89 protein-coding genes, 1 tRNA gene, 1 other RNA gene and 3 pseudogenes are annotated in these 103,402 nt (G+C 66.3%); 46 read left to right on the top strand and 48 right to left on the bottom strand.

Features of this window, described 5'->3' with window-relative positions; genetic code table 11:
* From rpsK to A5636_RS07385, 3 genes and pseudogenes are all read right to left on the bottom strand, one after another.
* Nucleotides 1-77, bottom strand: a pseudogene (gene rpsK / locus A5636_RS27155) (30S ribosomal protein S11); the annotation flags it as partial.
* A pseudogene (locus A5636_RS07380) lies at nucleotides 57-863 on the bottom strand (serine/threonine-protein kinase); the annotation flags it as partial. The pseudogenes rpsK and A5636_RS07380, both read right to left, overlap by 21 nt.
* Nucleotides 864-1,320: 457 nt before the next feature.
* On the bottom strand, nucleotides 1,321-1,800 hold the full coding sequence (locus A5636_RS07385) for a DUF6636 domain-containing protein (protein WP_081287658.1): 480 nt from the start codon (nucleotides 1,798-1,800) through the stop codon (nucleotides 1,321-1,323).
* Between A5636_RS07385 and A5636_RS07390 the strand changes: the two genes are divergently transcribed.
* The 4 genes from A5636_RS07390 to A5636_RS07410 all read left to right on the top strand — a co-directional run bounded on the left by A5636_RS07390 (nucleotide 1,799) and on the right by A5636_RS07410 (nucleotide 5,893).
* The gene (locus A5636_RS07390; RefSeq protein WP_065158040.1) at nucleotides 1,799-2,092 is read left to right on the top strand and encodes a hypothetical protein; all 294 of its coding nucleotides are present in this window, start codon (nucleotides 1,799-1,801) and stop codon (nucleotides 2,090-2,092) included. The genes A5636_RS07385 and A5636_RS07390 overlap by 2 nt on opposite strands.
* An 88-nt stretch (nucleotides 2,093-2,180) precedes the next feature.
* Nucleotides 2,181-2,879 (top strand): Rv3717 family N-acetylmuramoyl-L-alanine amidase, encoded by a 699-nt coding sequence (locus A5636_RS07395; protein ID WP_065158041.1) that lies wholly within the window; start codon nucleotides 2,181-2,183, stop codon nucleotides 2,877-2,879.
* A gap of 598 nt (nucleotides 2,880-3,477) precedes the next feature.
* On the top strand, nucleotides 3,478-5,028 hold the full coding sequence (locus A5636_RS07405; RefSeq protein WP_065158043.1) for a serine/threonine-protein kinase: 1,551 nt from the start codon (nucleotides 3,478-3,480) through the stop codon (nucleotides 5,026-5,028).
* 139 nt (nucleotides 5,029-5,167) lie between these two features.
* Entirely contained in the window at nucleotides 5,168-5,893 is a 726-nt protein-coding gene (locus tag A5636_RS07410; RefSeq protein ID WP_065158044.1) for a potassium channel family protein, read from the top strand.
* Nucleotides 5,894-5,901: 8 nt separating this feature from the next.
* On the opposite strand, the gene A5636_RS07415 is transcribed toward A5636_RS07410, so the two are convergent.
* Entirely contained in the window at nucleotides 5,902-7,197 is a 1,296-nt protein-coding gene (locus A5636_RS07415; RefSeq protein WP_065158045.1) for an MFS transporter, read from the bottom strand.
* 54 nt (nucleotides 7,198-7,251) lie between these two features.
* Here A5636_RS07415 and A5636_RS07420 point away from each other — a divergent pair, with 54 nt between their 5' ends.
* Nucleotides 7,252-7,851, top strand: coding sequence for a class I SAM-dependent methyltransferase (locus A5636_RS07420; RefSeq protein WP_065158046.1), 600 nt, complete (start codon nucleotides 7,252-7,254; stop codon nucleotides 7,849-7,851).
* Here the strand turns inward: A5636_RS07420 and A5636_RS07425 are convergent.
* Nucleotides 7,848-9,161, bottom strand: a complete 1,314-nt coding sequence (locus A5636_RS07425) for a cytochrome P450 (protein WP_065158047.1) — start codon at nucleotides 9,159-9,161, stop codon at nucleotides 7,848-7,850. The two genes, A5636_RS07420 and A5636_RS07425, sit on opposite strands and share 4 nt — an antisense overlap.
* A 73-nt stretch (nucleotides 9,162-9,234) precedes the next feature.
* Nucleotides 9,235-9,588: an MmpS family transport accessory protein gene (locus A5636_RS07430; RefSeq protein WP_065158048.1), complete on the bottom strand. Its 354-nt coding sequence runs from the start codon at nucleotides 9,586-9,588 to the stop codon at nucleotides 9,235-9,237.
* Nucleotides 9,589-9,683: 95 nt separating this feature from the next.
* Here A5636_RS07430 and A5636_RS07435 point away from each other — a divergent pair, with 95 nt between their 5' ends.
* Together A5636_RS07435 and A5636_RS07440 are read left to right on the top strand one after the other, a co-directional pair.
* Nucleotides 9,684-10,781, top strand: a complete 1,098-nt coding sequence (locus A5636_RS07435) for an NAD(P)H-dependent amine dehydrogenase family protein (protein ID WP_065158119.1) — start codon at nucleotides 9,684-9,686, stop codon at nucleotides 10,779-10,781.
* A gap of 74 nt (nucleotides 10,782-10,855) precedes the next feature.
* Nucleotides 10,856-12,712, top strand: coding sequence for an Hsp70 family protein (locus A5636_RS07440; protein ID WP_065158049.1), 1,857 nt, complete (start codon nucleotides 10,856-10,858; stop codon nucleotides 12,710-12,712).
* Nucleotides 12,713-12,720: 8 nt separating this feature from the next.
* On the opposite strand, the gene A5636_RS27160 is transcribed toward A5636_RS07440, so the two are convergent.
* The 3 genes from A5636_RS27160 to A5636_RS07455 all read right to left on the bottom strand — a co-directional run bounded on the left by A5636_RS27160 (nucleotide 12,721) and on the right by A5636_RS07455 (nucleotide 15,730).
* On the bottom strand, nucleotides 12,721-13,569 hold the full coding sequence (locus A5636_RS27160) for a hypothetical protein (protein WP_065158050.1): 849 nt from the start codon (nucleotides 13,567-13,569) through the stop codon (nucleotides 12,721-12,723).
* A 99-nt stretch (nucleotides 13,570-13,668) separates the two neighbouring features.
* Nucleotides 13,669-14,727 carry an SAM-dependent methyltransferase gene (locus tag A5636_RS07450; protein ID WP_065158051.1) on the bottom strand — a complete coding sequence of 353 codons (1,059 nt, stop codon included), beginning with the start codon at nucleotides 14,725-14,727 and terminating at the stop codon, nucleotides 13,669-13,671.
* Nucleotides 14,728-14,776: 49 nt separating this feature from the next.
* Complete coding sequence (locus tag A5636_RS07455; RefSeq protein ID WP_065158052.1) at nucleotides 14,777-15,730, bottom strand: SDR family oxidoreductase; 954 nt, start codon at nucleotides 15,728-15,730, stop codon at nucleotides 14,777-14,779.
* A gap of 137 nt (nucleotides 15,731-15,867) precedes the next feature.
* Between A5636_RS07455 and A5636_RS07460 the strand changes: the two genes are divergently transcribed.
* Nucleotides 15,868-16,608, top strand: a complete 741-nt coding sequence (locus A5636_RS07460) for an SHOCT domain-containing protein (protein WP_065158053.1) — start codon at nucleotides 15,868-15,870, stop codon at nucleotides 16,606-16,608.
* A 102-nt stretch (nucleotides 16,609-16,710) separates the two neighbouring features.
* On the opposite strand, the gene A5636_RS07465 is transcribed toward A5636_RS07460, so the two are convergent.
* A complete protein-coding gene (locus A5636_RS07465) occupies nucleotides 16,711-17,334 on the bottom strand; it encodes an MBL fold metallo-hydrolase (RefSeq protein WP_065158054.1) in 624 nt (207 codons plus the stop codon).
* A complete protein-coding gene (locus A5636_RS07470) occupies nucleotides 17,334-18,419 on the bottom strand; it encodes an S-(hydroxymethyl)mycothiol dehydrogenase (protein ID WP_065158055.1) in 1,086 nt (361 codons plus the stop codon). The genes A5636_RS07465 and A5636_RS07470 overlap by 1 nt, the downstream gene beginning before the upstream one ends.
* 61 nt (nucleotides 18,420-18,480) lie before the next feature.
* On the opposite strand from A5636_RS07470, the gene A5636_RS07475 reads away from it, so the two are divergent.
* The 3 genes from A5636_RS07475 (at nucleotide 18,481) to A5636_RS07485 (ending at nucleotide 21,057) form a co-directional block, all read left to right on the top strand.
* The gene (locus tag A5636_RS07475) at nucleotides 18,481-19,551 is read left to right on the top strand and encodes a class I SAM-dependent methyltransferase (protein WP_065158056.1); all 1,071 of its coding nucleotides are present in this window, start codon (nucleotides 18,481-18,483) and stop codon (nucleotides 19,549-19,551) included.
* Nucleotides 19,551-20,366 carry a serine hydrolase domain-containing protein gene (locus tag A5636_RS07480; RefSeq protein WP_065158057.1) on the top strand — a complete coding sequence of 272 codons (816 nt, stop codon included), beginning with the start codon at nucleotides 19,551-19,553 and terminating at the stop codon, nucleotides 20,364-20,366. The genes A5636_RS07475 and A5636_RS07480 overlap by 1 nt, the downstream gene beginning before the upstream one ends.
* Before the next feature lie 178 nt (nucleotides 20,367-20,544).
* Nucleotides 20,545-21,057 (top strand): DUF3145 domain-containing protein, encoded by a 513-nt coding sequence (locus A5636_RS07485; protein ID WP_065158120.1) that lies wholly within the window; start codon nucleotides 20,545-20,547, stop codon nucleotides 21,055-21,057.
* Between the two features lie 72 nt (nucleotides 21,058-21,129).
* On the opposite strand, the gene A5636_RS07490 is transcribed toward A5636_RS07485, so the two are convergent.
* The 4 genes from A5636_RS07490 to A5636_RS07505 all read right to left on the bottom strand — a co-directional run bounded on the left by A5636_RS07490 (nucleotide 21,130) and on the right by A5636_RS07505 (nucleotide 26,347).
* Nucleotides 21,130-23,088: a PE domain-containing protein gene (locus A5636_RS07490; RefSeq protein ID WP_065158058.1), complete on the bottom strand. Its 1,959-nt coding sequence runs from the start codon at nucleotides 23,086-23,088 to the stop codon at nucleotides 21,130-21,132.
* A gap of 163 nt (nucleotides 23,089-23,251) precedes the next feature.
* Nucleotides 23,252-23,776, bottom strand: a complete 525-nt coding sequence (locus tag A5636_RS07495) for a hypothetical protein (protein ID WP_065158059.1) — start codon at nucleotides 23,774-23,776, stop codon at nucleotides 23,252-23,254.
* Between the two features lie 31 nt (nucleotides 23,777-23,807).
* On the bottom strand, nucleotides 23,808-24,770 hold the full coding sequence (locus A5636_RS07500) for a diacylglycerol kinase (RefSeq protein WP_065158060.1): 963 nt from the start codon (nucleotides 24,768-24,770) through the stop codon (nucleotides 23,808-23,810).
* Nucleotides 24,767-26,347: an FAD-binding oxidoreductase gene (locus A5636_RS07505; protein ID WP_065158061.1), complete on the bottom strand. Its 1,581-nt coding sequence runs from the start codon at nucleotides 26,345-26,347 to the stop codon at nucleotides 24,767-24,769. The genes A5636_RS07500 and A5636_RS07505 overlap by 4 nt, the downstream gene beginning before the upstream one ends.
* A 47-nt stretch (nucleotides 26,348-26,394) precedes the next feature.
* On the opposite strand from A5636_RS07505, the gene A5636_RS07510 reads away from it, so the two are divergent.
* From A5636_RS07510 to A5636_RS07520, 3 genes are all read left to right on the top strand, one after another.
* The gene (locus tag A5636_RS07510) at nucleotides 26,395-26,967 is read left to right on the top strand and encodes a TetR/AcrR family transcriptional regulator (protein WP_065158062.1); all 573 of its coding nucleotides are present in this window, start codon (nucleotides 26,395-26,397) and stop codon (nucleotides 26,965-26,967) included.
* Nucleotides 26,967-28,517, top strand: coding sequence for a glycerol-3-phosphate dehydrogenase/oxidase (locus A5636_RS07515; protein ID WP_065158063.1), 1,551 nt, complete (start codon nucleotides 26,967-26,969; stop codon nucleotides 28,515-28,517). Before A5636_RS07510 ends, A5636_RS07515 begins: the two co-directional genes overlap by 1 nt.
* Nucleotides 28,518-28,630: 113 nt before the next feature.
* Complete coding sequence (locus A5636_RS07520; RefSeq protein WP_065158121.1) at nucleotides 28,631-29,956, top strand: MFS transporter; 1,326 nt, start codon at nucleotides 28,631-28,633, stop codon at nucleotides 29,954-29,956.
* Between the two features lie 33 nt (nucleotides 29,957-29,989).
* Here the strand turns inward: A5636_RS07520 and A5636_RS07525 are convergent, their stop codons facing one another.
* A complete protein-coding gene (locus A5636_RS07525) occupies nucleotides 29,990-30,538 on the bottom strand; it encodes a TetR/AcrR family transcriptional regulator (RefSeq protein WP_065158064.1) in 549 nt (182 codons plus the stop codon).
* Nucleotides 30,539-30,658: 120 nt separating this feature from the next.
* Between A5636_RS07525 and A5636_RS07530 the strand changes: the two genes are divergently transcribed.
* Entirely contained in the window at nucleotides 30,659-31,087 is a 429-nt protein-coding gene (locus A5636_RS07530) for a hypothetical protein (protein ID WP_155763684.1), read from the top strand.
* 28 nt (nucleotides 31,088-31,115) lie between these two features.
* Here the strand turns inward: A5636_RS07530 and A5636_RS07535 are convergent, their stop codons facing one another.
* The 7 genes from A5636_RS07535 to aceE all read right to left on the bottom strand — a co-directional run bounded on the left by A5636_RS07535 (nucleotide 31,116) and on the right by aceE (nucleotide 40,995).
* A complete protein-coding gene (locus A5636_RS07535) occupies nucleotides 31,116-32,537 on the bottom strand; it encodes an acyl-CoA carboxylase subunit beta (protein WP_065158066.1) in 1,422 nt (473 codons plus the stop codon).
* 72 nt (nucleotides 32,538-32,609) lie between these two features.
* Nucleotides 32,610-33,863: a 3-oxoacyl-ACP synthase KasB gene (gene kasB / locus A5636_RS07540; protein WP_065158067.1), complete on the bottom strand. Its 1,254-nt coding sequence runs from the start codon at nucleotides 33,861-33,863 to the stop codon at nucleotides 32,610-32,612.
* Between the two features lie 26 nt (nucleotides 33,864-33,889).
* Entirely contained in the window at nucleotides 33,890-35,140 is a 1,251-nt protein-coding gene (gene kasA, locus A5636_RS07545) for a 3-oxoacyl-ACP synthase KasA (protein WP_065158068.1), read from the bottom strand.
* Nucleotides 35,137-35,478: a meromycolate extension acyl carrier protein AcpM gene (gene acpM / locus A5636_RS07550; RefSeq protein WP_065144032.1), complete on the bottom strand. Its 342-nt coding sequence runs from the start codon at nucleotides 35,476-35,478 to the stop codon at nucleotides 35,137-35,139. Before acpM ends, kasA begins: the two co-directional genes overlap by 4 nt.
* Before the next feature lie 75 nt (nucleotides 35,479-35,553).
* Entirely contained in the window at nucleotides 35,554-36,480 is a 927-nt protein-coding gene (locus A5636_RS07555; RefSeq protein ID WP_065158069.1) for an ACP S-malonyltransferase, read from the bottom strand.
* Between the two features lie 137 nt (nucleotides 36,481-36,617).
* Complete coding sequence (locus A5636_RS07560; protein WP_065158070.1) at nucleotides 36,618-37,937, bottom strand: PucR family transcriptional regulator; 1,320 nt, start codon at nucleotides 37,935-37,937, stop codon at nucleotides 36,618-36,620.
* Nucleotides 37,938-38,205: 268 nt separating this feature from the next.
* On the bottom strand, nucleotides 38,206-40,995 hold the full coding sequence (gene aceE, locus A5636_RS07565) for a pyruvate dehydrogenase (acetyl-transferring), homodimeric type (RefSeq protein ID WP_065158071.1): 2,790 nt from the start codon (nucleotides 40,993-40,995) through the stop codon (nucleotides 38,206-38,208).
* A 162-nt stretch (nucleotides 40,996-41,157) separates the two neighbouring features.
* Between aceE and A5636_RS07570 the strand changes: the two genes are divergently transcribed.
* The 4 genes from A5636_RS07570 (at nucleotide 41,158) to A5636_RS07585 (ending at nucleotide 42,782) form a co-directional block, all read left to right on the top strand.
* Nucleotides 41,158-41,712, top strand: a complete 555-nt coding sequence (locus A5636_RS07570; protein WP_081287660.1) for a hypothetical protein — start codon at nucleotides 41,158-41,160, stop codon at nucleotides 41,710-41,712.
* A gap of 74 nt (nucleotides 41,713-41,786) precedes the next feature.
* The gene (locus A5636_RS07575; RefSeq protein ID WP_065158073.1) at nucleotides 41,787-42,197 is read left to right on the top strand and encodes a DUF3052 domain-containing protein; all 411 of its coding nucleotides are present in this window, start codon (nucleotides 41,787-41,789) and stop codon (nucleotides 42,195-42,197) included.
* On the top strand, nucleotides 42,197-42,658 hold the full coding sequence (locus A5636_RS07580; protein WP_065158074.1) for a peroxiredoxin: 462 nt from the start codon (nucleotides 42,197-42,199) through the stop codon (nucleotides 42,656-42,658). The genes A5636_RS07575 and A5636_RS07580 overlap by 1 nt, the downstream gene beginning before the upstream one ends.
* A 49-nt stretch (nucleotides 42,659-42,707) precedes the next feature.
* A tRNA-Val gene (locus tag A5636_RS07585) sits at nucleotides 42,708-42,782 on the top strand.
* A 29-nt stretch (nucleotides 42,783-42,811) separates the two neighbouring features.
* Here the strand turns inward: A5636_RS07585 and A5636_RS07590 are convergent.
* Nucleotides 42,812-43,591, bottom strand: coding sequence for a DJ-1/PfpI family protein (locus tag A5636_RS07590; protein WP_172827176.1), 780 nt, complete (start codon nucleotides 43,589-43,591; stop codon nucleotides 42,812-42,814).
* A 250-nt stretch (nucleotides 43,592-43,841) separates the two neighbouring features.
* Here A5636_RS07590 and A5636_RS07595 point away from each other — a divergent pair, with 250 nt between their 5' ends.
* Nucleotides 43,842-46,085, top strand: a complete 2,244-nt coding sequence (locus tag A5636_RS07595; RefSeq protein ID WP_216638820.1) for a fused MFS/spermidine synthase — start codon at nucleotides 43,842-43,844, stop codon at nucleotides 46,083-46,085.
* A 77-nt stretch (nucleotides 46,086-46,162) separates the two neighbouring features.
* Here the strand turns inward: A5636_RS07595 and A5636_RS07600 are convergent, their stop codons facing one another.
* The 3 genes from A5636_RS07600 to A5636_RS07610 all read right to left on the bottom strand — a co-directional run bounded on the left by A5636_RS07600 (nucleotide 46,163) and on the right by A5636_RS07610 (nucleotide 52,077).
* Nucleotides 46,163-46,903 (bottom strand): adenosylcobinamide amidohydrolase, encoded by a 741-nt coding sequence (locus A5636_RS07600; protein WP_253900527.1) that lies wholly within the window; start codon nucleotides 46,901-46,903, stop codon nucleotides 46,163-46,165.
* A gap of 53 nt (nucleotides 46,904-46,956) precedes the next feature.
* Complete coding sequence (locus A5636_RS07605; protein ID WP_065158077.1) at nucleotides 46,957-48,696, bottom strand: GMC oxidoreductase; 1,740 nt, start codon at nucleotides 48,694-48,696, stop codon at nucleotides 46,957-46,959.
* A 108-nt stretch (nucleotides 48,697-48,804) separates the two neighbouring features.
* Nucleotides 48,805-52,077 (bottom strand): helix-turn-helix transcriptional regulator, encoded by a 3,273-nt coding sequence (locus A5636_RS07610; protein ID WP_065158078.1) that lies wholly within the window; start codon nucleotides 52,075-52,077, stop codon nucleotides 48,805-48,807.
* Nucleotides 52,078-52,210: 133 nt separating this feature from the next.
* On the opposite strand from A5636_RS07610, the gene A5636_RS07615 reads away from it, so the two are divergent.
* From A5636_RS07615 to A5636_RS07625, 3 genes are all read left to right on the top strand, one after another.
* Nucleotides 52,211-52,411 (top strand): hypothetical protein, encoded by a 201-nt coding sequence (locus A5636_RS07615; RefSeq protein ID WP_216638821.1) that lies wholly within the window; start codon nucleotides 52,211-52,213, stop codon nucleotides 52,409-52,411.
* Between the two features lie 42 nt (nucleotides 52,412-52,453).
* On the top strand, nucleotides 52,454-53,578 hold the full coding sequence (locus tag A5636_RS07620; protein ID WP_065158079.1) for an epoxide hydrolase family protein: 1,125 nt from the start codon (nucleotides 52,454-52,456) through the stop codon (nucleotides 53,576-53,578).
* Between the two features lie 152 nt (nucleotides 53,579-53,730).
* Nucleotides 53,731-54,753, top strand: a complete 1,023-nt coding sequence (locus A5636_RS07625; protein WP_081287662.1) for a cobalamin biosynthesis protein — start codon at nucleotides 53,731-53,733, stop codon at nucleotides 54,751-54,753.
* On the opposite strand, the gene A5636_RS07630 is transcribed toward A5636_RS07625, so the two are convergent.
* Genes A5636_RS07630 through A5636_RS07640 form a run of 3 tightly spaced genes read right to left on the bottom strand, consistent with a single transcriptional unit; the run spans nucleotide 54,667 to nucleotide 56,652 of the window.
* Complete coding sequence (locus A5636_RS07630) at nucleotides 54,667-55,515, bottom strand: SURF1 family cytochrome oxidase biogenesis protein (protein WP_065158080.1); 849 nt, start codon at nucleotides 55,513-55,515, stop codon at nucleotides 54,667-54,669. The genes A5636_RS07625 and A5636_RS07630 overlap by 87 nt on opposite strands.
* Nucleotides 55,515-56,009 (bottom strand): low molecular weight protein-tyrosine-phosphatase, encoded by a 495-nt coding sequence (locus tag A5636_RS07635; protein WP_065158081.1) that lies wholly within the window; start codon nucleotides 56,007-56,009, stop codon nucleotides 55,515-55,517. Before A5636_RS07635 ends, A5636_RS07630 begins: the two co-directional genes overlap by 1 nt.
* Nucleotides 56,002-56,652 (bottom strand): HAD-IA family hydrolase, encoded by a 651-nt coding sequence (locus A5636_RS07640; protein ID WP_065158124.1) that lies wholly within the window; start codon nucleotides 56,650-56,652, stop codon nucleotides 56,002-56,004. Before A5636_RS07640 ends, A5636_RS07635 begins: the two co-directional genes overlap by 8 nt.
* 133 nt (nucleotides 56,653-56,785) lie before the next feature.
* Here A5636_RS07640 and cobC point away from each other — a divergent pair, with 133 nt between their 5' ends.
* The 5 genes from cobC (at nucleotide 56,786) to rnpB (ending at nucleotide 61,325) form a co-directional block, all read left to right on the top strand.
* The gene (gene cobC / locus A5636_RS07645; RefSeq protein WP_065158082.1) at nucleotides 56,786-57,850 is read left to right on the top strand and encodes an Rv2231c family pyridoxal phosphate-dependent protein CobC; all 1,065 of its coding nucleotides are present in this window, start codon (nucleotides 56,786-56,788) and stop codon (nucleotides 57,848-57,850) included.
* Nucleotides 57,847-58,977, top strand: a complete 1,131-nt coding sequence (locus A5636_RS07650) for a Nif3-like dinuclear metal center hexameric protein (RefSeq protein ID WP_065158083.1) — start codon at nucleotides 57,847-57,849, stop codon at nucleotides 58,975-58,977. The genes cobC and A5636_RS07650 overlap by 4 nt, the downstream gene beginning before the upstream one ends.
* A 15-nt stretch (nucleotides 58,978-58,992) precedes the next feature.
* On the top strand, nucleotides 58,993-59,727 hold the full coding sequence (locus tag A5636_RS07655) for a zinc ribbon domain-containing protein (protein WP_065158084.1): 735 nt from the start codon (nucleotides 58,993-58,995) through the stop codon (nucleotides 59,725-59,727).
* Nucleotides 59,727-60,854 carry a bifunctional RNase H/acid phosphatase gene (locus A5636_RS07660; protein ID WP_065158085.1) on the top strand — a complete coding sequence of 376 codons (1,128 nt, stop codon included), beginning with the start codon at nucleotides 59,727-59,729 and terminating at the stop codon, nucleotides 60,852-60,854. Before A5636_RS07655 ends, A5636_RS07660 begins: the two co-directional genes overlap by 1 nt.
* A gap of 52 nt (nucleotides 60,855-60,906) precedes the next feature.
* Nucleotides 60,907-61,325, top strand: an RNA gene (gene rnpB, locus A5636_RS07665) — RNase P RNA component class A.
* A 12-nt stretch (nucleotides 61,326-61,337) separates the two neighbouring features.
* On the opposite strand, the gene A5636_RS07670 is transcribed toward rnpB, so the two are convergent.
* Together A5636_RS07670 and panB are read right to left on the bottom strand one after the other, a co-directional pair.
* Nucleotides 61,338-62,876 carry a CYTH and CHAD domain-containing protein gene (locus A5636_RS07670; protein ID WP_065158086.1) on the bottom strand — a complete coding sequence of 513 codons (1,539 nt, stop codon included), beginning with the start codon at nucleotides 62,874-62,876 and terminating at the stop codon, nucleotides 61,338-61,340.
* Between the two features lie 84 nt (nucleotides 62,877-62,960).
* On the bottom strand, nucleotides 62,961-63,806 hold the full coding sequence (panB, locus tag A5636_RS07675; RefSeq protein WP_065158087.1) for a 3-methyl-2-oxobutanoate hydroxymethyltransferase: 846 nt from the start codon (nucleotides 63,804-63,806) through the stop codon (nucleotides 62,961-62,963).
* A gap of 219 nt (nucleotides 63,807-64,025) precedes the next feature.
* Between panB and A5636_RS07680 the strand changes: the two genes are divergently transcribed.
* From A5636_RS07680 to A5636_RS07705, 6 genes are all read left to right on the top strand, one after another.
* Nucleotides 64,026-65,585, top strand: a complete 1,560-nt coding sequence (locus tag A5636_RS07680) for an alpha/beta hydrolase (RefSeq protein ID WP_065158088.1) — start codon at nucleotides 64,026-64,028, stop codon at nucleotides 65,583-65,585.
* A 147-nt stretch (nucleotides 65,586-65,732) separates the two neighbouring features.
* Entirely contained in the window at nucleotides 65,733-67,295 is a 1,563-nt protein-coding gene (locus A5636_RS07685) for an alpha/beta hydrolase (protein ID WP_155763688.1), read from the top strand.
* 77 nt (nucleotides 67,296-67,372) lie between these two features.
* On the top strand, nucleotides 67,373-68,713 hold the full coding sequence (glnA, locus tag A5636_RS07690) for a type I glutamate--ammonia ligase (RefSeq protein WP_065158090.1): 1,341 nt from the start codon (nucleotides 67,373-67,375) through the stop codon (nucleotides 68,711-68,713).
* Between the two features lie 33 nt (nucleotides 68,714-68,746).
* The gene (locus A5636_RS07695) at nucleotides 68,747-71,728 is read left to right on the top strand and encodes a bifunctional [glutamine synthetase] adenylyltransferase/[glutamine synthetase]-adenylyl-L-tyrosine phosphorylase (RefSeq protein WP_065158091.1); all 2,982 of its coding nucleotides are present in this window, start codon (nucleotides 68,747-68,749) and stop codon (nucleotides 71,726-71,728) included.
* Entirely contained in the window at nucleotides 71,725-72,369 is a 645-nt protein-coding gene (locus A5636_RS07700; protein WP_065158092.1) for a PaaI family thioesterase, read from the top strand. Before A5636_RS07695 ends, A5636_RS07700 begins: the two co-directional genes overlap by 4 nt.
* Nucleotides 72,366-73,223 (top strand): TIGR03619 family F420-dependent LLM class oxidoreductase, encoded by an 858-nt coding sequence (locus tag A5636_RS07705; RefSeq protein ID WP_065158093.1) that lies wholly within the window; start codon nucleotides 72,366-72,368, stop codon nucleotides 73,221-73,223. The genes A5636_RS07700 and A5636_RS07705 overlap by 4 nt, the downstream gene beginning before the upstream one ends.
* Before the next feature lie 10 nt (nucleotides 73,224-73,233).
* Here the strand turns inward: A5636_RS07705 and A5636_RS07710 are convergent, their stop codons facing one another.
* Nucleotides 73,234-74,823, bottom strand: a complete 1,590-nt coding sequence (locus A5636_RS07710) for a protein kinase family protein (protein WP_065158094.1) — start codon at nucleotides 74,821-74,823, stop codon at nucleotides 73,234-73,236.
* A 300-nt stretch (nucleotides 74,824-75,123) separates the two neighbouring features.
* On the bottom strand, nucleotides 75,124-76,560 hold the full coding sequence (gene glnA / locus A5636_RS07715; protein WP_065158095.1) for a type I glutamate--ammonia ligase: 1,437 nt from the start codon (nucleotides 76,558-76,560) through the stop codon (nucleotides 75,124-75,126).
* A 224-nt stretch (nucleotides 76,561-76,784) separates the two neighbouring features.
* Between glnA (A5636_RS07715) and A5636_RS07720 the strand changes: the two genes are divergently transcribed.
* Nucleotides 76,785-77,207: an RDD family protein gene (locus A5636_RS07720; protein ID WP_065158096.1), complete on the top strand. Its 423-nt coding sequence runs from the start codon at nucleotides 76,785-76,787 to the stop codon at nucleotides 77,205-77,207.
* Between the two features lie 178 nt (nucleotides 77,208-77,385).
* Here A5636_RS07720 and A5636_RS07725 read toward each other — a convergent pair whose 3' ends face one another.
* The 5 genes from A5636_RS07725 to sucB form a co-directional block, all read right to left on the bottom strand.
* The gene (locus A5636_RS07725) at nucleotides 77,386-78,138 is read right to left on the bottom strand and encodes a DUF4191 domain-containing protein (protein WP_065158097.1); all 753 of its coding nucleotides are present in this window, start codon (nucleotides 78,136-78,138) and stop codon (nucleotides 77,386-77,388) included.
* A gap of 64 nt (nucleotides 78,139-78,202) precedes the next feature.
* Nucleotides 78,203-79,138 (bottom strand): lipoyl synthase, encoded by a 936-nt coding sequence (lipA, locus tag A5636_RS07730; RefSeq protein WP_065158098.1) that lies wholly within the window; start codon nucleotides 79,136-79,138, stop codon nucleotides 78,203-78,205.
* A complete protein-coding gene (gene lipB, locus A5636_RS07735; RefSeq protein WP_065158099.1) occupies nucleotides 79,135-79,824 on the bottom strand; it encodes a lipoyl(octanoyl) transferase LipB in 690 nt (229 codons plus the stop codon). The genes lipA and lipB overlap by 4 nt, the downstream gene beginning before the upstream one ends.
* Before the next feature lie 37 nt (nucleotides 79,825-79,861).
* Complete coding sequence (locus A5636_RS07740; RefSeq protein WP_065158100.1) at nucleotides 79,862-80,773, bottom strand: TIGR01777 family oxidoreductase; 912 nt, start codon at nucleotides 80,771-80,773, stop codon at nucleotides 79,862-79,864.
* Between the two features lie 4 nt (nucleotides 80,774-80,777).
* Entirely contained in the window at nucleotides 80,778-82,664 is a 1,887-nt protein-coding gene (gene sucB, locus A5636_RS07745; protein ID WP_065158101.1) for a 2-oxoglutarate dehydrogenase, E2 component, dihydrolipoamide succinyltransferase, read from the bottom strand.
* A 192-nt stretch (nucleotides 82,665-82,856) separates the two neighbouring features.
* Between sucB and A5636_RS07750 the strand changes: the two genes are divergently transcribed.
* Nucleotides 82,857-84,635, top strand: coding sequence for an SDR family oxidoreductase (locus A5636_RS07750; RefSeq protein ID WP_065158102.1), 1,779 nt, complete (start codon nucleotides 82,857-82,859; stop codon nucleotides 84,633-84,635).
* A 13-nt stretch (nucleotides 84,636-84,648) separates the two neighbouring features.
* Here the strand turns inward: A5636_RS07750 and A5636_RS07755 are convergent, their stop codons facing one another.
* Entirely contained in the window at nucleotides 84,649-84,993 is a 345-nt protein-coding gene (locus A5636_RS07755) for an aminopeptidase (RefSeq protein ID WP_065158125.1), read from the bottom strand.
* Between the two features lie 162 nt (nucleotides 84,994-85,155).
* Between A5636_RS07755 and A5636_RS07760 the strand changes: the two genes are divergently transcribed.
* The gene (locus A5636_RS07760) at nucleotides 85,156-85,620 is read left to right on the top strand and encodes an SRPBCC family protein (RefSeq protein ID WP_065158126.1); all 465 of its coding nucleotides are present in this window, start codon (nucleotides 85,156-85,158) and stop codon (nucleotides 85,618-85,620) included.
* 2 nt (nucleotides 85,621-85,622) lie between these two features.
* Complete coding sequence (locus A5636_RS07765; protein WP_065158103.1) at nucleotides 85,623-87,212, top strand: phytoene desaturase family protein; 1,590 nt, start codon at nucleotides 85,623-85,625, stop codon at nucleotides 87,210-87,212.
* Nucleotides 87,213-87,347: 135 nt separating this feature from the next.
* On the opposite strand, the gene A5636_RS07770 is transcribed toward A5636_RS07765, so the two are convergent.
* Entirely contained in the window at nucleotides 87,348-88,898 is a 1,551-nt protein-coding gene (locus A5636_RS07770; protein ID WP_065158104.1) for a leucyl aminopeptidase, read from the bottom strand.
* Nucleotides 88,899-88,918: 20 nt separating this feature from the next.
* Nucleotides 88,919-90,034 (bottom strand): adenylate/guanylate cyclase domain-containing protein, encoded by a 1,116-nt coding sequence (locus tag A5636_RS07775; RefSeq protein WP_065158105.1) that lies wholly within the window; start codon nucleotides 90,032-90,034, stop codon nucleotides 88,919-88,921.
* Between the two features lie 42 nt (nucleotides 90,035-90,076).
* Here A5636_RS07775 and gcvT point away from each other — a divergent pair, with 42 nt between their 5' ends.
* Nucleotides 90,077-91,192: a glycine cleavage system aminomethyltransferase GcvT gene (gene gcvT / locus A5636_RS07780; protein ID WP_065158106.1), complete on the top strand. Its 1,116-nt coding sequence runs from the start codon at nucleotides 90,077-90,079 to the stop codon at nucleotides 91,190-91,192.
* A 54-nt stretch (nucleotides 91,193-91,246) separates the two neighbouring features.
* A complete protein-coding gene (locus A5636_RS07785; RefSeq protein ID WP_065158107.1) occupies nucleotides 91,247-92,353 on the top strand; it encodes a branched-chain amino acid aminotransferase in 1,107 nt (368 codons plus the stop codon).
* A gap of 70 nt (nucleotides 92,354-92,423) precedes the next feature.
* On the opposite strand, the gene A5636_RS07790 is transcribed toward A5636_RS07785, so the two are convergent.
* Genes A5636_RS07790 through A5636_RS07805 form a run of 4 tightly spaced genes read right to left on the bottom strand, consistent with a single transcriptional unit; the run spans nucleotide 92,424 to nucleotide 95,455 of the window.
* Complete coding sequence (locus A5636_RS07790) at nucleotides 92,424-93,158, bottom strand: adenosylcobinamide-GDP ribazoletransferase (RefSeq protein WP_065158108.1); 735 nt, start codon at nucleotides 93,156-93,158, stop codon at nucleotides 92,424-92,426.
* On the bottom strand, nucleotides 93,155-94,210 hold the full coding sequence (gene cobT / locus A5636_RS07795; RefSeq protein WP_155763687.1) for a nicotinate-nucleotide--dimethylbenzimidazole phosphoribosyltransferase: 1,056 nt from the start codon (nucleotides 94,208-94,210) through the stop codon (nucleotides 93,155-93,157). Before cobT ends, A5636_RS07790 begins: the two co-directional genes overlap by 4 nt.
* A complete protein-coding gene (locus A5636_RS07800; protein ID WP_065158109.1) occupies nucleotides 94,207-94,737 on the bottom strand; it encodes a bifunctional adenosylcobinamide kinase/adenosylcobinamide-phosphate guanylyltransferase in 531 nt (176 codons plus the stop codon). The genes cobT and A5636_RS07800 overlap by 4 nt, the downstream gene beginning before the upstream one ends.
* Before the next feature lie 28 nt (nucleotides 94,738-94,765).
* Nucleotides 94,766-95,455 (bottom strand): DUF3043 domain-containing protein, encoded by a 690-nt coding sequence (locus A5636_RS07805; protein ID WP_065158110.1) that lies wholly within the window; start codon nucleotides 95,453-95,455, stop codon nucleotides 94,766-94,768.
* Nucleotides 95,456-95,614: 159 nt separating this feature from the next.
* On the opposite strand from A5636_RS07805, the gene A5636_RS07810 reads away from it, so the two are divergent.
* Nucleotides 95,615-96,691: a glycerate kinase family protein gene (locus A5636_RS07810; protein ID WP_172827178.1), complete on the top strand. Its 1,077-nt coding sequence runs from the start codon at nucleotides 95,615-95,617 to the stop codon at nucleotides 96,689-96,691.
* Between the two features lie 88 nt (nucleotides 96,692-96,779).
* The gene (locus tag A5636_RS07815; RefSeq protein WP_065158112.1) at nucleotides 96,780-97,136 is read left to right on the top strand and encodes a HesB/IscA family protein; all 357 of its coding nucleotides are present in this window, start codon (nucleotides 96,780-96,782) and stop codon (nucleotides 97,134-97,136) included.
* A gap of 12 nt (nucleotides 97,137-97,148) precedes the next feature.
* On the opposite strand, the gene A5636_RS07820 is transcribed toward A5636_RS07815, so the two are convergent.
* Nucleotides 97,149-97,832, bottom strand: a complete 684-nt coding sequence (locus tag A5636_RS07820; RefSeq protein WP_065158113.1) for an Rv0361 family membrane protein — start codon at nucleotides 97,830-97,832, stop codon at nucleotides 97,149-97,151.
* Nucleotides 97,833-97,997: 165 nt separating this feature from the next.
* Here A5636_RS07820 and A5636_RS07825 point away from each other — a divergent pair, with 165 nt between their 5' ends.
* A complete protein-coding gene (locus tag A5636_RS07825; protein ID WP_065158114.1) occupies nucleotides 97,998-98,972 on the top strand; it encodes a carbohydrate kinase family protein in 975 nt (324 codons plus the stop codon).
* Between the two features lie 21 nt (nucleotides 98,973-98,993).
* On the opposite strand, the gene asnB is transcribed toward A5636_RS07825, so the two are convergent.
* Entirely contained in the window at nucleotides 98,994-100,970 is a 1,977-nt protein-coding gene (gene asnB / locus A5636_RS07830; RefSeq protein WP_065158115.1) for an asparagine synthase (glutamine-hydrolyzing), read from the bottom strand.
* 224 nt (nucleotides 100,971-101,194) lie between these two features.
* Between asnB and ctaC the strand changes: the two genes are divergently transcribed.
* The 3 genes and pseudogenes from ctaC to A5636_RS07845 form a co-directional block, all read left to right on the top strand.
* A complete protein-coding gene (ctaC, locus tag A5636_RS07835; protein WP_065158116.1) occupies nucleotides 101,195-102,262 on the top strand; it encodes an aa3-type cytochrome oxidase subunit II in 1,068 nt (355 codons plus the stop codon).
* A gap of 9 nt (nucleotides 102,263-102,271) precedes the next feature.
* Nucleotides 102,272-102,691, top strand: a complete 420-nt coding sequence (locus A5636_RS07840) for a cytochrome c oxidase subunit 4 (protein ID WP_065158117.1) — start codon at nucleotides 102,272-102,274, stop codon at nucleotides 102,689-102,691.
* Between the two features lie 180 nt (nucleotides 102,692-102,871).
* Nucleotides 102,872-103,402 (top strand): annotated as a pseudogene (locus tag A5636_RS07845) (MmpS family transport accessory protein); the annotation flags it as partial.

Here is a 103,402-nt window from a genome sequence, read left to right on the forward strand (position 1 = left end):
GCCCACGCGATGACATTGCCCTGCGGGTCGGTGATGGTCACGATCGTGTTGTTGAAGGTGCTCTTGCTCTGGGCGGCCCGAGCCAACTCCACGGCGGTGTCGTAGCGGTCGTTGGGGTGTTTGGCCATCCCCTTCGCGATGACTGCATCCAATCCTGCTGGCAGCCCGGGATGCGTGCTCGAGGGGCGTGGCGGAGGCGTCCTGAGGTGGCCGCCGATCTGTTGCTCCAAGGTTTGACCGGGGAATGGCGACTGCGCGGTCAGGCACTCGTACAACACGCACGCCAGCGAGTAGATGTCCGAGCGGGCGTCAGAGGTCCCGGCGCTGAAGCGTTCCGGGGCCATGTAGTGGTAGGTGCCGATTACGTCACCAACCTTTGTCAACGCCAGATCCCCTGCAGCCCGGGCGATTCCGAAGTCGATCAGGTACGCGAAGTCGTCAGCGTCCAGCATGATGTTGGACGGCTTGACATCCCGGTGCAGCAGGCCGTCCTTATGTGCGGCATGCAGCGCCTTGGCGGTCTGCTCGATGATGTACACCGCGCGGTCCGCCGGTAACGGGCCCTGGCTGAGCACCGCCTCCAGGTCGTGTCCATCGATCAATCGCATGTCCACGAACAACCGGCCGCCGATCTCGCCATAGGTGTGGATGGGGATCAGGTGTGGGCTGTTCAAGCGCGCTGTGGCATGGGCTTCGCGACGGAACCGCTGTTGGAAGACGCTGTCGTTGGAAATCTCGGTCGGCAGGATTTTGAGCGCGACGACTCGGTCGGTGTCCGTGTCGTAGGCGCGCCATACCTCGCCCATGCCGCCACGGCCCATCAACTCGATCAGCCGGTACCTCCCGAACGCAGTTCCCTCCAACAAGCCCTCCTTGAAACCCTCCTTGCGCACCGTCAGTAACTGGCGAGACTGTCACGCGGCCTGACGGTCACACCGTTCCCATACGCTACGGTGCCACCAACCGTGTCTGGATTCTGGCCAGTCAACAATGAATTTAGTCAGCGTGGCGGGTCTAGCGCCATTAAATTGCCTGATGACGCGGCGTCATTAAGCCAACTGGCCCGGCTACCTCGCGGGTGGTGGCCCGATGCCGTTGCCGTCCAGGTCTTTCCGGCAAGTGCCCGGCGGACTGCTGCGCAGCCGGGAAAAACCGGATATCAGATCGGTAGCCGGGCAGGCGACGTGGGCCGGGTGCTGTGACGGATCAGGAGACGCCTCAGGCGGTCTCGGATCACCTCAAGGTGTGACGCCGCCCGGCCCGGCGTCGGCGGTATGCATCGGCCGTGAGCGGGAGTCCTTGGCTGGCAACGGGGTTGGCTCAGCCGAGGTTGAAGGAGTCCCGGGAAACCCGGAAGTAGTGCCCGCCGTTGCTGTCGGTGCATTTGACGCCCGTCTGCTCACCACTGGCACACGTAATGGAACCGGCGGAGATGGTCTGCCCGTAATTCAGCGTCGGCTCACCGGGCAGCTTCAGGGTGTCGCCGTGGCACTCGATTGTGCCGGGCTTTCCGGGGCTCAGCCTGAATCGGCTGCCCCACGAGATGTGCTGGGCGCACTCGGGGGGTGGCGGCGGGGTGTAGGTGTATTCGCTGATGTCGCAGGCTGCGCCGCTCGAGTCGAGGATGCAAAAGATGTTGCCGGACGGCGTCTGGAAGTACTTGGAGTCCGCGTGAGCTGTTGCCGGGATGGCAAGAAGTGTCGCTGCCGCGAGCACCGCGATCAGCGCAAGCTTGAGGATTCGCATCGCATGGTCATAGCACATCGGGTTGTCGGAGGTGAGCGGTAGCTTCCGGGCCATGAGGCAATCAGGCGGTGGGTTCGGAGCATGGTTCTGCGGGTTGTTAATCATCGGGCTCGTCATCAAGTTCATCTGGTGGATCCTCGGGGCGGCCGCGCTGGTGGCCCTGTTTTTCCTCGCGCGAGCAATCGCGCGCTGGTACGCCACCCGCTCGGCTGAGTACGCCCGCTACTGGGATGGGCTCTCCGCTCGTGCCGACCAGCAGCACAACTGGGTGCTGCGAGGGGATGACCGCGGCATCTACGGTGTGGAGGGCGCCAGGCTCATGGATCAGCTGAGCCGGTTCAGGTGACGGGCGGACGGGCCCCGCCGATTGTTACCATCGCGCGGTGAGCCGAGTTTCCAGGCGCGACGTTCTGAAATTCGCCGCCGCAGCTCCGATGGCCCTCACCGCTTTGGTCAACGGCCCGCGGGCCGCCGCGGCCGGCATCGCGGGCATGAGCGTCTTCCTCGACCCGGGACACAACGGGGTCGCCGACGCATCGATCAACCGGCAGGTGCCCAACGGCCGCAACGGGACGAAGCCGTGCAACACGTCGGGTACCGGGGCCAACGACGGCTATCCCGAGCATGCGTTCACCTGGGACGTCACCAACCAGGTCGCCGCTGCCCTCAGAGACCGTGGTGTCAACGTGCAGCTGTCCCGCGGCGACGACAGCTCCGTCGGCCCGTGCATCGACGAGCGCGCCGCCCGCGCCAACGCGATGCATCCCGACGCCATCGTCAGCATCCACGCTGACGGTGGACCGGCTTCTGGCCGCGGGTTCCATGTGAACTACTCCAGCCCGCCGCTCAACGACTCCCAGTCGGGTCCCTCGGTTCAGCTCGCCAACGCTATGCGCGGAGCACTGATCGACGCCGGCTTCAAACCGTCCAACTACCTCGGCTCCGACGGGCTGTACGGTCGCGCCGATTTGGCCGGGTTGAACCTGGCGCAGTATCCGGCGGTGCTCGTCGAACTCGGCAACATGAAGAACTCTGAAGACACCGCGCTCATCGAGAGTCCGGACGGCCGCGCGCGCTACGCCGCTGCAGTCACGCAAGGGATCGTCAACTATCTGCAAGCCAAGGCGGGTTAGCCCACGACGACTCGCCGCGGTCCTGGCAGTGCTGGTTGCAGCGGCCGCGATGTGACGTTCAGCGCTCGGCCGAATCGCTGTGGCAGCAATTGGGCGACTCCGCGACCGCAGCTCGGCAGGTCGAACAAGTCCTGCAGGAGAACGGCGATTCAACCGGCGTCGAATCCCGAAGAGTACGAATAGGATTCACCGCTTTCGGGCAGCCCATGTGGTCACGGACCAGTCAGGTGCGGTTCACCGCGAGCGCGATCTGCAACCCGGCGAACGACCCCATCGTTGCCTTGATGGGCGAAGTCGAACCGCAACAGTGATGGGGGATCGGCGCCATCCCGGCGCGCAGTTCAAAGGCGGCTGGGGCCGTCCCCGTCGGGCAGATATCTAGTCCGACAACTCGGCGTCTTACCCGCCCCCACCGGGAGGGTGGCGGTCGCCGTCGCAGCCGAGCCGGCGTCGGGATCGTTCGACGACGGCCGGCGCGCGCTCGACGAAGCTGCTGCCTGGATCACCAACAATCTCCCAGTCACCCGCCGGTCAGTGCGCCAAACCCGTCGGACATCCTGGGGACGTGCCGCATAATCCCTAGCGGGAGGAGATCACGGTGTCAGCGGACCACCAGCGTGTCGGCACGACTTTCGGCAAGTACACGATCACGGGCGTCCTCGGCAAAGGCGGTATGGGAGAGGTTTACGAGGCGTACGACAACCAGATCGGCCGGACCGTAGCCCTGAAGATCATCAAGAGCCAGTACGCCAACGACCGAAAATTCCGCACCCGCTTCGAACGGGAATCCCACGCCGCGGCGACCCTGCAGGAACCGCACGTCATCCCGATCCACGGTTTCGGTGAGATCGACGGCTCGCTGTTCATCGATATGCGCCTGGTCCGGGGCAAGGACCTGGAGTCGTTGTTGGTCCGGGCGCCGCTGGATCCGCCGCGCGCCGTGGCGATCGTCGCCCAGATTGCCGCCGCGCTCGACGCCGCGCACGCCGAGGGACTGGTGCACCGGGACGTCAAACCGCAGAACATCCTGGTCACCCCGGCCGACTTCGCCTACCTGGTCGACTTCGGGATCGCCGAGGTCATGGGCGAGCACACCCGGCTCACCGCGACCGACATGCGCGTCGGCTCGTGGGCTTACATGGCGCCGGAACGGTTCGCCGGCACCGACATCACCCCCGCCGCGGACGTCTACTCGCTGGCCTGCGTGCTCTACGAGGCGCTGACCGGACAGCCGCCGTTTCCCGCCGAAACCCAAGGTGGGCTTGTTGCAGCACACCTATCCGCGCCGCCCCCGCGCCCCAGCCTGACCAACCCGCGCGTTCCGCCGGCGCTGGACGAGGTTATCGCTCGCGGCATGGCCAAAGAACCCGACGACCGGTACGGCAGCGCCGCGGCATTGGGCCGGGCGGCGGAACGAGCACTGCGCAGCGGTGTGCGCACCGTGACCGACCCGGTGGACCAGGCGCCGACCCGGGGTGCCTCGTGGCCGCCCGTCCAGCGACCTCCGATGCCGCCGCCGCAGCAACAGGTTTATCCGCAGACCTTCCCGCCCTCTGGACCACAACCGGTGGCCGAAATGGCGGCAAAACCCGCGCGGTCCTGGTTGATTCCCACCATCGTCGCGGTCGCCGCCGTGCTGCTTCTCGCCGCGATCGGAACGATGGCAGGTCTGTTGGCGAATTCGGACTCACCACAACCGACCCCGACGTCGGCGGCCGAACCGCCGACCATCCCGCCGTACACCGGCGACCCCTCCTCGGTTCCGCAGCAGCCCATTCCGTCGCGCCCCGCGAACGTCATGCCCCCGTTGGTAACCGGACCGGACCAGAGCACCAGTCACCAGAGCTGCGATCAAGGGTTTCAGCTCGAGAACGGCACCGGGTTCGGTTCGCACGGCGGGCGGGGCTCGCCGCAGACGTCGTGCTATTTCGCCAACACGGTGTTGCGCACGTACTGGAACACCTACGGCAACGCCAGCAACGGGATGCGCACGGTGTCGGCGCCGGGCGCGGTCGACTGCCTCACCGTCCCGGGCGCGGATTGCGATCCGAAGAACACCGCGAACTTCCTGATGCAATGCGCCGGTGACGGGGCTAACCCGTGGATCCGATGCACCGGCGGCAAGGACGCGGTGGTGTATCTGTGGTGAGTCACAACTCCTAGATCCGGATGGCGCGGCCGTTGGAGTTGGAGGCTGGGGCACCTGCGGACGTGACCTACGAAGACGAGTTCGGCGTCAACGCACGTGATTTCGTCGAGCTGGCCGAACAACTCGTACGCTGAGCCGCATGCCATCCAAGGAACAGCAATGGAAGCAGCGAACCGAGTGGCCGCTGGCGGCGGTAGCAGTCGCGTTCCTCGTCATGTACTCGGTGCAAATACTGGGCCGGCCACACGGCTTGGAGGCGCGCGTCCTGTGGGCGTTGTGCTGGATGGCGTGGGCGCTGTTCGTCGTCGACTACATCGCTCGGCTGTGCCTCGCGGAGAACCGGCGAGAGTGGTTCCTGCTGCACCTGATTGACCTGTTGATTGTCGCGCTGCCGTTCATGCGACCGCTACGAATGTTGCGTCTGGTGGCGTTGCTGAGCGTGCTGCAGAAGGCCGTCGGGAATGCCGTTCGCGGCAAGATCTTGCTGTACACCATTTCGGGGATCACGCTGCTCGTCTACGTCGCTTCGCTGGCCATCCTCGACGCCGAACGCCAACAGCCCGGGGCCCTCATCAACTCGTTCGGCCAAGCGGTGTGGTGGTCCATCACCACGGTCACCACCGTCGGATACGGCAACCTCTACCCGGTCACCGTTACCGGCCGGGTCGTCGCCGTCCTGCTGATGATCGGTGGCATCAGTCTGATCGGCGTGGTGACCGCATCGCTGGCCTCGTGGCTGGTGCAGCGCGTCTCCGAAACCGACACGGCGAATCAGGCTGCCACGGCCGCCCAGCTCAATGAGCTTCGCGACGAGATCAGAGCGCTGAGTGCACGATTGCCGCAACACGATGCGTCGGACGCGTAATCACAGACCTACTGCCGACCGAGTGCAGCCTCCGCCGGCTCCAAAGACGCCCCGCGGGTCTCCGGCAGCAGGTAGGTACAGACCAGGCTTGTCACCACCAGCACAGCCAGCATCACCCCGATGGTCCAACTGCCGAAGTGGTCGCTCAGCGGGTCGGCCAGCAACGGCGGAAGGGCTCCGCCCAGGATGCCCGCCACGTTGATCGCCAGCCCAGCGCCGGTGTAGCGATGGGAAGTGGTGAACAGTTCGGGCACAAAGGATGCCATAGGCGCGTAGGTGAACGCGGCAATGGCGTAGGTCCCGACAATCGCCACGGCGAATGCCACCGGATTGTCGCTGTCGATCAGCGGAATGACCGCGAACGACCACGGCAACCCCAGCGTCCACCCCCAGAGGATGACCGGGCGGCGACCGACACGATCACACAACGTGGCCGACACCGGTACCACCACGGTCCACGCCAACCCGCCCAGGATCCCGGCACACAAGATGACGCTGCGTGACAGCCCAAGATGGCCGTGCGCATAGCTCGTCAGATAGGTGCCGGCCATGAACACGAAGGCGTAAAGCGCCACGAAGCTGCCCGACGCCAACGCCACCCTTGCGGGCTGCTGGCGCAGCGCCTCGGTGAGCGGCAGCCGAGATCGCGTTGTTTGCCTTGTGAACACCGGGGTTTCGTCGATCACGAGTCGCACGTACAAAGCGATCGCAACCAGCAGTCCGCTGAGCAGGAACGGCACCCGCCACCCCCAGGAGACGAACGCCTGGCTCTTCTCACCGATGGTGGCGTTGACGATCAAGAAGGTCAGACTGGTCAGCAGGGTGGCGATGCCCGCGCCGACGGCGGTGAACATGCCATAGCTGCCGCGTCGGGAAGCCGGCGCATATTCGGCTGCCAGCAAGGCCGACCCGGCCCATTCGCCGCCGACGGCTAGTCCCTGCAACAGCCGCAACACCAATACGATTACCGGCGCGGCGACCCCGATGGTGGTCGCGCCAGGGGTCAGCCCCACCGCCACCGTGCACAGACCCATGATCAGCATGGTGGCGACCAGCGTCGCCTTGCGGCCGAGTCGGTCCCCGAAGTGGCCGAAAACCGCTCCACCCAACGGCCGGGACACGAACGCCGCAGCGAACGTGCCCATTGAAGCGATCGTCGCCAGCGCCGGACTGAGGTTCGGGAAGAACACGGCGGGGAACACCAAAGCCGCTGCGGTGCCGTAGATGTAGAAGTCGTAGAACTCGACGGTGGTGCCGACCATGCACGCGAACGCAATGCGTTTGACGCTGACTGGATCGGTCATATTGCCCGGAACCGCATTCGCGCGAGTGTAATCGCGTGATACCTTGCCGAGACGATGCGACGCCGCTTTTCCGAAGCCCAGCATGTCATGCAACCCGCGACGCGGCTGCGCGAACAAGCCGAAGCGCTGGACGATTACGTCGATTCAGGTGACTCCGTTCTTGATGTCGGTTGCGGCACCGGATATCTCTCGGAGTATCTGCGGCAGATGTACGGCGCTGTGCCGACCGGCATCGACGTCAAGGACTCGCGTGCAGCGACGATTCCCTATGTCGAGTTCGACGGCAGATCAATCCCGTTTCCCGACAGGTCATTTGACCATGTCATTTTGAGCGAAGTGCTGCACCACAGCCACGAACCGATCACGCTGATCGCCGAATGTCGCCGAGTCGCACGCCGTCGCATCATCGTGTTCGAAGACATGCCCGACGGACTGCTCGGTAAAGCCGCGCTGTACGCGCATGTACAGACTTTCGCGCTCTATCACCGCTACCCATTCCGCCCCGCAGCCATGGAGGAATACCGCAAGGCGCTGGCTTGGCTGGCCACCAATACCGTTTGTGTCGCCCGCATTCCGCAGCCGCCCGAATGGGCGGCCTACCCAAGGATCCTGTTCGTCTACGAACTTCCCGCTACACCCGGACCCCAGCCCTAACCCCAAGCGACCGGCAAGCTCTTGATGCCGTGAATGAACTGGGACAGCAGTCGCGTGGGCTCCGCGGTTGCGGTGATGTCAGGTATCTCGCGGCGCAGCTCGTCGAACACCACGCGGATCTCGCGGCGCGCCAGATTGGCCCCGAGGCAGAAGTGGGCGCCCCCGCCGCCGAAGCCGACATGCGGATTCGGATCGCGGGCCACATCGAATGTCCACGGGTCGGCGAACTTCGACTCGTCCCGGTTGGCCGAGCAGTACCACATCGTAACCTTATCGCCTGCAGCCATTTTCGTGCCGTTGAGTTCGAAATCGCACGTCAGGGTCCGGCGCATGTAGATCACCGGTGAGGCCCAACGCACGATCTCTTCGCTCGCGCTGTGCGCCAGGCCGTCGAAGTCCGCCCACCATCTTTCGCGTTGCTCGGGATAGCGGGACAGGGCGAGCACACCGTGACTGATCGCGTTGCGGGTGGTCTCGTTGCCGGCCACCACCAGCAGGATGAAGAACGTCGCGATCTCCGACGACGTCAACCGCTCACCGTTCACCTCGGCCTGCACCAGCGCTGTGGTCAAGTCGTCGTGGTGCGTCGCGGTGGAACTTCGGTGGTCGTCGGCCAACGCGGTGGCATACGCGCCGATGTCCATCGAAACCTGTGTGAACTCCTCGAAATCGGTGGTGAGATCGGGGTCACCGAAGCCCAGAATCACGTTTGTCCAATGGAATACGCGCTGATGGTCCTCTTCGGGGATGCCCATCATGTCGCAGATGATCTGCAACGGCAGCGGTCCGGCGAGCGAGTTGACCAGATCGGCGTGCCCGTCGGGATGGTCGGCGATCATGGCTGTCACCAGCCGATGCGCCCGTTCCCGCACCGACGCTTCGATGCGCGCCACCACCTTCGGCGTGAACGCCCGGCTGACTATCGAGCGCAGGCGCTGATGGCGTGGATCGTCCATCACGATCATGGACCCGAAGTACTCGGCCAATTCCGGTGTCTGGTCGTTGATCACGATGTTGGGGCTGGAACTGAAAACCTCGGAATGACGGCTGGCGAAGAACACATCCTCCAGCCGGGTCAGCGCCCAGTGTCCGTTGCCGGCGGTGAACCCGTCGATTTCAATCGCCGGCCAGAACGAGATCGGCGCTTCACGACGCAACGTGGCAAACGCGCCGTCGCGGTAATCGTCGTCGCGGGCCCAGAAATTCAGCGAGCCCAGCGCGATCTCGGCCATCGGGATGTCAGGTGGCGGCGCACCGTTCACGCGGGGCGCAAGTCCCGCCGGGCCGTCCCTTTTGGACTCGAGACCCATGCGATCCTCCTATGCCGCGCATCGCCGTTGCAGCCGTGGCACCGGCGAGCTCAGACGGGACGCTTCACCCGAGTCAGTGCGAGCACACGGCCTTTCCGGGCGTGCCTGTCGAATGTGCGTCGTTCACCACGTTGCCGTCGACCAGGATCTTGCAGGCGATGGTGCCCTGACCCTGCGCGCTGAGGACGAACACCTGTCCGCCGAAAGCCTGGAATTCCGTCGACCATGGCAGTGGCACATTCACCGCCCGCTGCTGACCGGTGTGGGTCTGGAACGAGATGTACTCAGCCACACCGGGACCGCTGACCTCATAGCGGACTTGCGGGAACTCACCCGGCATGGGAACGGCGTTGGCCACACCGCTGGTGGTTGCGAACACCGTGCCGGTAGCGAACAGGATCGAGGCAGCTGCGCGACGAGTGGTCATAGTTGTTCATGTTGTCACCACCCGGGGGTGAATACGAGCCCCTTTCGCCGAGGAACTTAGGGTGATTACCGGACTGGTCCGAGCTGGAGGTGCTGATGACGCAACCGGGCGTAGCTGGAGAACCCAAGAGGGTAGTCGTGTGGGGTACCGGCTTCGTGGGCCGGATGGTGATTCCCGAAATTCTCAAGCATCCGCTCTTTGAGTTGGTCGGGGTCGGCGTCAGCAATCCCGCCAAGGTTGGCCGCGACGTCGGCGAGATCTGCGGGCTTTCCGAGCGGGTCGGGATCGCCGCCACGGACGACGTGGATGCGCTCATTGCACTCAAACCCGACGCGCTGGTGCACTACGGACCGACCGCGATGCACGCCAAAGACAACATCTTGCTGATCACTCGCTTCCTGCGGGCAGGGATCGACGTCTGCTCGACGGCGATGACGCCGTGGATCTGGCCGACCATGCATCTGAACCCGCCCAACTGGATTGAACCCATTACCCAAGCCGCCGAATTGGGTGAAGCGTCCTGCTTCACCACCGGCATCGACCCCGGATTCGCCAACGACCTGTTCCCGATGACGCTGATGGGCCTGTGTTCGGAAGTGCGCAAAGTGCGGGCCTCTGAATTGCTGGACTACACCAACTACGAAGGCGACTACGAACGGGAGATGGGCATCGGGCGTGAGCCGGAGTACAGCCCGATGCTGGAAAACAGAGATGTGCTGATCTTTGCGTGGGGCGCGACGGTGCCGATGATCGCCCATGCGGCGGGCATCATGCTCGACGAGATGACGACCACGTGGGACAAGTGGGTCACCCCCACTGATCGCAAGTCCGCCAAAGGCGTCATCAAGGCCGGCAATGTCGCCGCCGTCCGGTTCACCATCAATGGGCTTTACCAGGGCGAAACCCGAATCCAACTGGAACACGTAAACCGTATCGGGCTCGACGCCGCCCCGGACTGGCCGTCGGGCAACGACAATGACGTGTACCGGGTGGACATCGAAGGCACACCGAGCATTTCGCAGGAGACCGCGTTTCGGTTCACCGACGGCTCAGGGCGGGATGCGGCCGCGGCCGGGTGCCTGGCGACCGGGTTGCGTGCTCTCAACGCCGTCCCAGCAGTCAATGATCTGTCCCCGGGTTGGGTGACGGCGCTGGACCTGCCGCTGATTCCTGGCGCAGGTACGATCCGCTGACCAGCAGCAGAGCTACGCTGTAGGTTTCACCGCGAAGTACATCTAGGGCGTTCGCGCCGGGGGATTGGACCTGGATGGCAGAAGGAGTCAGGCCCGCTCTGGGCCTTTCGATCGGTGCCACGAACCTGGCTGCCGTGACGGCCGACCATGCGATCACCCGCAAACCGGTGCTCACCCTGTACCGGCAGCGACCGCCCGAGGTCGGGATACCGTCGGAGAATCCCAGACTCGATGAGCCCGGCCTGGTCATCACCGACTTTGTCGATCGGGTGGGCGACCGCGTCGGAATTGTGGCCACGGACGGCACGATGCATCGCAGCGAAGCCCTGGTCGCCGATGGCTTGCGGGCGCTGGCGTACGCGGCGACCGGGGGGCGCGCCCTGCCCGACAGCGTCGCGGTGAGCTATCCGGCGCACTGGTCGCCGGCCGCCGTCGATGCGTTGGGCGGCGCACTGAGCCGGGTCTCGGAATGGTCGCACAGTGCCAAGCCGCTCTCGCTGATCCCGGACGCCGCGGCCGCGCTGTGCGCAATGCGCGCGAACCCGGGCATCCCGGCTCGGGGCATCGTCGCGGTGTGCGATTTCGGTGGCAGCGGCACCAGCCTTACCCTGGTCGACGTCGGCAGCGATTATCAACCGGTCGCCCCCACCATCCGGCACCATGACTTCTCCGGCGACCTGATCGACCAGTCGCTGTTGACATACGTCATGTCCGAGTTGCCCGGCACTGGTTCGTTCGATCCATCAGGCACCGCGGCGATCGGCTCGCTCACCCGGTTACGCGCTGCCTGCCGCACCGCCAAGGAACGGCTGTCCTCCGCAACGGTGACGACCCTGGCCGACGAGGTGCCGGGAGTACGCGGGGACATCCGATTGACCCGCAACGAATTAGAGGAAACGATCCGCGGCTCGCTGGACGGGGTCCTGCGGACTTTGGAACAAGCCTTGCAGCGCAACGCGATTCACGGTCTGGTGGCGATTGCCACGGTTGGCGGTGGGGCGAACATCCCGGCGGTGACCACGTCGCTGTCGGGCCGCTTCGGCGTGCCGGTGATCACGACGCCGCGGCCGCAACTCACCGCGGCGATCGGTGGTGCGTTGCGTGCCGCCCGCGGGCCGGGTGATACCAGCGCAACGATGCTGACGCCGGCAGCGGCCGGGGTCGCGCCGATGGCTGCGGCGGCCGCGCACGGAGATGGGCACGGGAATGGGCAGGGAGTGGGGCACGGAGAAAGGGAGGTCTACCCGGACTTTCACGCCGACGCTCCGGTCTCGACCATGGAGCCAGCGCTGGCCTGGTCGGAGGCCGCTGACGAAAGCCACGCGTTGCCCATCGCGGCGTCTGGCGAGCACGACGGTTCGGGACTTACCTCCGCCCGTCCGCAGATGAAGTTCGAGCGCGACGCCCCCCCAAAGTCCGAACGCAAAAAGTCGCCCATTCCGTGGTATCGCCTGCCGGCAGTGATCATCATCAGCACCACAGTGGCGGTGCTGCTCGTCGGCACCGCGATCGCAATCGGGTTGACCTCGCGCGACCAGCACGGGACAAAGTCTCCGAAGGTGAACACCGTACCCGTCACGCCGCCCAGTTCGGCGCCTGCTTCACCGCCGCCGACAGAGACCGACAGCATCACTCCCGAGCCGGCACCGACATCTGAGCCGGCACCGCCATCGACGCAGGAACCCCCGCCCCCGCCGCCGCGCCGCACCACGCAAGCGCCGCCTCCGCCGCCGGAGACCACACAGGCGCCGCCTCCGCCGACTACGCAAGCACCTCCGCCGACACCATCCGCGACGAATCCGCCGCCGCCGACTACCCAGCCGCCATTGCCGACTACGCCGCCGCCGTTACCGCAATTGCCGCAGTTGCCGCAGATTCCTGGACTTCCCCAGCTACCCGGGAACGGCCCGAACTTGCCCGGGCCCCCCTAGACGGGCCCCTACGAGTCCGAGTCTTTTGAGTCCTTGGAGTCCTTCGAGTCTTCTGGGTCTTTCGAGCCTTCTGAGTCGTTCGAGTCTTCTGAGTCTTTCGAGTCTTCTGGGTCTTTCGAGCCTTCTGACTTCTCCGCTTTCTGATTTTCGCGATCTTCTTTGGTCGCCTTGATGATCTCCTGGTTGAAGTCTTTATCTTTCTCCAGGTTCTCTTCGGCTCGCTCTTCAGCTTCTTGGTTCAGCTGCTCGGTCGACTTGTCGCGGTCTCCTGCGTTCTCGTCGGCAGCGGCGGCCCGCTCACTCTCGTTCTTGGTTCCGCCCTTTTCGGTCTCCTCGCTGCCGGCCTCTGGATCGGCGGAAGCCTTTTCGCTCGGGTCTTTCTGCTTCGACTCGTCCTCGGAGGATTCATCTTTGGGGCTGTCGGTCTTACCCGACTCGCCGCCCGAGTCTTCGTTGCCTTTATCCTTCTTGGCTTGCGCCGCAGGCGAATCCTCGTCATCGGCAAACTTCGGATTACCGTCGTCGTCGATCCAGTCGTTGACTGCGGTACCCGCGATCGTTTTGCCGGACCCCGGCAATACGAGAGTAGGACGGTCCTCGTAGGCCGTCATCATCTCCTGAGCTTGTTCTCGATGCTCATCGTTGGGCTCTGGCTTCTCGGTCTGATTGGCACCGCTGGGCTTGCCTGCGCTGTCGTCGGTGCTCTCGTCGCCTTTGGAGTCACCTTTGGATTCGTCCTTGGACTCGCCTTTGGACTCGTTCTTGGACTCGTCGTTTTTGGGCGCCTCGGCAGTGTCCACGCCGCCGCCATCGGTGTCCTTGGTGTCCTTGTCCGCCGAATCGTCGTGCGCGCTCATGCTCATGGCCCCCTATGGAGTTGGTATGCGACCTATGGAGTTGGTATGCGACCGACCCGCGCAGTGATTACCCACTGGGGCGGCGCTCCGAAACTCTGGCTATCGCGAATCGCGCTTGGCCAGCACAATCGCGGCAAGTGGGATCCGCATCGGTTCCGGCGCACGGGCCAGCCGTTCGGCGACGGACGCCTCTAGTTCGCCGACGAAATCCTTCGCCCGCGGATCCTCGATTCCGCCGTCCAGACCGGCGGTCAACGTCGGGAAAAGGGCCGCCCGAGCGAATGCCGCCCATTGTGCGCCGAAAGCGTCTGCGTCTGAATCCGATTCGTAGCGGGTCCAGAAACGGTCCTCCGCGCCGAACAATTCGAGATGATCGATGGTCAATCCCTCGAACCAACCGCGCGGGGCGAACGGCGCGCGAAAGTCCTTTTCCGTGCGCGCAATTACGGGGATCACCATGCGGTGCACTTCTTCACGGCGCACCAGCCCCCGGTCGGCCAGCGCGTGCAGTGCCGTCATCAACGCCTCATTCAGCGCTCGGTAGCCGAATTCGCCATCGTCGTCGAGGGCCATCGTCAATACCACCAATTGACCACCCGGCGACAATTCGCGGCCCCGGAACGCTACGAAGTGATGCCAATCGATGGCCGACTGGTGTTCATAGGCTTTGCGGGCAGCCGCGTTCGTGCTGTACGCGACCTGCACGTGATCGGTGAACTCCGGCGCGTCCGCGGGGACCCGACTCAACCATTGAATCGCCCACGAGGTCCAGCCAAGGTTGACGGCACCGGTCGGCAGGATCTGGTCGTAGAAGGATCGCCCCACTGCTGACGTGAATGTCGCCGGGTCGTGGTTGAGGTAGCTGTCCGGGTCGTCGGACAACGTGCAGAACAGGGCGGTGAAGTCGTTTTCCGGCACATCGGTGTGCGTCACCAGAATCGGGTGATCGTGCCGGGTCCGGGATCGCAGCGCCTGCAGTGCGGCCGCCATCGGCTTGAGGGAATTATGGCCGGTGGCTGCGCCGTAGTCGGCCACGACGACCGGTTGTGGGGGCCTGGGCAGCGGCACCTGGTGGGCGGCGCGCTCGAACAACGCGACGGCCGGTAGCAGACCGGCGGCCTGCAGACGTGATGACTGCGTGTAGGTCGCACTCTCCATCGGTTCCGGTCGGACCACGACGCTGGATTCGGGCAACCGGAGGCCGCGCTCAGTTCTGCGTGGGGAAACTGACACCGGTGAGCCGCTCCGAAATCTCCCAAAGACGTTGGCAGTCAGCCTCATTGGCGGCGCGGGCGGGTACCTTCGCCTCGGTTACCCCGCCACCGGCGGCCTCGTAGAAGCCCCGCGGTCCGTAGTACGCTCCGCCGTCGGCCTGCGGGGTGACGGCGGCATAGAGCGCCGGCAGGATCCCCTCGTCGATCTCCTGCCACAGAAACGGTGTGAAGCGCCACGACGTGGTATAGAACCGCTGCATCACCGCCGGCTTCTGCCGGCCGTGCGAGGGTCCACTGATCTGCAGGTTGGTCTTGGTTAGGCCGGGATGTGCCGCGTTGGAGACGATGCCCCAGCCGGCCCGCCGGCTGCGCCGGTCCAGTTCGAGGGCGAACATCAGCACCGCCAGCTTCGACTGCCCATAAGCGGACATCGACGAGTACGACTTCTCGAACTGCGGATCGTCGAAGTGGATGCGGCCGCGGCGGGCCGCGAGGCTGCTCAGTGAGACCACTCGCGCCCCCTGCGCCGCGCGCAGCAGCGGCAACACATGCCCGGTCAGCGCAAAATGCCCAAGATGGTTACTGCCGAATTGCAATTCGAAGCCGTCCGAAGTGGTGTCCCGCTCCGGTGGGGTCATCACGCCGGCATTGTTGATGAGGATGTCGATCGGGCGGCCGTCGGCGTTGAGTTGCTCACCCAAGGCTGACACGGACGCCAGGGAGGACAGGTCCAGCGGCCGAATGCTTAGCTTCGCGTCAGGCACCGAGGAGCGGATCTCCTCGATAGCCGCCTCGCCCTTGGCGCGGTTGCGGATGGCCATCACCACGTCGGCGCCGGCGGCGGAAAGTCGTTTGGCCAGGCCAAACCCGAGGCCGCTGTTGGACCCGGTTACCACCGCCAGCTTGCCGGTGAGATCGGGCACCGTGGCGATCAGATCGTGGACCATGAATCACTCCTTTTCCGGTTCCTCGTTTCCGGTGAAACCAGTGTCCCCTTTGCCGGGTGGGTTGCGCTCGTCGGCCTGTCAATAGCCCGGCGCCGCTTGGGCTGTTTCGACGTTCGGCCAGGTGACACACTGCGTGCATGAACAACAGACGAGTCGCCAAGATCTCGATGGTTCTCGCCATCCTGATGTTGGTGGTATCGGTCGTCGGCTTCATCGTGACATTGGTGCTCAATGCGTTTGTGCTGGACAAGTACAACGCCTACGGCGAGGTGCCGATCCCCGGCTCTGGCAGCGTGCACCTGCCGGCCGGGGACGTGACCGTCAGCTTGCACACGCTGGTCATCGGCAGCGCGGACGGGGGCCTGCCGGTACCCCCGCTCGGCGTCAGCATCACGCCCCCCGATGGTGTCCCGCAGCCGGAAGTCGCGGAAAGTATCGGCAGCACAACCACAGTCAACAACGACGCGCACGTCCGGGTCTGGAACGTGCACGTGCCTGAAGAGGCCACTTACAACGTCACGACGGACGGTCAGGTCAGCGGATACATCAATCCCAGACTGGCTTTCGGCCACCAGAGCGCACACGGGGACCTGGTCTGGGTTTTCGTGGCATTGTTTGTCGTCGGCCTGGTCGACGTCTTCCTGTCGGTGATATGGCTGGGCCGCACCAGGCGCACCAGGCGCACCGTCGTGTCGTCGACGATGCCCAGCAGCTATGTGGTGCCGCCCCCCATAGCCCAGCCGCAGACGGCCTACGAGCCCACCGATCAGGGAGTCAGGCTGGAACGCCTGAAAACGCTTGCGGCGCTGCGTGATTCGGGGGCGCTGAGCGAGCAGGAATTCGAGGCGGAGAAGCGGCGAATCCTGAGCGGGCTGTAGCGGGATCCGCATTGGGATCTGCGCGAGCGCGCGTGTCGGTACGGTGACACGCCGTCGCGGCTGGCATTTGACGGACGCTCGCGGGAACGGTGCGGAGTCCGCCTAGTGGCCGCGGGCCACCCATTCCTCGTAGTGGACGATCTCCTCGCCGATCGTCGTGCTGTCACCGTGGCCGGTGTGTACGACGGTATCGCCGGGCAACTTTCCCAACTTGCCCGAGATCGACTGCAGAATCGTCGGGAAGTCCGAGTAGGAACGGCCGGTCGCGCCCGGTCCGCCGGAGAACAGCGTGTCACCGCTGAACACCACACCCAGATCGTGCACATACCAGCACACCGACCCGGGGGAGTGGCCCGGCGTGTGCAGGGCGCGCAACTCCGTCCCGGCGATCTTCAGCGTCTCGCCATCACCGATCGATCGGAATTCCTTGTCCGGGTGGGTCATTCGCCACAGCACCTCGTCGGCAGGATGCAACAGCACCGGTGCGTCGAGCGTCTCGCCGAGTTCGGGAGCCACCGTCACGTGGTCGTTGTGACCGTGCGTGCAAACGATGGCCACCACATGCCGGCCGTCCACCGCCTCGACGATCGGGGCGGCGTCGTGCGCGGCATCGAAGACGACGACGTTGGAATTGTCGCCGACCAACCAGATGTTGTTGTCGACTTCCCAACTGCCACCGTCGAGTTCGAAGGTGCCGTGGGTGATCACCCGGTCGATGGCGACCATTACAGCACCACGACCGAACGCAATACCTTGCCGTCATGCATCTTCTGGAAGGCCTCCTCGATGTCGTCTAACCCGATTCGCTCGGAGACAAACTTGTCCAGCGGCAGTCGGCCCTGCAGGTGTAGGTCGATCAGCGTGGGGAAGTCACGCTCGGGCAGGCAGTCGCCGTACCACGAGGACTTCAACGCACCGCCGTGTGAGAAGAAATCCACCAGCGGCATGTCCAGCCGCATGTCGGGAGTCGGCACCCCGACCAACACCACGGTGCCGGCCAGGTCGCGGGCGTAGAAAGCCTGCTTCCATGTCTCCGGCCGGCCGACCGCGTCGATCACCACATTGACCCCGAAGCCGTCGGTCAGGTCCTGAATGGCCTCGGTGACGTCGGATTCGCGGGCGTTGATGGTATGCGTGGCGCCGAATTCGCGCGCCCAGTCGAGCTTGGTGTTGTCCGTGTCGACCGCGATGATTTTTCGTGCGCCGACCAGGGCAGATCCGGCGATCGCCGCGTCACCGACACCGCCGCAGCCGATCACGGCGACGGTGTCGTCGCGCGTGACACCGCCGGTGTTGATGGCGGCACCGATGCCGGCCATCACCCCGCAGCCGAGCAGCCCGGCCACGGCCGGATCGGCCTCGGGGTTGACCTTGGTGCACTGGCCGGCCGCAACCAGGGTCTTGTCGGCGAAGGCCCCGATGCCCAGAGCGGGGGTGAGTTCGGTGCCGTCGGTGAGCGTCATCTTCTGTTCGGCGTTGAAGGTGTCGAAGCACAAGTGCGGGCGGCCCCGCTTGCATGCGCGGCACTGGCCGCAGACCGCGCGCCAGTTCAGGATCACGAAATCACCCGGCTCGACGTGGGTGACGCCGGGCCCCACCGCCTCGACCGTGCCTGCCGCCTCGTGACCAAGCAGGAACGGGTAATCGTCGTTGATGCCGCCTTCGCGGTAGGTGAGGTCGGTGTGGCAGACGCCGCATGCGGTGATGTCGACGACGGCCTCGCCGGGCCCGGGGTCGGGAATGACGATGTCGACCAATTCGACGGGCTGGCCCTTGCTGCGTGAAATCATGCCGCGCACTGTCTGACTCATGGTTTCAACCTAGTGTTCGGGGCCGCACAACGTACGGGCGGCCGGTGTAGCGTCGCTGACCATGACCGGACAGCAGACCGCCTCGGAAAGCACCGAAGAATTCAGCGACCGGATCATCGGTGCCATCGACGCCGCCAGCCTGGTGCTGCTGTTGAGCATCGGGCATCAGACCGGTCTGCTCGACACGATGGCCGGCCTGCCACCCTCGACCAGCGCGCAGATCGCCGCAGCGGCCGGGCTCAACGAGCGGTATGTGCGGGAATGGCTGGGCGGCGTGACCACCGGGCACGTGGTCGACTACGACGCGGGCACCGGTACCTACGCCCTGCCGGCACACCGGGCGCAGGCCATCACCCGCGCCGCGGGGCCCAACAACCTCGCGGTGGTGGCGCAATTCCTGCCGCTGCTCGGTGAAGTCGAGCAGAAAATCCTCGGCTGCTTCCGTCACGGCGGCGGTCTGCCCTACAGCGAATATCCGCGTTTCCACAAGCTGATGGCCGAGGAGAGCGGCGCGGTCTTCGACGCCACGCTCGTCGATGTGGTGCTGCCCCTCGTCGACGGGCTTCCGGAACGGCTGCGGTCCGGTGCCGACGTCGCCGACTTCGGCTGCGGCAGCGGGCACGCGGTCAACGTGATGGCGAAGGCGTTTCCGGCCAGCCGCTTCACCGGCATCGACTTCTCCGAAGAAGCGCTGGCCACGGGCAGACACGAGGCGGCTGCGCTGGGTCTGGCGAACGCCACATTCGAAGCGCACAATCTGGCGACGCTGCACAAGGACGCCGCTTACGACGTCATCACCGTGTTCGACGCGATCCACGATCAAGCGCAACCGGCTCAAGTGCTGACGAACATCCAACGCGCACTTCGCCCGGGCGGGGTGTTGTTGATGGCCGATATCAAGGCGTCGAGCCGTCTCGAGGAAAACGTCGACCGGCCGCTCAGCACCTACCTCTACACCACGTCCCTGATGCATTGCATGACAGTGTCACTGGCGCTCGACGGTGCCGGACTGGGCACGGCATGGGGAACCCAGTTGGCCACGGCCATGCTCGTCGACGCGGGTTTCACAGATGTCCGGGTGGTCGAGATCGAGTCTGACCCGCTGAACAACTATTACCTCGCCACCAAGTGATGGGCATGCTCGATGCTCTCGCCGACTGGCCGGTGCCCAATGTCGCCGCCGCCGTGGTCGGGCCGGACGGAGTGCTGGCCAGCCACGGTGACACCGGGCACGAGTTCGCCTTGGCCTCCGTCACCAAACCGATCGTGGCGCGCGCCGCGCAAGTCGCCGTGGAGGAAGGCGTCGTGGACCTCGACACCGAAGCGGGGCCGCCCGGATCCACCATCCGGCATTTGCTGGCCCATGCTTCGGGGCTGGCGATGCACTCCGGCGACACGCTGGCCGCGCCCGGCACCCGCCGCATGTATTCGAACTATGGATTCACCGTGTTGGCCGAGACCATCGAACGGGAGTCGGGAATCGCCTTCGGCCGCTATCTGAGCGAGGCGGTGTGCGAGCCGCTGGGCATGACGGCCACACGGCTCGAGGGCGGGGCGGCCGCTGCCGGCTACGGGGCGACCTCGACGGTTTCCGACCTGACGTTGTTCGTCAGCGACCTGCTTCGTCCTGCCACGGTGTCTACGCAGATGCACGAGGATGCGACTACCGTCCAGTTCCCGGGGCTCGATGGCGTGTTGCCCGGCTACGGCGTGCAGCGCCCCAACGACTGGGGCCTGGGATTCGAGCTGCGGGATACCAAGTCGCCGCACTGGACCGGCGCCGAGAACTCGCCCCGCACGTACGGTCACTTCGGCCAGTCGGGCGGGTTCGTCTGGGTGGATCCGGAGGCGGACCGCGCGCTGGTGGTGCTCACCGATCGCGATTTCGGCGAGTGGGCGCTGGACCTGTGGCCTGCGATATCGGACCGAGTGGTCGGGGCGGGCTGACGAAGGAAAACACACACTAGCGCAACACGGGTATCACAAGGCACAATAGACACGCAGGAATCAAGAAACACGCACGACACAAAAAACGCAGAACACAAAAATAAGAGCAGGTATCTCGCTCGCCGGGTTCACCAGGTCGTTGGGGAAGACGTCCCTCGTGGAACCGAAGGAGCAACAGATGCGTGCGTCGAATCAGTTCGCCGACGTGACCGGCGGTGTGGTGTATGTCCACGCCTCCCCAGCGGCGGTGTGCCCGCATGTCGAGTGGGCGTTGTCGTCGACCCTGCAGGCCAAGGCCAACTTGGTATGGACCCCGCAACCGGCCATGCCCGGGCAGTTGCGCGCGGTCACCAACTGGGTGGGACCCGTCGGGACGGGTGCTCGGTTGGCGAACGCGTTGCGCTCATGGTCGGTCTTGCGGTTTGAAGTCACCGAAGATCCCAGCCCTGGCGTCGATGGCCATCGGTTCAGTCACACGCCACAACTCGGCCTATGGAGCGGGGCGATGAGCGCCAACGGCGACATCATGGTCGGCGAGATGCGGTTGCGCCGGCTGATGGCCCAGGGGGCCGATACCCTTGCCGCCGAAATGGATTCCGTGCTGGGAACGGCGTGGGATGAGGCGCTCGAGGTGTACCGCGACGGCGGTGACGCCGGCGAGGTGACCTGGTTGAGCCGGGGAGTGGGCTGAGTCTCCCCGGCAGGTCACTGTTGGTGCCGGAGCCACCGCCGCAGCGCGGCGCGGCCGAGTGTTGACGAGTCCCTAGCTGATGAATGGGTTGAGTATCGGCGGGATGATTTCGTTGCCCGTCACGCCCGTGAATCGGACAAACATCTGCGCGGGGATGTTGAGCGTCTGATAGACGCCTGCGCCGATCCATGAAACCGGTAGCTGCAAGAACTCGGGCATTGAATGGATGAAGCCGTTTATCGGTTCGAATGCCAGGTAGGGCACCGACGCTGCGAGGGTGCGCGCCGACAACGACACGTTGGTCACGACATCGGGATAGCCCTGTGCGGCGAAGTCGGCGCTGAGGGCGCTGAACAGGTTGGGGCCTGGATCAACGTAGGTGCCGTCGAAGACGGGGCTCGTGATAGGAGCGCCCTGCATGTACGACGGCTGCGGAAGGTAGAACTGATCCAGGATCGTCGGTGTCGTGCTGACGATTTGCCATGAGTTATTGATCAGCCCGTCGCTGGAGTTATCGAAGGCCTGATCGAAGATGACGAATGACGCTGTCTCCAGGGGTGATTGGAAGCCGTGCGTAATGCCGCCGAACTGGGCGGGCCCCAATTCGCCATGGTCGGTGACGACGAGCACGGAGAATTCCTCGCCGGGGTTGGCGGCCTCCCACTGAGCTACCGCACCCAACATGCCAGTGCCGTTGGTTTGGGAACCGAGGTTGGCGTCCATGGTCCGAAGCGCCGCCGCGTACTGCGGCGAATCGCCGCCATAGGCGTGCGCGTTGACGTCGGGACCGGTGAAGTACGCGAAGATCAGATTGCCCTTGTCCGGATCGGCGGCTGCGATCGCGTCTATCGCGTTTGCAGCAACCAGATTCGACGTCGCTTCCCAGTTTGTGTCGCCCGCGACCTGCGGGACGAAGGTGATGTTGTCGGCGGGGTTGGAGCCGGCTCCGGCGATGTCGGTGATGACCTTCCAGTCCGCGATGACCGTGGTGTTCACCCCGTCGCCGTAGGCGTTCTCGAGGTGGTTGTACACGGTTGGCCAGTCGTCGTATGTCCAGGGGCTGAAGATGTTGTTGGTCACCCCGGCCGTCTCGCTCCACACACCGGTCTGGATGGTCGTCCACGACGGGTTGGAGACGGTGGTGTGCCCAATGACCGTCGATGCGGAGGTCACGCTTTGCTCCATCAGCGCGTGGAAGTTCGGGGTGCCAGCGGCATCGGCCAGGATTCTGCTGAGATTCGTTCCGTCCGTGCCGATCAACAGGAAGTTTGCGTCCGGGTTCGCCATGGCCCACACGGCGGCGTCTTCCGCCGACACAAAGGTCACATTGCGGAACGTGCCGACGTTGCCGGTCGCGCCCGAAGCGCCGAATAACGACAACGCTCGGCCGCCGATTCCACCGGCCCCCGCAGGGATGGTTCCCCCGCCGTACAAGTTGCCGCCGAACCCGCCGGTGCCGCCGGCCCCACCGTTGCCCAGCAACCATCCGCCGGTTCCGCCGGCGCCGCCCACACCACCGCGGAGACCACCGGTGCCGCCGGTGCCGCCGTCACCGATCAAGCCGGCGTTGCCACCGCGACCACCAGCCTGGCCCGCGCCGCCAGATCCGCCGGTGCCGCCATTGCCCCACAGGATGCCGCCGTCTCCTCCGGCCTGCCCGGTGCCTGCTACACCGTTGACACCGTCTCCGATCAGTGGGCGCCCCAACAGGAAGTTGGTTGGCGCATTGATCACGTCGAGGACAGGCTGCAACGGGCCGGCACTGGCTGCCTCGGCAGCCGCATACGCGCCGCTGGCGGCGCTCAAAGTCCGCACAAACTGCTCGTACGACCCTGCTACCTGCGCACTGAACGTCTGGTAATCCAGGGCGTGATTGGCGAACAGCGATGCGATTGCCGCGGACACTTCATCCGCGGCGGCAGCCAGCACCGTGCTGGTCGGCGATAGCGCGGCCAGATTGGCCGCCCCGATCGAGGAGCCGATACCGGCCGCGTTCGCCGCGGCTGCCGTCATCAGGTCGGGTGCGGCCATTAGAAACAACAGTGGGGTCCTTTCAGCTGGATAATATTGACGCGTTCGCAAAAGTGCGAGGCTCATGATTGCACGGTTCCGAGCAAATTCCGGGCAATTCCGGAGATACGTTTAACAAACAGATATTTTTGGCCGGCAGCCTCGCGACTGCTGCTCGTGTCGGCTAGTTGATGGGCTGGTTGACCGGTGCCGAGACGGGTTTCGCCGACACCGGCATGTCGACGTTGCCCTGGCATGCGCCGCTCGCGATATCGGTGTGGAAGACGCCGGTGAGGATCCCGTACGGCCCAGGTGTGTAGACACTTATCGACTTCGCCGGGTCGTATTCGACCGTTCCGTCCGGTAGCAGGCAGTCCCACGTCCAGGTCATCTCCCGGATCCACTGCGCCCCGTTCCACGTGAATTCGATTGTCCTGGGCATGGATTCGTTTTTGGGCGGCGGCGGGTTGACCACGGTGGCCACACAGACCCCGGCGGTGCAACTCGAGGTGAAGGTAACGCTGCTGCGGTGGGCGAACTCGTTTTGAGCGGCCGCCATACTGGTTCCGGACTTGGCGTTGGCGCCCAGCACCATCACGTACTGACCGCTCCAGGATGCGACTTCACCCGCTAAGGCCCTCGGGGCCAAGCACATTGGCACCGCCAGTGCGACCGCGAGAGCCCATGCGGTCTTGCCGGAACGCGACATGCTGGAGACTTCGCGTACGGCGACCCGGTCGTTACATCAGTTTGGGAGGTTTGTGAGGTTTGGGCCGCAGCACTTGCAAGGCGGCCGGCACCGCGGAGATTTCGGCCGGCAGCGGGCACGCGTAATCGCCGTCGGCGTAGACGTTGATCCCGGGGCACTCCACGTCAACGGTCTTGGCGCGTGCGGTGGTTACCTCGTCGAGTCCGACATGGGTGCCCTTGATGGCGGTGGGGAAGAAGCGGATCAGTTTGGTGCGTGACTCCGACTTGACCATGGTGAGGTCGAGCAGACCGTCGGACCGGTCGGCGTCCGGGCAGATCAGCATGCCCCCGCCATAGCTGCGCATGTTGCCGAAGGCGGTCATGGTCAAGTCGGCCGCGACTTCCTGTTTCCCGTCCAGCACCAGACGAAACGGCAACAGGCGCAGCTGCGACAGTTCGGCCAGCATTGCGAGGTAGTAGCGCAGCCGGCCGTGCGGCCAGGTCATCCGATTGGCACGGTCGGTCACCAGCGAATCGAAACCGGTGGCCGCCACAGTGCCAAACCACTTGTTGACCCCGTTCTGATCACGGATGCGGCCCAGGTCGATGGTTTCCGACCAACCGTCGACGACGACATCCGCTGCGGCATCGGGATCCTTTGTGGGGATGCCAAATTCGCGGGCGTGGTCGTTTCCGGTGCCGGCCGGGATGATGCCTAACGGGACGTCGGTGCCGGCCAACACCTGCAGCGCGTTCGAGATGACTCCGTCGCCACCTGTCACCACCACCGCGTCGGTGCCCTTTTCGACAGCCGCGGCCAGCAGGTACCGGGCGTCGTCGGCGTCCTCACCGACAATCTCGACGACATCGATGCCGCGATGCTTCAGCCGGGCGATCGCCCGGTGCGATGCGTTGACGGCGGCGCCGTGCCCCGACAGCGGATTGGTCAGGGCGGTCACCTTGCCGATTTCGCGCCGGTTGAGCCGGCCGCTGACCGGATGCTCAGCGGTCACGGAATCAGCTTGCCTGGGTTGAGGATTCCCCGAGGATCCAACGTCGCCTTCACCGCGCGAAGCACCTGCACGCCCAGGTCGCCGACCTCTTCGCGCATCCAGGCCCGGTGATCGGCGCCGACGGCGTGGTGGTGGGTGATGGTTCCCCCGGTGGCCATGATCGCGTCGCTGGCGGCCCGCTTGGCGGCCCACCATTGTTCGATCGGATTGCCGCGCTGGCCGGCAACCACCGTGAAGTACAGGGACGCACCCGTCGGGTACACGTGCGAAACATGGCACATCACCAGCGCCGGTGTGCCTGATTCGGCCAGCGAGGACGTCAGGGCCTCGGTCACCGCCGCCTTCAACGCGGGGATATTGGACCAGTCGGTGGCGGTTTCGAGGGTCTCGCAGAGCGCACCCGCGGCCAGCAGCGAGTCACGCAGATAAGGTGCGCTGAACCTGCCGTGCTCCCAGGCTCGGGCGGGCTCCTCGCCCAGTGACGTGCCCCCGTGTGCCTCTAGTAGCGCGCGGGTCTCGGCGTGCCGGCTCGCCGTGTGCTCCTCGCTGCCCTCGAACAGGGTCAGGCCCAAACATCCACCGCCGGTCGGGTTTTCGCCGATGGTTTCATGGGTCGCCAGGTTGACTCCGGTTTCTGCTTCGTCGGAAAGGCGCACGACGGTGGGTCCGGTGCCGGTCTGGGTGATCGCGCGCAGCGCCGCGACGCCGGTGGCGAAGTCTGGGAACGTCCAGGCCTCGTAACGGGTCGTCTCGGGTACCGGGTGCACCCGCAGCCGCACCTTGGTGATGACCCCGAGGGTGCCTTCTGAGCCGATTGCCAACTGGCGCAGATCGGGTCCGGCCGCCGACGCGGCCACTCGGCCCAGGTCCCAAATGCCGACCGGCGTCACCAGCCGCAGACCCAGGATCATCTCGTTAAAGCGTCCGTATCCGGCCGAGTCCTGGCCCGACGACCTGGTTGCGGCGAAGCCGCCGATGGTGGCGTACTCGAAGCTTTGCGGGAAATGCCCGAGCGAAAAGCCGCGCTCACCGAGCAGTCGTTCCGCTTCCGGGCCGGTGACGCCGCCGCCGAGTTCGGCGATACCGGACACCTCGTCGAGCGAATGAAGTTGGTTGAACCGCCGCAGATCGAGGGAGATCACGGCATCGAACGAACCGCGAGTGGGATCAAGCCCACCGGTGACATTGGTGCCGCCGCCGAACGGAACGACGGCAATGCCACGATCGGAGCAGTAACTCAGGACCGCGGCGACGGCTTCGTCGTCTCCGGGCAACAGCACCGCGTCCGGCGCATCCTGAACCCCGGTGTCCTTGCGCCGCAGCATGTCCGGAGTGGACTTGCCGCCGGCGTGCAGCAGCCGGTCCCGATCGGCGGTGCGGAAGTACTCGGCGCCCACGATATCGGCGAGCCCATCCTGGTCTTCCTGCGACAGTGCCGTCGGGCGCAGCTGCACTTGGTCGGCGTCCAGCTCGGCTACGTCCGAATCATCAAGTCCTACAACCTGTTTGAGTAGTGAGCGGATGCCCTCGGAGAGCGGCTTGGCGGCGGCGGGATCTCCCCACGCGTTCCATTTCATGGGCGGAAGGAGTCGCTCAGCGTGCGTCATGCGTTACAGTATTACACATGGTGTCAATCAGTAACGATCCTGCGTCGGACACCGGGGATCGCATACTTGCCGCGGCGGCCAGCTGCGTAGTGGATTTCGGCGTGGATCGGGTGACGCTCGCCGAGATCGCCCGGCGCGCCGGCGTGAGCCGCCCGACGGTGTATCGCCGCTGGCCGGACACCCCGTCGATCATGTCGACGCTGCTGACCAGCCACATCACCGCGGTAACGCGCGAGGTGCCGTTCGACGGTAACGACCGCGAGGCCTTGGTGCGGCAGGTGGTCGCGGTGGCCGACCGATTGCGTCGCGACGAACTGATCATGTCGGTGATGCACTCGGAACTGGCCCGGGTCTACATCACCGAGCGGTTGGGTGCCAGCCAGCAGTTCCTCATCGAGGGCATGGCGGCCCGGCTGGAAGTCGCGCAGCAATCCGGCAGCGTCCGACCCGGCGATCCGCGCCAACTCGCCACCACGGTGCTGTTGATCGCTCAGTCGACAATCCAATCCGCCGACATCGTCAAACCGATCCTCGACGACGCAGCGCTGGCCACCGAACTCACCTACGCACTGAACGGATACCTGTCCTGATGGTTGATGACCCGGCCCGCTCTACAGCTCTTAACGCGCAACGTCGCACCACCGAACTCGAGGCGCTGGCCGACGGCGATGCCCTCGACGTCATCGTCATCGGCGGCGGCATCACCGGTGTCGGGATCGCGCTGGACGCCGCATCCCGGGGACTGCGGACCGCCCTGGTGGAAAAGCGCGACCTGGCATTCGGCACCAGCCGGTGGAGTTCGAAGCTGGTGCACGGCGGGTTGCGCTACCTGGCGAGCGGCAATATCGGCATCGCCCGGCGCAGCGCCGTCGAGCGCGGAATTCTGATGAGCCGCAATGCGCCGCACCTGGTTCACGCGATGCCGCAACTGGTTCCGTTGCTGCCGTCGATGAATCGTGCGAGCCGGGCGCTGGTCCGGGCCGGATTCCTGGCCGGCGACGCGTTGCGCGTGCTGGCGGGCACCTCGTCGTCGACGTTGCCCCGGTCGCGCCGGATCTCGGCAGGCCGGGTGGCGGAGATGGCGCCGACGGTCCAGCGCGACGGTCTGGCCGGAGGACTGCTCAATTACGACGGTCAGTTGATCGACGATGCCCGACTGGTGACGGCGGTCGCCCGCACCGCAGCCCAACACGGTGCCCGGATCCTCACTTACGTCGCCGCGTCGGAGGCGACCGCAACGTCGGTGCGGTTGACCGACCAGCGCAGCGGACAGTCATTCGACGTGTCGGCGGGTGCGGTGATCAACGCCGCGGGGGTGTGGGCGGGAGACATCGACCCAGGGCTGAAGTTACGGCCAAGCCGCGGAACACATTTGGTGTTCGATGCCGGCACGTTCGGAAATCCGACTGCAGCGCTGACGATTCCAATCCCCGGTGAGCTGAACCGATTCGTGTTCGCGATGCCCGAGCAACTGGGCCGGATCTACCTCGGACTGACCGACGAAGATGCCCCCGGCCCGATACCGGATGTGCCGGAACCATCTGAAGCCGAAGTCGCCTTTCTGCTGGACACGGTGAACACCGCACTGGGAACCAAGGTCGCGGCTACGGATGTAATCGGCTCCTATGCCGGCCTGCGGCCACTCATCGATACCGGCGCGGGACGCACCGCAGATGTCTCGCGTGACCACGCCATCTTCGAATCGCCGACCGGAGTGATCAGCGTGGTCGGCGGCAAGCTCACCGAATACCGGTACATGGCCGAGGACGTGCTGAACCGGGCCGTCGCCCTCCGGGCGTTGCGCGCCGCGCCGTGCCGGACGCGCAACCTGCCGTTGGTGGGTGCTCCGGCCAATCCCGGGCCCGCGGCCGGACCGGGGCGGGGGATACCCGACTCGCTGGTCGCGCGCTACGGAGCCGAGTCGGCCACCGTCGTCGCCTCCGCCACCTGCGAGCGACCCACCGACCCGGTCGCCGACGGAATCGACGTGACCCGGGCTGAATTCGAGTACGCAGTGACCCACGAGGGCGCGTTGGAAGCCGGTGACATTCTGGATCGGCGCACCCGCATCGGGCTGGTGCTGCGCGACCGCGAGAGGGCCGTCGCGGTCGCCGAGGAGTTCCTGGCGGGCGTGGTTTAGCGGGGTGGTGGGATTCGAGCCGAAGCGGTGGGGGTAACAACGAGTCGATGAACACCGACGGCCTTGAGCAGAAGTGGGCGCGCGACGAGATCACCGTGACGGACAAGGCCGGGATGTCTCGAGCCATCACCGGCACCGCGATCGGCAACGTGATGGAGTGGTACGACTTCGGGGTCTACGGCTACATCGCCACCACCATTGCGCAGGTGTTCTATCCCGGCAACAGCGTCAGTGCCGTTCATCTGATCGCCACCTTCGGCACCCTGGCGGCCGCGTTTGTGGTGCGCCCGATCGGCGGCATGATCTTCGGCCCGCTCGGCGACCGCATCGGCCGCAAACGGGTGCTGGTGATCACGATCCTGATGATGACGGTCGGGACGACGATGAGCGGTCTGCTTCCCGGCTACAGCGTGATCGGCATCTGGGCACCGATCCTGCTCGTCGTCGCCCGGGTGTTCCAGGGCTTGTCGACCGGTGGCGAGTTCGTCGGCGCGATGACCTATCTGGTCGAGCAGGCCCCGGACCGCAAGCGCGGCATGCTGGTTGGGTTCCTGCCGCTGGGCAACCTGGTCGGCTTCGTGGTGGCCGGGTTCCTGGTGACCGGGCTACAGGCGTGGCTGCCGAACGACGACTGGCTGGCATGGGGTTGGCGCGTCCCGCTGTTGCTGGCGGCACCGCTGGGGTTGATTGCGCTCTATATGCGACTGCGGCTGGGCGAGTCTCCGGCGTTCACGCAGTTGCACCAGGATGAGGATGAGGCCGAGGACGCCGGGCGGAACCAGTTTCGGCAAACGGTCGTGGAGCAGTGGCGGCCGATGCTGATCTGCGCCGCACTGGTGCTGACTTCCCAGGTCGCCGATTTCATGGTGACCGGCTACCTGCCGACATACCTGAAAACCGTTGTGCACGTGGCGGAAACCCCGGCGCTGGTGATGATTGTGGCCACCCTGGCTGTCCTGATGGTGACGATCGTGTTGGTGGCGAAGCTGTCAGACCGGATCGGCGTGAAACCGATCATGCGGACCGGCTGCGGTCTGCTGATCGTGGCGTCGATACCGGCGTTTCTGTTGATGCGTTTCGGCTCGGCCTACCCGATGATCTTTATTGGTGTGCTGCTCGTTGGGCTGATGGAGTTGTGCTTCGACAGCACCACGCCTTCGGCGTTGCCCGCGTTGTTTCCCACCAAGGTGCGCTACGGGGCCCTGGCAATCTCTTACAACCTGTCGATATCCACCGTCGGGGGAGTCACCCCGCTGATCGCGCAAGCTTTGATCTCGGCCACCGGCAACGTCATGGTGCCGGCCTACATGCTGATGTTCGCCGGCGTGGTGGGCGTGGTGACGTTGATGTTCACCCCGGAGGTCGCCGGTAAGCCCTTGCCCGGTTCGGGTCCCGCGGTTGAGACAGAGGAGGAGGCCGAGGCGCTGGCCGCGCGCTAGTGGGGGAGCACGCCGTGGAAGCCCGCTCGAAACTCACCCCGCCCGAACAGTGGGCCAAAACAGTTTGAACAACCGCTCTTCCCACCCGTCCGCAACGGTTCCGGTGCGGGCGCGCTCGGCGATGTAGGTGCCGACCACGGCGTCGATCAGTGTCTCGGCCTCGAGGTCGGTGCGCATAGCACCGGTGGCTTTTCCCACACTGATTGCGGCCGCAAGCTTCGTCCGTTGGTCAGCGAGAATTTGTCTGAACAAGGCGCTGAATTCTGGGTCGTCCCCGGTCAGCATTGCCGCCAGTCCGCCGAGTCCGATGCCGTCCTCGATCATCCCGACGGCGTGCCTGATCACCCAGCGAAGCCGGTCAGGTGCGCCCGTTTGGGGATCTAACGGTTCCGGCGAAGCCACTCGCGCCAAGGCGCGCGACAGCATGTCCCGGCGATTGGGATGGCGTCGATAGATCGTCGTCTTCGCAATGCCCGAGTGCGTGGCGACTGCCTCGACGGTAACTGCGCGCGGACCTCCGGCGCGCAACAGCAACAATGTGGATTCCGCAATTCCGTCGTCGACAGCCTGCCGCTCCACCACCCAAATCCGCCTTTCGGTTCGACAGGAATACTGCCTGATCCCCCGTACGCTACACTGATAGTAGCGCTACGCTACACGTAGCGTATTGAACGTTATTGGGAATCGATAAGGGTGATGAGTGTGTTAAGGAGATTTCGGAATGTATATGTCATTGGACTGGCGTACGTGGCGTTGCTTATGGCGCTTGCCTTCCTAGGTGGACTCGTCGCGAGCCTGGCGGCCGGAAGCGAATTGGCTATAGCTGCAGCCGTCGGGCTGATCGCATGCCTCTGGGGTGCGGTTGCAGGATTTCGCGCCGGCTCTCGCAAGCTCGACCAGTCGCCGAGCGTTGGCGATTCAATCAACAACACCAGCATCTTCGCGGCACCTATGCATCGGGACGAAGTTGAGCGCTACCTGAATACCTACCGTGGCAAGCGCGCCGATCGGCGGACAAACCAGGACATGGCCCTACTCAAAGGCAGTAGGAAGCCGAGACAGAAGGGTCAGCATGCGTTGTGGCCGGACCATGCTGCATCTGTCGCCGTGCCAACCAAGCTGTCGGCTTGAGATACGAGGCGCCGGGGCCGCCGGTGGATCAGAGCGGGATGTTCTTGTGGCGGCCGCGGCGGGCGGGTGCCTGAGCCAACGCTTCGCAGAGCTTGCTGCGGGTGTGTGCCGGGTCGATCTTCTCGTCCACCACGCCGATGTCGATGGCGCTGTCCACCCCTCCGGCGATGCGCTCGTGCTCGGCGGCCAGTTCGTCGTGCAGAGCTTCGCGCTCGTGCTCGGGCGCGGCGGCCAGCTTGCGCTTGTGCAGGATGCCGACGGCTGCCTTGGCGCCCATCACCGCGACCTCCGCGTCCGGCCAGGCGAACACCTTGGTGGCGTTGAGCGAGCGGGAGTTCATCGCGATGTAGGCCCCGCCGTAAATCTTTCGCGTCACCAGCGTGACGCGCGGAACGGTGGCCTCACCGAACGCGTGCAGCAGTTTGGCCCCGCGTCGCACCACGCCGCCCCACTCCTGGTCGACACCGGGCAGATACCCCGGCACGTCGACGATGACCACCAGCGGGATACCGAACGCGTCGCACAAGCGCACGAATCGCGCTGCCTTCTCGGCACTTTCGGAGTTCAGGCAACCGCCCAGGCGCAGCGGGTTGTTGGCCAGCACACCGACCGTGCGTCCCGACAACCGGCCCAACCCGACCACCATCGACGGCGCCCACTTGGCCTGGAACTCGTCGAACGGGGTGTCCTCATCGAGGATCGCGGTGACGATCGGGTGCACGTCGTAGGCACGACGCGACGACTCGGGCAGCAACGCCTTGATGTCGGTGTCGCCGGCCTCGGCCTTGCTGCGATCGAAATGCCCCTGCTGGCAGAACAATCCGACCAACCGGCGGCCGCGCTCGTAGGCGTCGAGTTCGTCGTCGGCGACGATGTGGCAGACACCGGACTTCTTGTGGTGGGTCTCCGGCCCACCGAGGGAGGCCATGTCGACGTCCTCGCCGGTGACACTGCGCACCACGTCGGGACCGGTAACAAACACCCGGCTCTCCGGCGCCATCACGATGACGTCGGTCAGCGCCGGTCCGTAGGCGGCGCCGCCGGCCGCGAAGCCGACGACCACCGAGATCTGCGGGATGTAGCCCGACGCGCGGATCATGGCCTCGAAGACGAGCCCCACGGCGTGCAGTGCCCGCACACCCTCGGCCAGCCGAGCACCGCCGGAGTGCCAGATACCCACAATCGGGCTCTGCTCCTCGATGGCGGTGTCGTAGGCGTTGACGATGTGGGCACAGCCCTCGGTGCCCATCGCGCCGCCCATCACGGTGCCGTCCGTGCAGAACGCGATGGTGCGGACACCGTTGACGGTGCCCGCCGCGGCAAGCACACCAGAGCGATCACGCTCGTGCAGCAGCGTGACGCTGCCGTCGTCGAAGAAGTTGCTCAGACGCAGTAGTGGATCGCGAGGGTCGAGCGACTCGCCAACCGCCTCGGGGGCCATGATTGTCATCGCAGGTCTCCTAGTTCGACTTTGATGCTCTGGTTTTATCGGGTGGTCCTTGGCTCTTTCTAAAGGCGCCGGCTAGTAGCGCCCAAAGGCGATCGCCACGTTGTGACCGCCGAACCCGAACGAGTTGTTGATCGCGTACCGGTAGTTACCGGGCCGCGGCTTCCCGGCTACCACGTCCAGATCGATTTCCGGATCGAGGTTCTCCAGGTTCAGCGTCGGCGGGACGACCTGATCACGCAGCGCCATCACGGTGAGGATGGACTCCACCGCGCCGACTGCACCCACCGAGTGGCCGAGCGCGGCCTTCGGTGCGTACACGGCCGGCTTGTGACCGCCCAGCGCGTTGTTGATGGCCCTGCCCTCGGCCACGTCGCCGACGGAGGTGCCGGTGGCGTGCGCGTTGACGTGGTCGATCTCGGCCGGGGTGATGCCGGCGAGCTGGATCGCCCGGCTCATCGCGTGCCCGGCGCGTTCACCATTGGGATCGGGCGCCACCATGTGGTAGCCATCCGAGGTGACACTGGCCCCCATGATGCGGGCCAGGATGTTGGCGCCACGAGCCTTGGCGTGCTCCTCGGTCTCGATCACCATGAGCGCGCCCGCCTCACCGAAGACGAAGCCGCTGCGGTCTCTGTCGAACGGACGGCAGGCGCCCACCGGGTCGTCGTTCTTGGTGGACATCACGATGCGCATCTGGGCGAACGCCGCAATCGGCACCGCTTCGATTCTCGTTTCGACGCCACCGCAGATCGCCATGTCGGCTTCGCCGAAGACGATGTTGCGCCATGCCTGGGCAATGCCTTCCGAACCCGACGCACACGCCGACACCGGCGTGATGACGCCGGCCTTGGCGTGCCGTTCCAGCCCCACCGCCGCTGCGGCGCCGTTGGGCATGTACTTCTGCACCCCTAGCGGAGAGACCGCCTTCATGCCGCGAGCGCGCATGTCGTCGTAGGCGAAGACCATCTCTTCCGACGAACCCAATCCGGTGCCGATGGAAACCATCAGCCGCTCGGGGTCGACCTCGGGTGAGCCGGCGTTCTCCCACACCCGGCGACTCAGCACGGTGGACATCCGCTGCAGGTAGCCGGTGCGGCGCAGTTCGACCCGCGTCAGGTGGCTGTCGAACTCCTCGAGCAAGTGTCCGCCGATGCGGACGGGCAGGTCGAACTCCTCGACGAACGGGTCGTCGAGCTTGCGGATACCGCTTTGACCGTCCAGCAAACACTTCCACGTGTTCTCTGCATCAGTTGCTATGGCGGTCGTCATGGCGATGCCGGTGACGACCACATTCGGGAGCGTTTTCCCGGTGACCAGCTCCGTCATTGTCGTAACTAACGTTCCTTCCGTGCTTAGTAGCGCCCGAAGGCGAGCGCCACATTGTGACCCCCGAAACCGAACGAGTTGTTGATCGCGTAGCGGTACTCGCCGTAACGAGGCTCGCCGGCCACAACATCGAGGTCGATCTCTGGATCGGGGGTCTCATAGTTCAGCGTCGGTGGAATGACTCCGTCCCGAAGGGTCAACACCGTGAGCACCGATTCGAGCGCGCCAACAGCGCCAATCGAGTGCCCGAGCGCCGACTTCGGCGCATAAACAGCGGCGGATTCGCACCCGGCCGCCCTGATTGCGTTGGCTTCTGCCGCGTCACCGATGGGCGTCGCGGTGCCGTGCGCGTTGACGTGGTCGATGTCGCTGGGGGATAGGCCCGCCAGTTCCATCGACCGGGTCATGGCCCGGCCGGCGCGTTCGCCGTTAGGATCCGGGGCCACCATGTGGAAGGCGTCCGAGGTGATGCCCGCACCCATCAACCGTGCCAGCGGCGTGGCGCCGCGGGCCTTGGCGTGCTCCTCGGTCTCGATGATCATCAACGCCCCGGCCTCGCCGAACACGAAGCCGTCGCGGTCCTTGTCGAACGGTCGTGACGCGCGCTCCGGCTCGTCGTTCCGCGTCGACATGGCCCGCATCATCGAGAACGCGGCGATCGGCAACGCCTCGATGGGCCCTTCGACCCCGCCGCAGACGGCGAAGTCAGCATCACCCATGACAATCTGACGCCACGCGTGGGCAATGGCCTCCGAGCCCGACGAACAGGCCGATACCGGAGTGATCACCCCGCCGCGGGCCCCGAGTTGCAGGCCCACCACCGCCGCGGCGCCATTGGGCATGATCATCTGAACGGCGAGCGGCGACACCTTGCGGGGGCCGCCCTCGTTCATCAGGTCGTAGCTCTCCACGATGCGTTCTGCACCGCCCAGACCTGTGCCGACCACGACGCTGAAGCGGTCGGGGTCGACCTCTGGTGCACCCGCGGTCTCCCACAGCTGCCCGCTCAGCAACTTGGCGAGCCGCTGGACATAGGACATGCGCCGCAGGTCCAGTCGGCCCATGTGGTTGTCGACGGGTTCCTTGAGGTGGCCACCGATCTTGGCTGGTAGGTCCCACTTGGTGACGAACTCGTCTTCGAGGACGCGGATGCCGCTTTCGCCGGCCAACAAGCTCTTCCACGTGCTCTCGATGTCCGGCGCGACTGAAGTCGTCGCCGCGACGGCGGTTACCACAACGTTGGGGTAACCGCCATTAGCAGTGGAAGGCTTGGTCACTTGTTCTCCAGCCTCGACTGGACGTTGGCCACGGCCTCGGGGTTCTCGGTCTCGAGCTTGGCACGCAACGCCTCGGCGGCCTCGGGGTTCTCTTCCTCGAGCTTCTGGATGTAGGCGACCACGTCACCGACGGTGCGCAGACCGGCGAGGTCCTCGTCCGGGATCTTCACGCCGTACTTGTCCTCGGTCTGCACGGCGATCTCCACCATCGACAGCGAGTCGATGTCCAGGTCGTCGACGAACGACTTCTCCGGGGTGACCTCCGAGGGCTCGATGCCGGTGACCTCTTCGATGATCTCGGCAATACCGGCGATGATTTCTTCCTGACTGACGGCCACAGTAGTTCCCTTCGTAATATGTTGTGTGTAAACCGATTTGACGTACTTTTGTGGTTCTGGGGTGAAGCGGGCGAGTTACAGATTCGCCAGCTCGTCCAGATCTGCGGGTGACTTGACGGCTCGCGTCGGAACCCCCCGAAGTTCGCGTTTGGCGATGCCGGTCAAAGTGCCCGCGGGCGGGAACTCCACGATCGCCGTGACATTGTGCTCGCTTTGCTCGCTGCGCTCCCGGATGTACGCGGTGCACAGGTCCCAGCGCACCGGTCGCGTCAGCTGGGCCACCAGGGTCTGGATCGCCGCGGCGGCGGAAGCCACCGGCTTTCCGTCGTAGTTGGACAACAGTGTCGCGGTGGGCTCGGCGGTCGTAATGCCTGCTGCCGCGGCCGCATAGCCGTCCAGGGCGGGGGCCATGAATTCGGTGTGGAAAGCTCCGGCCACGCCCAGCGCGCGTACCCGGGCCTTGGCCGGCGGGTCTTCGGCGAGCTTCTCCAGCGCGGTCAGCCGACCGGCGGCAACGATCTGGCCGGCGGCGTTGCGGTTTGCGGGCACCAGGTCCAGCTGGTCGAGCCGGTTCAGTACCTCGGACTCGTCGCCACCGAGAACGGCGGACATGCCGGTGGGCTCGGCCGCGCAGGCCTTGGCCATTTCGGCGCCGCGGGTGGCAGCCAGGGCCACCGCGTCATCGGCGGCCAGCACGCCGGCGATCGCGTAGGCCGCGATCTCCCCGACAGAGTGACCCGCAACGATGAGCTCGTGACCGGCCAACAGGCCGCGCCGCACCAGCTCCTGGTGCGCCAGCAGCGTCGTCGCAACGATCAGCGGTTGCGCGATGGCGGTGTCGGTGATCTCTTCGGTGGAGGCGCTGGTGCCCAGCCGAGCCAGATCCAGCCCGCTGGACTGAGACCAAGCCGCGATCCGGTCTGCTGCGCCGGGCAATTCCAGCCACGGCGACAGCATCCCTTCGGTCTGGGAACCCTGTCCGGGTGCAAGCAAGGCAATCACGTGTCTAAGAGAACACTGTGAAGAGGTGTTTGCGCGGTGTAACAGATTATGAACCTTGTCTTAGGTTTTTGTATACCTCCTACAAAATAGCCCCGTAAGCTACATGTTTGAGATAGAGCCGCGATCTGTCGGCTAAGTCACAGTCTGCCCGCGTGCGGATCAATACCCCCTCTGACCGGCGACGGAAGCGGGGGCACCGAGATCTTGGCGGCAGTAGAGGGAGGGGTCGAGTAGTTGAGTTGGCCCACGGTCGCAGCGACCCGCAGGATGTACGCGTCGCGTGGTTGCGTGGGATCTCGCCCGGTGAAGTCGGTGATGCGCTTGAGGCGATACCGCACGGTGTTTGGATGAACGAACAACTTTCTGGCACAAGCCTCAATCGCGCCGCCAGAATCTAAGAAAGCGTCCAGGGTTTCGACGAGGGTAGGGCCGGCATCGGCCAGGGGTCGCATCACGTCGGTGTGCAGCGCGACGATCGCCGAGGCGTCGCCCATCAACGCCCGCTCAGGCAGCAGCTCGCGCGCCAGGACCGGTCGGGGCGCCCCGCGCCACCCCGGCACCGCGTTCATTCCGGAGATCGCTTCGCTGGCGCTGTGATAGGCCGCGGTCAGCATGGGCGCTGTCGGGCCAATCACCACCGGGTCGGTGGAAAACGCCCCGAGCAGGTCCTTGAGGAACTTGTCCGTCGGCGACAGGTGTCCGGACACGATGGCGACCAGCCAGGTGCCGTGCACGTCTGTCAGGGCTGCGCGGCCGTGCCGGACGGCGATGTCGCGGACATCCTGGCTAGCCCGGTCGCTGCCATCGACGTTGGGGCCGTCGCGGCCGGGGGCCGGGGTTCCCACCACGACCGTGGCCGGTGCGGTGGTGTCCCAGTTCAACGCCGCGGCCCGGGACAGCAGCTCGGGGCCGGTGTCACCGCGCACGACCGCGTCGACGACGCTGGCCTCCATCCGGCTGTCCCAGGCGCCGCGCGCCTCTGCGGCGTCAGCGTAGGCGGTGGCCGCGGTGAACGCCAGGTCGCGGCTGTACTTCAGGATGCCGACCGTCAACCCGGTCAGCTGTTCTTCGGTGCGGGCCAGCAGCGGCACGACTTCTTCGAAGAATTCCATCGTGACCCGCACCATGTCGACGGTGTGGCGCAGGGCGATGCGCCGGGTCAGGTCCTGGGGGACCAGTTCGAAAGCCTTCGCGGTGTAACTGACATTGCTGTGCGGGTCCTGCATCCACTCCACGAAGTTGACCACCGCCGTCTGCACCACCAGCGCGACGCTGGCCCGCTGCGAGGCTTCCAGGTCGGCGAAGAAGGGCAGTCGCTCCTGCATGGCCGACACCGCCTCGGTGGCCAACCTGCCGGAATACTGCTTGAGCCTCCGCAACAGCGAGTCGGGAACGGTCTCCAGTAGCTCCAGCGGCGAACGGGGACGCACGGGCTGCGCAGACTGGTTGTCGTTCACTCCTAAAAGCTACGCCCTATTTCTGGAAGATTCCGCCAAAGAGCTGTGCGCCCTCGGCCGTGGAGCGCTGCCGAGCGCCGCCGAGCGTCGCCGAGCGTCGCCGAGCGTGACGATGGGTTCACGCTCGACGCCGAGCGTGAGGATGGGTTCACGCTCGACGCCGAGCGTGAGGATGGGTTCACGCTCGACGCGGAGTCAGGTGGCCTCGCCGCACGCGCGTCGCCGAGCCTCGCCGAGCGTGACGGTGGGGTTCACGCTCGGCGCGGAGTCAGGTGGCCTCGCCGGCGTCCGCCTCCTGGCCGGGTGCGGCCTGCACCTCGTCGATCTTGTACTGCTGGGCGGCTTTGACGGCTACCGAGGAGTCGATTTCACCGTCGCGTGCCAGCGCCTGCAGCACCCCGACCGCCACCGATTCGGCATCGGTGTTGAAGTACCGGCGGGCGGCCGGGCGGGTGTCGGAGAATCCGAACCCGTCAGTGCCCAGCGTGAGGTAGGTGCCGGGCACCCAGGGCCGGATCAGCTCTGGCACCGCGCGCATCCAGTCCGAGACGGCGACCACGGGACCGCGGCAATCCGCCAGCACCTTGGTCACATAGGCCTCACCGGCCTCCTGGTCGGGATGGCGCAGCCGCTCCTTCTCCACGGCCACCCCGTCGCGGTTCAGCTCGCCCCAACTGGTCACCGACCACACGTCGGCGGCCACATCCCAGTCCTCGGCCAGCAGATCGGCCGCCTTCAGCGCCGCCGGCAGGGACACTCCCGACGCCAGGATCTGCGCGGTGCTGGCGCGTTCTTCCTTCGCGGCGCGGTAGCGATAGATGCCACGCAGCAGTCCTTCTGGATCGAAGTCCTCCGGCTCGGGTGGCTGCGGGTACGGCTCGTTGTAAAGGGTGAGATAGAAGTACACGTTCTCCGGGTTTTTGCCGAACATGCGCTCCAGACCGCTCTCGACGATGTAGGCGATCTCGAAAGCAAACGCCGGGTCGTAGGACACCACGGCCGGGTTGGAGGCAGCCAGCAGCAGCGAGTGCCCGTCGGCGTGCTGCAGGCCCTCGCCGGTCAGCGTGGTGCGCCCGGCGGTGGCGCCCAGCACGAATCCGCGTGCCATCTGGTCGGCCGCGGCCCACAGGCCGTCGCCGGTGCGCTGGAACCCGAACATCGAATAGAAGATGTAGACCGGGATCATCGGCTCGTTGTGGGTGGCGTAGGAGGTGCCGACCGCAGTGAATGAGCCCACCGATCCGGCCTCGTTGATGCCTTCGTGCAGGATCTGGCCGCTTTCACTCTCCTTGTAGGCCAGCATCAGCTCGGCATCGACGGAGGTGTACAGCTGCCCGAGGCGGTTGTAGATCTTGAGCGACGGGAACCAGGAGTCCATGCCGAAGGTGCGGGCCTCGTCGGGAATGATCGGGACGATCCGTTTTCCAATCTCCTTGTCCCGCAACAGTTCTTTAAAGGTGCGCACCAGCGCCATGGTGGTGGCGACCTCTTGTTGTCCCGATCCCTTTTTCAGTGCTTTGTAGGCTTCGCGCCCGGGCAGTTTGAGCGCCTTGCTCTTGGTGGGGCGTTCGGGAAGGAAGCCGCCGAGGGTGCGGCGCCGGTCGAGCAGGTAACGAATCTCCGGAGCGTCGGGCCCGGGGTGGTAGTAGGGCGGCAGATAGGGATCTTTTTCCAGCTGGTCGTCGCTGATCGGAATCCGCATGGCGTCGCGGAAGTGCTTGAGGTCTTCCAGCGCAAGCTTTTTCATCTGATGGGTCGCATTGCGGCCCTGGAAGTGCGCACCGAGCGAATAGCCCTTGATGGTCTTGGCCAGGATTACCGTGGGCTGGCCCTTGTGGTCGACGGCGGCACGGTAGGCCGCATAGACCTTGCGGTAGTCGTGACCCCCGCGCTTGAGATTCCAGATCTCGGAGTCGCTCATCTTCTCGACCAGGGCTTTGGTGCGAGGATCCCGGCCGAAGAAGTGGTCGCGCACGTAGGCACCGTCGTTGGCCTTGTAGGTCTGGTAGTCCCCGTCGCACGTGGTGTTCATCAGGTTGACCAGCGCACCGTCGCGGTCGGCATGCAGCAGCGCGTCCCATTCGCGGCCCCAGACCACTTTGATGACGTTCCAGCCGGCGCCGCGAAAGAACGATTCCAGTTCCTGAATGATCTTGCCGTTGCCGCGTACCGGGCCGTCGAGACGCTGCAGGTTGCAGTTGATCACGAAGGTCAGGTTGTCCAGCCCTTCCAGGGCGCCGACATGTGCCAGGCCGCGGCTTTCCGGCTCGTCCATCTCGCCGTCACCCAGGAAGCACCACACGTGCTGCTCGGAGGTGTCTTTGATGCCGCGGTCGTGCAGATAGTGGTTGAACCGCGCCTGATAGATGGCGTTGATCGGACCCAGACCCATCGATACGGTCGGGAACTCCCAGAAGTCAGGCATCAGCCGGGGGTGGGGATAGGACGGCAATCCCGGGGCGTGGCTGTGTTCCTGGCGGAACCCGTCGAGGCGGTCGGTGCTCAGCCGGCCTTCCAGGAAGGCGCGCGCATAGATGCCGGGGGAGGCGTGCCCCTGGATGAATATCTGATCACCACCGCTGGGATGCGACTTGCCCTTGAAAAAGTGGTTGAAGCCGACCTCATAAAGCGCCGCCGAGGACGCATAGGTCGAGATGTGCCCGCCGACGCCGACGCCCGGGCGTTGCGCGCGGTGCACCATGATGGCCGCGTTCCACCTGATCCACGCCCGGTAGCGGCGTTCGACGTCTTCGTCGCCGGGAAACCAGGGCTCCAGTTCGGTCGGGATGGTGTTGACGTAGTCGGTCGAGGTCAGCGACGGGATCACCACTCGCTGTTCGCCGGCCCGCTCCAGCATGCGCAGCATCAGGTACCGCGCCCGCGCCGGCCCCGAGCGGGCCAGCAGGTCGTCGAAAGACTCCAGCCACTCCGAGGTTTCCTCTGGATCGATGTCGGGCAAGTACGACGCCACACCTTCGCGGATCACCCGGACCCGGTCGGGTTCGCTTGTGCTGCTTGAGGTTTTGGCCAGATCGTTGCGGGCGAACTCGGTCGTCAACTTCCGCTCCTGTCGGTGGCAGGGTAGCTACTTGCTCGATCTTCCTCCTATCGTGCCGCACCGGGGCGCCGAGCCGATAGGTGACGCCCGTAGGCAGCGCTCGATCAATGTCGGTGCTAGTGGGGCAGTTGGGATCGAGACCCGGTAACGTCAGACCCCGTGATGCACGTGGGGGGGTTCCCCAAGCGAAGTGCCCAGGCACTCGGCTGTGCTGCGATGCTGGTGATCGGAATCGTCGGTTGCACCAAAGTCACCGAAGGGTCCGGTTCACCCGACACCAGCCTGGCCCCGGCCTACCGCTCGTCGGTGTCCGCGTCGGTATCGGCGTCGTCGGTGACATCGAAGGTCCGCGAGTCCCAGCGCCAGGCGTCGGTGACGACGCGGGCGATGCGCACCTCATGTGACGCGCTGGCCACCACCAGCAAGGAAGCCATCGACAAGGTGAACGCCTTCGTTGCGGCGTTCAACGGCGGCAAGAACACCAGCCCCACCGAAGGTCCGGCCATCGAGGCGCTCAACGCCAGCGCGACGGCGGTGGAGAACAGCTACAGCGAGGCGCTGCCGGCCCAGATGCGCGACGCGTTCAACACCTACAACGATGCGGCTCGTCAGGTGGCCAACGCGATCGGCACCCATGCGCCCACCGGCGAGTTCAACAAGCGCGTCGACCGCCTCAACGACGCCAAGACGAAGGCGCTCAAACTGTGCATGGGTTAGGCGTTGAACCTGAGGTTGCCTGTGCGACGATAACGGTCGTCGCTTGTCGAGTGGTTGGTTGAGGAGGTTCCACGGTGGTCGCGGCGGATCACGCTCGAAAACTGGGCATCCAACGAGACCAAGTTGTCCAGGAGTGGGGCTGGGACGAAGACACCGACGACGACATCCGCGCCGACGTCGAGGATGCGTGCGGTAGCGAATTGCTGGATGAAGACACCGACGAGGTCGTCGACGTCGTGCTGCTGTGGTGGCGAGACGGCGACGGGGATTTGGTGGACACCCTGATGGACGCGATCAGCCCACTGGCCGAGGACGGCGTGATCTGGGTGTTGACGCCCAAGACCGGTCGGGCCGGTCACGTGCTGCCCGCTGACATCGCCGAGGCGGCCCCGACCGCCGGGCTGATGCCGACCTCGTCGGTCAACCTCGGCAATTGGAGCGCCAGTCGCCTGGTCCAACCGAAGTCGCGGAGCGGGAAGCGCTGATGCTCGACGTCGGAGCTGCTGCCCCCGACTTCACCCTGCGCGACCAGAACCAGCAGCCGGTCACGTTGAGCAACTACCGGGGGGCCAAGGACGTGCTCCTGGTGTTTTTCCCGCTGGCGTTCACCGGGATCTGCCAGGGCGAACTGGATGCACTGCGCGATCACCTGCCCGAGTTCGAGAATGACAGCAGCGCGGCGCTGGCCATCTCGGTGGGCCCGCCGCCCACCCACAAGATCTGGGCCGTGCAGAGCGGGTTCACCTTCCCGGTGTTGTCCGATTTCTGGCCGCACGGCGCGGTCAGCCAGGCCTACGGGGTGTTCAATGAGGCGGCCGGCGTCTCCAACCGGGGCACCTTCGTGGTGGACCGGTCGGGGATCATCCGGTTCGCGGAGATGAAACAGCCCGGCGAACCGCGCGATCAGCGGTTGTGGAGTCAGGCGTTGACGGCATTGCGGACCTGAGCGTTTTGAGTGGCAGGGCCTTCGGCGTGTAGCCTGCGCCGGGGCATAAGGGCGCGTAGCTCAGTGGTAGAGCTCTGGTTTTACACACCAGCGGTCGGCGGTTCGATACCGTCCGCGCCCACCAGTGTTATTGCAGCTCAAGCCGATATCTAGTCAGGTTCGCGCGCTGCGCACCTTGCTAACGAAGGCTGCGCCGAAAGCCTTCGCGGAGTAGGGGTCTTGGCCGGTGATCAGTTCTCGATCCTCCACGACCTTGCTGCCCATCGGCAGCATTGTCTGCTCAACTTTGGCGCCGCGAGACGTCAGCAGTTCAGTCGGGTCGTCTTTGAGATGTCCCTTGAAGCGCCGCACCAACGGGACCGTCGACAACATCGTGTCCACCCCGGTCTTGAAGCAGGTCATGCGGTAGCCCTCGTAGGTCCAGCGGCCGTCGACGGTGGGAGCCGCCGCCAGGGCGGCCGGAGCGTGACAGATCAAACCGGTGGGCCGCTGGGAGTCGTGGAAGTAACGGACAAGGGCGCCGAAGTCCTCGTTGAGTGAGTCATCGGCGAATGCGTCGCGGTGCAGCAGGTCAACCAGCGGCCCGTGACCGCCGGGCACGAACATCGCGTCGAACCCGTCCAGGCGCTGCCTGTCGTGGCAGATCTCTTCCAGTTTGGCGGGCGTGGCCAGACCGAGTTCCAGGAGCTCCCGATAACTGCTCAGGGCTGCGTCACGCCGTTTACGCGAGCCTGCGAAATACATCAGGCTGCAGGAGGTGCCATCGATGGTGGGAATGCGCGCACCCGGTGTGGCGAATGCCAGCTCAAATCCGGCGTCCCGCATCGCGTCGGTCGGTTCGATCAATTCACCCAGGTAGGTGCCGGTCGGCTCGCTGCCGCCTTCTCGCAAAGGAATCCGGTCAGCCGCAGACACGACCACAAGCACGCGCATCGCCGTCATAGTCCCCATAGGTACCCCGGCCGCAGTGAGGCAATCGCTCTGCTCGTCATAGATGTGGCCGCACAGCCGCAAGACTGTCGCGTCATCGACACGGGTCCATCCGTAGGGCAGCGATACTGTTTCTCGTCCTTGGCGTCGGCGTCCGTGTGCGGACCTTCGGTGCTGTCCAGAAGCTCCCTCAACACTCAAATTCATCGCCCCCGGCTGGGACCGGGTGGGAGCTGTGGGACGCTGAGCGTCAGTGACACAACACGCGGCGCCGCCCCTGGCTGAACCGGCGCCGGCAACCCCGCGGGCGAATCTGACGGTGATCTGCGCCATCTTCTTCTGTTCGGGTATCCCCGCGCTGATTTACCAGCTTGTCTGGCAGCGCTCGCTGTTCACGATTTACGGCATCAACGTCGAAAGCGTCACGGTGGTGGTCACGGCCTTCATGCTCGGGCTGGGCATCGGGAGCTTCGCAGGCGGGCGGTTGTCGCGGCTGCGCCTACCGCTGCTGGGCGTGTTCGCCGCCGTCGAACTCGGTATCGGCGTCTTTGGCTACTTCTCGCTGGGCTTGTTTCACGCCGTGGGCGAGTTGACCCTCCAATTGAGCGCGCCGTTGACGGCGCTGTTCACATTCCTGCTGGTGCTTGTGCCCACCCTGTTGATGGGTGCAACGATGCCCCTTCTGACGGCGCATCTGGTGAAGCACTCGGGAAACGTGGGGCGCAGCGTCGGACTGCTGTACTTCGTCAACACGCTTGGCAGCGCCTTCGCCTGTTTCATCGTTGCGTCCTTTCTGATGCGGCTCTTGGGACAACAGGGCGCTATCGCGTTTGCCTGCGGCATCAATCTGGTTGTCGGTAGCGGGGCACTGCTCGCGCAGATGAAGTCGCCCAAGGCCGGCATTCAGCCTGACGCGCAGTTAGCGCGGTTCAATACCCGCGGTTTCTCGTTTGCGTTGCTGCTTGCGGCGCTCTGCGGCTACATAGCGCTGAGCTACGAAATTCTGTGGTATCGCGTCTACTCATTTGCCTCTGGAGGTGTCGCGCGGGCGTTTGCGTTATTGCTGGGTTGCTACCTGCTGGGCATTGCGCTCGGCTCGCTCGTCAGCCGCCGCTTCTGCCGTGACTCGGCGGGGACCAAGCAGGTGGCTTCGCTGTCCGGCTTCGTCTTGTTTGCCAGTGCAGCAAGCTTCCTGCTGGCGCCCGCAGCGTCGCTGATCACCTCCACGCTGCACTGGGGGGTGTCTTTACCGCTGGTGGGCGTCGCCGCGGCGTTGCTGGGCGCGATCTTCCCGCTGATTTGCCATATCGCTATTGCGCCGGACGCCCGCGCGGGCGAGGGATTGAGCTACCTGTACCTCGCCAACATCGTGGGCTCGGCGCTGGGCAGCCTGATGACAGGCTTTGTGCTGATGGACCATTGGAGCCTGGGCGGCATTTCGTTATTTCTGGCGCTGCTCGGCGTTGCGCTTTCGCTCGTGCTGCTACTAACCGCCAAATACCGGACGGGTGAGAAAAGCCTGTATTCCTCGCGCGTCGCCGCCACCGTCCTGGCGGGCCTGGCAATCGTCATCTTGCAGCCTTGGCTTTTCGACGGTGTCTATGAGCGGCTTTACTTCAAGCAGCATTACGCGGGGCAGCGCTTTGCGCACCTGAAGGAAAACAAGAGCGGCGTGGTCAGCGTCACGCAGGACGGCCAGATTCAGGGTGGCGGCGTCTACGACGGGGTTTTCTCCACCGACCTTGTGAACGACCGCAACATGATTGTCCGTCCCTACGCCCTCAGCCTGCTGCACGAGTCGCCCCGCGACGTGCTGATGATCGGGCTTTCGTCAGGCTCCTGGGCGCAGGTGATTGCCAATAATCCACAGGTTGAAAGACTGACTGTGGTCGAAATCAATCCGGCCTATCTGAACGTCATGAGGAACTACCCCGGCGAAGCCGGCGTGCTGAACAACCCCAAAGTGGCGACTGTGATCGACGACGGGCGACGTTGGCTCGCCCGCAACCCCGAGCGGAAGTTCGACTTCATCGTGCAGAACACCAGCTTCAACTGGCGCGCACACGCCACCAACCTACTTTCGACGGAGTATCTCGAGCTGGTCCGTGCCCACCTCAAGCCGGGCGGGGTGTCCTTCCACAACACGACAGGGTCGGCTGCAGCGCAGCGCACGGCCGCACTCCAATTCCCCTTCGCATTGCGTTTCATCAATTTCATAGCGGCCAGCGATTCTCCGCTTGCGATCGACCGCAGGCGGTGGGAACGGGTATTGCGCGAGTATCGCATCGAAGGCAGGCCCGTCTTCGACCTTGCCGACTCGAAGCAGCAAACGCGTCTCGAAGAAGTTTTGTCTTTAGTCGACTCGCTCTCGGCCGGCTACGGCCCCGCAAAGCCAACCGGCATGAACCTGGAAACGCGCGAGGGCATCCTCGCTCGCACCGACGGAGTGCCTACGATTACCGACGACAATATGGGCACCGAATGGGGCGCGCGCTAACGCCACATTTCAAATCGGCGGCGACCGGCGATGTCTTGCCGCTGCTCACGGCAGATGCGCGAGACTCGCCTTCGAAGTCATGGTTCGGACCGCCGCCCGGGGGGTTCCGCGATCCAGGACCGGGCGCCGCCGAGTACCGCGGCGTGCACGGCCCGGGCGATCCGGGCGCCAAACACCGAACGTGGCCCGGCGAACGCCTCCGCAGGGCCGTCCGTGGGACAGTGCACGACGATCGCGTCGGAGGCGGTGCCGGTCGCTCGTACCCCGATTTCGTGTAGCGCCTGGACCTTCGCCTCCGTCGCGGTAGCCACGGCATTGACCAGGGCAGCCTGCGACAGCCGCACCGGCACCGCAACCACGACGTTGATCGTCCCCGCCCGGTATGGGTCCCCGTCGGTGAGTGGCCGGTACTCGACGCTCTGGTAAGAGGTAAACGCCGTTGTTATCACACCCGACGGCAATTCGCGACGGAAGTCCCGATCGGGCGCCGCCGCCCAAGCGGGGCTGGACAGCCCCACCGTCGCGGCGGCCTGCACGCCGCTGTCCGCGGCGAGGTGGTGGCGCGTCACGTCGACAGCAGTGAGAAGCCCGCAGCCAATACCGACGAGGCCCAGCGCGCTACCAATCTCGACCAGGTGCCGGTCCGGGTCGGTCCGGCCGTAATCCAGCGGGACGGTGGCGTTGACTATCCAATCCCGGGCGCCGATGCCGCCGCCGAGCGGGCCCGACGAGATGCACAGCCGCGGTGCGTCGAACTGCCAGAGCAGCAGGGGGATCCGCCGGGACTCTTCCACCCGTGCGGTCAACCGGGGATGCACCGTCTCATTCTTGCGTCCCGGCCTCGTCCCGGTCGCGTCCCGGTGCGGCGTGCTTACCCTCGCGAGCCGGACGGTCGCGTCACCAGCGGGAGTGTCAGCGCGGCCGGGGCGTCGGCAGGCACCACCGGGCGTTGCGGCGCGACGTGCGGGATGCGCTGGTAGGTTGCGCCGATTGGGGGTCTGGTGTCGGCCTCATTTTTGTTGGGCCAGTAAGACATTGCGCGCTCGGCCTGCGCGGTGATGGTCAGCGACGGGTTGACCCCGATGTTCGCCGAGATCGCAGACCCGTCGACGACGTGCAACCCCGGGTGGCCGTACATCCGGTGGTAGGCGTCGATGACACCCGTTTCGGGCGAGTCTCCGATGGTGCAGCCACCGAGGAAGTGTGCCGTCATCGGGATGTCGAAGATCTCACCGACGCTGCTGTAGGGCATACCGCCGATGTCCGCAGCGAGGCGGCGGACTGCCTCGTCGGCCTTCGGGATCCAGGTCGGGTTGGGCACCCCGTGGCCCTGCCGGGAGGACAGTTTGACCCCACCGAACCGCCTGCGCTTGGGAAACAGCGTCAGCGAGTTGTCCTCGGTTTGCATCACCAGCGCGATCACGGTGCGCTGCGACCAATTCCGCAGCCCGACGTACACCGACGCAGCTTGCCCGGGATGACGCAGCACTTGCCCCAACCACCGCAGCCAGCGCGGGGTCCCACCGCCGCCGTCGGTCATCACGGTGGTGAGCATGCCCATCGATTGCGCGCCCTTGCCGTAACGGACCGGCTCGATATGGGTCCTGTCGTCGGGATGAATGGACGACGTGATCGCGACGCCCTGATGGAACGCGGCGTCTTTGCCCTGCCGCATGCGCACGCTGGCGCCGCACAGCGCCTCGGAGTTCGTCCGGGTCAACACGCCGAGCCGGTCGGAGATCTGCCCCAGGTCGCCGCCGGACTTCATCCGATGCAGCAACTGCTGGGTTCCCCAAGTGCCGGCAGCGAAGATCACCTGCTCTGCGGTGAGGGTGCCGGCCGTGCGCTTCGCACGCCAGGCCCCGCTACGCACGGTGTCGACGGCGTAGCCACCTCCGGCGCGGGGACGCACGGCGGTGACGGTGGTCAGATCGTGCACGCGCGCGCCGGCCCGCTCGGCCAGATAGAGGTAGTTCTTCATCAGCGTGTTCTTGGCGTTGTGCCGGCAGCCGGTCATGCATTCACCGACTTCGATGCAACCCCGCCGGCGGGGCCCGGCACCGCCGAAAAACGGATCTTCGACTTCCACACCGGGAGTGGGCACGTTGTCGGGTCCGAAGTAGACGCCGACGGGAGTCATGCCGAAGGTGTCGCCGACGCCCAGGTCGTCAGCGACCTTGCGCAGGGCGTGGTCCGACGCCGTCATGGTGGGATTGGTGACCACACCCAGCATGCGTTTGGCCTGGTCGTAATACGGCCGCAGTTCGTCGCGCCAGTCGGTGATGTGTGCCCACTGGCGGTCCTGGTAGAACGCGTCGGATTTGGGTTCGTAGAGGGTGTTGGCGTAGTTCAGGGAGCCGCCGCCCACTCCGGCACCGGCCAGCACGATCACGTCGGGCAGGACGTGGATGCGCTGGATTCCGGTGCAGCCGAGCTTGGGCGCCCACAGAAAGTTGCGCACATCCATGCTCGTCTTGGGGAACTGCGAGTCCTCGAAGCGGCGCCCGGCCTCGAGAACCCCGACCCGGTAACCCTTCTCGGTCAGCCGCAGGGCTGACACCGATCCGCCGAATCCGGAACCGATCACAAGGACGTCGTAGTCCAGCGTCATCTCACCCCTCCTGTCGCTGTCCTAGCGGATCCCCGGGATCGGCAGGGGCAAACATATCGGCGTTGGGGCGATCGTTTCAGTGGCGATCGTTTTACAGTGGCGATCGTTTCAGTGCCGCGACGCCTCCTGCGCGAGTTGCACCCGCGAGGTCAGGCCGAGCTTGGTGTAGATATGCGTCAGATGCGCCTGCACGGTGCGGGGTGAAATGAACAACCTCGCGGCGACATCGCGATTGGGCAGGCCTTCGCTGACAAGTTTGACGACGTCGAGTTCGGCGCGGGTCAGTGCGGCCCAGCCGGTGCTGGCCTTGGTGCGTTCACCGCGACGATGCAGCGCGTAGGCCACAGCCTCCTCATTCGACAGCGCCGCGCCTTCGGTCCACGCGGTGTCGAAGTCATTGTCGCCCAATGCCTCTCGTGCGACGATGACACGAGACTCGATTGCGGGATCGAGGATCTTGAACCGTACCAACCCCATGCGCAGGCGGGCCGCCTCAGCCGCGCCGAACAACCGGGCGGCCAGCGTGTGGTTGTCTGCGTCGGTTGCCAGCACGGCAAGGCAGTCGAGAGCAAACGGAATGAGCAGGTCGGCCTCGAGTCGAACCGCCAGGTCGAGGGAGTCGTAGGCGTCACGTTCGGCGGCGTCGAATTCACCCTGCGCGATTTCTACGTATGCGCGTGTCGTCCAGGACGCGGCGATACTCCACCCCGTGGTCGCGGACACGACCTCGTCGGCCCATCGGCGGGCGACGGCGAGGTCACCACATGCCAGAGGAGCCAGCGGCGCCCAGTGGTAGATACCGGCCATCAGCGGATCCATCGGGGTCAATGTTCGAGCTGCCGAGAACGATTGCAAGGCAGCAACTCCGTCACCCGCAGCCAGGTGCACGACAGCCGATGCCGCGTAGACCACGCCGGCGTAGGTATCGAACAGGTCGGTGACGCGATCGAAAGCCACTTTCGCTGCTGTCTCGGCGGCTTCCGTCTGTCCTTGGTAAGCCAGAATCTGCGCCTGCAGCGAGCGGGCGTGCATGGAATACATGGCGTCGCACGCCGCACTCGCCGCGTCATCGACGGAGCGGATCATCGGCAATGCGCCGGCGAGATCTCCGCGCAGAACCTGTGCCCAGCCCATGACGTAGCGGGACTGGCGAGACACGAACCTGTCGCCGATTGCGTCAGCTATGCGCAGCGCTTCTTCCGCGGCCACCTGTCCGGCAACTGGTTCGCCGAACAGCAGTGCACATACCGCTTCTAGGGAAGTGGTTTGTCCCAGCCACCAGGAATCTCCGCAGGCGCGCGCGATTTCGGCCGCTTCAGTGAAGTAGGCGAGACGCAGATCCCTGTCGTCGGCGACGCGGCATGCGCAACCGGTCAGCGCCCGCGCCACCAGCGAGGGCTCGCCGAGTTCACGCGCCGCCGCCAGAGTCTGCTCGGCATGGTCCAAGTCGGCCCTCACGCCCCGGAACGACTCCAGTACAACTCTGCTAACCATCGCGCGTATCCGGTTGGGCGATGCCTCGACGGAAGAATTCGCGTCGGCGAGTGCGGTGTTCAACCAGTTCAGACCTTCCTGCATCAGCCCCCGGGTCAGCCAGAGCGGCAACAGCGATGACGCGAGCGACAACGCCAGATCGGTGTCAGCGTTCTCCCGGCTCCACACGAAAGCCGCTCGCAGATTGTCGATTTCGGTCCCGACGGATTCAATTCTTCGTTCATGTTCCGCGGTAGTCGGTGTGTCGAGACCGTCGGCGATCGCGGTGTAGTGGTCGCGGTGACGGGTGCGCACGCTGTCACCCTCGCGCGACTCACCGAGCTTCTCCATCGCATACTGGCGGACGGTTTCCAGCAACCGGTAGCGGGTGCCGTGCGGACTGTCCTCGGCGACCACGAGTGATTTGTCGACCAGCAAGGTGAGTTGATCGAGCACCTGATAGCGCTCGCCGCCGCCGACGGCTTGGGCCGCGTCAAGATCGAACCCGCCGAGGAATACCGCGAGCCGGCGGAACAACATCCGCTCGGGTTCGCTGAGCAATTCGTGTGACCAGTCCACCGACGCACGCAGCGTCTGTTGGCGGCGCACTGCAGTGCGGGCGCCACCGGTGAGCAGCCGGAAAGTGTCCTGCAGACTGCGCAGTATTTCGGCGGGCGCCAGGGCACGGACGCGAGCCGCGGCCAGTTCAATAGCCAACGGTAGTCCGTCGAGGCGGCGGCAGATCGCGGTCACCGTATCGGCATTGTCGGCATCGACACGGAATTCAGGCTTGATTCGGCGTGCTCGATCGGCGAACAATTCGATGGCCTCGCCGGCCAAGGACAGCGACGGCACTCGCCAGCTCGTCTCGCCAGCCACCCCGATCGATTCACGGCTGGTCGTCAGCAGTCTCAACGCCGGGCACCCAACCAACAAGCCACTCAACAAGGCGGCGCTGGCGTCCAGCAGGTGTTCGCAGTTGTCCACCAGGATCAATATCTGACGATCGCGGATGAACCGTCGCAGCACCTCGCTGGTTACCTGACCGGGCTGGTCGGGGAGCCCGAGTGCTCGGGCGACCGCTACCGGCACCGCGTCCGGATCGGTGATCGGTGCCAGGTCGACATACCAGACACCGTCGGCGAACTCGGGGGCGATCCCCGCCACGACCTGGACCGCCAGCCGCGTCTTGCCGGCCCCGCCCGCCCCGGTCAATGTGACGAGTCGGTTCTCGGCAAGCGCGTTCCGGATACCGCGGATCTCGGTTTCCCGGCCGATAAAGCTGGTCAGCTGCGTCGGAAGGCGATCGGCGGCAACAGCTTCCGCGGTGCGCAACGGCGGGAAATCGTTGTGCAGGTCCGGATGGCACAGTTGCATCACACGTTCGGGACGCGGCAGATCACGCAGCGGATGGCTACCCAGATCCGTCAGCGTGACGTCCGGCGGGAGTTGGTCGACGACAAGCGGTTCCGTGGCGCCGGAGAGTACGGTTTGGCCACCGTGCGCGAGATCGCGCAGGCGGGCTGCCCGGTTGACGGTCGGGCCGATGTAGTTGCCCTCGTCGCGCAGCTGGATGTCGCCGGTGTGCACCCCGATGCGGAGTTTTATCGGGGCCAACGGTGCCCGCTGCAACTCCAGCGCACAGGCCACAGCGTCGGCGGCACGGGGGAAGGCGATGACGAAACTGTCGCCTTCGCCCTGCTCGACCGGCCGCACCCCGCGGTGAGCCGCCACGGCTCTGGCAAGCACCCTGTCGAGGCGCGCGACGGCTTCCTGCATTGTTTTGGGCTGGGTTTCCCACAGCGAGGTGGAACTCTCGACGTCGGCCAGCAGCAGGGTCACCGTTCCGGTGGGCAGCTCGGCCATGTCGGGGACGCTCCAGCTCGTTTCGCTCATGCTAGCCAGCATGCGGCGCGTATTGGGTGGTGAGCATCGGCGAAAACGCTGATCGTCCCGGTCGCGCTATGCGTATATACGCGGCCGGGACCCGCTTGGGGTGTGTCCCGTCTTTTGGACGTGTTTGACCCGGTATGGCAAGGTCGTGGACGTGGGTGAGCTACCTGGTTCGCAGAGCGAGGGTGCGGCGCGACAGACTTCGGGACCGCCGGTACGGCCGTTGTCCTCCGACCAGCAGCCGGCGACCAAGGCGGACCTGTACGCCGCGGTGGACGCCATGCGCGCCGACATGCGTGAACTGCTGGAGCAGATCAGCACGCTGATCAAGGACGCCACGCAGAAATAGGGCGCCTGTCGCGCGGCATCCCGGGAGCGGCACTATTAGCGGGTGAAGCCGTTTCGCATCGATGTTCCCGACGATGTTCTCGACGATCTGCAATCGCGGCTGGCGCGCACCCGATGGCCCGAGCCCGAGTGCGTGGACGACTGGAGCCAGGGCATTCCGCTGCGTTACACCCAAGACCTCGCCGCCTACTGGGCCAATCATTACGACTGGCGGTCACGGGAGGCCGCGCTGAACCGATTCGACCACTTCGTCGATCAATTCGACGGGTTAGACATTCATTTCATCCATCAGCGATCCCCGCACGAGAACGCGTTCCCGTTGCTGATCACCCACGGTTGGCCGGGATCGATCGTGGAGTTCCACAAGGTGATCGAGCCGCTCACCGATCCCACCGCGCACGGAGGTCGCGCCGCCGACGCCTTCCACGTGGTCTGCCCCTCACTGCCCGGATACGGCTTCTCCGGAAAGCCGGGCCGCACCGGGTGGGGAGTGCAGAAGATCGCGTTGGTCTGGGAAGAGTTGATGCTGCGTCTGGGCTATCAGCGGTACGGCGCTCAGGGCGGTGACTGGGGCGCGGCCGTCACGACCCAAATCGGCCGCAATGGCGGTCACTGCGCGGGCATCCACCTGAACATGCCGTTGGGTATGCCGACGAAAGAGACGCTGGCCGACCCGACTCCGGAAGAGCAGGCGGCGCTGGCCGCGCTGGCCGAGCACCGGAAGTCAGGCACCGGCTACTCCAAGCAACAATCGACACGGCCGCAGACAGTGGGATACGGGCTGGTCGATTCGCCGGTGGGACAACTGGCCTGGATCGTCGAGAAGTTCTGGGCGTGGATGGATTGCGACGGGCACCCCGAGAATGTGCTGACCCGAGATGAGTTGCTGGACAACGTGATGCTGTATTGGGTTACTGCGACCGCAGCGTCGTCGGCCCGCCTCTACTGGGAGAGCTTCAAGGTGTGGGGTGATACCAGCCGGGTCGAATTGCCAACGGGGGTAGCGGCTTTCCCGAAAGAGGTGCTGCGCGCGCCCCGTCGCTGGTGTGAGCCGAACTTCAACATCACCCACTGGACCACCATGCCCCGCGGCGGGCACTTCGCTGCGTTCGAGCAACCCGAGCTGTTCGTCGAAGACATCCGCAAATTCTTCGCGACGGTGCGCTGAGGGGCCGCTTGCCGAGAGTGAATCTGACGACGCGACACGCCGGGGGAGCGTCGTAGATCGCACACTCGGCCGGGACCTTGTCACATGCGATCGAGTAGATGACGAATGAGGTGACCGGGCCGAGAATGTTTGTACATATGAGACGCCGCCCTGTGGTTGCCTCGACACGGCAGACCCGCATCGTCGGCGTGCTGGCCGGCTATCTCGCCGATCTCGCGCTGGCCGACCCGAAGCGAGGTCATCCCGTCGCGGTGTTCGGTGCTACGGCGGCGAGGCTAGAGCAGAGCACCTACCGCGATGACCGGGCGGCCGGCGCGGCACACGTGTGCCTGCTGGTCGCCGGGACAGGGGCATTCGGCGCGGTGCTGCAGCGGGGTGGCCAGGGCCGTAGCGTCGCCGCCGTCGCAGTGGCTACCTGGACCGTGCTGGGGGGCACGTCGTTGGCGCGCACCGGCACTCAGATGGCGGACTTGCTGGCTCGCCGGGATGTGGAGGGGGCACGGGCGCTGCTGCCGTCGCTGTGCGGACGTGACCCGGCCAGGCTGGACATCGCCGGACTGACCCGCGCGGCGCTGGAATCGGTGGCGGAGAACACCTCCGACGCCCACGTGGCGCCGCTGCTGTGGGCCGCGGTCGGTGGGGCGCCCGCCGCGCTGATGTACCGCGCCATCAACACGCTGGATTCCATGGTCGGCTACCGCTCGCCCCGCTATCTCCGATTCGGCTGGGCCGCAGCACGATTGGACGACGTCGTGAATTACGCCGGGGCGCGGGTCACCGCCGCTCTGGTGGTGGCTTGCGCGCCACTGGTGGGCGGGTCCGCGGTGGGGGCGGTGCGGGCGTGGCGACGCGACGCAGACCGGCATCCCAGTCCCAACGCCGGGGTCGTCGAGGCGACGTTCGCCGGGGCGCTCGGGGTGCGGCTCGGCGGCCCGACCCAGTACCAGCACGAGCTGGAGCTGCGCCCCACACTGGGGGACGGCGGGCAACCCACGGTGACCGACCTGCGCCGGGCGGTGACACTGTCACGGGTGGTGCAGGCGGGTGCGGTGGGGGTGGCGTTGGCGTTGGCAGTTGCTTTCTCGACGCTAACGCCGGCGGCCGTAACGGTCGGCGAGTTTCTCCTCGACGGTCGTCGGCTGAACCGGCGCCGGCACCTCCGCCGCACCGGCTGACCGCAGTTCCTTTTCCCGCCGACGGGCCCGCACCTCGGAGTAGGCGAAATACCCCAGCGCAATCGGGGCCAGGACACCGAACAGAATCCATTGGATGCCGTAGGACAGGAACGGCCCGGCGTCCAGGCGCGGCACCCCGATCACACCCAGGCCGCCCGGCTGATCCTCGACCAGCTGCAGGTACGACCCCGCCAGCGGCACGCCCGTCAATTGCGCGACCTGTTCGGTGCTGATCGAAAACACCTGCTGGTAGCCATCTCTGGTGAACGGATCCTTGCCCTGAACGGTCGGCTCGGAATCCCGCAGTCGCGCGGTGATGGTCACCGGCTGGTCCGGCGGCGGCGGGATCTGCGGTACGTGCGAACCCTGTTCGGGCCGCACGTACCCGCGATCGACCAGGACGATCGGCCCGTCGTCGACCGCGAACGGCGCCAGCACCTCGAACGCCTGATCGCCCTCGACCGCTCGCAACCGGGCTATGACCCGCACGTCGGGCAGGTAGTGCCCGGTGGCGGTCACCTTTCGCCACTGCGACCCCTCGGCGGACGAATCCTGATGGGGGATCAGGGTTTTCAGCGCCACCGGCGCGGTATTGACGGAATCGGCGATCTGCTGGTTTTCCCGGGAGGTCCTGGTGTTCTTGCCCAGTTGCCAAGGCGCGAGCACGGTGAAACACAGGTAAGTGAACGCGATACACACCAGAGCCAGCGCCAGCCAGCTCGGCCGTAGCAGGAATCTCAGACTGCGATTTCCCGCCGTCATCAACCCGATCCGTTCTGGGCGAGTCGCTCGTCCACCCAGGCGTGCAAGCCCGGCAGGGCCGCCTCGATGACGTTGAAAACCTCTTTGAAATCGTTTTGATCGCCGTAGTACGGATCCTCGACATCCAGGGCGTAGGCCCCTGAACGCGGGTCGAAGGAACGCAACATCCGCAGCCGGCCGTCATCCACGCCGAGCTGGCGCAGCACCTGCGCATGGTTGCGGCCCAGCGCGATCACCAGATCCGCGGACAAATGGTCGTCTTCCACCTGAGCGGCGCGGTGGTCGGTGGGATAACCGTGGTCACGAAGCACCCGCTTGGCCCGCAGATCGGCGCCCTCGCCGACGTGCCAGTTGCCGGTCCCGGCGCTGCTCACCCGAACCACTTCGCCGAGGCCGCGCTGCTGAATCTGGTGGGCGAACATCTTCTCGGCCATCGGCGAACGGCAGATGTTGCCGGTGCAGACGAACGTCACATGCAGCGTGGAATCAGACACCCAGCACCTTCCGAAGTTCTTCGATTGTCGCGGCATGGGTGACCAGGGTGGGGCCGGCCGGTGCGCCATGGTCGGCGACATCGGCGAAGTCAGCCTGCCCGTAGCCCCACCCGACGACTACGGTGTCGATGCCGTGCGCGGCCGCACCGTGCACATCGTGGCTGCGGTCACCGACCATCAGGATGCGCTCGGGCAACGGTCTGAGCTGGTCCAGCGCGTGCGCCAACACCTCGGCCTTGGATTTGCGCGAACCCTGCGGGCAGGCGCCCGCGATTACCTCGAAGTGCTGGTCCAAGCCGAAGTGATCGAGGATGCGGCGCGCGGTCGGCTCCAGCTTCGATGTTGCCACGGCCAATCGAACGCCCGCCGCCCGCAAATCGGCGAGCAACGGTTCGATGCCCTCGAAGAGACTGTTCATCGCCCAGCCGCGGCTGCCGTACTCCGCGCGGAAGACCGCGAACGCCTCGTCGGCGCGCCCGTCGAGCTCCATCGTGCGAAACGTCTCATCCATCGGCGGTCCGACGATGCGCGCGGCCAGATCTCCGTCCGGTATTGCCGCCCCGATATGGGTGAGGGCATGCCGAAAGCTGGCCACGATGCCGACGGCCGAATCGGTCAGCGTGCCGTCGAGATCGAAAATCACCAGCTGCGGTGCCTCGTCTCCGATCGAACTCTTCACCAACCCATTGTGCCCATTGCGGTTCGATGGCGGCCCAGACGTGCGCCGTGGTGCTCCGGATGTCTGCTCCGCGAACTGGCGCACTAGTGTTTCAGTGATGGCTGGTCTGGATCAGAGCGCGTCAGCCCGCGTGTCGCGGGCGCGCTATCACGGTGATCAAGACGTCCTGCCCGGCATGCTGGATTTCGCGGTCAACGTCCGTCATGCGCAGCCACCGGGATGGCTCCTGACCACTCTCGGCGCGCGGCTGGCGGATTTGGCACGGTATCCCAGCAGCGCTGACGTACACGCCGCTCAAGATGCGATCGCCGAGCGACACGGCCGTTCCCGCAGCGAGGTACTGCCGCTGGCCGGGGCAGCCGAGGGATTCGCGTTGCTCAGCAACCTGCGGCCGCGCCGCGCCGCAATCATCGCGCCCTCGTTCACCGAGCCGGAAGCGGCTCTGACGGCCGCCGGAATCCCGATACATCAGGTGACTCTGGAACCGCCCTTCACGCTGGACACCGCGCAGGTCCCAGACGACGCCGACCTCGTCGTGGTGGGGAACCCGACCAACCCGACGTCGGTCCTGCACACCCGCGAGCAGTTGCTGGCCCTGCGCCGCCCCGGGCGCATTGTCGTCGTCGACGAGGCCTTCGCCGACTCGGTGCCCGGCGAACCGGAGTCCCTTGCCGGGGACGCCCTGCCCGACGTGTTGGTTCTGCGCAGCCTGACCAAGACATGGGCGCTGGCCGGATTACGGGTGGGCTACGCCTTGGGGTCGCCGGAGGTATTGGCCCGGCTCACCGCCCAGCGTGCGCATTGGCCGGTCGGCACGCTGCAACTGACGGCGATCGCGGCCTGTTGCAGCCCGCAGGCCGTTGCCGAGGCGGCCGCTGACGCCACGCGGTTGGTCGCCGTTCGCGCGGCGATGGTCGCCGGGTTGGAGACGGTGGGCATGGCGGTGGTCGCCGGTCAGGCACCGTTCGTCTTGTTCCGCAGCCCTGACGCGGAGTGGATACGAAACCGATTGCGGGACAACGGAATAGCGATACGACGATGCGACAGCTTCGTCGGCCTGGACGCCACCTACCTACGGGCGGCGGTGCGTCCCGAATGGTCACGGCTGGTCGAATCGATCGCCGAGACCCCGGCCTGCCTACCGACTGGGAGTCGCCGGTGAGTGTGCGGCTGGCCGACGTCATCGAGGTGCTCGACGAGGCGTACCCGCCGCGGCTCGCCGAGTCCTGGGATTCGGTTGGGCTGGTCTGTGGGGACCCTGCCGATGTCATCGAGTCGGTAACCGTCGCCATCGACGCGACACCGGCCGTGGTCGACGAGGTACCTGAGCGCGGCTTGCTGCTTGCCCACCACCCGCTGTTGCTGCGCGGGGTCGACACGGTCGCGGCCAGCACGCCCAAAGGTGCGCTGATCCACCGCCTGATCCGCTCCGGCCGTGCGCTGTTCACCGCGCACACCAACGCCGACTCGGCGGCTCCGGGTGTGTCTGACGCCTTGGCGACCGCGCTGGGCCTGACCGTCGAGGGCGTGCTGGAGGCGTCGCCGACCGCGGCGGACCTGGACAAATGGGTCATTTACGTGCCGCAGCAGAACGCGGATGCCGTGCGCGAAGCGGTGTTTGCGGCGGGGGCCGGACAGATCGGCGACTACTCACACTGCAGCTGGAGCGTCACCGGGATCGGTCAATTTCTGCCGCACGACGGGGCGTCTCCGGCCATCGGCAGCGTCGGCACCGTCGAACAGGTCTCTGAAGACCGGATCGAGGTGGTGGCTCCGGCACGCGCACGAGGTGCGGTGCTGGCAGCGATGCGCGCGGCGCACCCCTACGAGGAGCCGGCCTTCGACACCTTCACCATGCTGCCCCCGCCCGCCGATACGGGGCTGGGCCGCATCGCCACCCTGCCCCGCGCTGAACGGTTCGGAGACTTCGTGTCCCGCGTCGGCGCCGCGTTGCCGCGGACATCGTGGGGTGTGCGCGCCGCCGGCGATCCCGACCTTCCGGTGTCCCGGGCAGCGGTCTGCGGCGGAGCGGGTGACTCATTGTTGGGTGCGGTAGCCGGCGCCGGTGTGCAGGCTTATGTCACGGCCGACCTGCGGCACCATCCCGCCGACGAGCATTGCCGAGCCTCCGGGGTGGCGTTGATCGACGTCGCGCATTGGGCAAGTGAATACCCGTGGTGTGAGCAAGCTGCCAGCGTGTTGCGCTCCGAATTCGGTGCGAAATTGGCGATGCGGGTATCCGAGATCCGCACCGACCCGTGGAACCTGTGCGCTGGGAACCAGAGCTGAGAGACCTAGGAGATCATGAAGGCCGAAGTGGCACAGCAACGTTCGCTACTGGAACTGGCGAAACTGGATGCTGAGCTGTCCCGGCTCGCTCACCGGGCCACCCATCTGCCCCAGCGCGAGGCGTACGACATTGTGCAGGGTAAACACACCGCCGCCAGCGACCGGCTGGCCGCGGTGCGGATCGCCCTGGAGGATCTCGACGCCCAAGTCACCCGCTTCGAGTCCGAGATCGACGCGGTGCGCAAGCGGGAAGACCGGGACCGCGCCCTGCTCAACTCCGGGGCAACCGACGCCAAACAATTAGCGGATCTGCAGCACGAACTGGAAACCCTGCAGCGCCGCCAGGCCAGCCTGGAGGATTCCCTGCTGGAAGTGATGGAGCGGCGCGAAGAGATGCAGGCGCAGCAAGCCGTCGAATCCGGGACCATCGATGGGCTGCAGGACGAGCTCGCCAGCGCTCAACACGACCTTGACGCGGCGCTCGCGGAGGTCGACGAGACGCGGTCAGCACAGGCGTCCCGGCGGGAAGTGTTGGCTGCGGGCCTGGATCCCGAACTTTCGGCGCTGTACGAGCGACTGCGCGCCGGTGGAGGTCCGGGCGCGGGGCCGCTGCAGGGACACCGCTGCGGTGCCTGCCGGATCGAGATCGGTCGTGGCGAGCTGGCCCGTATCCTGGCGGCCGCCGAGGACGAGGTGCAGAGGTGCCCGGAGTGCGGCGCAATCCTGTTGCGAGTCAAGGGTTCTGACTAATGAAGGTGGTCATCGAAGCCGACGGTGGGTCGCGCGGGAACCCCGGCCCCGCCGGGTACGGCGCGGTGGTGTGGACCGCGGACCGCCGGACCGTACTGGCCGAATCCAAGCAGGCGATCGGGCGGGCAACCAACAACGTCGCCGAATACCGGGGACTTATCGCCGGTCTGGACGATGCCCTGCATCTGGGAGCCACCGAGGTCTCGGTCCTGATGGACTCCAAGCTGGTCGTGGAGCAGATGGCGGGACGCTGGAAGGTCAAGCACCCCGACCTGGTCGAACTGCACACCCAGGCCCAGCGGCTGGCGTCCCAGTTCCGCCGGATCACCTATTCCTGGATTCCACGCGCGCAGAACGCATACGCCGACCGTCTGGCCAACGACGCGATGGACGCGGCGACGCAGGCGGATCGCCGGGTCGACAAGGTTTCGGTGCCCGTCACCGACGCCGCCCGAGCCGCCGCGGCGGAGCGTCCGGCCGAAACCACGACCGGCCCGGGCTGGACCGGCGCGAGCGGTACCCCGACCCGGCTGCTGTTGTTGCGGCACGGGCAGACCGAGTTGTCGGTGCAGCGCCGCTATTCGGGGCGCGGCAACCCCCCGTTGAACGAGGTCGGTTGGCGTCAGGCCGGTTTGGCGGCAAGGTATTTGACGCAGCGCCGCGGGATCGCCGCGGTGGTCTCGTCGCCGCTGCAGCGGGCCCATGACACCGCGACGACGGCGGCCAGGGCGTTGGGTCTGGACGTGACTGTCGACGAGGACCTGATCGAGACCGACTTCGGCGCGTGGGAGGGTCTGACGTTCGCCGAGGCTGCCGCGCGCGATCCCGACCTGCACCGCCGTTGGCTGTACGACACCGGCACGCTGCCGCCGGGCGGAGAAAGCTTCGACGACGTGCTGCGGCGCGTGCGTCGCAGCCGGGACCGGATCGTCGCCGCCCACGAGGGCAAGAACGTATTGGTGGTTTCGCACGTCACGCCGATCAAGTTGCTGCTGCGCATGGCGCTGGACGCCGGTTCGGGCATTCTGTACCGACTGCATCTTGACCTCGCGTCGCTGAGCATCGCTGAGTTCTATTCCGACGGGGCGTCATCGGTGCGTCTGGTCAATCAGACCGGGTATCTGTAGACGCCGTTCGCTGGCTGTGGCGCCGGTCAGCAGGTACCGTGTTCGTCGCGGACGAGTTGGCCGGGCGGCCGCGGCTCGAGTCGATCCGAAAGGAGCGCCTCCGAGTCGAGGAAAGTCCGGACTTCACAGAGCAGGGTGATTGCTAACGGCAATCCGAGGTGACTCGCGGGAAAGTGCCACAGAAAACAGACCGCCACCCTCGTGGTGGTAAGGGTGAAACGGTGCGGTAAGAGCGCACCAGCATCCCGGGTGACCGGGATGGCTAGGCAAACCCCACCCGAAGCAAGGCCAAGAAGGCCGCACCGAAAGTGCGGTCGCGCAGACGTCCGAGGGCTGCTCGCCCGAGTCTGCGGGTAGGCCGCTCGAGGCACCCGGCAACGGAGTGTCCAGATGGATGGTCGCCGCCAGGCCACCGTGGATTAAAGCCGCGGCGGCGTGGAACAGAATCCGGCTTACAGGCCAACTCGTCCGCCCCCGGCGCGCTCAGCGACGGCTGCGGCGTACCGCCTTGTTCAGCTTGCGCAGCGCGGAATCCAGTTGCTCCGCACTGGTTTCGGCGGTCTGGCTCTCATGCTGGTAAAGCAGGCCGTAGGTGAAGGTGTCTTCGCCCGCGAGGTGCGCCGCCTGGGCCTGGCCGAGCAGATGCTCGCGGCTGACCACACTGTCTTGATGATCTCCCAGCAGGGCTTGAATGGCCTTGGCTTCCTGGGCAACCTGATTGTCCCCGGTGGCCGCTGCGGTATAGCGAAGCCGCTTGGCGCGCTTGCGGATTCGGTGCAGCGCCTCGTCAGCGTCGTCGGCTTCCGCGGGGTCGGCGGTCTGCGCTGCTTTGGCAGCCTTGCGCACCTTCCGGTAGGCCGCATCGATGGTCACCGGAGTCGATTGCTGACCTAGCGCGGGGACCGGTGGTTCGGTGACCAGCGCATCGAGGGCATCGAGCAGCCGGAAATAGCGCTTGGATCGCATGGCGATCAACGAGCGCCGCCAACCCATCTGATAACGCCGCTTTGCCCCGTTGACCAGACGTTCCCACACCGGTCCGCGCACCAGCGCCGGGTCCATTCGAGTCAACGCGTGTTCGTAACGTTCGGCCAGCACCTCGGCATCCCGCGCCACGCCCAGCACACCGGCCAGTTCCCGCAGCTCGTCGAGAACCCATGCGCCGTCGGCCAATCCGAACGACTCCTGCGAATCCTTGAGCAGGCTGCGTAACTTACGGGTGACGACGCGCAATTGGTGCACGGAATCGTAGACGTCGCCCCGCACGGCGCGGTCCCACACCAGCATTTCCTCCACATGCTGGGCCACCGCGCGATGAATCGGGTCCGCCGGCGCCGGGGCAGCGCCGCGTTGGGGTGCGGACCCGAGCGCGCGGGCCAACTTGGAACCGTGCCCTGCGGGCGCGGCCCCGGCGTCCAGCAGGCGGTTGCTGAGCCGGTTCAACAGTTCATGGCTCGCCGCGTCGCTGGTGTCACCTTGGGCTTGACGGACCTCGAGTTCCCATTCCCGCCACTGCTGCTCGGCCGGGCCGGATTCGGAGTCATCGGAGCCCGCACCAGACCAAGCGGTGACGTGGTCGTTGCAGAACTCCGCGAGTGCCACATCCTGGCTGTCGTAGAGGACCTGAATCTCGCGCCGGGTGGTGATGCGCGCGACCGGCACCACCGGACGGTCGCGGACGATAGCCAGCACCACGTCCAGCAAGTCCTGCGGCACGGTGTCCGCTTCGTCGGACGCATCGATCGGGGCGTGGATCTCGGTGCGGGAATCCGGTCCGGCGGGCAGCTTCAGGTGCCAGCCGGCATCGGGCCCTCCGGTGCGGCGGCGCAGCGTGATCCGATTGCGCGCCAGATCCTGGTTCGGCGTGTCGAAGTAGACCGCGTCCAGCTCCTGGACCGGGGGTTTGTCGACACGGGCAACCGCCGCGATCCCTTCGAACGATGGCGATACGGTCGACTCGATCACATCGAACTTGCGCTCGACCTCGAGGTGGCGCGCCGTTTTTGGCGCTTTAGCAGGCATTCTGTTCTCCGTGGGAGCGGGGCGGGCCCCCTCAGAGTGCCATATCCAAGTTACCTGCGTTGGGCGTGCGGTCGGCGCACCGGCCTAGAAGCAGTGCTCCTCGGCGGGGAACGCCCCGGTAGCTACCTCTTCTGCGTATTGCATTGCGGCGCGGCGTAATTCGCCACCCACATCGGCGAACCTCTTGACGAACCGGGCGGTCCTTCCGCCGCTCATCCCGGCCATGTCCTGCCAGACCAGGACCTGGCCGTCGCAGTTGGGTCCGGCGCCGATACCGACCGTCGGGATGGTGAGCTTGCCGGTGATCTGGGTGGCCAGTTCAGCCGGCACCATCTCCATCACCACGGCGAACGCGCCCGCTTCGGCGACGGCGATCGCGTCGTGGATGGTCTGTTCTGCGGCATCGCCACGGCCCTGGACTTTGAATCCGCCGAGAGTGTTGACGCTCTGCGGGGTGAAGCCGATGTGGGCCATCACCGGAATGCCGGCCGCGCTCAAGCAGGCGATCTGCTCGGCGACCCGCTCGCCTCCCTCCAGCTTGACCGCGTGCGCGCCACCTTCCTTCATGAACCGGGTGGCGGCGGCCAGCGCGGCCGTCGGCCCCGCCTCGTAACTGCCGAACGGCAGGTCGGCGACGACCAGGGCATGCGGAGCGCCCCGCACCACCCCGCGCACCAGCGGGATCAGTTCGTCGATCGAAATCGGCACCGTGGTGTCGTAGCCGTAGACGACGTTGGCGGCGGAGTCACCGATCAGCAGGACCGGAATGCCGGCGTCGTCGAACACCCGGGCCGTCGAATAGTCGTAGGCCGTGAGCATGCCCCACTTATGGCCTTCGGCCTTCCATTTCAGCAGGTGGTGCGTGCGAATCTTGGGGCGTGCCGGGCCGCTTGCTGCAGCGCTGAAACCATAGACGTTCTCAGACATCATTGTCCTCAATTGGTGGTCGGGTCGATCCTCGTGGCCCTGACGGGTCCCCGGGTTCGTCTGACCCGGCCCATTCTGCCATTTTGTCGCTGCCCATGCATTCCTGGTCCGACGCAGCCCTGGTGATGGCGCTGGCCGCGGGGGTTGAGCCAGAAGCGGCTGGCCGGGACCCGTTGCCGGCTTGACCAGGATGGAGAAGCCTCTCTGGCACCATAGGGTGCCATGTGCCTGACTCGCCGCGACAAGTTCGCGCGCATGCTGCTGATGTGGACCACGCTGTCCGCTGTGGTGATGGTTCTGGCGGGTTGTGTGCACGTGGTCGCCGGACGGGCGCGCATGGCTGAGCCCAGGCTGGGACAGCCGGTGGTGTGGACACCGTGCCGTAGCTCCAACCCGTCGGTGAAGATCCCCGGCCACGCAATGTGCGGAAAACTCGCCGTCCCCGTGGACTACAACCACCCGGACGGGGAAGTCGCGTCGCTTGCGTTGATCCGGTTTCCCGCGAGCGGGGACAAGATCGGTTCGCTGGTCATCAACCCGGGGGGCCCCGGCGAGTCCGGCCTCGAGGCCGCGCTGGGCGTTTTCCAGACACTGCCCAAGCGGGTGCACGAACGCTTCGACCTGGTGGGCTTCGATCCGCGCGGCGTAGCAGGCTCGCGACCGGCGATCTGGTGCAACTCCGACGCCGACAATGACCGGCTACGCGCCGAACCGCAGGTCGACTACAGCCAGGCGGGCGTGCAGCGCATAGAGAACGAAACCAAGCAGTTCGTCCAGCGCTGCGTCGACAAGATGGGCAAGAACTTCCTGGAGAACGTGGGCACGGTCAGCGTCGCCAAGGATCTGGACGCCATCCGCGCGGCGCTGGGTGACGCCAAACTGACCTACCTCGGCTACTCGTACGGAACCCGGATCGGCTCGGCCTACGCCGAGGCCTTCCCACAAAACGTGCGGTCGATGATCCTGGACGGCGCAGTCGATCCGAACGCCGACCCCATCGAGGCGGATCTGCGTCAGGCCAAGGGATTCCAGGACGCCTTCAACGACTATGCCGCCGACTGCGCCAAAGACACGGGCTGCCCACTGGGCAGCGACCCCACCAAAGCTGTTGCGGCATACCACGACCTGGTCGATCCGCTGGTGGACCCGGAGAATCTCGCGGTGAGCAGACCGGCGAAGACCAAAGACCCGCGTGGCCTCAGCTACAGCGATGCCATCGTGGGCACCATCATGGCGCTGTACTCCCCAAACCTGTGGCGACACTTGACCGACGGCCTCAAGGAGCTGGCCGACGAGCACCGTGGTGACACCATGCTTGCGCTGGCCGACATGTACATGCGGCGTGATTCGCACGGCCACTACAACAACTCGACCGATGCCCGGGTGGCGATCAATTGCGTTGACCAGCCACCGATTACCGATCGCGCCAAGGTCATCGACGAAGATCGGCGGGCCCGCGAACTGGCGCCGTTCATGAGTTACGGCAAGTTCACCGGGAACGCACCGCTGGGCACCTGTGCGTTCTGGCCGGTGCCCCCGACCAGCCGACCGCACACCGTCTCCGCGCCGGGCCTGGCGCCCACCATCGTGGTGTCGACCACGCACGATCCGGCCACGCCATACCAGGCCGGCGTCGACCTGGCCAACCAACTCAAGGGCTCGTTGCTCACCTTCAACGGGACCCAGCACACCGTCGTCTTCCAAGGAGACAACTGCGTCGACGACTACGTCACGGCGTATCTGATCAACGGGACGAAGCCGCCCGTCGGGGCAACCTGCTGACACCCGCCCCCACGCGACTGTGCATTGCACGACGTTGCGTCGGCGCGTCGCGTCGCGAGATTCACGCTCGGCGGCGCACCGAGAGCTGCCGATAAGAGATCAAGGCGTAACCATTCCGCGTCCTGCGACGGATTTCGAAATGAGACGATTTCCGCCATGTCGCGCCTGAGATTGGTGATCTCGGCGCTGCTGTCATTTGGACTGGTGTTCTCCGGTCAGTCGGCGGCACTACCGCGTGCCGCCGCCACGCCCGAACCCGACAGTGGGCAGACCCAGGTCCCTTTGGCACCCGCCGCGACACCGCAACAGAGTTGGGGTTCCTGCACCGGCGTCGTCAGTACCGTCGACATACCCACCGCCCAGTGCACGACGGTGTCGGTTCCCGTCGACTACGACAAACCGGCTGGGACACAAGCCAACTTGGCGGTCATCCGCGTTCCCGCGACGGGCCAGCGCATCGGATCGTTGTTGGTCAACCCGGGCGGGCCCGGCGCGTCGGCGGTCGACATGGTGGCCGGGATGGCGCCCGACCTCAGGGGCACCGACATCAACGTGCACTTCGACCTGGTGGGTTTCGATCCCAGGGGGGTGGGTCACTCGACACCGAGCCTGCGGTGCCGCTCGGACGCCGAGTTCGATGCGTACCGGCGCGACCCGATGGTGGACTACAGCCCGGGCGGAGTGGCCCACATCGAGCAGGTGTACCGCGAATTGGCTCAGCACTGCGCCGATCGGATGGGTCAGGCCTTCCTGGCCAATATCGGTACCGCGTCGGCCGCCCGCGACATGGACATGGTGCGCCAGGCGCTCGGTGACGAGCAGATCAACTACCTCGGCTACAGCTACGGCACCGAACTCGGCACCGCCTACATCGAACGCTTCGCGCCGCACGTGCGGGCAATGGTGCTCGACGGGGCCATCGACCCGACGATCGGGCCGATCCAGCAGACCATCAACCAGATGGCGGGCTTCCAGACCGCGTTCAACGACTACGCCGCGGACTGTGCCCGTTCGACGGCGTGCCCGCTGGGCACCGACCCGGCCCAATGGGTCACCCGATACCACGCGCTGATCGACCCGCTGGTGACCAAGCCGGGCAAGACATCCGATCCGCGCGGCCTCAGCTACGCCGATGCGACCACCGGCACCATCAACGCGCTCTACACACCGCAGCACTGGAAGTACCTGACCAGCGGCCTGCTCGGGCTGCAGCACGGCAGTGACGCCGGGGACCTGTTGATGCTGGCCGACGACTACAACGGCCGCGACCCGCAGGGCCACTACGACAACGGTCAGGACGCGTTCAACGCGATCCGATGCGTCGACGCGCCGACTCCGACGGACGCGGCGTCCTGGGTCACGGCCGACCGCCGAATCCGGGAGGTGGCGCCATTCCTGAACTACGGACAGTTCACCGGGTCGGCGCCGCGTGACATCTGTGCGCTGTGGCCGGTGCCGGCCACCTCGACGCCGCACCTGGCGCCGCCGGCCCCGGCAGGCAAGGCCGTGGTGGTCTCCACCACGCACGATCCGGCCACGCCCTACCAGGCCGGGGTGGACCTGGCCCGGCAACTGGGCGCCCCGCTGATCTCCTACGACGGGACCCAGCACACCGTGGTGTTCGACGGCAACCCGTGCGTGGACGCCGTCGTGACGCGTTACTTTCTGGATTTGACGTTGCCGCAGTCGAATTTGCGGTGCCAGGCCTAAATATTCGCAAGCATTCGCAACCGGCGTGGCGTGGCATCCGTAACACGGATTTAACAGACCGTGCCTAGTGTGCGGGTATGGATCGGCAGAAGGAATTCGTTCTCCGCACCCTGGAAGAACGCGACATCCGCTTCGTGCGGCTTTGGTTTACCGATGTGCTCGGATTCCTCAAGTCGGTCGCCATCGCCCCGGCCGAACTCGAGGGCGCTTTCGAGGAGGGGATCGGCTTCGACGGGTCCTCGATCGAGGGCTTCGCTCGGGTCTCGGAATCCGACACCGTGGCGCACCCCGACCCGTCGACCTTCCAGGTGCTGCCCTGGGCGGACAAGTCCGGTCATTACCATTCGGCTCGCATGTTCTGCGACATCACCATGCCGGACGGCTCACCGTCGTGGGCGGACCCCCGGCACGTGCTGCGCAGGCAGCTGCAGCGGGCGAACGACCTCGGCTTCTCCTGCTACGTGCACCCCGAGATCGAATTCTTCCTCCTCAAGAACGGCCCCGACGACGGGTCGGAGCCCACCCCGATTGACAACGCCGGCTATTTCGACCAGGCCGTCCACGAGTCCGCGTCCAAGTTCCGCCGGCACGCCATCGAGGCGCTCGAGTTCATGGGCATCTCGGTGGAGTTCAGCCACCACGAGGGCGCGCCCGGCCAGCAGGAGATCGACCTGCGTTTCGCCGATGCGCTGTCGATGGCCGACAACGTGATGACCTTCCGCTACGTCATCAAAGAGGTCGCACTGGAAGAGGGCGTGCGGGCGACGTTCATGCCCAAGCCTTTCGGCCCGCACGCCGGTTCGGCGATGCACACCCACATGAGCCTGTTCGAGGGAGACGTCAACGCCTTCCACAGTGACGACGACCCGCTGAAGCTGTCGGAGGTGGGCAAGTCGTTCATCGCCGGAATCCTCGAGCACGCCTCGGAAATCAGCGCGGTCACCAATCAGTGGGTCAACTCCTACAAGCGGCTCGTGCACGGCGGCGAGGCGCCCACCGCGGCGTCCTGGGGTGCGGCCAACCGCTCGGCGTTGGTGCGGGTGCCGATGTACACGCCGCACAAGACGTCGTCGCGACGGGTGGAGGTGCGCAGCCCGGACTCGGCATGCAATCCCTACCTGACGTTCGCCGTGCTGCTGGCCGCTGGACTGCGCGGCGTGGAGAAGGGGTACGTGCTGGGCCCGCAGGCCGAGGACAACGTCTGGGACCTGACGCCCGAGGAGCGCCGCACGATGGGCTACCGCGAGTTGCCGTCGAGTTTCGACACCGCACTGCGGGCCATGGAGTCCTCTGAGCTGGTTGCGGAGGCATTGGGGGAGCACGTGTTTGACTTCTTCCTGCGCAACAAGCGCGCCGAGTGGGCCAACTACCGCAGCCACGTCACGCCCTTTGAGCTGAAGACCTACTTGTCGCTGTAAGTCGCCCCGGCACCCTTGCGCTAACGTCGATACGTGACCAGGCCAGCGACGCAGCGACCTAAGCTGCCCAGCGTCGGTCGGCTGGGGCTGGTGGACTCCGCGGCGGGCGCCCGATTGACCGAGCTGGGCTGGGATCAACACGACGACCAGGATCATGTCGATCTGCTGTGGTCGTTGTCGCGGGCGCCGGATGCCGATGCCGCGCTGCGGGCGCTGATCCGGATGTCGGAGAACCCCGACATCGAATGGGACGAACTGAACACGGCGCTGCTTCACGAACGCAGCCTGCGCGGGCGGCTATTCGCCGTGCTGGGGGCTTCGCTGGCCTTGGCGGACCATCTGATCGCCAACCCGCAGTCCTGGAAACTGCTGCGCGGCAAGGTCGAACTGCCCACTCACGAGCAGTTGCAGCGGATGTTTCTCGACTGCGTGGCGGAATTCACCGGAGCTCCGGGTTCGATCGTGCACCAACTGCGCGTGTTGTACCGCGACCAGCTGCTGGTGCTGGCCTCGCTCGATCTCGCTGCCACCGTCGAGGACGAGCCGGTGCTGCCGTTCACCACCGTGGCCGCTCAACTGGCCGACACCGCGGATGCGGCGCTGGCCGCCGCATTGCGGGTGGCCGAGGACACGGTGTGCGGCGACCGCCCGCCGCCGCGCCTGGCAATCATCGCGATGGGCAAATGTGGTGCGCGCGAACTGAATTACGTCAGCGACGTCGACGTCATCTTCGTCGCCGAACAGGCTGATCCGATGAGCATCCGCGTCGCCGGCGAGATGATGCGGCTGGCCTCGTCGGCCTTCTTCGAAGTCGATGCCGCCCTCCGGCCGGAGGGCCGCAGTGGGGAATTGGTCCGCACGGTCGAATCGCACGTCGCCTACTACCAGCGCTGGGCCAAGACCTGGGAGTTCCAGGCGCTATTGAAAGCAAGGCCCGCGGCCGGTGACCCCGAACTCGCCGAGCGCTACCTCGAGGCGCTGCGGCCGATGGTGTGGACCGCGTGCGAGCGCGAGGACTTCGTGCCCGAGGTCCAGGCCATGCGACGGCGGGTCGAAGAGTTGGTGCCCGCCGATATCCGCGGCCGTGAGCTCAAGCTGGGCAGCGGCGGCCTGCGCGACGTGGAGTTCGCCGCCCAGCTGCTGCAGTTGGTGCACGGTCGGCGCGACGAGTCACTCCATGTCGCGTCGACGGTGGACGCACTGGCGGCGTTGGGCGCCGGCGGCTACATCGGCCGCGAGGACGCCGCCAACATGATCGCGTCCTACGAGTTCCTGCGGTTGCTCGAGCATCGACTGCAGCTGCAGCGGCTCAAGCGCACCCACCTGCTGCCCGAACTGGACGACGACGAAGCGGTGCGCTGGCTGGCGCGCGCGGCGCACATCCGTCCCGACGGGAGAAACGACGCCGCGGGCGTGCTGCGTGAGGAGCTCAAGCACCAGAACGTGCGGGTGTCCCGGCTGCACGCCAAGCTGTTCTACCAACCGCTGCTGGAATCGATCGGCCCGGCCGGACTGGACCTGGTGGGCGGTCGCATGACCCCCGATGCCGCCGAACGCCAGCTGGCCGCGCTGGGTTATTACGCGCCGCAAACCGCGTTGAAACACATGTCGGCACTGGTGAACCAGAGCGGTCGGCGTGGGCGCGTGCAGGCGGTGCTGCTGCCACGACTGCTGGACTGGCTTTCCTATACCCCCGATCCCGACAACGGGCTGCTGGCGTACCGGCGGCTCAGCGAAGCATCGACCACGCACACCTGGTACCTGTCCACGCTGCGGGACAAACCGACGGTGGCCCGGCGGCTCATGCATATCCTGGGCACCTCGACCTACGTGCCGGACCTGCTGATGCGCGCACCCGACGTGATCCAGGACTACGGTGACCGGCCGTCCGGGCCCAAACTGCGCGAGACCGAGCCCGCAGCGGTAGCCCGGGCCTTGGTCGCCTCGGCCGGCCGCTATTCCGAGCCGGGACGGGCCATTGCGGCCGCGCGCACGGTGCGCCGCCGGGAGCTGGCTCGGATCGGCTCGGCGGATCTGCTGGGCATGCTCGAGGTCACCGAGGTATGCGAGGCATTGACCTCGATCTGGGTGGCCGTGCTGCAGGCCGCCCTGGACGCGACGACCCGGGCCTACCTCCGCGACAATGATTCGGCCCCGGGGACCCTGGCGGTGATCGGCATGGGCAGGCTGGGCGGGGCCGAGCTGGGCTACGGCTCCGACGCGGACGTGATGTTCGTGTGCGAGCCGGCCAGGGGGGTCGAGGATTCGCAGGCGGTGAAGTGGGCCACGTCGATCGCCGAGCAGGTACGCACGCAGTTGGGGACGCCCAGCGTGGACCCGCCGCTGGAAGTCGACGCCAATCTGCGACCCGAGGGCCGCAACGGGCCATTGGTGCGCACCCTGGCGTCCTACGAGGCGTACTACGCGAAATATGCGCAGCCCTGGGAGATTCAGGCGCTGCTGCGTGCGCACGCCGTCGCCGGCGACAGCGAGCTGGGTCAGCGGTTCCTGCTGATGGTCGACCAGACGCGGTATCCGCCGAACGGGGTGTCCGCCGAGGCGGTGCACGAGATTCGCCGCATCAAGGCCCGCGTCGAATCCGAGCGGTTGCCGCGCGGAGCGGATCCCAAAACGCACACCAAACTCGGTCGCGGGGGACTGGCCGATATCGAGTGGACCGTGCAGTTGCTGCAGCTGCGGCACGCTCACGAAATCGAGGCGCTGCACAACACCTCGACGCTGCAATCGCTGGATGTGATCGCCGAAGCCGGCCTGGTCGCCCCCGACGAGGTCGACCTGCTCAAGCAGGCGTGGCTGACCGCGACCCGCGCCCGCAACGCGCTGGTACTGGTCCGCGGCAAACCCACCGACCAGCTGCCCGGCCCCGGGCGTCAGCTCAATGCGGTGGCGGTCGCCGCGGGATGGCACAGCGACGACGGCGGCGAATTCCTGGACAACTATCTACGTGTGACAAGACGAGCAAAAGCGGTGGTGCGCAAGGTGTTTGGAAGTTGACTCGGGATGCCGGCGCGCTGGGCGCCATGTTCGAAGCGCTGAGTGCGACGGAAGCCGACCGGGTCACGGCCCTGTATGCGCCGCTGGCTGGGGCTGTCCGGGAACTGATCGAGGCGACGATTCGCACCGAGGCGCACGACGACGTCGTCGCGCAGGCGCGGACCGCGATCGAGGCGGTCACCGAGTCGTTGCGGCAGCGGACCCGGCCGGCCGGGGTGAGTTACCGGGTCGGGGATCGGCCGCTGCCGCTGGGCAATGCGGCGGTCGGCGTGTGTAACCCGATCGCTCCGCCGGTGGAGGTGCACCACGAAGGCGGTGGACGGTGCTGGACCGAGTTCGTGCTGGGTTGTGCGTACGAGGGTCCGCCTTCGCTGGTGCACGGCGGCGTCAGTGCCCTGGTCCTGGACCACATGCTGGGCGAGGCGGCCAGCGAGGGATTGTCCAAACCGCGCTTCACCGGGACCATCACGGTGAAGTACCTGCGCGGGACACCGCTGGGCCCGCTGCGGTCGGAAGCTTGGATCGAACGCCGCGAGGGCGTCAAAGTGTTCGCGCGCGGGTTCATTGCGGATTCCAAGGGAATCACCGTGGAAGCCGACGGTGTGTTCATCGAGCCGTCCTGGGCGCGGGACGGGCAATGAAATTCTACGTCAGCAGCGCCTTCCTGAAGACCCCTGAGATCATCGAAATCGCCAGGGCCGCAGATGAACTCGGATATGACGGTCTCGGCATCCCGGACCATGTCGTCAACGTGGAGACGCTGGAGACGCCCTACCCGTACACCAAAGACGGGCAACGTCGATGGCAGCCCTTCACCGACTGGCCCGATCCGTGGGTGCTGGTAGGTGGGCTGGCGCAGATCACGACGCGGCTGAAATTCGTCACCACGGTTTACATCCCGGCGATGCGCAACCCGTACTCGGCGGCGAAAGCCATTGGTACGGCAGCGGTGCTGGCGTCCGGGCGGGTGGAACTCGGTATCGGTGTGGGCTGGTGCCGCGAGGAGTTCGCTTTGATGGGTGAGCAGTTCGCGGCCCGCGGCAAGCGTACCGACGAGATGATCGACCTGATGCGCGCGCTGTGGGAGCCGGGCTGGACCGAATTCGACGGCCAGTTCTACCGAGCGCCGCGACTGGAGATGCAGCCGACCCCGCCGTCGATACCGGTGTACGTCGGCGGCCTCAGTGACATCGCGCTGCGCCGTGCCGCCCGCAACGACGGCTGGATCGGCGATCTGATCAACACCGACCGTGCCATCGCAGCGGTGCGCCGGCTGCGCGAGTTGCGGGCCGAAAACGGGTTGACCATGGACGATTTCACCGTTCTCACACCGCTGACCGACGCTTTCACAGTTGCGGACTATCAGCGCGCCGAGGATGCGGGCATCACCGGCATCATCACCATGCCCTGGATGTTCTACGCCGGCCCGGATGCCACGTTGGCCGAGAAGATCGACGGGCTGCGTCGCTTCCGCAAGGACCTGGCGCTGGACTAGGCGCGCCGAGTCAACGGATCTGCACTGCGTTCTGCAGGGTGACTTCGGCGATGTCGGAATGGCTGCGTCCACCGGCAGTGCCAAGGGTGCTGATCCAGATCAGCGCGAATGTGGTTGGCGCTGACGCGGTTACCGGGATCACATTGTGGCCGGGGTGCACCGCGGTGGGCGGACTGAGTTCCGCGGTGTCGCCGAGCTTGCCGGGCGTCGCGGTCGGCGATGATCGGATTTGCACCACGCTGCCGGTGCTGTTGAGGTCGATGGTGACCGCGCTGAGCGTCGCGGGCTCCGGAAGCTGCACCAGCAGCCCTACGCCGTCCTTGAACTTCGGGAACGGCTCCGGGTCGAAGTAGGTGTCGGTCGACCACGCGGTGGCGGGATCACCGTCGATCGCCAGACCCGCCGTCTCGGGGCTGTCTGGTGCACCGCCGGGCGAGAAGACCGAGATCTTGGCCGGCTTGACTGTGCCGGGCGCCGCCGCCACCAGTGACGGACTTGGCTTTGCCGGTGACGTCGTCTGAAGCCCGAGTTTGTCGCCGCGCATCGCTACATCGGTGTCGAAGACGCCGACGACTCGGCTGATGGTGGTGGCGAACATGATCAAGACGATGAGAACTACCGCGGCCCCAGCCCCAAGACACGTCTTGACCAACTGGCGACGGGCATATTCAGCCCGCTCGCCCGGTCCGAAATTGCGGAAAGCGGCATAGTGACCGGCAGGCGGCAATGCGGGCAGCACCCGAGTCGCCTGGGGATCGGCGGCCTTGGCCTCGGCGCTGGTCTGGCGCAGCAACGTCGTGACGGTTTGCGCACTGCGAATACCTTCACCATCGCGCACCAGGGCTGCGGCGGTGGCCGACACCAGAAACGGAACCCGCGGATCGAGTACCGAAGGCTCCTCGATCCGGCCTTGCGCGTCGACCTCGACCGAGCGCCAATCCTTGCGCACCGCCTCGTTGTGCAATGGCCAGCGGTTGACCAGCAACGCGTACATCACCGCACCGATGCCGCGGAGGTCATTGCGCGGCGTGGCATCCGGCATCGTCGCCGGAAATGCCAGCACCGCGCGTCGGTCCACGCTGATGCGGATCCGGGCGGGATGGTCGATCGACAACGCCGACCCAGCGCGGTGGGCCGCCTCGGCGGCCTCCGCCAGGGACAACACCGCATCCGCGACGCCGATCGGTGACGGCCCGGTATTGGCCACTTCTTTCAAAGTGGCACCGCGAATCCACTGCGAAACGACCACGCCGCCGCAGTAGTCGCGGCCGACGTCGATCACCGTCGCGAGATAAGGCGAGTCGATACCGCGCAGACTCGCGGTCCGCGACAGGATCTCGTCGACGGTCGCCGCGGGCAATGCGTTCTCGGGGTCGACGACCGTGATCGCCAGATGCTGCCCGGTCATTGTGTCGGCTGCCTGCCAGAACTGCAGGTGCTGCGCCTCGCCGTAGAACAGCAGCATCCGAATCCGGCCGCTGGCAATGGTGGCGCCGGCGACCAAGGGGTTCGCTTCGCCGCTGGGCGAACGCGGCTGCGTCCACAGATACGGAATGTGAGCCGTCGCCACTTCCGGTGCGATGGGTTGGCTCGCGGTCATCGCTTCGTCTCGCTCCCGCACTGGGTTCGGGCGGCAGACGCAAAGGCACCCAACACACCGAGCGTGCGGCAGCTTTTGCGTCTGTTCGCGCAACTGAACGGCATCGACCGCATCGGCACAGACGCGAACGGATGCTGATACTGGTCGTCACTCACATAGCCGGAGATCGGCACTTCCAAACCGCCCAACGGTGCGCAGCTTGGCTATCGCCACGAGCAGACGCAAAAGCACCCGGCACGCTGGCGTGCCGGGTGCTTTATTGCACTTGCTCGCAAGGCCTAGACGTCGTTTAGACGTCGTTTAAACGTCGTAGTACAGCGCGAACTCGTACGGGTGCGGCCTGATCTGCACTGGCAGGATCTCGTTTTCGCGCTTGTAGTTGATCCACGTCTCGATCAGGTCAGGCGTGAAAACGCCGCCCTCAGTGAGGTATTCGTGGTCAGCTTCCAGGCGGTCGATCACTGCCGACAGCTGGGTGGGGGCCTGCGGAATGTTCGCAGCCTCCTCCGGCGGCAGCTCGTAGAGGTCCTTGTCCACCGGCGCCTGCGGCTCGATCTTGTTGCGAATGCCGTCCAGGCCGGCCATCAGCATCGCCGAGAACGCCAGGTACGGGTTGCCCGACGCGTCGGGGCAACGGAACTCCAACCGCTTGGCCTTCGGGTTGCTGCCCGTGATCGGGATCCGCACACACGCCGAGCGGTTGCGCTGGCTGTACACCAGGTTGATCGGCGCCTCGTAGCCGGGAACCAGCCGCTTGTAGGAGTTCACCGTGGGGTTGGTGAAGGCCAGCAGCGACGGTGCGTGGTGCAGCAGGCCGCCGATGTAGTGACGGGCCGTGTCCGACAGGCCGGCGTAGCCGGTCTCGTCGTACATCAGCGGGTTGCCGTCCTTCCACAGCGACTGGTGGGTGTGCATACCCGAACCGTTGTCGCCGAACAGCGGCTTGGGCATGAAGGTGACCGTCTTGCCGTTGACCCAGGCGGTGTTCTTCACGATGTACTTGTAGAGCTGCATGTCATCGGCCGCGTGCAACAGCGTGTTGTACTTGTAGTTGATCTCGGCCTGGCCACCGGTACCCACCTCGTGGTGGCCCTTCTCCAGGCTGAAGCCGGCGTTGATCAGGTTCGTCAGCATCTTGTCGCGCAGGTCGACGTAGTGGTCGACCGGCGCCACCGGGAAGTAGCCGCCCTTGGGACGGACCTTGTACCCGCGGTTGGGGCTGCCGTCGAGTTCGTTGGGCGATCCGGTGTTCCACCAGCCCGAGATGGCGTCGACCTCGTAGAACGACCCGTTGGTGCGCGAATCGAACGCGACCGAGTCGAAGATGTAGAACTCGGCTTCGGCGCCGAAGTAGGCCGTATCGGCGATGCCGGTGCTGATCAAGTAGTTCTCGGCCTTGCGGGCGACGTTGCGCGGGTCGCGCGAGTAGGGCTCGAGGGTGAACGGGTCATGCACGAAGAAGTTCAGGTTCAGCGTCTTGGCTTCGCGGAACTGGTCGATCTTCGCGGTCGCGGGGTCCGGCAACAGCAGCATGTCGGACTCGTGGATGGACTGGAAACCACGAATCGACGAGCCGTCGAAAGCCAGGCCCTCGTCGAACACGCTTTCGTCGAAGAACGACATCGGAATCGTGAAGTGCTGCATGATTCCGGGCAGGTCGCAGAAACGGACGTCGACAAACTCGACGTTTTCATCTTTGGCAAGTTTAAAGACGTCGTCGGGCGTCTTATCCGTCACAGAAGGCTCCTTTACTAGTGAACGTGGCCGACGCTAGGGAGCAGTTGTTGCACGTCAGTCAACGCCGTGTTGCGCAGAGGTTACGCACCACGCTCTCACAACAGGACTCGGCTGCGCGCCGCCCCTATTGTGAAGGTCATGGCCCGCAAGATCGTAGCTGGTGTCCGGCCGTCTTGGTACGGGCTGTCCCACGGCCCGCGGCTCCGAGTCGCCGGACGAGTTCGATGACGCCGGAATCGCCGACCGGTTATCCGGGCGAGGCGCTCGGCCTCCCAGAATCCGGGTCGGGTTCGCTGGCGCGGATGGGCCGCCGACTCGGTGCGCTGTTCATCGACTGGCTGATCGCCGCCGGCCTGGCGTTGCTGCTGTTAACTTTCGGGGCGGTCTCCGACAGTGTGTTGTCGACGCTGCAGTTACTCATCTGGGTGGCGTTGGGCGCGCTCTCGGTGCGCCTGTTCGGCGTGACGCCCGGACAGCTGGCACTGGGTCTTCAAGTGGCCGCCGTGGATGGCCGGCTCCCGATCGGCATCGGACGTGCGTTGGGCCGCAACCTGCTGATCTTCCTGTTGGTGCCGGCGCTGTTCACCGACGCCGACGGGCGGGGGCTGCAGGATCGGCTGACCAAAACCGCGGTACTGCGACGTTAGGTCCGCGCGCGCCCGACTGCGCCGCTCCTCCTCGGACCGCTTCGCGGTCCGCATTGTCGCGGCCGCGCCCGACTGCGCCGCTCCTCCTCGGATCGCTTCGCGGTCCGCATTGTCGCGGCCGCGCCCGACTGCGCCGCTCCTCCTCGGATCGCTTGGCGGTCCCGCATTATCGCGGCCGCTATTTGCGGCGCACGGTGCGTTGCACGCCGCGCATCTTGCCGGCATTCGGCAGCGGCCCCTTGGGCATCATCGCGGCGCCGGCCCGCGTGCCCAGCGCGGCCAGCCGCGATTCCAGCGCATCCATCTGCTTGGCTGTGATGTTGGACGGGAGGCGGGTCAGATGCCGTTCCAGCTTGGCCAGGGCGACCTCACCCTCGCCGTTGCCCACGATGACGTCATAGATCGGGACGTCGCCGACGATGCGCGCCGTGCGCTTCTTCTCCTGGGCCAGCAGCGGTTTGACGCGCCCCGCTGAGCCTTCGCCGACCAAAATGACGCCGGGCCGGCCAATGACCCGGTGCACCGCGTCGAAGTGGCCGGTTGCGGCCACCCCCGGAGTCACCCGCCACTTGCCGCGCATGTTGTCCAGCACCCATGCTGCGGCGCCGGTCTGGCCTTCGGCCTGGCGATAGATGCTGCGCTGGGCCCGTCGGCCGAAGATGATGAACGCCACCAATGCGCCGAGCATCAGGCCGATCGGGATCATCATGACCATGGTCAGCCCGCCGGCCCAGATGCCGAATGCCACCGCGGCGCCCGCGATCAGCACGAAGGCGCCGATCATGTACGGCAGCAGGCGTTTGTCCTGCTTGCGCTGCATGTTGAACGCCTGCCACAGCTGACTGCGACGCTCCTTGGCTGCGGCTTTGCGAGCGGCTGTCGCTTCGGCCTTGGCGGCCTTGTTCTCCGCAGCAGATCGGGATTTCGCCATAGTCACCAAGGATACGTATGCGCAGTTGCGCCGGGTGACCCCTAGGTGTACTGACCTGAGAGGGTCAGGCTTGCGGCGACGTGCGGGCGGCTCGGGCTTGCTGGTACAGCCGGCCAGCGCGGTACGAGGACCGAACCAACGGCCCGGCCAGCACCCCGGCGAAGCCCACGCCCTCGGCGTATTGCGCGAACTCCACGAACTCTTCGGGAGTCACCCAGCGTTCCACCGGGTGGTGGCGCACCGAAGGCCGGAGGTATTGGGTGATGGTGACGATGTCGCAACCGGCGGCGTGCAGATCGCCCAGCGCGGTGCGGACCTCGTCCGGGGTCTCGCCAAGCCCGAGAATGAGGTTGCTCTTGGTGACCAAGCCGGCCGCACGCGCCGCGGTGAGCACGTCCAGGCTGCGCTGGTAGGTGAAGGCCGGGCGGATCCGCTTGAAGATGCGGGGCACGGTTTCGACGTTGTGCGCCAATACTTCTGGGCGGGATTCAAAGACTTCGGCGAGCTGCTGGGGCTGGCCTTGGAAGTCCGGGATCAACAGCTCGACACCGGTGGCAGGGTTGAGTTCCTTGATGGCGCGCACCGTCTCGGCGTACAGCCAGGCACCACCGTCAGGCAGGTCGTCGCGGGCGACGCCGGTGACGGTGGCGTACCGCAGACCCATGGCCTGCACGCTTTCGGCCACCCGGCGCGGCTCGTCACGGTCCAGTTCGGCGGGCTTACCGGTGTCGATCTGGCAGAAGTCGCAACGACGCGTGCACTGGTCGCCGCCGATCAGGAAGGTGGCCTCGCGGTCCTCCCAGCATTCGAAGATGTTGGGGCAGCCGGCCTCCTCGCAAACCGTGTGCAACCCTTCGCGCCGGACCAGGTTCTTCAGCTCGGTGTACTCGGGCCCCATCCGGGCACGCGTCTTGATCCACGAGGGCTTGCGCTCGATCGGCGTCTGCGCGTTGCGCACCTCGAGGCGCAACAGTTTGCGTCCTTCGGGTACGACAGTCACGTCGTCGATGCTACGCGGGTGGTCGGGTGTTCCCGGACCGGCAGCAGACCGTCGAGTGCGTCACAAACGGCGTCGGCGACCGCTGTCCTGACCTCGGCGACGGTCACCGGCCGGCGCAGTTCGGCCGTCAGCGACGTGACCCCGGCGTCGCTGATCCCGCACGGGATGATGGTGTCGAAGGAGTCCAGTTCGCAGTCGCAGTTGAGGGCGAAGCCGTGCAACGTCGTCGAGCGCGCGACCCGCACGCCGATCGCGGCGACCTTGCGAGCCGGGCGGCCCGGCACCCAGACCCCCGACCGTCCGTCGACCCGGCCTGCTTCCAGACCCAGCTCGGCGCAGACCCTGATCAAGGCTTCCTCGAGGCGGCGCACGTAGTTGACCACGTCCAGGGGTTGGGCCAGCCCGACGATGGGATAACCGACCAGCTGCCCGGGGCCGTGCCAGGTGATCTTGCCGCCGCGGTCGGTGTCGACCACCGGGGTGCCATCCACCGGCCGTTCGTGGGGGTCGGTGCGGCGGCCGGCGGTGTACACGGCCGGATGCTCCAAGAGCAGCAACGTGTCCGGGCCGCCCGCGACGCGTGCATCGGACAGCTCGCGCTGGAGTTGCCAAGCAGCGAGGTACTCGACACTGCCCAACTGGCGGACGTCGACTGCCTCAGTGCTGGATCGGATGGAGCCCGTCACACCGGCCAGGCTACTTGGCCCTGCTGGAGAAGACCTGTCAATCCCGTTCGCGGCGGGCGGTGGCGTAACCGAGCGCCTCACCAATTGTGTTGTGGTGGAACTTAAAACCTGCTTGTTCCAACGCCGTCGGGATGGCGCGCTGTCCGGTCAACAGGCCCTCGTCGGCGAACTCGCCAAGGGCTGCGCGCACCGCGAACCCGGGCACCGCCAGCGGCGTCGGGCGGTTCAGCGCCCGGCCCAATGCGGTAGTGAACTCCGCGTTGGTGACCGGCGCCGGGCCGGTCATGTTCACGGGCCCGGACAGCGTTGGTTGCGAGATCGCGAACAGCAGCGCCCGTACCTCGTCCTCAAGGCTGATCCACGACATGTATTGGCGGCCGCTGCCGAGCCGGGCACCCAGTCCCACCGAAAACACCGGACGCATCATCCGCAGCGCACCACCTGAGGGACCCACCACGATCCCGGTGCGGGCCAGCACCACCCGGGTGCCGTCGTACTGGGCCGCCAGGGTGGCGGCCTCCCAGTCCACGCACAGCTGCGCCAGGAAACCCCTTCCGGCCGAATCATTTTCGTCGACCACCCGGTCTCTGGTGTCGCCGTAATAGCCCACGGCGCTGGCGTTGATCAGGGTGCCGACGCCCGCGTCGGCGACGGCGGCAGCCAGCACCTCGGTCGGCGCGATGCGACTGTCGCGCAGGATCTGCTTGAACGCACCCGACCATCGGCGCTGCCCGATGTTGACACCGCACAGATTGACCACGACGTCAACGCCGGCCAGCGCGTCGGGATCGAACTCGCCGCTTTCCGGATTCCAATGCAGCTCATCGGAATTCGCCGGGGCCCGACGCACGATCCGCAGCACGTCGTGGTCGGCCGCGCGCAACGCCGCGATCAGTGCGGAACCGATCAAGCCGGACGAACCTGCTATGGCGACAACGGCTTTGGCCACAGCCCTACAGCCCCAAGTCGGCCTCGAAGGCTCCCTCTTCGAGGCGATGCTTGATGGTGGTGAGGAAGCGACCCGCATCTGCGCCGTCGATCAGCCGGTGGTCGTAGGTCAGCGGGAAGTAGCTGATCGAGCGGACGCCGATCGACTCGTTGCCCGCGTCGTCGACGATCACCCGGGGCCGCTTGACGATGGCCCCGGTGCCCAACATGGCGGCCTGCGGCGGCACCAGGATCGGGGTGTCGAACAGTGCGCCCTGGCTGCCGATGTTGGTGATCGTGAAGGTCCCGCCGGACAACTCGTCCGGCTTGAGCTTGTTCGACCGGGCGCGGGCGGCGATATCCGCGATCGCCCGAGCCAGACCCGCCAGCGACAGATCCCCGGCGTTGTGGACGACGGGGGAGAGCAGGCCCTGTTCGGTGTCGACGGCGAACCCGAGGTGTTCGGCGTCGTAGTAGGTGATCTCCTTGCTTTCCTCGTTGTAGCTGGCGTTGACGTTCGGGTGCGCCTTGAGGGCATCGATGACGGCCCGCGCGATGAACGGCAGGAAGGTCAGGTTCACGCCTTCGCGCTCGGCGAACGCCGTCTTGGCGCGGGCCCGCAACGCCACGATCTTGGTCATGTCGATCTCGTGGGTCTGCGTCAGCTGCGCGGTCAACTGCAGGGATTCGCGGGTTTTCTTGGCCGTGATCTGCCGGATCCGGTTGGCCTTCTGCGTGGTGCCGCGCAGATGCGCCAGCGAGGACGGCGCAGCAGCGGAGGCTTTCGCCGCCGGCGCCTGCGCGGGCTCCTTGGCGGGCTCCTGCGACGGTTGCTGCTTCTCCGCCTTCTTTTCGGCGAGAGCGAGCACATCCTGTTTGCGGATGCGACCGCCCACGCCGGTGCCTTTGACCTCGGCGAGGTCAATGTTGTGCTCCGCGGCCAGCTTTCGCACCAGCGGCGTCACATAGGGGCCGCCGTCCGATTCCCCGGCGGGCTCGGGCTTGGCATCCTGCTTGGGCTCGGGTTTTGGCTCGGGCTTGGATTCCTGCTTGGGCTCGGGCTTGGGTTCCGGCTTGGACTCTTTCTTCGGCTCCGGCTTGGGTTCTTCCTTAGCCTCCGGCTCCGGCTCCGGCTCCGGCTCCGGCTCGGGCTCGGGCTCGGGTTCGGGTTCCGGCTCGGGTTCCGGCTTGTCCTCAGCTTTGGCCTCGGATTTGGACTCGGTCTCCGCGTCCTCGCCGTCCGAAGAACCGCTCGAATCGGCATCACCAATCTTGGCCAGCTCACCACCGACCTCGACGACGTCGTCTTCCTCAGCGGTGATGCTGACCAGGACACCGGCCACCGGGGACGGAATCTCGGTGTCGACCTTGTCGGTGGACACCTCTACCAGCGGCTCGTCCACCTGGACCGAATCGCCGACTTTCTTCAACCATCGAGTCACCGTGCCCTCGGTGACGGATTCACCCAGCTCCGGCATGGTCACCGACGTCGCGTCACCGCCCGACGACCCCCCGGACTTCTTCTGCTTCGGTTCCGGTTCCGGCTCGGACTCTTCTTCGGGTTCGTCCTCGGCTTCTTCGGGCTCTTCGTCAGCGGGCTCGTCAGCCTCGGCCGCGGATTCCTTCTCGGCGGGTTCTTCGGAATCGCCGCCGTCGCTGTCGCTGTCGCCGTCCTCTTCACCGCCGATGATGGCGAGCTCGCCGCCCACCTCGACGGTGTCGTCCTCCTGGGCGATGATCTTGCTCAGCACGCCCGCGGCCGGCGACGGGATTTCAGTGTCGACCTTGTCGGTCGAGACCTCGACCAGTGGCTCGTCGACCTCGACCGTGTCGCCCTCCTGCTTGAGCCAGCGGGTGACCGTTCCCTCGGTGACGCTCTCGCCGAGTGCCGGCATCTGGACGGAGAAGGCCATCTTTGTTGACTCCTCGAACGGTCGTCGGTCGGCGCAGGTCGACCTCTGGCTTACCACACAGTCGTGAATCGGATGGGGAACCCGCGTAGATGTCAAAACTATCCTGTCACTCTGTCATCAGTCTCCTGCATTCAGCCCTTGCTACGGTGTGGCCACGGGCAGGGACAACAAGGCGCAGGTAGCGGAGGTTTGATGCCGGCAACACAGCACGCACCCCAGCAATTCGTCGACAGTGCGGACGGCGCTCGGATCGCGGTATACGACGAGGGCAACCGCGACGGCCCCACCGTGGTCCTGGTGCACGGGTGGCCGGACTCCCACGTGCTGTGGGACGGGGTGGTTCCGCAGCTGGCGCAACGGTTTCGGGTCCTTCGCTACGACAACCGCGGTGTGGGATTGTCGTCGACACCCAAGCCGGTCGCTGCCTACGCGATGGCGCGTTTCGCCGACGATTTCGCCGCCGTCATCGGCGAGCTGAGCCCCGGGCAACCCGTCCACGTGCTGGCCCACGACTGGGGATCGGTTGGAGTGTGGGAGTACCTGAGCCGACCAGGAGCCAGCGACCGGGTCGCGTCGTTCACGTCGGTGTCCGGGCCCGCTCACGATCAACTGGTTCACTTCATCTTCGAAGGCCTGCGCCGCCCCTGGCGGTTCCGGCACTTCACCGGTGCGCTCGATCAGGCGGTGCGGTTGAGCTACATGGCGTTGTTCTCGATTCCGCTGCTGGCGCCGTTGTTGCTCCGGCTGGCGTTTCGCAGTGCGGCGGTGCGGCGATCCGTCGTCGACAACATTCCGGTCGAAAAGATCCGGCACTCCGCGAACATCGCGAGCGACGCCGCGAACTCGGTGAAGGTGTATCCCGCGAACTACTGGCGTTCCTACTCCGGCAAGTTCCGCCGCCAAGGCGTCCACGTCGTCGACGTGCCGGTGCAACTGATCGTCAACACGCGCGACAAGTACGTGCGAACGGCCGGGTACGACGAGACCCCCCGCTGGGTGCCCCGACTGTGGCGGCGTGACATCAAGGCCGGTCACTTCTCGCCGATGTCGCACCCGCAGGTGATGGCCACCGCCGTCCACGAACTCGCCGACCTGACCGAGGGCCAGCCGCCCAGCCGGGCGTTACTTCGGGCCCAGGTAGGCCGCCCACGCGACTACTTCGGTGACACCCTGGTCGCGATCACCGGGGCGGGCAGCGGAATCGGCCGCGAAACCGCGTATGCGTTCGCGCGCGAGGGCGCCGAGCTGGTGGTCAGCGACATCGACGAGGCCACCGTCAAGGAGACGGCCGCCGAGATCACCGCGCGCGGCGGCGTCGCGCACCCCTACGTGCTGGATGTATCCGACAGCGACGCAGTCGAAGCGTTCGCCGATCGCATCAGCGCCGAACACGGCGTCCCAGACATCGTGGTCAACAACGCCGGCATCGGTCAGGCCGGTGGCTTCCTGGACACTCCGGCAGAGCAGTTCGACCGGGTGCTCGACGTCAACCTCGGCGGGGTCGTCAACGGCTGCCGTGCATTCGGACGCAGGCTGGTCGAGCGGGGCACCGGCGGACACATCGTCAACGTGTCCTCGATGGCCGCCTACGCACCGCTGCAATCGCTGAACGCCTACTGCACCTCAAAGGCGGCCACGTTCATGTTCTCCGACTGTCTCCGGGCCGAACTGGACGCCGCCGACGTGGGTTTGACCACGATCTGCCCGGGCGTGATCAACACCAACATCGTCAGCACCACCCGCTTCGACACCCAGGTCGACAGTGAACAGGTCGACGGACGGCGCGGGCAGCTGGAGCGAATGTTCGCGATCCGGCGCTACGGTCCGGACAAGGTCGCCACCGCGATCGTGTCGGCGATCAAGAAGAACAAGCCGATCCGGCCCGTCACGTTCGAGGCCTACGCTTTGTACGGCGTTTCCAGGTTGCTGCCCCAGGCGCTGCGCAGCACCGCCCGCGCGCGGGTCATTTGAGGTCCGGGGTCGTTTAGACGCCCGCCGGCGCGCCCCGGTTCCGCTGTACCAGCAGCGACCCGGCGATCGCGACCAGGCCGATCACGGCCAGCGGGATCGCCCACGCACGCCGACTGGACAGCGAAGACTCGCACACGGCGACGTAGTCGGTGTGCGGGACGATCTCGTTGAGAACCGGGATGCTGGCGACGCTCCCGTTGTTGGCCGACCGAGCGCCCGACAGGTCGCTGACAATCCCGTTGCCACAGCTAATAGTGCCGCCGTTGCTGTTGGACACCTTTACCGGCACCAGCAGTCCGATCACGCCGGCCAGCAGAAGCACCGCACCTACTGCGAGAATCAACCGTCGCACCGTCATCATCCGGCCTTTCGGGAGAGTGATTGCCGTCGGCTCTTGGTTTAGCCGTCGAACTACGCCGCTAAACCAGCACACCTCCCGGCGCGGGAACCCGGCGCGGTGGAGCACTATTTCGGCGCGGCGCGGGTACCCCGCTGGGGTGACCAAGCCGAAAGGATCCACATGACAGCGACGGAAGCTCTGATCGCGACCCGGGATGTGTCGTCATCCTGCCAGGACGTCTGGGACGTGATTGCCAACGGATGGACCTACGCACAGTGGGTGGTCGGCAACAGTCGTACCCGTGCGGTGGATGACAACTGGCCGGAACCCGGCGCTTCGATTCAGCACTCCATCGGCGTCTGGCCCCTGGTGATCAATGACGAGACGCTCGTCGAAAGCTGCACGCCCGGCAAGGAGTTGGTTCTGCAAGCACGCCTGAGTGTGTTGGGCGCCGCCCGGATCACGTTGCGTCTCCACGAGATTGCCGACGGGTGCCGGATCGAGATGATCGAGGTGCCCGTCGAGGGCCCGATCAAACTGATGCCGGACCGGCTGGCCTTGGCGGCGGTCTACCCCCGCAACCGTGAGTGCCTGTGGCGGTTGGAGGCGCTGGCCAAGGGTCGTCACCCAGCCGAAGCGCAGTAGCCGTGCCGGATGTCGCCGACGCGGTGGTGATCGGCGCCGGACATAACGGCCTGGTTGCCGCGTCGTTGCTGGCCGATGCCGGCTGGGATGTGCTGGTGCTGGAAGCGCAGCCCGAGCCCGGTGGCGCCGTGCGCAGCGCGGAGTTGACGCCTGGTTACATCACCGACCTGTTCAGCTCGTTCTATCCGATGACGATCGCCTCACCGGCGATGTCGGAGCTGGCGTTGCAGGACCACGGGCTGCGCTGGTCGCACGCACCGGCGGTGGTGGGACATCCGCGCAGCGCCACCGATGACGATCCGCCGATCCTGTACCACGACCCGGGCCGCACGGCCGCGGAGTTCGAGCGTCGCCACCCCGACGACGGTGACAACTGGTGGCGGGTAGTGGATCTCTGGGAGAAGATCAAATCACCGCTGCTGCAAGCGATGCTGGCGCCGTTCCCGCCGGTGCGCCCGTTGCTGCAATTACTGCACAAACTCGGTACGTCCGAGGCGATCCGGCTGGCGAATCTGCTCGTGCAGCCGGCGAACACCATGGCGGATCGGCTGTTCTCCGGTGACGCGCCGCGAGTCTTGTTGCTGGGCAACGCGATGCACGCCGACGTGCCGCCGGACGCGCCGCTGAGCGGGGTGATGGGGTTCCTGATGACGATGCTGGGCCAGGACTGCGGCTGGCCGGTACCCGTTGGCGGGGCGGGACAGCTCACCGCGGCCCTGGTCAATCGTGCTCGCTCGGCGGGGGCGCAGATCGAATGCGGTCAGAACGTGACCGGCATCGAAGTGCGGGGTGGCCGGGCGGTCGCGGTCAGCACGAGCCAGGGGCGGACGGTGCGGGCGCGGCGGGCCATCGTGGCCGATGTGGCGGCACCACGGCTGTTCCTCGAAATGCTGCCCGCGGAAGCGATTCCGGCGGGGCTGCGCAGCGACCTCGAGCACTACATCTGGGACCCGCCGGTGGTGAAGGTCAATTACGCACTCGACGGCCGGATCCCGTGGCGCGCGCAAAGCCTGCACGAGGTGGGGACGGTTCATCTCGGGGCCGACGGGCATGGTCTGGTCCGGTGGATGGCGGATGTGAACACCAGGGTGCTGCCCAGGAGCCCTTTCATGCTGTTGGGCCAGACCACCACGGCGGATCCGACCAGATCCCCCGAGGGCACCGAAAGTGTCTGGGCCTACACACATCTGCCGCGCAGTATCGACGACGACGCTTCGGCGGAGGAGCTCGGCGCTTCGATGGACCGCGTCATCGAGGAGCATGCTCCGGGCTTCGGGTCGCGAGTGCTCAGCCGGTTCCTGCAGCGGCCGTCGGACCTGGAAGCCAGCAATGCAAACCTGCATCGGGGCGCGCTCAACGCCGGGACCGCGCAGTTGCAGCAGATGCTGATCTTTCGTCCCGCACCCGGCATGGGCACGGCGGCCACACCGGTGGAACGGCTCTATCTGGGGGGCGCGTCGGCGACACCGGGGGGCTCGGTGCACGGTGCGTGCGGGCGCAACGCGGGGCACGCCGCCCTTGCGGCTGACGGGGTGACCGGCTGGCCGCGGCGGAAGGTGAGGCGTGCGGTGTTCTCGCTGCTCACGAAGTAACACTGCAGCCCGCGAGTGTGAACTCTACGAAGTGACAGTGCAGCCCGCGAGTGTGAACTCTACGACGCCGTCGCGGCGTGTCCCGTCGTCAAATTCACGTTCGGCAGTAGCGGTTGCACTGTCCGGGGCCGCCGCTCAGCCGTTCGCGACGATGTCCTCGAGGACCGCGATCATGGTGCGGGTGGGCACGCCGGTGGCGCCCTTCGGCGTCGCGCCCCACGGGCTGCCGGTGTTGTAGGCCGGCCCGGCCACGTCGATGTGCGCCCACTCCACCGGATCGGCGACGAATTCCCGCAGGAACACCCCGGCCACCAACATGCCGGCGAAACGTTGCCCGCTGATGTTGGACAGGTCGGCCACCGTGGACTTGAGGTCGTCCTTGAGTTCGTCGGGCAGCGGCATCGGCCAGCCGTTCTCGCCCACCCGCTGCGAAATCTCCGCGACGCGGTCGCGGAAGTTCTCGCTGCCCATCACTCCGGGGATGCGAGCACCCAGCGCCACGGTCTGCGCGCCGGTCAGGGTGGACGTCTCGATCAGGTAGTCCGGGCTGTCCTCGCAGGCCCGCACGATCGCGTCGGCCAGGATGAGACGTCCTTCGGCGTCGGTGTTCTGCACCTCGACGGTGATGCCGCCGTACTGGGTCAACACGTCGCCAGGCCGCTGCGCCGTGGCCGATGGCATGTTTTCGGCCATCGGTACCGTCGCGATCACGTCGATCGGCAGTTCCAGCTGTGCGGCCAGCGCCACGGTGGCGATCACCGCGGCCGCCCCGCCCATGTCAGAGGTCATGTGGTGCATTCCGGCGGCCGGCTTGATCGAAATACCGCCGGTGTCGAAGGTGACACCCTTGCCGACGAGGGCGACCTTCTTCGCCTGCTTGGCGTTCCTGGCCAGTCGGGATCCGCGATGGGTCAACCGCACCAGCCGCGGCGGGCGTGACGAGCCCTGACCGACGCCGATGATGCCGCCGTACCCGGCTTTCTTCAGGGCCTTCTCGTCCAGCACCTCCACCTCGAGGCCTGCCGTATCACCCAATTCCTTTGCCCGCTTGGCGAATTCGGCGGGGAAGAGGTGACTGGGGGGAGTATTGACGAAATCCCGTGCGGTGGCCACGGCGGTGGCCACGGCTGCCCCGTGCGCGGCCTGCTTCTTGGCGTCCTTGGCGCTCGAGAGCAGGGTGATCTTGCGCAGCCCGGAATCTTTGGGCGCGGTCTTGGCGCTGCGGAAGGCGCTGAACCGGTAGCTGCCCAGGACCAGCCCCTCGGTGACGGCTTCGATGATGCCCTCGCCGGGTAGCTCGCCCATCGTGGTGATTACCGCCTCGGTGCTGCCCAACGAGCGCGCCGCGACACCGGCAGCCCGACGCACCACATCAGCCGGCCATTCGTAACGTGACTTACCCAGGCCGACCGTCAGCACGCTGGCCACCGGCAGGGACGACACCACCAGGCGGTGCACCTGCTCGGAGCTGCCCTTGGCGTCGAGGGCTCGCAGCCCGGCCTCGATCTCGGCCACCGCGTCTGCCGGCAGAAACGCCTCGGCGGCGGCGACGGTGGCGCCGGACTCGGCGCTGTTTGAATCGGCGTCGCCGGCCGAGACGACCGGCACCAGCAGCACCGCCGCGGACACGCCGCGCTTGGGCAGCGTAGAAGCAACCGTGACGGCAGGGGCGTTGTAGTGAGTCACGGGAAATCACCCTAGTCGGGTCAGTCAGGCGGCGTTGTGTCCGCTGCGCTGCCGAGCAGTTCGAAAGCGGCCACCGGGTGGTCAAAACCTTTGAGTGTCAACGGCGCATGCGGTAGCGCCGGCCAGTCCGGCAACTGCTCCCGTAGCGCCGAATCCGCCAGGATCTGCGCCGGTCCCGCCGCGGCCACCAGCCGCGCCGCCAGATTGACCGGGTTGCCGAAGTAGTCCCCGTTGATGGCCAGCGCCGTGCCGTGCGCGAGTCCGGCCCGCACCTGCAGGCCCTCCTGCCGCGCCCGCGGGTGCTCGACAAGATCGACGGCCGCCTGCGCGAGCCGCTGGGCGGACGAACTCACCCACATCACCGCATCGCCGATGAACTTCACCACCCTGCCCCCGTTCGCGTGCACCACGTCGGACACGGTGGCGCCGAATTCGTTGAGCAGTTCCTGCAACTCGTTGGGGGTCAGCGTCTGGGTCAGCACCGTGAAGCTGGACAGGTCGGCGAACCCGATCCCGCACACCACGCTTGCGGAGGTGTCCCTGATGACGCCCTCGAAGTGGGTTCGGGCACTGGTCAGGTGATGCCGATGCACGATGTCGATCAGGGCCCCGAGGCGCGGAACGAATTCGGCGACCGCGCGGTATGCCTGCGCGGTGGCCAGTTCGTCGTGGGTGTAGGTCATCTGGATGTCCGGTGAACCGGCCCGGATCAGCGTCGACTCGGCCTCGGCGAGCCGGGCCATAGTCGCGCCGAGCACCCGCAGCAGCCCGAAAGCGCCGTCTTCGCCGACCACGCCTTTGAGCGCAACCCACGTCTGGAGCGCATCCACGTCCGCCTGGCTCAAGGCGGGAATGTCGGAGCCCGCCACCGTCAGGCCCAACAACGCCCAGGCGTGCGCCACCTCGTCTGCTGACAATCCAACTTGTTCGGCCGCCGTCGCCAGGGTGTAGATCGGTCGTCCTGACCACTGCAGGACATCCCCGGCCAGCCCGAACAGCCGGCCCCGCTGCTCGGCTTCGACCATGTCCTCGACCGTGAACCCGAGGTCGTCGAGATATTTGATCAGGTCGGCCCGCTCCCGCGGATTGGCGATGCCGGCGGCCTCCAGCGCGTCATAGTCCAGCGAGTCGGACACCTGGTCAAGTGTGCCAGCATCGTTCGATTAGGGTGAGACGCCGTGACCGGAGCCCCAGAGCTGTTGACCGGACCGTTGGAAGACCGACATCGGGAGCTGGGCGCGAGTTTCGCCGAGTTCGGCGGCTGGCTGATGCCGGTGTCCTACGCGGGAACGGTCAGCGAGCACAACGCCACCCGCACCGCCGTCGGTTTGTTCGACGTGAGCCATTTGGGCAAGGCGCTGGTCCGCGGCCCGGGGGCGGCGCAGTTCGTCAACGCCGCGCTGACCAACGACTTGGCCCGGATCGGTCCGGGCAAGGCGCAATACACGTTGTGCTGCACCGAATCCGGCGGTGTCATCGATGACCTGATCGCCTATTACGTTGACGACGACGAAATCTTCCTGGTGCCCAACGCCGCCAACACCGCCTCCGTGGTCGCAGCGTTACAGGCCGCCGCTGAAGCCGGTTCGGGGTCCGACCTCACCATCACCGATTTGCATCGCGAGTACGCGGTGCTGGCCGTGCAGGGGCCCCGTTCGACCGACGTCCTGGCCGCCCTGGGCCTGCCGACCGACATGGACTACATGGGCTACGCCGACGCGACGTATTCGGGTGTGCCGGTGCGGGTCTGCCGTACCGGGTACACCGGCGAGCACGGGTACGAACTACTCCCGCCGTGGGACACCGCGGGGACCGTGTTCGACGCGCTGGTGGTCGCGGTCGCCGACGCCGGCGGTCAGCCCGCGGGTCTGGGCGCGCGCGACACGCTGCGCACCGAGATGGGCTACCCGCTGCACGGGCACGAACTGTCCCTGGATATCTCACCCCTGCAGGCAAGGTGTGGCTGGGCGATCGGCTGGAAAAAGGACGCGTTCTTCGGTCGGGACGCCCTGCTGGCCGAGAAGGAGGCCGGTCCGAGGCGACTGTTGCGGGGCCTGCGCATGATCGGCCGCGGGGTGCTGCGCCCAGGTCTGACGGTGCTCGACGGCGAGCGCACGGTCGGGACCACCACGTCCGGAACGTTTTCGCCGACGTTGCAGCTGGGCATCGCCTTGGCGCTGATCGACACCGACGCCGGGGTCGAGGACGGGCAGCAGCTCACCGTCGACGTACGGGGTCGCCCGGTCGCATGCGAAGTGGTCCGGCCACCTTTCGTCGAGGTGAAAACCCGCTGACCGGCGCGCTCGCATGACAAAAAGCCGTTGCTGCCCGGATATAGAATCAGCGCCATGACCAGCGGCCCACTCGAGTTCACGGTTTCGCCTGCGGTTAACCCGGCGACCGAGGCCGAGCGGGTAGCGATCCTGGCGGACCCCGGATTCGGGAAGTACCACACAGACCACATGGTGTCGATCGACTATGTCGACGGTCAGGGATGGCACAACGCGCGGGTGATCGGCTACGGGCCAATCGAATTGGACCCGTCGGCGATCGTGCTGCACTACGCGCAGGAAGTGTTCGAGGGACTGAAGGCCTATCGATGGGCTGACGGCTCGATCGTGTCGTTCCGCGCCGACGCCAACGCCGCCAGGCTGCGTTCCTCAGCGCGGCGGCTGGCGATCCCGGAGTTGCCGGAGGAGTTGTTCATCGAATCGCTGCGACAGCTCATCGCGGTTGACAAGGCTTGGGTGCCCAAAGCCGGTGGTGAGGAGGCGCTGTATCTGCGGCCGTTCATCATCGCCACCGAGCCCGGCCTGGGTGTGCGCCCGGCCAAGGAGTACCGCTACCTGTTGATCGGGTCGCCCGCCGGGGCCTACTTCAAGGGCGGCATCAGCCCGGTCACCGTCTGGATCTCCACCGAATACGTCCGGGCCAGCCCGGGCGGAACCGGGGCGGCCAAGTTCGGCGGTAATTACGCCGCGTCGCTGCTGGCCCAGGCCGAGGCCGCCGAACACGGCTGCGACCAGGTGGTGTGGCTGGACGGTGTCGAACGCCGGTTCGTCGAAGAGATGGGCGGGATGAACCTGTTCTTCGTGCTCGGCAGCGGCGGCTCCGCGCGCCTGGTCACGCCGGAGTTGTCCGGTTCACTGTTGCCAGGCATTACCCGGGATTCGTTGCTGCAGTTGGCGATCGATGCCGGGTTCAGCGTCGAGGAACGCAAGATCGACATCGAGGAATGGGAGAAGAAGGCCGCGTCCGGGGAGATCACCGAAGTGTTCGCCTGCGGCACCGCGGCCGTCATCACCCCGGTCGCCCGGGTCAAGTACGGCGAGGACGAATTCTGCATCGCCGACGGCAACCCCGGCGAGGTGACCATGGCGTTGCGGGACACGCTCACCGGTATCCAGCGCGGTACCTTCGTGGACACCCACGGCTGGATGTCGAGACTCGGCTAGTCACACCGTCGAGCGTGAAGCTGGCTTCACCCTCGAACGCGAGCGTGAAGCCAGCTTCACCCTCGGCGCGTCACAGACGCACAAAGGCGGCTAACGCGACCGCGCTGACCGTCGTCGTCAGTTCGATCGCCGCGCCCAGCACGTCACCGGTGATGCCGCCGAACCGGCGCGCACAATGCGCGACCAAAACCGCCCCAGCCGCCAGCGCCAGCAGCACCGCCACCGGGCCCTGCCATAACCGCGGCCCGGCCAGCGCGGCACCACCCAGCAGGACCACCGACCAGGCCAGCACCACCGCGAGCGGCTGCGTCCCCGCCACCTGAACGCCCAGCGCGCTGCCTTCGGCCGCCCGCACCGAACGCCGACAGGCCAGCACCGCGGTGACGCGGCCGGCGGCGACGGACACCACGATCGCCGCGCTGCTCAGCGACGAAAAGGCCAGCCCCTGCAAGACGATCACCAGGACGACGGCCGCCACCCCGAACGGGCCGGCCGACCCGTCGCGCATCACCGCCAGCGCACGCTGCGGCGGCCCGTAGCAGCCCAGTCCGTCCGCGGTATCCGCCACTCCATCGATGTGCAGCCCGCGGGTCGCCACCAGCAGCACCGTTACGGCGAGCATCCCGGACAACGGGTGCCCGCTGCCGAACGCCTGGGCCGCGCCCCACGCCGTGGCGGCGGTCAGCGCGCCAAGCGCGAGGCCGACCACGGGCAGTGCCGCCATCGCACCGCGGCCCATTCGGCCGACGGCCGGGACGGGCAGCACCGTCCCGAATGCGAAAGCCGTTGCCAGTGAACGGATCACGTCGCCGGTCCGGTGACTCCCGCCTCGGTGAACGTTGCCATCGAGGCCAGTGTCGCCACGGCTGCGCGCAACACCGGCAAGGCCACCGCGGCGCCGGTGCCCTCGCCCAATCGCATCCGTAGCTCGAGGATCGGCGTCAAGTCGAGTGCCGTCAGGGCCAACGAGTGACCGGGCTCGGTCGATCGATGACCGGCCTGCCACCACTGCCGGGCACCGGGGGCCAACCGCTCGGCCACCAGGGCGGCGGCCGTCACCGCCATGCCGTCCAGTAGCACCGGGGTGCGTCGGATCGCGGCCTGCGCGCAGAAGCCGGCCATTGCGGCGAAGTCCGCGCCACCGCAGGTGCGCAGCAGCGCAACCGGGTCGTCCTTGACCGGGCGAGCACGGAACAGGGCGTCGCGCACCGCGGCCGTCTTGCGCGCCCAAGCGGCGTCGTCGATCCCGGTACCGAAGCCGACGACAGCGACGGGTTCGGTGTCGGTCAGCGCCGCGACCAGCACCGCGGCCGGGGTGGTGTTGCCGATGCCCATGTCGCCGGCGATCAGCAGATCGGCGCCTGCGTCGACTTCGTCGTCAGCGATCTGTTGGCCGGAGGCGATGGCCCGGGCGGTCTCGTCATCGGTCAGGGCGTCTTCGACGGCGATGTCACCGCTGCCGCGCCGCACTTTGTCGCTGAGTATCTCCGAGGGCGCCAGCAACGGCTGCTCACAATCCACGGCCAGATCGACCACGCGCACCGTGGCACCGGCGATTTCGGCCAGCGTGTTGATGGCGGCCCCGCCGCGCTCGATGTTGGCGACCATCTGCGCGGTCACCTCCGGCGGGTAAGCCGAGATCCCGGATCGCGCGACGCCGTGGTCGCCGGCGAACACCACGACCCGGGCCCGTTCGAACTGTCGCGGGGGGCACTGGCCCTGGCATGACGCGACCCATACCGACAGGTCCTCCAGCCGGCCCAGCGCGCCGCGCGGTTTGGTCAAAGAATCCTGCCGGGCGCGGGCAGCCGCCGCGGCGCTTGGGTCGGGTGGCGACACCGGTGCGAACCCGATCACGCCGGCCCCTTGATCGACAGGGTCTGCCCGGCAACCACCAACACCACTCGTTCGCACAGCGCCGCCACCTGCTGATTGAGGCTGCCCAGCTCGTCGGCGAAGCGGCGCGCGGACGCGGTGGCCGGCACCACCGTCAGCCCCACCTCCGGGCTGACCAGCATCAGTGTCGACTCGAACGCGCCGATTGCGGACGCCAGCTGCTCGACGGCGGCAGCCGCCGACCCGTCCGCCCAACCGTGCCGGTCCAGTGTGGCGGTAAGCCAGGTGCCGAGGTCGTCCACCAGCGTCGGAATGCCAGGGACCTGCCGCAACTCGCCGGCCACGTCGTCGGTTTCCACGGTCACCCAGTGTCCCGGACGACGGTCGCGGTGGCCGGTAATCCGACGCAGCCAATCCGGGTCGGTTGAGTCGACCGGCCCGGCGGCCAGATAGCGGACCGGGTCACCCGGTTGCAGTGCGGTTGTGATCGCGTCCTCCGCCCACCTGGATTTGCCCGACCTGATGCCGCCGAGTACCAGCGTGCGCACCTGTGCTCAACCGGCTCTCAGGCGACCGTCAACTGACACTCGCGCCGCGCTCGACTTGTGGTCGGGGCGCGCGCATCCGGCGCATCTGCGAAGCCCGACTGGCAGCGTAAAGGCCTAGCTTCCAATGGCTTTCGGTGTTCTTGGGGAATTTCTCATCGACCAGCCGGCCTACCTTGCGGCCCAGCACGATGCCGTCGATCGTCATCAGGGCCATCAGTACCAGCATGGCCGGAGACATATAGAACTGCAGCTGCGGGACGGCGAACATGGCAGCCAGCAGGAACAGTGCCGACGGCATGAAGAGGCCGAGCACGTTGCGCCGGGAGTCCACCACATCGCGGACGTATCGGCGTACCGGCCCTTTGTCGCGCGGCAGCAGGTAGGCCTCGTCGCCGGCCATCATGCGTTCCCGGCTGTCGGTCATCCGGGCGCGGCCGGCGGTCCGCTCGGCGCGGCGTTCCTCCCGGCTCAGTTTCGGGCGGGCCAGAGACTTGCGCCGGGCTCGAGCCTCGGCCGCGGTCATGGGTGCCGGGGCGACCGGACCCTTTCTGCCCTGTGCCGCACTGCGTTTGGGCGTAGGCCGGCCCTTGGGACCAGTTTTGCGCGATCCGCGTGCGGGCGTATCCGTGGCAGCAGAGTCCTGATCCTGCGCTACCGACGAGTCATCTCCGTTCGCCCCGCTGTCCCCGTCGCCCTTGTTGCGGCCCAGTAGCTTCACAGTCGCCAGGTTACTTCGCCGCTGCCCGGCTATTTGAATTGCGCCAGTAACGCCTGCGGCGGTAGGCCCGTGGACCTACTCTGGCCAGTAATGAACGGCTCGCCAGCCTCGGATGATGCTGCCGGTGGCTTCGGGCCCGGCAGGCTACAGCTGCCCGCAATGCGGGTGCTGGTGGCTCCCGACTGCTACGGCGACAGCTTGTCCGCGGTGGAGGCGGCCGCGGCCATCGCCACCGGCTGGACCCGGTCCCGGCCGGGAGATTCGTTCATCGTCGCCCCGCAGTCCGACGGCGGGCCAGGCTTCGTGGAGGTGTTGGCGAACCGGATCGGCGGATTGCGGGTGCAACGGGTCAGCGGGCCGCTGGACTTCGACGTGGACGCCCAGTGGGTGTTCGACGCGCACACCGCTACGGCGTACCTCGAATGCGCGCAGGCCTGCGGCCTGGGGTTGTTGGGTGGCCCGCCGAACCGGGAGACCGCGATGGCCGCACACAGCAGGGGTGTCGGGCAGCTCATCGGGGTCGCGTTGCAGGCCGGCGCCGCGCGGATCGTGGTCGGCCTGGGCGGCAGTGCTTGTACCGACGGCGGCAAGGGCATGGTCGACGAGCTCGGAGGGCTCGACACCGCGCGTCAATGGCTGGCCGGCATCGACCTGATCGCCGCATCGGATGTGGAGTACCCCCTGCTCGGTCCGTGGGGGGCGGCCCGCGTCTTCGCGCCGCAGAAGGGCGCCGATGCGGCCACCGTGGCGCAGCTGGAGGCCCGGCTGGAAGCGTGGGCTGTGGTGTTGGACACGGTCGCCGGACGCGACGTGAGCGCCGAGCCGGGCGCCGGGGCGGCCGGTGGGATTGGGGCCGCGCTGCTGGCCCTGGGCGCCCGCTGCGAATCCGGTGCCGCTATCTTCGCCGAGCTGACCAATTTCGCCGACGACCTCGACGATGCCGACATGATCGTCACTGGCGAGGGCCATTTCGACGAGCAGTCCCTGCACGGAAAGGTGGTGGGGGAGATCGCCGCCGCCGCCCGCGAGTTGGGAATCCCGGTGATTGTGCTGGCCGGGCAGGTGTCAGTGGACAAAGCCACCACTCGTGTGTCGGGGATCATGTCGGCCCTGGCCATGTCCGAATACGCAGGTTCGGTGCGGTTGGCGCTGGCCGATGCCGCCAATCAGCTGATGGGATTGGCCTCAGAGACAGCGGCGCGACTCGGGAATAGCGGCCCGCCAGGGTACCGTTGACCTAGTGGGTTTTTCCTGACCAGGCCCCAGACGCAACGGACATCCAGCTGGGCGGGCCCACCCGACCATGAGGCATGTAGGAGAAGTAATGACGGTGCAGAACGAGTCGACCACCAAGGCCCACGGCGTGAACCTCACCGAGGCCGCTGCTGCCAAGGCGAAGGCCCTGCTGGACCAGGAGGGTCGGGACGACCTGGCGCTGCGGATCGCGGTCCAGCCCGGTGGATGTGCGGGGCTGCGTTACAACCTGTTTTTCGACGACCGGACGCTGGACGGCGACCTGACCGTGGAATTCGGTGGCGTGGCCCTGACGGTGGACCGGATGAGTGCGCCGTACGTCGAGGGCGCGTCCATCGACTTCGTGGACACCATCGAGAAGCAGGGCTTCACCATCGACAACCCGAACGCCTCGGGCTCCTGCGCCTGCGGCGACTCCTTCAACTGACCCGGTAGCGGGTCAGTACTGGCCCGCGGTGCGCAGCACGTACGAGCACACCATGATCTGGCCACGCTGGAAGAGCAGCTGGGCTATGCCCTGCACCTGACTTCGCGTTGGTCCGCCTGCCGCGGGCGTCGCATCCATGCTGAACAGGACCTGGGCCTGGTACTGCGACAGGTAGACGATCTTGTCGACGGTCGTGACCTGGACTTCGGAGAACTGCTTGCGGAACGCGTCGCTGCTGAGCTTGGCCAGAGCCTGGTCGGAGCGTTTGTCCTTCACCCCGTCATAGATCCCGCACAACGTGTTGCGGACGATGCCGTCGACGTCGCGGTGCGCAAGGGCGTTGAGGTAATTCTGGACGGCCGTCTTGGCTGCGCCCTCGGAAAAGGTGCTGCCGGTGTTGGCGCCATTGGTGCGGACCCCGTAGACGATCGCCGTCGTCAACGCGGCCACCAGTGCGATCGCCAGCAGCGTGCCGATGAGCAGTCGTCTGGTCCGTCTCTGGCGGTAGGGGACCGGTCCGGTGGGGCCGGGATAGTTGGGTCCGTCGCCAGGCGGTGCGAAGGCGTCGCCCCCGCCCATATTGTGCGGAAAATCGACCGTGTCGGGTGCGTCCGGGCCGGCCTGCAGGTACGGCTGCTGCCCCTGGTGAGGTCCCTCGGAGCCGACAGCGGGGTTCGGCGGGTGCGGACCGGCCATCGTTGTTCTCCTAGGCTGGGGGATGAGCGACGAGCGGTTGCCGTCCGGGCATGGGGGCTGGGCAACCGGGTGAGTTCTCTCAGCAGGCTAGCGCAATGGTTACGAGGGGCCTGGCTGACGTTCATGAGAGGCTAGACGGCCGTAGCAGACGAAGGGCGGAATTTTGTGACGATCGTGGTGACCGGTTCTATCGCAACAGATCATCTGATGCGTTTTCCGGGCAAGTTTTCCGAGCAGTTGCTGCCGGAACACCTGCACAAGGTGTCCTTGAGCTTCCTGGTCGACGACCTGGTGGTGCATCGAGGGGGAGTGGCCGGGAACATCGCCTACGCCATCGGTGTCCTCGGCGGTGACACCGCGCTGGTCGCAGCGGCCGGCGACGACTTCGGCGACTACGGCGACTGGCTGCAGAAGCACGGGGTCAACACCGACAACGTGCTGATCTCCGAGACCGCGCACACGGCCCGGTTCGTGTGTACCACCGACACCGAGATGGCCCAGATCGCGTCGTTTTATCCTGGAGCCATGTCGGAGGCCCGCGACATCTCGCTGGCCGAGGTGGTCGAGAACATCGGGACACCCGAACTGGTGATCATCGGGGCCAACGACCCGGCGGCCATGGTCGTGCACACCGAGGAGTGCCGCAAGCTGGGCCTACCCTTTGCCGCTGACCCCTCCCAGCAGCTGGCCCGACTGTCGGGCGACGAAATCAAACAGCTCATCGACGGGGCAGCCATCCTGTTCACCAACGACTACGAGTGGGACCTGCTGCTGTCCAAGACGGGCTGGTCGGCGGCCGACGTGATGGACCAGATCGGGCTGCGCGTGACGACGCTGGGCGCCAAGGGCGTCGAGATCGTCGAACGCGACGGTGCCACGCTTCAGGTCGGAGTGGTGCCGGAGAACAGCAAGACCGACCCCACCGGTGTCGGCGACGCGTTCCGGGCCGGCTTCCTGACCGGACGCAGCGCCGGGCTGAGCCTGGAGCGTTCGGCGCAACTCGGCTCGTTGGTGGCGGTGCTGGTGCTGGAATCGACCGGCACCCAGCAGTGGGATTGGGACCGCTCGGTCGCGGCTTCCCGACTGGCGGGCGCCTACGGCGACGAGGCAGCCGCCGAAATCGCGGCGGTCCTCGCCTAATTAGCCCGGGGTAGCTCGGGCTTACAGCTCGACGGGGTAGACCGGCTCACTGATCTGCGGGATCACGCTGTGCTCGACGAAGACCGCGTGCCACAGCATGAAAATGAGCATCGTCCACAGCCGGCGGCTGTGGTCGCTGGTGCCCACTCGGTGTTCATCGAGCATCCGGCGCACGGCCGCCAGTTCGACCAGGTGGCCGGCCTGCGACGACCCGACCATCTCGTAAGCCCACTCCTGGAGTTCGCCGGCGCGCAGCCAATGCCGGATCGGGACCGGGAAACCGAGTTTGGGTCGATTCAGCACGTGCGCCGGCACGATCGGCTCAAGTGCCCGCCGCAGCGCGTACTTGGTGGTGGTGCGGGTGATCTTGGCCTGGTAAGGCAACCGCGACGCCACCGCGAACACCTTGGGATCCAAGAACGGCACCCGCAGTTCCAGCGAATTGGCCATCGTCATCTTGTCGGCCTTGACCAGAATGTCGCCGCGCAGCCAGGTGAACAAGTCGAGGTGCTGCATTCGGGCCACCGGATCCCAGCCGGTCGACTCCGCGTACACCCGCGTGGACACGTCGGTGTGCGTCCAGTCCTCGCGGAACCCGGGCAACACGTCCCGTAACTGGGCGTCGGAGAAGCTGCGGGCGTTGCCGTAGTAGCGCTCCTCGAGCGTCAGCGAACCCCGGTGCAGCAGGCTCTTGCCGCGCATCCCCTCCGGAAGCGGTCGAGACACCCGGCCCATGGACCGTCGCAGCGGCCGTGGCAGGTAGTCGAAGGGTTTCAGCGACAGCGGCTCCCGGTAGATGGTGTAGCCGCCGAACAACTCGTCGGCACCCTCGCCGGACAGCACCACCTTGACGTGCTTGCGGGCTTCCCGCGCGACGAAAAACAGCGGTACCAGCGCCGGATCGGCGACCGGCTCGTCGAGGTACCAGACGATCTCGGGCAGCGCGGCCACGAACTCCTCGGCGCTGACCACCTTGGCGACGTGCCGGGCGCCGATCGCCTCCGCTGACGCGACGGCGACGTCCAGCTCCGAAAAGCCCTCGCGCTCGAAACCGGTGGTGAAGGTGATCAGCTTCGGATTGTGCCGAATGGCCAGCGCCGCGATGGCCGTGGAGTCGATGCCGCCGGACAGGAACGACCCGACGGTGACGTCGGCGCGCATGTGCTTGGCAACGGAGTCCTCGAGTACCGCGGTGATCTCGTCATAGCGGGCCTGCTCGGTGTCCGAGGTGATTGGCACCGCCGAAAAGCGCGGCACGAAGTAGCGGGTCACCACCGGGTCCGCGCCCGGTCGGATTACCGCGAAACAGCCCGATTCGAGCCGTCGCACGCCGCGGTGCAGGGTCTCGGGCTCCGGGACGTACTGCAGGACGGTGTAGTGCTGCACCGCGCGCTCGTCGATCCCGGTGTCGAAAGCCACCAGATCGGCCAGGTCCAGCAGGCACTTTTTCTCGCTGGCCACCGCGGTGCCGCCGGTGCCGGTCGCCATGAACAGCGGCTTGATGCCGAACGGGTCGCGGGCGCAGAACAATTCGCGGGTGACGGTGTCCCACAAGGCGAAGGCGAACATGCCACGCAACCGCTTGAGGACGTCGGCGCCCCAATAGTGGTAGCCGGCGACGATGGCCTCTCCGTCACCGTCGGTCGCGAAGACGGCGCCGTGGCCGGTGCGCAGTTCGTCGCGTAGTTCCAGGTAGTTGTAGATCTCGCCGTTGAAGACCAGCACGTACCGCTCGGGTGTCTCGGGCGGCCCCCAGCGCAGCGGTTGGTGCGAGTGCGCTATATCGATGATGCAGAGCCGGTTGAACCCGAAAATCACCGAGCCGTCCTGATCGGGGTCGGCCCAGGTGCCCGGTTCGTCCGGACCGCGGTGGCGCATCAGGTGCGAGGCCCGGGCGATCGCAGCGTCGGCGCGAGCGGCGTGGTCCGCCGCCGCTTCGGGCCCGTCCGGGCCTTCTGGGGCGGCCGAAGCGCTCACGTAGGCCAGCAGTCCACACACGGCGCCACAGTATGCCGCACTCGGACGCCCGGTGCGTTGGACGCTCCCGGCGGGTCCTGGTGACCAGGCAGTCGCCCGGGTGAGCGGCGTGGTCTACGCTGCGTAGTATTCGAATCCGAGTATTCGGATCCGATTTGGATCGAGTCAGCCGATGGCCAGTCGGCCCAGCTTGCGGTACAGGAGGCGCCACCGTGACACCTCGCGGGCAGGATCGTTCGCAAAGCTTGTCGCAGAGCAGGTCTGGGCAACAGTCCCCTGGGGGTCGGGGCCGGTCCCGCCGCCTTCGTCATGTTGCGCTGGCGGCCACACTGGGCGTGCTGGCATTGACCTTGAGTGGATGCGGTTGGCAGGACGTTCTGGGCTTGGGCTGGCCTGAGGGCATCACGCCCCAGGCCCACGTCAACCGGCAACTGTGGATCGGATCGGTCATCGCCGCCCTGGTCGTCGGGGCGATCGTCTACGGCCTCATCTTCTGGTCCACGGCGTTCCACCGGAAAAAGAAGGGCGACACCGAGTTCCCCCGGCAGTTCGGCTACAACATGCCGCTCGAGTTGGTGCTCACCATCGTGCCGTTCCTGATGATCTCGGTGTTGTTCTACTTCACGGTCGTGGTGCAGGAGAAGCTGCAGCATCTCGAGAAGGACCCCGAAGTCGTGATCGACATCACGGCCTTCCAGTGGAACTGGAAGTTCGGTTACCAGCGAGTCGCGTTCAAGGACGGCACGTTCAACTTCGAAGGCGCCGACGAGGCCCGCAAGAAGGCGATGGAGTCCAAGCCGGAGGGTAAGGACGAGCACGGCGAGGAGCTGGTGGGCGCGATCCACGGCAAGAACATGGAGGATCGCAGTTACCTGAACTACGACAAGGTCGAAATCCTGGGCACCCAGACCGAGATTCCGGTTCTGGTGCTGCCCAAGGGTAAGCGCATCGAATTCGTGCAGGCCTCGGCCGACGTGGTGCACACCTGGTGGGTGCCGGAATTCCTGTTCAAGCGCGACGTGATGCCGCACCCCAAGGAGAACAATTCGATCAACGTCTTCCAGGTCGAGGAGATCACCCGGACCGGAGCGTTCGTCGGGCACTGCGCCGAGTTCTGCGGCACCTACCACTCGATGATGAACTTCGAGGTTCGAGTCGTGGAGCCCAACGACTTCGTTGCGTTCATGCAGCAGCGGATTGCCGGTAAGACCAACGCGGAGGCGTTGCAGGCGATCAACCAGGCGCCGCTGGCGACGAAGACCGAACCTTTCGACACCCGTCGCGGCGAACTGGCCCCGAGCCCGAGAGGTTAGGACAAAAGCATGCATATCGAAGCCAGGCTGTTTGAGTTCATCGCCGCCTTCTTTGCGCTGTGCTCCGTCCTCTACGGCGTACTGACCGGGCTGTTCGCCACCGGTGGCACCGAGTGGGCCGGCGAAACCGGTCTGGTCCTGACCACCGGCTTGGCACTGCTCACCGCCACCTTCTTCCGGTTCGTGGCGCGCCGGCTCGACACCCGTCCCGAGGACTATGAAGGTGCCGAGATCAGCGACGGCGCAGGGGAACTGGGGTTCTTCAGCCCGCACAGCTGGTGGCCGATCCTGGTGGCTCTGTCCGGATCGGTGGCGGCCGTTGGCATCGCGTTGTGGCTGCCGTGGCTGATTGTGGCCGGTGTGGTGTTCATCATGGCGTCGGTCGCCGGGTTGGTCTTCGAGTACTACCTTGGGCCCGAGAAACACTGATCGCAGTCCGAAGGTCACATCTGGGCATCAGTTGATCGACGCCCAGTCTGGCTGAGGGTCGCTGTCCGGGTCGGTTCGATAGGGTTTCCGGGGCACCATGACAATTCACCGAGTGCGCGGGCACGGATGCAGCCGCGGATCGCTGCGCGCTGGTGAGGCAGCTGGACAGGATAAGCAGACATGAGCGGGCCGAATCCGCCGGGACGGGAACCTGAGGAACCCGACGCTGCCAACGAGCCCGCGGATCTGGAACCCATTGACCACGGGCTGGATGGTGCCGGAGAACTGGCGCCGTTGGACGATCCCGGTCAGCCACTGGACGCCTCTGATCACGGGACGGAGACCGACGCATATTCACGGGCCTACTCCGCGCCCGAGTCGGAATTTTTCACCAGCAGCCCGTATGTGCCGGCCGATCTGGCCCTGTACGACTACGACAGCTATGACGACTTCGAGCGCGACGACGACCGATCACCGCGCTGGCCGTGGGTGGTGGGCGTCGCCGCAATCGTGGCCGCGATTGCGTTGGTGGTGTCGGTATCGCTCCTGGTGACGCGCACCGATACCAATCAACTCGCCAATCCCGCGACGACGACGTCCTCGGCACCGCCGGTGCAGGACCAGATCACCACGACCCGGCCGCCGCCACGGACGTCCGAGCCGCCGCCGCCGCCGTCGGAGCCCCCGCCCCCGACCGGAAGAAGGTGGCAT

The organism is Mycobacterium asiaticum, from assembly GCF_001673315.1.
Lineage (GTDB): Bacteria > Actinomycetota > Actinomycetes > Mycobacteriales > Mycobacteriaceae > Mycobacterium > Mycobacterium asiaticum_B.

Bases quoted from the DNA above. Each gene is read 5' to 3' on its own strand.
- glnA (WP_065158090.1), top strand. From the start codon at position 67,373: ATGGATCGGCAGAAGGAATTCGTTCTCCGCACCCTGGAAGAACGCGAC.
- A5636_RS07760 (WP_065158126.1), top strand. From the start codon at position 85,156: ATGACAGCGACGGAAGCTCTGATCGCGACCCGGGATGTGTCGTCATCC.
- A5636_RS07515 (WP_065158063.1), top strand. From the start codon at position 26,967: ATGGTTGATGACCCGGCCCGCTCTACAGCTCTTAACGCGCAACGTCGC.
- A5636_RS07750 (WP_065158102.1), top strand. From the start codon at position 82,857: ATGCCGGCAACACAGCACGCACCCCAGCAATTCGTCGACAGTGCGGAC.
- A5636_RS07395 (WP_065158041.1), top strand. From the start codon at position 2,181: ATGGCCCTCACCGCTTTGGTCAACGGCCCGCGGGCCGCCGCGGCCGGC.
- A5636_RS07810 (WP_172827178.1), top strand. From the start codon at position 95,615: ATGCGGGTGCTGGTGGCTCCCGACTGCTACGGCGACAGCTTGTCCGCG.
- A5636_RS07410 (WP_065158044.1), top strand. From the start codon at position 5,168: ATGCCATCCAAGGAACAGCAATGGAAGCAGCGAACCGAGTGGCCGCTG.
- A5636_RS07510 (WP_065158062.1), top strand. From the start codon at position 26,395: ATGGTGTCAATCAGTAACGATCCTGCGTCGGACACCGGGGATCGCATA.
- A5636_RS07610 (WP_065158078.1), bottom strand. From the start codon at position 52,077: ATGCTGGCTAGCATGAGCGAAACGAGCTGGAGCGTCCCCGACATGGCC.
- A5636_RS07725 (WP_065158097.1), bottom strand. From the start codon at position 78,138: ATGGCGAAATCCCGATCTGCTGCGGAGAACAAGGCCGCCAAGGCCGAA.
- A5636_RS07570 (WP_081287660.1), top strand. From the start codon at position 41,158: ATGCACGTGGGGGGGTTCCCCAAGCGAAGTGCCCAGGCACTCGGCTGT.
- A5636_RS07630 (WP_065158080.1), bottom strand. From the start codon at position 55,515: ATGACGGCGGGAAATCGCAGTCTGAGATTCCTGCTACGGCCGAGCTGG.
- A5636_RS07450 (WP_065158051.1), bottom strand. From the start codon at position 14,727: ATGGAGAGTGCGACCTACACGCAGTCATCACGTCTGCAGGCCGCCGGT.
- A5636_RS07785 (WP_065158107.1), top strand. From the start codon at position 91,247: ATGACCAGCGGCCCACTCGAGTTCACGGTTTCGCCTGCGGTTAACCCG.
- A5636_RS07430 (WP_065158048.1), bottom strand. From the start codon at position 9,588: ATGACCACTCGTCGCGCAGCTGCCTCGATCCTGTTCGCTACCGGCACG.
- panB (WP_065158087.1), bottom strand. From the start codon at position 63,806: ATGATGTCTGAGAACGTCTATGGTTTCAGCGCTGCAGCAAGCGGCCCG.
- A5636_RS07580 (WP_065158074.1), top strand. From the start codon at position 42,197: ATGCTCGACGTCGGAGCTGCTGCCCCCGACTTCACCCTGCGCGACCAG.
- A5636_RS07490 (WP_065158058.1), bottom strand. From the start codon at position 23,088: ATGGCCGCACCCGACCTGATGACGGCAGCCGCGGCGAACGCGGCCGGT.
- kasB (WP_065158067.1), bottom strand. From the start codon at position 33,863: ATGACGGAGCTGGTCACCGGGAAAACGCTCCCGAATGTGGTCGTCACC.
- A5636_RS07475 (WP_065158056.1), top strand. From the start codon at position 18,481: ATGACCGGACAGCAGACCGCCTCGGAAAGCACCGAAGAATTCAGCGAC.
- A5636_RS07815 (WP_065158112.1), top strand. From the start codon at position 96,780: ATGACGGTGCAGAACGAGTCGACCACCAAGGCCCACGGCGTGAACCTC.
- A5636_RS07670 (WP_065158086.1), bottom strand. From the start codon at position 62,876: ATGCCTGCTAAAGCGCCAAAAACGGCGCGCCACCTCGAGGTCGAGCGC.
- A5636_RS07840 (WP_065158117.1), top strand. From the start codon at position 102,272: ATGCATATCGAAGCCAGGCTGTTTGAGTTCATCGCCGCCTTCTTTGCG.
- A5636_RS27160 (WP_065158050.1), bottom strand. From the start codon at position 13,569: ATGAGCGCGCACGACGATTCGGCGGACAAGGACACCAAGGACACCGAT.
- A5636_RS07720 (WP_065158096.1), top strand. From the start codon at position 76,785: ATGACGCCGGAATCGCCGACCGGTTATCCGGGCGAGGCGCTCGGCCTC.
- sucB (WP_065158101.1), bottom strand. From the start codon at position 82,664: ATGGCCTTCTCCGTCCAGATGCCGGCACTCGGCGAGAGCGTCACCGAG.
- A5636_RS07755 (WP_065158125.1), bottom strand. From the start codon at position 84,993: ATGACGGTGCGACGGTTGATTCTCGCAGTAGGTGCGGTGCTTCTGCTG.
- A5636_RS07705 (WP_065158093.1), top strand. From the start codon at position 72,366: ATGAAATTCTACGTCAGCAGCGCCTTCCTGAAGACCCCTGAGATCATC.
- A5636_RS07505 (WP_065158061.1), bottom strand. From the start codon at position 26,347: ATGAAATGGAACGCGTGGGGAGATCCCGCCGCCGCCAAGCCGCTCTCC.
- A5636_RS07655 (WP_065158084.1), top strand. From the start codon at position 58,993: ATGAAGGCCGAAGTGGCACAGCAACGTTCGCTACTGGAACTGGCGAAA.
- A5636_RS07420 (WP_065158046.1), top strand. From the start codon at position 7,252: ATGCGACGCCGCTTTTCCGAAGCCCAGCATGTCATGCAACCCGCGACG.
- A5636_RS07660 (WP_065158085.1), top strand. From the start codon at position 59,727: ATGAAGGTGGTCATCGAAGCCGACGGTGGGTCGCGCGGGAACCCCGGC.
- A5636_RS07605 (WP_065158077.1), bottom strand. From the start codon at position 48,696: ATGACGCTGGACTACGACGTCCTTGTGATCGGTTCCGGATTCGGCGGA.
- A5636_RS07495 (WP_065158059.1), bottom strand. From the start codon at position 23,776: ATGTCGCGTTCCGGCAAGACCGCATGGGCTCTCGCGGTCGCACTGGCG.
- A5636_RS07390 (WP_065158040.1), top strand. From the start codon at position 1,799: ATGAGGCAATCAGGCGGTGGGTTCGGAGCATGGTTCTGCGGGTTGTTA.
- A5636_RS07440 (WP_065158049.1), top strand. From the start codon at position 10,856: ATGGCAGAAGGAGTCAGGCCCGCTCTGGGCCTTTCGATCGGTGCCACG.
- A5636_RS07485 (WP_065158120.1), top strand. From the start codon at position 20,545: ATGCGTGCGTCGAATCAGTTCGCCGACGTGACCGGCGGTGTGGTGTAT.
- A5636_RS07470 (WP_065158055.1), bottom strand. From the start codon at position 18,419: ATGAGTCAGACAGTGCGCGGCATGATTTCACGCAGCAAGGGCCAGCCC.
- A5636_RS07455 (WP_065158052.1), bottom strand. From the start codon at position 15,730: ATGGTCCACGATCTGATCGCCACGGTGCCCGATCTCACCGGCAAGCTG.
- A5636_RS07480 (WP_065158057.1), top strand. From the start codon at position 19,551: ATGGGCATGCTCGATGCTCTCGCCGACTGGCCGGTGCCCAATGTCGCC.
- A5636_RS07460 (WP_065158053.1), top strand. From the start codon at position 15,868: ATGAACAACAGACGAGTCGCCAAGATCTCGATGGTTCTCGCCATCCTG.
- A5636_RS07385 (WP_081287658.1), bottom strand. From the start codon at position 1,800: ATGGCCCGGAAGCTACCGCTCACCTCCGACAACCCGATGTGCTATGAC.
- A5636_RS07435 (WP_065158119.1), top strand. From the start codon at position 9,684: ATGACGCAACCGGGCGTAGCTGGAGAACCCAAGAGGGTAGTCGTGTGG.
- A5636_RS07820 (WP_065158113.1), bottom strand. From the start codon at position 97,832: ATGGCCGGTCCGCACCCGCCGAACCCCGCTGTCGGCTCCGAGGGACCT.
- A5636_RS07590 (WP_172827176.1), bottom strand. From the start codon at position 43,591: ATGCGCGTGCTTGTGGTCGTGTCTGCGGCTGACCGGATTCCTTTGCGA.
- A5636_RS07710 (WP_065158094.1), bottom strand. From the start codon at position 74,823: ATGACCGCGAGCCAACCCATCGCACCGGAAGTGGCGACGGCTCACATT.
- A5636_RS07680 (WP_065158088.1), top strand. From the start codon at position 64,026: ATGTGCCTGACTCGCCGCGACAAGTTCGCGCGCATGCTGCTGATGTGG.
- A5636_RS07465 (WP_065158054.1), bottom strand. From the start codon at position 17,334: ATGGTCGCCATCGACCGGGTGATCACCCACGGCACCTTCGAACTCGAC.
- A5636_RS07415 (WP_065158045.1), bottom strand. From the start codon at position 7,197: ATGACCGATCCAGTCAGCGTCAAACGCATTGCGTTCGCGTGCATGGTC.
- A5636_RS07535 (WP_065158066.1), bottom strand. From the start codon at position 32,537: ATGACAATCATGGCCCCCGAGGCGGTTGGCGAGTCGCTCGACCCTCGC.
- A5636_RS07425 (WP_065158047.1), bottom strand. From the start codon at position 9,161: ATGGGTCTCGAGTCCAAAAGGGACGGCCCGGCGGGACTTGCGCCCCGC.
- cobC (WP_065158082.1), top strand. From the start codon at position 56,786: ATGGCTGGTCTGGATCAGAGCGCGTCAGCCCGCGTGTCGCGGGCGCGC.
- A5636_RS07520 (WP_065158121.1), top strand. From the start codon at position 28,631: ATGTCTCGAGCCATCACCGGCACCGCGATCGGCAACGTGATGGAGTGG.